The organism is Mesorhizobium sp. NPDC059025, assembly GCF_042739655.1.
Classification (GTDB): domain Bacteria; phylum Pseudomonadota; class Alphaproteobacteria; order Rhizobiales; family Rhizobiaceae; genus Mesorhizobium.
Window position 1 is genome coordinate 566,896 of record NZ_JBHYIM010000001.1, and the last position, 109,615, is coordinate 676,510.

The following is a 109,615-nucleotide window of genomic DNA, read 5'->3' on the forward strand; positions in this document are numbered from 1 at the left end:
GCAGCCTTGATTGCCGCGACGTCCTCGACGCTGATCTGCGGTGAGACGGAGTAGGCGTCGGAAATCTGGCGGATGTTCATGGGGCGGCTCCGGGGGCGGGATGGGATGTTGCGCCTGTCATGCCATCCCGCGCGTTGGGCTGCAACCTTCGCCTGTTGGGGCAGCGGCGATCTTTCCGACCGGCGCTGCCCGGCGAACTAGGCGGCCCTTTCGCTGTCCAGCATCGCCATCTGATGTTCGGCGTAGCGCTGGCCGGCCGCGGCACCCCTGGGCGCTGCGGTTTCGATGGCTGCGACATCGCTCTCGGAAAGAGCAAGGTCGAGCGCGCCAAGTGCTTCCGCAAGACGATCCCGCCGACGGGCGCCGACCAGCGGCACGATATCGTCTCCCTGTGCCAGAACCCACGCGATTGCGATCTGGGCGACACTGGCATTACGCGCTTCCGCAACCCGGCGCAGCGCGTCGACCAGCCTGAGGTTGCGATCGAGATTATCGCCCTGGAATCGCGGGCTATGGCTGCGGAAATCGGTTCCAGCCGTTGCTCTGGCTTTGTCCCAGTGGCCACTGATCAGGCCGCGCGACAGGACGCCGTAAGCGGTTATGCCGATGCCGAGTTCGCGACACGTGTCGAGAATGCCATCCTCGATGCCACGCGACAGCAGCGAATACTCGATCTGCAGGTCGGCAATCGGATGCACGGCGGCGGCACGGCGAATGGTTTCGGAACCCACCTCCGACAGGCCGATATGCTTGACATAGCCTGCCTTGACGAGGTCGGCGATGGCGCCGATCGTTTCCTCGATCGGCACATTCGGATCGAGCCGCGCCGGCCGGTAGACGTCGATCGCCTCGACCCCCAGTCGCTTGAGGCTGTAGGCCGCCGCGGTCTTGACTGCATTTGGTCGAGTGTCGAAGCCAAGCCAGCCTCCGTCGGGACTGCGCTGTGCGCCGAATTTGACGCTGAGCATCACCGGGCCGGCGCTGCGCGTGGCTAGCGCTTCGGCGATCAGCATTTCGTTGTGACCCATACCGTAAAAATCGCCGGTGTCGAGCAGTGTGACGCCGGCATCCAATGCGGCATGCAATGTCGCCAGGCTTTCTGCCCGGTCCGTCGGACCATAGAGATCCGACATGCCCATGCAGCCAAGTCCCAGGCGGGACACGATGGGTCCGTTTCTTCCAAGAGTATGTTCGCGCATGGCCATTCCTTTTGCGTTGAGCCGATGATCGAGGCTTGCCCGCAAAGATGGCGCATGCTGAACTGTACGATAAGATAGCCTTTTCAAAATGGACTGTGCGGATTTTCGTACAATGCCGATCGACCTCAACCTGCTTGCCGCTTTTGCCGCCGTCGCCCGCCGCCGTAATTTCCGGGCGGCCGCGGTAGAACGTGGGGTGTCGGCCTCGACGCTCAGCCAGCAGGTGCGCGATCTCGAGGCGGCACTCGATCTGCGGTTGCTCAATCGCACCACGCGTAGTGTCGCGCCGACCGAAGCCGGCAGGCGGCTGCTTGAACGGCTGGCGCCGGCGCTCGCCGACATCACGTCGGTGGTCGATCATCTGCAGTCGGACAGTGATAGCCCAGGCGGAACGTTGCGCATCAACGCTCCACAGCCGGCGATCGATCTTGTCCTGGCGCCGCTTCTCGGCCCATTCCTCGGTGCATTTCCCCGCATACGGATGGAGATTGTTGCTGAAACGGCCTTCATCGACATCGTGTCAGCCGGGTTCGATGCAGGCGTGCGCTGGGGTGAAAGCCTGGCACAGGACATGGTCGCCGTCCCGCTCGGTTCATCCCAACGCTATGTCGTGGTTGCGACGCCTTCCGTCATCGCGGCAGGCCCGCCGATCCTGCAGCCGCGCGACCTGCTTGGACGTCCCTGCATTCGCACGCAGTTTTCGAGCGGAATGAAGCTGCCATGGGAATTCGAGCGTGACGGCGTACTTGAAAAGATCGAGCCGGAGGCAAGGCTGTTGTCCAGCAACATCACCTCGCAACTGCGCGCCTGCCTTGATGGTGTCGGCTTCTGGGCGACATTCGAGGACTATGTTCGGGCGGACATCGAGGCTGGTCGGCTCGTCAGCGTGCTCGACGACTGGCTGCCCGCGTTTCCCGGCCCGTTTCTCTACTATGCCGGCCGCAGGCATGTGCCCGCGCCGCTGCGCGCCTTTGTCGATTTTGTCAGGCGGCAGCGGCGTGGTGTCTAGAGCAATTCCAGGAAAAGCGTGCAGCGGTTTTCCGTCCGGAATTGCGTAAGAACAAGGAATTGGAGCGTTTCCGCGTTTCCGTGAAAAACGGAAACGCTCTAGCCTTGGGAGGAGGCTATTCGGTAACGTGTGTTTCGCCGGAACCACCGACAGCGACGATGTTGAAAGGCTTGCCGGCAAGCGGGATGTCACCAGTCTTTGCAAAGCTCGTTGCATCGACGAGATGAAGTTGACCCTTCAGCGGATCGGTGACGACGATGCGATCATCTGCAACGGCGATTCGTGGGCGCGGATCGCTCCAGTGGCCGTCCATCGAGTAAGGCTCGGTGAGCTTCACGGACTGTGTGATCTTGCCCGCGACGATGTCGACTTGATGGAGTTGCCCGTCCTCGGTGAAGGCATAAGCGAAACGTGGACGTATGGGGTCTACCGCAAAATGTACGCGGCGTGTCGGCAGGTCGACCGACCGGAACAATTCCTTCGTTGATGGATCTATCAGCAGCAGCCGGTCGGAGCCGTAGTTGCCGAGGAAATACTGCAGGCCCTTGCCGCCGAGCAGCGTCGTCGCTTTTCCATTCGGCAGGTTGGCCGGGTAGGGGATGTGCTCGACAGACGGGCCCTGATCGCCATCGCGAACCAGCAGGAGACCGGTGGCGCAGGCAAAGGCCAGCAGTTTGCCCGATGTGGCCTCGCCGTGCAGATCCGGGCAGGCATGGATGTCGCCGACCTGCTTGCCGGCGCGGTCTACGACACGGATGCCGACCGGCAGTTCGTCGGGTTTTTCCTTGTTGGGTTCCGACAACAGCACATAGTCACCATAGACAGCTGCAACGCCGTGATGCGGTGCCTCGCTCTTCACTTCGCGGGTACTTGGCCCGCCGTCCAGGACGGTTTTTTCATCAACTATCCTTGCGATACCCTCTCCGTCGAAGAAGAGAGCGAACTCGCCGTCGTGCTCGACGAAATGCGACGGCTTCGTGCCGGTGATCTCGGTTCCCGTCAGTTTGGGAGCGGTGACTTCGATATCACCATGGTCGCCATGGTCCTCGAAGGTGATGCCGGTGGAGACGGCGGAAACTGCGTCGGCCTTGCCCTGAACCGCAAAGACAGTGCGGCCGCTGGCGCTGCGATACAGCGAGGCCGGTCCTTTCAGCGGCAACGCATCGATCTTATTGCCGGTGAGGGCATCGACGACGTTGATGACCGGTTCTGCATGATCCGAGACAAACAGGCGCCATGCGGTCTTTTCCTCGGCGGAGGATGAGGTCGTGGCCATACTCGCAGCAAGCGCGGCGATCGAGGCTGCAGCCAAAAGGCGTTTCATGGAAATCTCCTGTAATGTTATTTAATAACATATTTGAGCCAAAAATGAGCGGAAGGGAGTGCCTTCCGCCGGGAAGTCGAGCCGGTCGATAGATCGGCGAAAAGGCAGCTGTTTCAGAGCGGAATGCGGTGAGGGGATATCGCGCTGCGCTCCATCCATTGTTTCTTTAGACAGAATCTCGAACGGAACCTTGGCGATTGTTGCATCGCCAACGTTCCGTTCGGATCCATGCATCAACTGCCGAGGATAGCGCCCTTGATCTGCTTGATGTTGTTGCGCATCAGGTCGATGTAGGTGGAGGCGGGACCATCCGCCTTAGACAGGGCGTCCGAATAGAGCGTGCCGCCCACCTTGACGTCCGTCTCGACCGAAATCTGTTCGATCAGTCGCGGATTGGTGATGTTTTCGACAAAGATCGCCGCCGCCTTGTCCTGTTTCACCTGTTCGACCAGCTTGGCGACGTCGGCGGCCGACGGCTCGGATTCGGTCGAAAGTCCCTGTGGTGCCAGGAAGGTCAGGCCGTATTCGTGCTCGAAATAGCCGAATGCGTCGTGCGAGGTGATGACGACGCGTTTTTCCTGGGGGATGGCCGCAATCGCCTCACGCACCTCCTTGTCCAGTGCGTCGAGTTTTTCGGTATAGGCGGCAGCGTTTGCCTTGTAGGCATCGCAACCGGCGCTGTCGGCATTGCAGAAGGCATCGGCTATGTTCTTGACATAGACCTTGGCGTTCACGACCGACTGGAATGCATGCGGGTCGGTCGAGCCGTGATTGTGGCCCTCATGCCCACCTTCGGCTGCTTCGGCCTCGGCAAACTCCGGCTTGAAGTCGATTGGTGTGATGCCTTTGGTCAACTCGACGATCGCTGCCTTGCTGGCGCTTGCCTCGACAAGGCGCTGCAGGAAGCCTTCGAAATGCAGGCCGTTGACGAGGACCAGTTTGGCGGACGCCATGGAAACGGCGTCGGCAGGGCTCGGCTCGTAGACATGGGCGTCGCCGTCTGGCCCGACCAACGTCGTCACATCAATCCGATCGCCACCGACATTCTTAGCGAAATCACCGATGATCGAAAAGCTCGCCACGACTTTCAAAGGCTCGGCAAAGGCATGTCCCGCGGTCAGGGTTGTTAATGTTATAACGCTCAATATCAGGGCGCGACGGATTGATTTCAGCATAGCCAACTCCTTTGAACGGTCAGGCGGTTCTGTGGCGGTGGTGGACGAGGCGCGAGCGCAGCACGCCGCGCGGTCCCGCCAGCAGGGAAGCAATGTAGGCAGCACCCGCCGAGAGGATGATCGCCGGCCCGGACGGCAGCGCTGCATGATAGGACAGGAGCAACCCGGAGGTGCAGGCGGCGAAGCCGATTGCGACGGCAAGCACGCACATTGGTCCGACGCGTTGGCTCCAGAAGCGGGCGGCGGCGGCCGGAAGGATCATCAGGCCGACTGAGAGAAGGGTGCCAAGCGCCTGGAAACCACCGACGAGATTGAGCACGACCAAGCCAAGGAAGATGAAATGCACGGGACTGCCAAGCCTGCTCACCGAGCGCAGGAACAGCGGATCGAGACATTCGGCGACGAGCGCCCGCCAGAACAGGAAAAGCGCGGCCAGTGTCACCACGGCAATGCCGCCGATCAAAACGAGCGCCTCATTGTTGAGTGCCAGTACCGTGCCGAACAGCACATGCATCAGGTCGATGCTGGAGCCACGGATCGAAACCATCAGCACGCCGATCGCCAGCGAGATCAGGTAGAACGCCGCCATCGACGCGTCCTCGCGCTGAATGGAGAAGCGCGAAACCGCACCGGCCCCGAGCGCGACAATGACACCGGCGATCAGTCCGCCGACTGTCATGGGCAGGATCTCAAGCCCGTAGAACAGGAAACCTGCGGCGGCACCCGGCAGGATGGCGTGTGCCATGGCGTCGCCGGAAAGGCTCATGCGCCGCAGCATCAGGAAAACGCCGACCGGGCAGGCGCCGAGCGACAGCATCAGCGAGCCCGCCAAAGCCCGCTGCATGAAAGCGAAATCGGCAAAGGGAGCGATGAAGAAGGTGTAGAGCGAACTCACGATGCCACCCTCCGCTTGGCGGAGTGGGCGTGATGGTCGTGGTCATGATGTGGGTGATCATGCTCATCTGCGCCGTGGTCGTGACCATCCGGTTCGCACCAGGGCGCATCGTCTTCCCAAGCTTCGTGGAACCTGCGGGCGCGCAACATGTTTTCCGCGCTCAACGTCGCCGAGGTCGCCCCCCAGGCCACCGTGCGGCGCGCAAGCAGCAGCGTCTCCGGGAAATTCTGCCGCACCAGTTCGAGGTCGTGCGCTACCACCATCACCGTGCGGTCTTCACCGTGCCAGCGCTTGATCAAGGCGATCAGGTCGCCAACCGTCTTGGCGTCGATGGCGTTGAATGGTTCATCGAGCAGGATCAGGTCGGCATCCTGTACCAGGACACGGGCGAACAGCGCGCGCTGCAACTGGCCACCGGAAAGCGTGTCCAGTGCGCGAGGTTCAAAGCCCTCGAGGCCGACTGCCATCAATGCCTTGCTCACGGACGCGCGATCTTCGGCGGTGTGCCGGCCGAGCAATCCGCGGCGCGGCCAAAGCCCAAGGGAGACCAGATCGACGACGCGTGCGGGGAAACTGCGGTCGAGTTCCGACTGCTGCGGCAGATAGGCGATGCGGGTGCCCGGCATCTTGACGACGGCGCCGGCCATCGGCCGCAATGCCCCGACGATGCCTTTCATGAGCGTGGATTTGCCTGAGCCGTTGGCACCGACGACCGCGGTCAGCGAACCCTTCCGGACTGTTCCGTTCAGGTGATGAACGGCCGGATGGCTGCCATAGCCCAGGGTGAGGTCGCGAAAGGTGAGGGCAGCTTGGCTCATGGTGGTCCGTACTCTTACGAAAGAGGTCGTATGTTATGTTATTACATGTGTCAACATGAGCCGAGAAAAAAGCTGTGGCGTTCGTGAAAGGCAAGAAAACGCCGCCGCGCTATGACAGCGGCCACGACTGATTGCGCCTGCGACGGTATTCGGCGGGCGTGACCTTGTCGGGGGGCGAGGCGCTCTCTAAAGAAGCCTTTCCAATCAGGAAAGGACTTATCCATGAGCGTTCGTCGCATCGATGTCGGCCCCCGCATGAGCCAGGTGGTCATCCACGGCAACACCGCCTATCTGGCCGGTCAGGTCGGCGAAGGCAAGACCGTCGGCGAGCAGACCAAGGATATCCTGGCGACCGTCGATGCGCTGCTGGCCAAGGCCGGTACCGACAAGACCAAGATCCTGCAGGCGATCATCTGGCTCTCCGACATGAGCACCTTCGCCGAGATGAACAAGGAATGGGACGCCTGGGTTCCGCAGGGCAACACGCCGGCCCGCGCCACCGGCGAGGCCAAGCTGGCCGGCCCGCAATATCTGGTCGAGATCATCATCACCGCCGCCATCTGAGGCGTCGGCGTCTTACTGCTTTGGAGCGTCGGCCGGTGTCGACGCTCCACCCGGATGCATGGCAGGCGGAACATCGTCCATCAATGCCTTCACCCAGACGACAATCCGCTGGGCGATGAAATCGGTGGTTCCCGGCGACAGGACATTGCCGGCGATGACGTGGTTGTCGGGATCGCCGCTGTTGTCGATAGGCACCTCTTCATGCAGCGTGCCCCAGCGCGAAGCGATTTCACGCGTTCGTTCGGGTCGAACCACCTTGTCGTCGTTCGAGAAGATGAAAAGCGCGGGCACCTTGGCGTCTCCGACCGGCGCTCCATAAGCAAGCTGGGTCAGAGCAGCCATCGGCAGCAGTGCCGTGGTGGGATAGCGCCAGGTCCAGTATTTTTCCTGCAGCGCATTGCGCGGCACAAACGAGCGCTCCTTGCCGATGATCAGCTCTGCTAGCTGCTTGCCCCATGGCCACAACAGCATCTCGGAGCCAGAAGCCTGCACGCCATAGTTCGGTGAAAGCAGCGCCATGCCGATAACGTCCCTGGAGGCATCCGGCTGGCTTGCCGCCCAGGTTGCAAGCGAAGCGCCCGTCGACGTGGCGATGACGATTACCTTGTCGCCGATTGCCCGGCCGATGGCGAGCGCTTCCTCATAGTCGTTGATCCAGGCGTTGACGTTGCCCTCGGCCATTGCCGCGTCACTCTGACCGTGGCCTGTCAGGCGCGTATAGAACAGATTGGCATCGAGTTCCTCCGCCACCTTGTCGGCCAGCGGACGGGTTTCTTCCTTGGAGGCGGAGAAACCGTGGATGTAGACGACCGCCAGCGGCGTCCTGGCATGAATCATCGGGTTGGCCCAGATGATCTCCTTTTCCAGGCCGTCCCGGATGTCGGGCAGCTTGGCTTCCTCGCGAATGATGTAGGCCTGTGGATCGTCACCGATCTTCGCCGGATCGAAACGGATCTTGGTGTCGACCGATACGCGCGGCCCCAAGAAAGCCGCCAGGACGATCAGGATGACCAGACCCAGGAACATCACCGTGATACGGCGCCCCATGACAAACTCCAGACTAACCGGCGCAAACTATTGTGATGGCTGGCAACAGGCAACCGGGTGGGCCAGATGCCAGGACAAGTCCCTAGATGGGTTGGCGCGGCTTGCGGCCGAAGCTCAACGGCCTGTCGCCCCATCCTGTCATCCGGTTGAGGAACCAGTGGCGGAGCGGGTGCGGCAACATGCCGAGTACCTTGAGCCATAGCGTGAAACGACGCGGGAAGGTGATCTCGAAACCGCCTGTTTCGATGCCGCGCATCATCCTGTCGGCCGCGCAGGCCGAGGAGATGAGCGCTGGCAGACGAACACCATTCTTCTGCGTCATCGGCGTGTCGATGAAACCAGGGTTCATCACCTGGACCCGGATGTTCAGCTTGTCGAGATCGAATTTCAGCGACTGCGCCATGATATTGATGGCTGCCTTGGTGGCGCCGTAGGCGGCGGTGGTCGGCCAGCCGAAATAGGCGCTGATCGATCCAACCATGACGATATGGCCGCAGCCCCGCTTGCGCATGAATTTCACCGTCGGCACCAGCCCGTGCACGATACCCATCACGTTGACATCGAAAGTGCGGCGGAACTTGCGCACCGACAGATTGTCGCCGGCGACTTGCGTGTAGCTCCCCGCATTGAAGACGGCGAGCGCGATGGGGCCGAGATCGGTCTCTATGGCGACGACGGCGTTGGCCATGCCCTGTTCATCCGTGACGTCGCATGGGAAGGCAACGATCCGGCCAGGCAGGGAAGCGGTTTCTGCAATCAGCATGCCGATATGGTCTTCTTCGCGTGCGGTGACCGCTACGACGAAGCCTTTCGCTGCCAATTCCTTCGCGAGTTCCCTGCCGATGCCGGAACTGCCCCCGGTGATCCAGGCAACGCCGTCTTTCGGGCTGGCCCGATAGAGTGTCATTCAGTGTCCCGAAAGCTCTTTCAATGGGTCATCTAGCCGTGCGTAAGTCGAAAGGAAAGCATGTTCTTGGATGCCCACTATTTTAGTTTTGACTGATGTTTTTCATTGTCAGGCGAAGTTGCAGCAGCGGATGCAACTGGTCCAGGCCAATTCGAGCCTTGAAACGGCAGCCCAGCGTTTCTAGGGTTCTTCGCTGACACGAGAAGGATTCCTCATGCACCGTTCGGTGATCGACGCTATCGGCAACACGCCGCTGATCCGCCTCAACCGCGCCTCGGAAGAGACCGGCTGCGAGATTTTGGGCAAGGCAGAGTTCATGAACCCCGGCCAGTCGGTCAAGGATCGCGCCGGCCTCTTCATCATCCGTGACGCCGAACGGCGCGGCCTCTTGAAACCGGGCGGCGTCATCGTCGAGGGAACTGCCGGCAATACCGGTATCGGGCTGACACTGGTCGCCAAGGCGCTGGGCTATCGCACGGTCATCGTCATCCCCGATACGCAAAGCCAGGAGAAGAAGGATACCATCCGGCTGCTCGGCGCTGAACTGATCGAGGTTCCCGCGGTCGCTTACAAGAACCCCAACAACTACGTGAAACTGTCGGGCCGCCTTGCAGAGCAAATGGCGAAAAGCGAGCCGAACGGCGCGATCTGGGCCAACCAGTTCGACAATGTCGCCAATCGCGACGGTCATGTTCAGACCACTGCGCAAGAAATATGGGCGCAGACCGGTGGCAAGGTGCACGGGTTTGTTTCCGCAGTCGGTTCAGGCGGTACGCTGGCCGGTGTGGCGGCGGGTCTCAAGGGCAAGAGCAACGACGTCAAGATCGCGTTGGCCGATCCTCTGGGCGCATCACTTTTCTCCTTCTACACCAACGGTGAGCTGAAGGCCGAAGGCAGCTCGATCACCGAGGGTATCGGGCAGGGGCGCATCACCGCCAACCTCGAGGGATTCACTCCGGACTTCTCCTTCCAGATCCCGGACGAGGAAGCACTGCCGATCGTTTTCGACCTTATCCAGGAGGAAGGGCTCTGCGTCGGTGGTTCGACAGGCATCAACATAGCCGGCGCCATCCGCCTGGCCCGCGAGCTGGGACCGGGTCACACCATCGTGACCATCCTGTGCGACTACGGCACGCGCTACCAGTCGAAACTGTTCAATCCGGAATTCCTGCGCAGCAAGAGCCTGCCGACACCGGAGTGGATGGAGGCGGTGAGTACCATTTCTGTGCCTTTCGAACAGGTGGCGTAATGGCCTTCAAGACCGAGGCGGTTTTCCGCGACGATTCCTATCTGAAGGAATTGGAAGCGACCGTGCTGGCTATCAACGATCGTGGCGGCATCATTCTCGACCGCACCGTCTTCTATGCAACCTCCGGCGGCCAGCCGGGCGACACCGGTCGTCTCGAGCGCACGGATGGCAGCCGGATTGTGATCGCAGCCACGGTGACTGGCGAGACCAAGGACGAGATCATCCATGTCCCGGCGCCTGACCAGCCGGTTCCGGCTGTCGGTGAGAGGCTGAAGGCCGCCATCGACTGGGATCGCCGCTATCTGCTGATGCGCATGCACGCCGCCTGCCACCTGCTCAGTGTGGTGTGCCCATTTCCCATCACCGGGGCGGCCGTTGCCGAAAACGATTCCCGCGTCGATCTGGATATTCCCGACACCGGCTATGCCAAGGAAGAGGTGACGGCAAAGCTGATGGAACTGGTGAGGGCTGACCATCCCGTTTCCATCGAATGGATCACTGATGAACAGCTGGCCGCCAATCCGGGCCTTGTGAAGTCCAAGAATGTCCGCCCGCCCAGCGGTACAGGTCGTATCCGCCTCGTGCTGATTGGCGAAAACGCTTCGGTGGACAGCCAGCCTTGCGGCGGTACGCATGTTGCCCGCACAGGCGAAGTCGGCGAGATTCATATAGGCAAGATCGAAAAGAAGGGCCGCGAGAATCGGCGCTTCCGAATCCGGTTCGGGCCTTTGCCGGTCGCCTGATCGGCCCGGCATCAGATATTTGGGAGTATAGCATGGCCGAGGATAGCCCCTTTACCGTCGACGCGGACTGGCTTGAACAGCGGCTGGGTCAGCCCGGCCTGTCGATCGTCGACGCCTCCTGGTATCTGCCAGCACAGAAGCGGGATGCGCGCGGCGAATACGATGCCGCGCACGTTCCAGGAGCTGTGTTCCTCGATCAGGATGCCGTTTCCGACCGGGACTCGCCACTGCCGCACACGCTGGCGTCGCCACGTGACTTCGCCCAGTATGTCGGAACGATGGGCATTTCGGCAGATGACACGATTGTCGTCTATGACGGGCCGGGCTTTTTTTCGGCGCCGCGTGCATGGTGGATGTTCCGCGTCATGGGTGTGTTCCAGACCTACATTCTGGATGGCGGCTTCGATCGCTGGAAAGCAGACGGACGTCCGGTGACAGCCGAGCCCACCAAGATCGCGCCAGGCATCTTCCATGCCGATTTCGATGCTTCCAGGGTAGCCTCACTCGAGGATATGCGCCGTGTTGTCGCCAGCAGAGAAGGTCAGATCGCGGACGCCCGTTCGCCGGGGCGCTTTGCCGGCGCCGAGCCGGAACCGCGCGCGGGTGTACGCCCCGGTCATATGCCTGGCGCACATAATCTGCCCTACAGCGCGCTGTCTGAAAACGGTGTGCTGCTGCCGAAGTCGAAACTGCGTGAGATTGTCGAGCAGGCCGGGATCGATCTGTCAAAACCCGTCGTCACGTCATGCGGCTCGGGTGTGACGGCCGCCGTCATCACGCTGGCGCTGGAAACGCTCGGTCATACCGACAACCGGCTCTATGACGGTTCCTGGACCGAATGGGGCGGGCTGCCGGACACGCCGGTGGAAGCAGGCAAGGGTCGCTGAGCGAATGAGCGCCGACGACCAGGAGCAGATCGACGTGACGGTGACCTTCCTCGAGATGGAGGTGCCGCCAGCCTACTATCCGCCGGTGCCATACAACCGGCAGATCGCGCTTTTGAAGACGCGGATGATCCCGCTGCATTTCTACCGTTATCTGCAGGATCGTGTCGGGCGCAAATGGCAATGGGTCAATGTGCTCAAGCTTGATGACGATGAACTGGCAGCCGGCCTGCATCGCGAGGACCGCGATATCCGTGTGCTCTATCTCGACGGCGCGCCTGCGGGTTTCTTCGACGTCAAGCCGCATCTGCCTGGAGAGGCTGAACTGGCTTATTTCGGCATGATGGAGCATGCGACGGGGCAGGGCATTGGCCGCTGGTTCCTGGGCGCAGCCATCGAGGCTTGCTGGTCGCACGGGCCAAAGCGGATTACCGTGCAAACCTGTACGCTGGATCATCCGGCGGCGCTGCCGCTCTACCAGAAGCTCGGCTTCAAACCGGTGGCGCAGAAGAAGGAAGTCGTGCGGCCGATGTCTTTTGTCGAGCGGTCGGCCAGCGTCATGCGCTAGAGCGTTCCGTTGTTCACGGAAACGCTCCAGCTTTTTGTTTTTACGCGGTTCCGGACGGAAAACAGCTGACATTTTTCCTGGAATTGCTCGGGAGGCTGCTGAACGGCGCGTTCATTCGCGCTTCAGCTTGGCTCTGCCATGGTGCTGGCAACATCGATCCGGCCAATCTCAGGAGCCCAGTATGATTTCTCGCCGTACCGTCGCCGCTGCGCTGATTGCTTCGATTGCGCTGCCGAGCCTTGCATTTGCGCAGGCGCAGACACCATCTGCCGCGCAGATCGAACGGAAACTGGAAGCGGCACCGCGCATGAAGCTGCGTCCCAACGAGCGCGTCACCATTCGCGAATTCAAACGGCGCCCCGACCTGCGCCGGATGGCACGTCGATCGATATCCAGTCCATCAACTTCGCCTTCGGTTCGGCTTCGATCGACCCATCGCAATATCGCAAGGTCGAGATCATCGCCGACGGCCTGCGCCGCACCCTGCGCCGTGATCCTGATGCACGCGTATTGATCGAAGGTCACACCGATGCCGTCGGTTCGTTCGCTTCCAACCAGGCGTTGTCGGAACAGCGTGCGTCTTCGCTGAAGCGCACGCTGGTGCGTGAATTCGGCGTGCCGGGCTATGCACTGGAGACGGTTGGCTATGGCGAGGAATTCCTGCTGGTGCCGACCGAGAACGAGAACTGGCGCAATCGCCGCGTCACCCTGCGCCGCTTCGACGATTTCATCCGCTGAGGCCAATGCAGGATTCGGGTGGGAGAATACTGGCCCGAAGACATAGGTTCCGGTTCAGGAAAACCGGAGAACCTAACCATGTCCTTCCTGTTCAAGGCTTTGCCGACCGAATCCGTGCGTACGCTGCAAGCAGGCGGAGCTGATGCCTATGGCCACGCACCCGAACGCAGGATCTCCGACGGTGACGGCGTGCCATGCCGGCATTGCCTCAGGAATGTCACAGCTGGCGACGCCTACCTGATCCTGGCTTACCGGCCCTTCCCGGAGCTGCAGCCCTATGCCGAGACTGGACCGATCTTCCTGCACGCCGAGGCATGTGAGCGTGCCGAGGAAACGGCGGCGATTCCGGAGCTGTTCCTGGATACCAAGGACTACATCGTGCGTGGATACAGCGCCGACAACCGTATCGTCTATGGAACCGGCGCCGTGGTGCCGACACCGGACATCACAGAGCGTGCGAGAACGCTGCTGGAGCGCGAGGATGTCGCCTACCTGCATATGCGCTCGGCCCGCAACAATTGCTATCAGTGCCGGATCGAGCGCGGTTGAGCCGAGGTAACGGTTGCTTAACCAAAATCGGTCGAAGATCGCGCCAGCCTGTCACGTGGCTGTTGTATTGAGTGCCTATAAGACGGGTGTCGAACGATTTCACCGACCGCGGATGGACCGGCGGTGATTTTCGACGGACGAGGAAGCGGGGTTCTACCCCGCTTTTTTGTTTTTGCGCGATGACGTCGGCTTATCAGATGCCGCCGTACCAGTCGTAGCCATTGTCTTCCCAATAGCCGCCGCGGCCACCGCCGAAATTGCCGAAGGAATCAACCAGTTCGATGCGCCGGATGTATTTCGGCATCTTGTAGCCGAGCTGCCGTTCGACCCTTACGCGCAGCGGCGCGCCGTTCTCCACCGGCAACGGCTTGCCGTTGAGCCCGTAGGCCAGAATGGTCTGCGGATGGCGCGCGTCGATCAGGTCGATCGAACCATAATATTTGATGTCACCGGAGAGATTGCGGTCGATCGTATCGAGGCAGTGGAACATCACGTAACGCGCCTGCGGTTTCACCACAGCCTGGTCCAGGACCAGCGAGAGCGGAGTTCCTGTCCACTTTGCAATGCAACTCCAACCCTCGACACAGTCGTGTCGGGTGATCTGGGTGCGGCTCGGCATCGCGATCAGTTGTTCGCGCGTCAGCGACAGCGGCTTCTCGACAAGTCCGGTGACCTCAAGGCGCCAGTCGGCAAAATTGTTCGCGAGCAGGCCTTTATAGCTATCGTCGTCGGGGGCGGTAATGCCATTCGGCCGCATTGGCTGGCGGATATCCGCTTCGGTGAACTCCGGTGCAAGGCGCTCGCGCCCTGCCAGCAGGCGTTGCGCCCGATAGGTCACGCCGTTTGCCCCCTCGAGGAAATTGCGCAGGCCGTCACCCATGCCAAGTTGACCGTCGAAGGCATCGCAGCCGGACAGAACGATGCCGGACGCGCCGAGGCCGGCGGCGGTCAGGAATTTGCGGCGGCTGATCTGGAACCTGGCCATTTCTAGTCACTCCGTCCGGTCATGTTTGTCCCGCCATTGGGTGGATCGGTCCGATACCAGCCGGTGATGATCGATCTCAACTCATTGATCGGCCCAGCGGCCAGGATCATCAGCATGTGAACGAGGAAGAACAGGACGAGCAGCACCATGACCGTGAAGTGGATGGTGCGTGCGGTCTGCCGCCCGCCGAACACCTCGTTCAGGAAGGGAAGGACCGCATTCATGCTTGGCGACATGGCAAGCCCGGTCAGGATCATCAACGGCAGAAGAACGAACAGAACGCCGCCATAGGCAAGTTTCTGCAGCGTGTTGTAGCGGCCGGTATGGTGGAAACGCAGCCGGACATGGTCGGCGATGTCGCGCGGCAGATTGCGGATGTCGGCCGGACGCGGAGCAAGGTCGCGCCGAATGTGGCCGTTGAACAGCCCTGCGAGCAGCCAGACGAGCAGTGTTGCACTCAACGTCCAGGCAAAAAAGAAGTGGATGACGCGCGCGGTGCCGAGATCGTAATACGAGGGGACGGTTGCCCAGGATGGGAAGGCGCGAGCGGTTTCATTGCCGGGTGGCCCCGACCAGCCGAGAACGCCAGTGGTATCGAAACGGTAGCCAAGGATCTCCGTAAAGCCGCGCGGACCTGCGTTCGTATTCTCCGCGCCGATTTTCAGGATCGTATTGTTGTAGCCGAAGCCCGATTCCTTGCCGATGTAGAGCTGCGGTCGGGCGTTGAAGATCTGAAGGCCGCTGAGCAGCAGGAAGAACAAGGCAAAGGCCCAGAGCCAATGGGTAAGCCGCGTCCAGCGGTTCTGCCGGTAGACCAGAGGCCCCTTTTTTGACCGGCCTGCCAAGGCTTCTGCGCTTTCGTCGATGCTGGCGATCGCATCCATGCCTGGCCCCTTCTGCCGCATGATACGGCTCGCGAGTGGTTTTCGCATGGTAGTACGAGTCCCGACCTCGTCTTGTTTCACGCCATCACGATTTTGTGCGCGGATCGCTTCAGTTGCCGAGGGTAACAGCGACATTGACCGCTGCCGCCACGATGACCGTGTTGAACAGGAAGGTGATCAGCGAATGCAGGATCACCAGCTTGCGCATGCGGGTCGTGGTGACATTTGTATCGGCGGTTTGAGCCGTCATGCCGATGACGATGGCGAAGTAGAAGAAATCCCAACCCTGGGGCGGCTTCTCACCCGGAAACTGGAGACCGCCAACAGGCTGGCGCATCGCTTTGCCCTTGGCGTCGCGCACCTCGTCGTCGTCTCGCCAATAGACGTGGGCATAGTGGAACGCCGCCATGGTATGGATGGTCAGCCAGCCGAGCGGCAGCGATATCAGCGACGTCAGCAACTCCGTCGAAGAGTGCTTGTGATTGTCGTTGATGATCAGAAAGAGCGAGCCGACGACAACGGCGATGACCGCAACAGTGACGGCAAAGATAACGAAGATCGGAAGATCATCGGCCTGTGCCTTACGGCGCAGGTGCTCGGCGGTCAGGTATGGCATGCGCGCCAGCATCAACCCGACATAAACGAGGAAGAACGCGTCCGCGCCGATGGAATATGCGATGGCGAGCTGGAATTGCAGCGCTATCGCCAGTGCGATCAACCCCACGCAGGCCGCCGCTGCAAAAGGCATCAGGCGGTTTGTCGACTTGCCAATCAATCGTTCCATGAGCGGGCCTGCTGTCTTCAGCTTGGTGCCGCTGATTTGAGCGCGCGTCGCAGGATTCGGTCAAGCTCACCCAGGAACCGCGAGCGATCCTGTGGGCTGAAGCCCGCATTGTAGCCCTTGCTTTCACCGGTCTCGCGCAGATGCTGCTTCAAATCGCGCATGGCAACGGCCATGCCGATGGTTTCCGGCGTGAAGGGACGTCCGGTGGGCCCGAGCACATGGGCGTTGAGGGCAACGGCCCGGGCGGCAAGCGGGATGTCGGCTGTAATGACGACGTCGTTCGCCGCGGCGTTTTCGACAATCCAGTCGTCCGCGGCATCCGCCCCTTTGCTGACGACCACGTTGCGGATCATCGGGTCTCGGGACGGGCGCAAACCGCCATTCGAGACAAATGTGACGGCGACACCGTGCCTTTCGGCAACCTTGACCACCTCTTCCTTTACCGGACAGGCGTCGGCGTCGACATAGATTGAAACGGTCATCGACGTGGTTGATGTCATCCGGCTGCCGCTGTCAATCGGCGTTCCATATCGATATGCGGAATATCGTCCTCCAGATATTCTTCTGAAACCGCGACGAAGCCGAACGTTTCATAGAAGCGTTGCAGATGGCTCTGGGCCGACAGCGCGATAGGGTGATTGGAAAAGAGCTGCTCGCACGCCGCGACGGCTTCTCTCATCACCGCATCGCCCAGGCGTCTGCCTCGATGGTCCGGCGAAACCACGACCCGACCTATGACGGCCGGGTCCCCGGTCTCCAACGGTTTGCCGATGCGGGCGCTGGCCAGCAATGCGCCGCCAGACAACAGGCGCAGATGCAAGGTGTCGGGATCAGCGCCGTCGAGTTCGGGGTAGGGGCATTTCTGTTCGACCACGAAGACGTCGGTTCGCATCTTGAGCATCGCGTAGAGTTCTCTCGGCGAAAATTCATCGAGCGTGCGCACGTCAACGCTGTAGTCAGCTTCGGCCATTTCCGATTCCTGTGAGGTGCCCCAAAACAGGGGTGATGTTCCGGCGCGGCGCATCTTTGTCTAAGGTCAGCGTCGGTAAACGAGGATGGAGCGACCATGGCACATGTGATCGAGCGCGAGCAATGGGCCGAGAAACCGGATGTGTGGCATGGGGAGTTTGAAGGTGGAGCCTTCGGTGCCGAGGTCTCGGTGATCTTCTACAGTTCCGACCAGATCGGTGGCGGGCCGAAATTGCACAGGCATCCTTATCCGGAGGTCTTCATCGTCAGGGAAGGCCGGGCGCTTTTCACCATTGGCGACGAGACGATCGAGGCAAAGGCCGGGCAGATCCTGGTTGCTCCCGCCAATGTTCCGCACAAATTCTCCAACCTCGGGCCCGGGCGGCTCGAAAGCACCGATGTGCATGTCGCTGGCGCCTTTGCCACGGAATGGCTGGAGTAGACATTCGCTCTTCAACTTTCGAACAGCGGCTTAGCAAAAATGACTGCGGCTTGAGCAGGCGCGCGGGACTCCATAAAAGGTAAGGACTTAGCGGAGGACGCGGCATCCATGTTCAAGAAGATTCTGATCGCCAACCGCGGCGAGATCGCCTGTCGTGTCATCAAGACGGCGCGCAGGATGGGTATCGCCACCGTGGCGGTCTATTCGGATGCCGATCGTGATGCCGTCCATGTCGAGATGGCGGACGAGGCGGTGCATATCGGACCGGCGCCTGCCGCGCAGAGCTATCTGATCGCCGACAGGATCATCGAAGCGTGCAGGGCAACCGGCGCCGAAGCCGTGCACCCCGGTTACGGCTTCCTGTCCGAGCGTGCGTCTTTCTGCGAAGCTCTGGAAGCGCAGGGCATCATCTTCATCGGCCCAAAACCCAAGGCAATCAATGCTATGGGCGACAAGATCGAATCGAAGAAGTTCGCCAATGCCGCCAAGGTCTCGACGGTGCCCGGGTTCCTGGGCGTCATCGAAAACGCGGACCACGCCGAACGCATCGCCGGCGAAATCGGTTATCCGGTGATGATCAAGGCCTCCGCCGGCGGCGGCGGCAAGGGCATGCGCATTGCCTGGACCCAGGAAGAGGTCCGTGACGGCTATGACCGCGCACGCTCGGAAGCCAGGAGTTCCTTCGGTGACGACCGCGTCTTCATCGAGAAATTCGTCGTCGACCCACGCCATATCGAGATTCAGGTCCTTGCAGACGGACACGGCAATGCCGTCTATCTCGGCGAGCGCGAGTGCTCGATCCAGCGCCGCAATCAGAAGGTCGTCGAGGAGGCGCCATCGCCTTTCCTTGACGAGAAAACCAGAAAGGCCATGGGCGAGCAGGCAGTGGCGCTGGCCAAGGCGGTCGACTATCAGAGCGCCGGTACGGTCGAGTTCATCGTAGACAAGGACAAAAACTTCTATTTCCTTGAAATGAATACACGATTGCAGGTTGAGCATCCGGTGACCGAGTTGATCACCGGCATTGATCTGGTCGAGCAGATGATCCGCGTAGCGGCCGGAGAAAAACTGGCCTTCGGCCAGAGGGATATAAAGCTGAACGGGTGGGCGGTTGAAAGCCGGCTCTATGCCGAGGATCCCTACCGCAACTTCCTGCCGTCGATCGGCCGGCTGACACGCTACCAGCCTCCGGAGGAAGGCAGTTTCAGCGACATCGTCGTGCGCAACGACACCGGTGTCACCGAAGGCTCCGAAATCTCGATGTTCTACGATCCGATGATCGCCAAGCTCTGCACCTGGGCACCGACACGCATCGAGGCGATCGATGCCATGTCGGAAGCCCTGGATGAGTTCGTGGTCGATGGCATCGAGCACAATCTTCCGTTCCTTTCGGCATTGATGCAGCACCCACGCTGGCGAGAAGGGCGGTTGTCCACGGGGTTCATTGCCGAAGAATATCCAGATGGCTTCGAATCGATTGCGCCCAGCGCCGAAGACAAGGCGGTGCTGGCTGCGATCGCGACGGCGGTCGAATTGCTGCGCCGGGACCGGCTCGATCGCCTCGGCGGTCGGCTGGCACCGCACTCCGGTGCGCTCAAGCGCGACTGGGTGGTGAAACTCGGGCAGGACTACCTGTCGGCCACCGTGCTTGAAGGCATGATTTCCATTCCGATGGAACTCGACCTGTCGATTGAAGGCGGCAAGGCGCTTACCGTGACATCGGACTGGCGGCCAGGTGAACCGGTTTGGCGCGGTACGGTGGGCAAGCAGAGCGTTGCTGCACAGCTGCGGCCATTGCCGAACGGCAGCCGCATCGCCTGGAAAGGCATGTCAGTGGCGGCGCAGGCCATGTTGCCACAGACCGCGGCACTGGAGCGGTTGATGCCGGTGAAGCTGCCGCCAGATACGTCGAAGCTGCTGTTGTGCCCAATGCCTGGGCTTGTCGTTTCCATTTCCGTTGCCGAAGGGCAAGAAGTGAAGGCCGGCGAGACGCTGGCGGTGGTGGAGGCCATGAAGATGGAAAACGTGTTGCGCGCGGAGCGCGACCTGACCATTGCCAAGTTGAATGCCAAGCCAGGCGACAGCCTCGCTGTCGATGCGGTCATCATGGAATTCGCATAAAGCAATTCCGGCAAAAGTGCCCAGCGATTGGGCGCGCGCAATCGCGCAATACCAAGGAATCTGGGAGCTGCCGGGCTTCCGGGAAATCGGAAACGCTTCAGGCAGGATTGACCCAGCGGGCGCTTGGGAAGCCCGCTGGGTCGCGTCAGACAGCCAACTGGTCCGCTCGCTGGTCAGTCACGACGTAAACACAGGCCCGGCAGGCATCGCCGCCACGCTGCGCATACCAGCGGCAGCTGCCGCGAATGGCGCAACGCGGCAGACCGGCCGCAGGATCGATGGCCTGGTCGGTCATGCCAACCAGGACTTTCTCGATGACGCCGCAGGAATTGCCGGTCCATTGGCGGCATTGTCCTTCCACACAGTGACCGGCAAATCGAAACCTCGCCTCGGGTGGACCCGCCTTGCTGGCTCGGCTTATGAAATCCGCGTCGATTTCCAAGCGGGTGGGAATCGGCTGAACGACGCCGTTCGAGCCGACGACACCGATAAGCAGCGCTCCAGGTTCGGCTGGTGCGCTGGGGCAGGACTTCTGCGCAATTGCAGAAATCCGGTGGTCGGCGATTTGATGCTTGGTTCTAGCCGGCATCGGCATGGCTTCAGCGGATGCGCCCGCTGATTTCCTTTTCCAGGGCCGGGATCTGGCGCTGGTCCAGATGCAGGATCAGCCCCAGCCATTCCTTCGGGAAACGCAGCGCGAGTTCAGGCTGTGTTTGCGTCTCGGCAAGACCGGCAAGGACCGCCTGCTGGATGTTGCGGGCGATCTTTTCATCCATGCCCTTGGCAAGCTTGACGCCCGACAGGTCGACGACAAAACGGTTGCTCATGGTGATCTCTCCTCCGTGAGGTATTCTCACGGAGCGATCGTGGCGAGATCGCCTCTGGAATGCTGTGAAGCACTTCACATAGGACTGGTATGGGCGCCAGCATACCCCAGTCTTTTCTGTGGTCGAGGTGATGATCGGGAGTATGGATGTGGCGGGGCCTCGATGGGCTGACTAGATTGGCGGGAAGCAGCCTTAGATTCGTCGGCCAGATCGAGTTGAGCAGTGACAAACGACGTCAGAATACGCGATCCTCTCAAACGCGAGGCAATGGTCCCCAAGAGGGAAGAGATTCCCGCGCGTCCATTCATCCATCTGCGGGTTCATTCGGCCTATTCGTTGCTGGAAGGCGCCCTGCAGCTCGGACCGATCGTTGGGCACGCCATCAAGGATCAGGCTCCGGCCATCGCGGTCACCGACACCAACAATCTGTTCGGGGCTTTGGAATTCGCCCAGAAGGCGGTGAAGGATGGCATCCAGCCGATCATGGGCAGCCAGATCGACCTGGCATTTTCCGGCGAGAGCAACGACGGACAACGCGACCGTCGCAAACAGGGACCCGACCTGCGCCCTGTGGTGTTCATCGCGGCAAATGAAGTCGGCTACGCCAATCTGGTCCGGCTGATCAGCCGGGCTTATCTGGAAACGCCATCAGGCGAGCCGGTGCATGTCACCACCGATATGGTGGCGGAAGTCGCTGAGGGTGTCATCTGTTTGACCGGTGGGCCGCGCGGCCCGATAGGCGCAGCCTTGCGCGACGACCGCAAGGACCTGGCCGAGGCGCGCCTGCTGACCCTCAAGGCGCTGTTCGGCGATCGGCTCTATGTCGAGCTGGAACGCGTGGCTGGCTATGATCGCGGCATCGAACACGCCGCTGTGGAGCTGGCTTACCGCCACGAGTTGCCGCTGGTGGCGACGAATGAAGCGTTTTTCTCTTCGCGTGACGATTTCGAAGCGCACGATGCCTTGATCGCCATCGCCGAAGGTTCGGTGATCGCGGCCGACGAGCGCCGCCGGCTTACGCCGGACAATTATCTGAAGAGCCAGGCGGAGATGGCGCGGTTGTTCGCGGACCTGCCGGAAGCAATCGACAACACGATCGAGATTGCGCAACGCTGCTCCTATTATCCGAAGAACCGCAAACCCATCCTGCCGCGCTTCGCCGGCGCGGACGTAGCCGACGCCGAAGCCGCCGAAATGGCCGAGGCAGAGGAACTGGCAAGGCAGGCTCGTGATGGCCTCGCCAGGCGTTTCGCCGAGCGCGGTCTGTTTGGAGGCTTTACGGAGGAGCAGTATCGCGAACGGCTGGAGTTCGAGATCGGCATCATCCAGCGCATGAAGTTTCCCGGCTATTTCCTGATCGTGTCGGACTTCATCAAATGGGCGAAACAGCATGACATTCCCGTCGGACCGGGTCGCGGTTCGGGCGCCGGCTCGCTGGTCGCCTATGCACTCCTCATCACCGACGTCGATCCGTTGCAATTCTCGCTGCTGTTCGAGCGCTTCCTCAATCCCGATCGCGTTTCGATGCCCGACTTCGACATCGACTTCTGCCAGGATCGCCGCGAAGAGGTGATCCGCTACGTGCAGGGCAAATACGGCCGCGACCAGGTCGGACAGATCATCACCTTTGGTACGCTGCAGGCTCGCGCCGTCCTGCGCGACGTCGGTCGCGTGCTGCAGATGCCCTATGGCCAGGTCGACCGGCTGTGCAAGATGGTGCCGCAGAACCCGGCCAATCCTGTGAAGCTGGCGGACGCTATCGCCAACGAACCGCGCTTTGCCGAGGAGGCGGAAAAAGAGCCGATCGTCAACACGCTGCTCGAGATGGCGCAGAAGCTCGAAGGGCTTTATCGCCACGCCTCGACGCACGCCGCCGGCATCGTCATCGGCGATCGTCCGTTGTCGGAACTGGTTCCAATGTACCGCGATCCGCGCTCTGACATGCCGGTCACGCAGTTCAACATGAAGAAGGTTGAGGATGCCGGACTGGTGAAGTTCGACTTCCTTGGCCTGAAGACGCTGACGGTGCTGGAAAAGGCGGTGAAGCTGATCCGCCGCCGTGGCATCGACATCGATCTCGCCACGATCCCGATCGACGACCAGCAGACCTATGCCATGCTTTCGCGCGGCGAGGTGGTCGGCGTGTTCCAGGTTGAAAGTGCCGGCATGCGCAAGGCGCTGATCGGCATGCGTCCCGACCGCATCGAGGACATCATCGCGCTGGTGGCGCTCTATCGCCCCGGTCCGATGGAGAACATCCCGACCTACAACGCACGCAAGCACGGCGAAGAGGAGATCGCGTCGATCCATCCCAAGATCGACCATCTGGTCAAGGAGACGCAAGGCGTCATCGTCTACCAGGAACAGGTGATGCAGATCGCGCAGGAGCTTGCCGGCTACACGCTCGGCCAGGCCGATCTGTTGCGCCGCGCCATGGGCAAGAAGATCCGCGCCGAAATGGACAAGCAGCGCGATATCTTCGTTGCAGGTGCCGTCGAGCGCGGTGTCGCCAAGCAGCAGGCCGACTTCATTTTTGACCTGCTGGCAAAGTTCGCCGACTACGGCTTCAACAAATCGCACGCCGCTGCCTACGCCATCGTCTCCTACCAGACCGCGTATCTCAAGGCGCATTATCCGGTGGAATTCCTGGCAGCGTCGATGACACTCGACATGTCGAATACCGACAAGCTGGCAGATTTCCGCCAGGATGCCATGCGGCTGGGCATCGAGGTGGTGGCGCCTTCGGTGTTGAGCAGCTTCCGTGATTTCGAGGTGGGCGAGAACAGGATCTTCTACTCACTCGCGGCGCTGAAGGGCGTCGGCGATGCCGCTGTCGAGCACATCGTCGAAAAGCGCCGGGACGGGCCTTTCAAGAACCTCGCCGATTTCTGCGAACGCATCGATCCCAAGATCGTCGGCAAGCGTGTCTTCGAAAGCCTGATCATGGCCGGCGCGCTCGACTGTTTCGGACATGATCGTGCCCAGATGATCGCCGGCGTTGAACGAATGATGGGGCTGGCGGCGCTCGCGCAGCAGAACGCCACTTCAGGTCAGGCCGACATCTTCGGTGCCTCGCTGGGCGCACAGTCCCAGGCGCTCAACCTGCCGGTGACCGAACCGTGGCTGGCTGCTGATCGCCTGCATCGCGAATTCCAGGTGGTAGGCTTCTACCTGTCGGCGCACCCGCTGGATGAATACAAGGCCGCGCTCCAGAAGATGCGCGTGCAGAACTGGGCGGAGTTCTCTGCCGCCGTGAAGCGTGGCGCCTCTGCGGGCCGGCTGGCAGGAACGGTGACGGCCAAGCAGGAGCGCAAGACGCGCACCGGCAACAAGATGGGCGTCGTCAATTTCTCCGACATGACCGGCCAGTACGAGGCCGTGATGTTTTCGGAAACTCTCGCGCAATATCGGGATATGCTGGAGGCCGGTAAATCCGTCGTCATCACTGTGGCGGCCGAAGACAGGCCTGAAGGTGTGAATCTGCGCATTCAGACGGTGCAGTCGCTGGAGGACGAGGCGAGCCGCATCCAGAAGGCGCTACGCATCTTCCTGCGCGATGCCAGCCCGCTCAATACGTTGGCTAGTCAGCTTTCGGTGAAGGGTGAGGGGCAGGTCTCCTTCGTGCTGATCAAGGATGGCGGACAAGGCGAAATCGAAATCGAACTGCCCACCCGTTACCGCATCTCGCCTCAGATCGCTTCTGCCATGCGGGCCGTGCCCGGCGTCATCGAAGTCGAACTGGTCTAGGTGCCTGCAAGCCGCTTGGAAAATGCTGGACGGGCGGCGTGGCTGACGCTACCCGATAGCAATGGCAGCTGAAGCGAAGCCCGACATCACCAACGGCTCTTCCGTGGCGAGACTGCGAGACCGCTTGCGCCGGCTTTATCATGGCCGCTCGCCGGAAGCCGTCCGCTTCCAGGCGATGGTGGTCCTGATCGATCTCCTCGTCATCGCTTTTTTTATCGCCACGCCGCTGCTGCAGAACACGGCATCCTTCCTGTGGCTGGATTATACCGTGGCTGTCATCGTCGCTGCCGATCTGCTGGCGCGACTGCTTGCTTCGACAGATATGCTGCGCCTGATGCGGCAGCCGACGAGCTGGGTCGACGTCTTTGTCCTGCTCACCTTGTTGTTTCCGACAGCGCTCGCCAATCTCAGCTTCCTGCGCATCCTGCGACTTTGGTCGCTGTCGCGCAGTGGCGTTCTGTGGCGGCATTTTGGTTCGGGCCGATTCCTGGCGTGGCGTGAGACCACGCAGGCGGTCATCAACCTGCTGACCTTCCTGTTCGTGATCACAGGCTTCGTCTATACGTTCTTCTTCCGGCAAGGTTCCGGTCTTGTCGGTTATGTCGACGCGCTCTACTTCACCGTCGCAACGGTGACGACAACAGGATTCGGCGATATCGTGCTGCCCGGCGTTGCCGGCAAGCTCACGGCCATCGTCACCATGATCACCGGCATCTCGCTGTTCGTGCGCTTGGCCCAGGCCGTGTTCCGCCCCGCCAAGGTGCTGTTTCCATGCCCGCAATGCGGCTTGCAGCGCCATGAACCCGATGCCGTGCATTGCAAGGCTTGCGGTCACATCCTTAACATTCCGGATGAGGGCGACAGATAACGTCGACACAAAACTGAAACAGACCGCGTCGAAAAGCGACGCAAGGATTCGCGTGATTCGAGGGGAAGAACGAATGCCGATCCGCCTTTGCATGACCGCCGCGCTGGCAACCTTGCTTCTCGTGCAACCGACACGCGCCGCCGAACCGGGCTTCTTTGCCTCGATGGCTGGCAAGTGGAGCGGCAATGGCAGTTTCCGTGTCAACACCAAGGCGCCGGCGGTCAGTGTTTCCTGTTCCTTCGCCGCCAAGGCAAGCAGCGCCACACTTGCACTCGATGGCAATTGCCAGGGCATGGTGCTCATCTCACGCAGCATTGGCGTGCGGCTGAAAGCCGAGGGACAGCGCTATGGAGGCACTTACATCGGCTCGAGGACCGGACCTGCTGCGTTATCCGGCCGACGGCGAGGAGATGTGCTCAATCTCGGGATCCGCTGGGCCAAGCCGGTGAACGGCGACCGCGACGCCGAGATGCGTGTCGAGAAACTTGGTCAGAATGCCATGCGCATTGTCACCATCGACAAGGATGCGACGACCGGCAAGTCGGTGATCACCGCCCAGGTAGACCTGAAGCGTAACTGACTTTGGAGTGTTCCGTTTTCCCGGGACGCGGACGCTCTAATTTTTGCTTCGACGCAATTGCGAACGGAAAACCGCTACACACTTTTCCTGGAATTCCTCCCGGTCAGTCTGCCGTCGCCGCAGCCAGTTTTGCAGAACGACGCGGCAGGTTGAGCAGATTGCCCATCAGGATGAGTGCTGCGCCACCAGCTGTAAAGACGTCGATCTGCTCCTTGTAGAGCAGCCATCCGATCAGCGCCGACAACGGCACACGCAGGAAATCCATCGGGGAGATCAAGGTAGCGTCCGCGTAGGTCAGTGCGCGCGCCATGCAGAAATGCGAGGACATGCCGGTAAAGCCGATGACAAACAGCCAAGGCCAGAGTTCGAGCGGCGGGTTGCGCCATTCGATGAAAGCGGGGATCAGTCCCAGCACCGATTGCACCACCAGCATCCAGAAGATGATGCGCACAACGCTGTCGGTGCGGGTGAGCGCCTTGACCATCACCACCGAGGCGCCGAAGCACATCGCTGCACCCAGGACGATCAGGTGGCCCGTTTCAATCGAACCGGCACTTGGCCGCACGATGATGATGACACCGATCAGGCCGAGCACGATCGAGACAATGCGAAACCTGTTCAGTCTTTCGCCAAGAAAAAGCACTGCCAGCAGCGCGGTCCAGATCGGCGTGGTGAATTCGATGGAAACCAGCACGCCCAGCGGAATCAGCGTCAAGGCATAGAGCCAGGCACCCTGGCCGACATAGTGGACCATGTTGCGTGCGATATGCAGCGGCAGCCGCCGCGACGCCATGGCAGCAAAGCCGCCTCGTGCCATCACCAGCGGCAGCAGGATGAACCAGCCGATGACCGAGCGCAGTTCCAGAACCTGGAAGACACTGAGCACGCTGGTCGTCATGCGCCCTGCAACCGACATCAGCAGGAAGGACGCGATCGACAACGCCATCCAGAATGCGGCTTTTGGGATCGATGGAGCGGGTGCCATGATCTCGTGTCTGGCAGAACGATAGCCATGCCACAATCACTAGCCGCGCCTTTCTCATGAGCCAACGGACCGGAGGTCCTGGCGATTTCAGATGCGCTCCCAGGGATGCTGGACTTCGGGGCCTTCATCCTCGTCCGGACGGGCAGGGCGGCCGCGATGACCCTTGCCGAAAGTGTAGCCGGTCTCCACGGCCTTGCGGCCGAATTTGTCGCGCAAAGCGTCGATGGCGTTTTCTGCCATGGCGCGCTTGCGTGACTGCACGTCGACCAGATCCGGCGGATCGGCCTTTTCGTCGTCCGAGAGATCGCTGACGCCGATGCCAAGCAGCCGGTATCTGGTGCCGTCGGTTTCTCGGCGCAACAGGTCGAGCCCAGTCGAGAAGATGCGGTCGGCGAGCCGGGTCGGGTCGCCAAGCTGGCGATTGCGGGTGCGGATCTTGAAGTCGTGGCTCTTGAGCTTGAGCACGATCGTGCGGCCCGCAATGCCGGCTTTCTTCAGACGTGCCGATACTTTTTCGGAGAGCGCGCGCAGCACCGGCACGAGGTCATCCATCGTGGCAATGTCTGTCTCGAATGTTGTCTCGGCAGAGACACTCTTTGCGTCTTGATCAGGCTCGACACGGCGATCGTCCTGGCCGCGCGACAGACGATAGAGCCGATCGCCCATGACGCCGTAGCGGCCCATCAGGTCGCCGCGTTCCAGCTTCTGCAACTGTGAGATCATGCGGATCCCGTCGCGCGCCAGAACCTCGGCGAATGCCTTGCCGACACCCCAGATCATCGTCACCGGCTGCTCGGCCAGGAAGGATACGGCCTCTTCCCTGCCGATCACCGCAAAGCCACGAGGCTTGCGGAAATCAGAAGCGATCTTTGCCAGGAACTTGCAATAGGACAGGCCGGCCGAAACGGTAATTCCGATTTCTTTTTCGACCGCCTGCGAGAAGCGCGCCAACACCATGGCAGGTGGCAGGCCATGCAGCTTCTCGGTGCCGGCAAGGTCGAGGAAGGCTTCGTCGATGGAGATCGGCTCGACCTGCGGGGTCAGAGCGAGCATCATGGCGCGGACCTCGCGTCCAACGCGCACATATTTCTCCATGTCCGGCTTGATGACGACCGCTTCCGGGCAGGCCTCGAGTGCCTTGAACATCGGCATCGCCGAGCGTACGCCCTGGATGCGGGCGATGTAGCAGGCCGTCGACACGACGCCGCGTTTGCCGCCGCCGATGATCACCGGCTTGTCGCGCAAAGCCGGATTATCGCGTTTTTCAACGGCAGCGTAGAAAGCGTCGCAGTCAATATGCGCGATGTGCAGCCGGTGGAGTTCCGGATGACGAACGATGCGAGGGCTGCCGCAACGTTCGCACCGCGTCATTCTTCCGCGCTGGAGCGTCAGGCAGTCTCGACAGAAACCGTGCTCGGGATCGTTGACAGGTGTCGCCATCGCTGCGAACATAAAGAGAACAAGTGCAAATTAGTCTACACGGCCGGGCCATGCAAGGCGACCGGAAGGACAGGTCATGAACATCGAAATCCACGCCTTGACGCCAGATTTCTGGCCTCAGTTCGAAGATCTGTTCGGCAAGCAGGGTGCTTGTTATGGCTGCTGGTGCACGCATTTCAGGTTACCGCCGGCCGTGCGCCGGGCAAGCAACCGGCAGAGCAACAAGGATCACATAAGGGAACGCATCGAGGCCGGACCGCCGCCCGGATTGCTGGCAATGGAAGATGGCACTGCGCAAGGGTGGATGCAGATCGGGCCACGCGTCGACGTACCCGAGTGGAACAACAAGGGGCGGGGATCCGCACCGGTCGACCCATCGGACGCGGAAGACCCCGGCGTTTGGGCGATTTCATGCTTTTTCATCCGCGTGAAAGCGCGTGGGCAAGGGCTGACGCACCGGCTCGTTTCGGGTGGGATAGACTTCGCCCGCAAAAACGGTGCACGGCAGATCGAGGCCTGTCCGATCGATCTCTCGCGCGATTCGCGCTCGCTTGGCCTCTTCGTCGGCTCATCCCGGGTCTTCGAGCAGGCCGGCTTCAAGCGACTTGTCGAGCGCAAGGCGGGACGCCCATTGATGCGGCTGGTCCTTTAGCTTGTACCAATGCGAGGTTCATGATCCGCGGTTCCGCCTGTTTCGAAGCACTTCCAATTGGTGCGGACTGTCATGTCTCCTTGTGGTTGTGGCGGTAATTTCCTACGAAGAGGCTGAGTAAGGCGGGTTTTTCCGTTGCCTGAATAAGAGTGGAGACAAATACGTGCGCCGCATATTGACGACTGTTTCAGCCTTGGCGATCTGCGCCCCGGCTTTTGGCCAGGGCATCGATAGCCAGGGCGCAGCCCAGGTCCAGAAGGATATCGCCCGCTATTTCGGCAACCAGGCTTTCGAGAAGGGCGTGATCAAGGTCGAGCCGAAGGACGATGCCTATCAACTCACCATCGATTTCAAGGCATTGGTGAATGCGTTTCCCAAGCAGGATTTCGTCAAATTCGACGTGCCGTCCTATGTACTTGCCGTGAAGCCGCGCTCTGACGGCAACTGGGATGTATCAAGCGCCCTGCCGGCCAAGGCAACGTTCGAGGTGAAAACTCCGGAAGGACAGCAGAGTACCGAGATCGAGATCAAGGACGGCAAATTCTCCGGTCTTTATGATCCCGCCCTGGCAGCATTCACCAGCATGACGTCGTCGATGGCCGGCATGACCATGGCGTCAAAGGATCCGAAGTCGAGTTTGCAGGCCAGCGCCGGTGCAGCCACGATGACAGGAACCGGCGCAAAGGCCGCGGATGGTGGTGTCGATTTCGCGATGAACCAGACCGTGGCTGATTTCAGCGAAACGGTCACGATCGATGATCCCGAAAGCGGTTTGAAGGTGCCGCTCACCTTCCATTCGCCAAGCTTCGCGGTGGACGCGACTGCCAAGGGGCTGCGCAGCCGCGCGATGCTGGATCTTGCTGCCTTCGGTGTCGCCAATCAGGACGAAGCGAAGGTCAAGGCCAATCAGGCCGAGTTGAAGACCTTGCTTCTCGCTGCGTTGCCTGTCTGGCAGCGCTTCGATGGCGCCTATAATTTCAAGGATTTCAAAGTCGGTACGCCGGTCGGCGAATTCGGCATGACCGAATTGGTCGCAAAATTCGGCGCCGATGGTGTCAGCCAGAACGGCAAGTTGAGCTACGGCCTCAAGGCCAGCGGCCTCAGCGTTCCTGCAGTCGCCGCCCAGATGCTGCCGGCTTGGAGTGTCTCGTTGTTGCCGACTGACGTCGAACTCAACTTCGGCGGCGCCAATCTTGATCTGGACACCATGGCCAGGAAGGCGATCGACACGTTCGACCTGAACAAGGAGCCGTCATTGCCGGCCGATTTCGGCGACAAGATCGGCGCGGAGTTCCTGGCCAAATCACCGAAGGTGCTGATCGAGCCAAGCATCATCAAGAACAAGGACACCGAGGTTGCCTTCAAGGGTGAGGTTCGCTTCCCGTTCGACAAGCCGGATCCGACCAAGAAGCCGGATGTGGATATGACGGTTACAGTGTCGGGTTACGACAAAATCGTCGAAACGCTGCAGGAAGCGGCCAAGACGACGCCGGACGCCACCAATGCGGTTGCAGCGGCGTTGGCAATCAAGGGATTTGCCAAGACGTTGCCGGACGGTCGCATTGAATGGGTGCTGAACGGCAAATCGGATGGCAGCGTCGTGGTCAATGGCGTTACCGTCAAGGGCCCCGATCCGCTCGTCGATCCTGCCGAAGACAGCGGTGACGATGCTACTCTGGAGGAAGGCACTGACCCGGCTCCGGATGCCACGGAGCCTGCGGAAGAAGGAGCCGGCGAGGAGCAGGCACCTCAGCAGTAGATCGAGAGCCGGCCGACCACATTAAAAAGCCCCGCTGGACTCCAGCGGGGCTTTTTTCTTCGCGACGATCTTTTCCAAATGCCTAGTCTAAAGGCCTAGCGCTCGCGCAATTTTCGGTGCGGCTTCATGCCAGTCCTGTACCACGATCAGATCATCGGGCAATGGCGGCAGGAAAGCACGCAACGAGTTGTCCGCCATCAGATGAAACAGATGCGCGTCGGTGACCGAACCTCGCGCCGAAATCAGGTTGTTGGGCTGGTCATCGACAAAGGCGACCGGACGTCCTTTGTCGCCGCGCAGCTTTGCCACGGCCGGCCCTTTGGCCATCTCGGTGGTTAGCAGTGGATAGCGAAGCCCAAGCTGATCAAGATGCGCGCGCCGGGCCGAGCGATGCTTGTGCGGCATTGCCGTCAGAAGTACGATTTCGGCCTTGTCCTCCAGCGCACGCAGCGTATCGGCTGCGCCTTCAGCCAGATATTGCCACTCTGCCTGGCCGGCGAAAAAATCGTCGAGCAGCGTATGCACTTCATGCTGTTCCGCTACCCGCCCGGTGGCCTTCTCCGCGACATTGCCGGTCAGGCGGAACGAGGCGAAGGTCAGGTCATAGCCGCGAACTTCCAGAAACCGCGGAAACGGCCGGATGAATTCAAGGATCACATCGTCGACATCGAGTACCAGAAGCGGCCGGTCGTCGCTCGCAAGCTCCGCGATCTGGCGGGCGGTTTCGGGATCATCACTCATGTCGAACGCTCATAGTCGTCTTGGTTGCCGAGGGGCAGGGCGCGCAGCGCCTTGCTCACCGATGCCGGTGGTGTTCCGGTTTCTTCGCAGAAGCGCATCAAGGTCGGCTCATGCGCCAGAACAAACTGCAGCACGCCAGCCAGAAAACCGGGTTCGCTGGCGGCACGCCGGACGGAACTGGCTTCTATGCCGGTGATCGCCAGGAAACGCGGCAGGAGTTCGGCGTCGCCGGCAACAAAAGCCAGCGCATTGATGGCCAGGGCCTCAGCCTGTTCGCGCATTGACGCTGCGTCTGCCATCGCTACCTTTGATTCCAGCAATGATGATGAGTCTGTGCCTGGAAGTAGTCACAAGCACTGCCGAGGGCAAGGCTTGTGTCGCGTTGTTGTTGTTTTGTTGCAGGCAAGCCGATCGGATTTCGGACCACCGGTTTGCGTTTCGTCAATCATCTCGCGTTAAAGTTAAACCGGGTTTGGGCGCTCTTTGCATGGAGCGCGATGCGACGGTTTCCTTGCGGGAGCGCCGTCGGAGCGGGAAATTATGCCGAAGAAGGTAATGATCGTCGAAGACAACGAGCTTAACATGAAGCTCTTTCGCGACCTCATCGAGGCCAGCGGCTACGAAACCGTGCGCACCCGCAACGGACTGGAGGCGCTGGATCTGGCGCGCAAGCACCGGCCCGACCTGATCCTGATGGACATCCAATTGCCCGAGGTTTCAGGGCTCGAAGTGACCAAATGGCTGAAGGAAGACGATGAATTGCATGTCATTCCGGTCATTGCCGTCACTGCCTTTGCCATGAAAGGGGATGAGGAGCGCATCCGTCAGGGCGGCTGTGAAGCCTACATTTCCAAGCCGATCTCGGTGCCACGCTTCATCGAGACTGTGAAATCCTATCTGGGTGACGCCTGATGGTTGCCCGATGTTTATCCGGAGCCGCATGAGATGACAGCCCGTATCCTTGTCGTCGATGACGTGCCGGCCAATGTGAAGCTGCTCGAAGTTCGGCTGCTGGCCGAATATTTCGAAGTGCTGACGGCGACGAGTGGCCCGGATGCGATCGAAACCTGCGAGAACGGCAAGGTCGACGTCGTTCTGCTCGACGTAATGATGCCGGATATGGACGGGTTCGAGGTTTGCCGCCGGCTGAAAAGCGATCCAGCCACTTCGCACATTCCTGTTGTGATGGTTACCGCGCTGGACCAGATCACCGACCGGGTGCGCGGGCTCGAGGCTGGTGCGGATGATTTCCTGACCAAGCCTGTCAATGATCTGCAGCTGATGACGCGCGTGAAGAGCCTCGTTCGTCTGAAGATGTTGACCGACGAATTGCGTTTGCGCGCCTCCACCACCCGCAACATAGGCATCGAGGAATTGCTGAGCCGTAATCTGGCCGACGAGGAATCGCAGCCGAAGGTGCTCTTGATCGACGAGCGCCAAAGCTCGACGGAACGCATTCAGAAGGTGTTGCGGGGCAAGGCAATGCTGGATGCGGCCAAGGATCCGCATGCCGGTTTCTTCCAGGCCGCCGAAAGCCCATATGAATGTATCCTGATTTCGACGGATTTCACTGATTTCGATCCTTTGCGGCTCTGCTCGCAGCTTCGTTCGCTCGATCGCACGCGCTTCGTGCCGATCATGCTGCTGGCGGACCAGGGCGAGGAGGACCGTGTCATTCGTGGACTGGAACTCGGTATCAATGACTATCTTACCCGGCCGATCGATCCGCATGAGTTGACCGCGCGGTTGCGCACGCAGGTCCGCCGCAAGCGTTACAATGATCAATTGCGGGCCTCGGTGACCCAGACGATCGAGATGGCGGTGACGGATGGTCTGACCGGCCTGCATAATCGGCGCTATCTCGACAGCCATCTGCAGACACTCTTCGACCGGGCCGTCGCGCGCCGCCGGCCTTTGTCGATGATGATCACCGACCTCGATCGTTTCAAAGCGATCAACGATACCTATGGTCATGACGGCGGCGACGATGTGCTGCGCGAATTCGCGCATCGCTTGCGCAAGAACGTGCGCGGCATCGATCTCGCCTGTCGCTTCGGCGGCGAGGAGTTCGTGGTCGTGATGCCGGATACCGAAGGTGCCGTCGCTGAAAAGGTGGCCGAGCGCATACGCGCTGAAATCGCCCGCTTGCCCTTTGCGATCGGGCGTGAGGGCAAAACCGCCGAAGTTACCATCAGCGTCGGCGTTTCGGCCTTGCTCAAAGGCTCCGACACAGTGGAAGATCTGATCAAGAGGGCGGATGTCGCGCTCTATGAAGCCAAGAACAGCGGCCGCAATCGGGTGGTGGCAAAGGCTGCCTAGCCTGCTGCTTCTGCTGGTTACGCTAGTCGTTTACCTTAACCAGCGCGAATCTCCGATGCGTGGTTAAGAAAGTATTGCTTTTCATCAGCGCTTGCGCAAATGTGCAGCCGCTAACGGGGAACTGTTCGGTGCGGGGGCGAAACCGGCATGTTCCATTGATACCCCATGATGCTCAGGTCCGCCGCATCTCCTGGGTCCGTGGGGTCGGCCGGCCGGCGTTGGCATATAGTGGCCTCCTCGTACCGCTGCCATCCGCCGACCGGCCCCCTTATTCCTCATAGCCATACAGCCGACATGCCCTGGAGCCAACGCTCCGGGGCAGAGTGGGCGCTTGTCTTGCATGCCGGCGCAAACAAAAACGCCGCCCCAGGGGCGGCGCTTCGGCGTGCCAATGAGAACCAGATTACTTGATCTTGGTTTCCTTGAACTCGACGTGCTTCTTGGCGATCGGGTCGTACTTGCGGAACGACAGCTTGTCGGTCTTCGTGCGGCTGTTCTTGCTCGTCACATAGAAGAAGCCGGTATCGGCGGTCGACAGAAGCTTGATCTTGATGTTAGCGGCTTTGGCCATGGTGTTCGTCCGTTAATTGTCTTGGAGTTCGAGCCGCTGGAACACGGGGAAAACACCCGGACGCGGAAAACTTGCCGGACACATAAAGAATGCTTCCGGAAAGTCAAGTCCGCGCGGCATTGCAGCCCGTCGTGATCGCCTCGCCGATGGTCGTCAGCTCGTATGGGCAACCAGACGGTTTATGGTTTCGGGGAAGAAATCCCGAGCCGACCAGCGCTTGCCGAACATCATGTCATATTGCAGGTAGCGATAGTCGCGGATCAGTGGCTCGATCTGCTTTTGTCTGGCCCAGTCGATGGTTGCTTCGCTGTCGGTGGCCAGCAGCACGTTACGGTCGATGGCACTGTATTGCCTGCTCACTTCGCCGAGGAAGCCTGTGTAATAGGGGTGCGTGATGCCCGCGGCCTTGAGCAGGTGATAAGGCAGGAACGCAGGGCTGACCGAGCCGATATCCTTGGCAAGACCCGTACGGTTCGACCAGACGACCAGCGGTGTTTCACGGTGGAGCTTCATTTGATCGGGCGCTTCCCTGCGCGGCGCGACATTGTCCTTGAGGAAGCCCGTTTCGACGTAGACCGGGCCCAGTGGCGGCAGGTGATCGCCGAAGAAGACGATTACGGTCGCACGGTCACGTTTTTCTGCCCAGTCGATCAGGCGTTTCAGGTTGCGGTCGGCATCAGCTGCGCCTTCCGCATAGGACAGAAGTGAATCCTTTGCCCACTGGCTGATCGGCGCCTCAACCGTGTGGGAAGCATCTGCGTAGCGATTGGGTTCATAGGGGCCGTGATTCTGAAGGCTTACGGCGAAATAGAAGAATGGTTCCTCCGCAGCATCGGCGGTGGAAATGAGCTGGTCGGTCATCGCCTCGTCGGAAGCGAGCGGTCCGCGTTTTTCCAAAGGCGCGGTCTCTTCCGACTGGAAATCGTCGAAGCCGAAATCGGCGTAAACCGCGGTGCGATTCCAGAACCAGTTCGTGCCCGGATGGAATGCCCTGGCGGAATAGCCCTCGCTCTTGAGGAAGGTGGCGAGTGAAGGCACCGGAGCGCGCACATATTGCTGATAGGGAATTGACCCAGCCGGCAGGAAGGCGTTGGAAAATCCGGTCAGTGCCTCGAACTCGACATTGGCGGTCATGCCGCCGAACTCTGGCGACAGCATCGACCCGGAACGGAGCTGACGTACAGCACCCAGCGGATCTGGCTTGATCGACACGCCTGGCAGAATGGTGGGATCCCAGAAGGATTCGCTCATCACCATGATGATGTCCGGCTTGTCTTCCGGGACTGTCGTGGTCGCCTCAGGCCGCGTGATGGTCGCGATTGCCTTGTCTGAATAACCCGCGGGTGCGCCGACATGTGCCATCGGCACGTTGAGTGCGAAGGCGAGCGCGAAACCGTTGGAATTGTAGTTTTCCTTCTGGTCCCACATCATGGGGATGATCTGCAGGCGGTCCCGCGTCCATGAAAAGGTCGCGTAGTCCATGATGGAGACGAAGAAGGCGAGGAGTGGGATTGCGACGGCAAGGCGCGCGAGACGCGCCCTGTAGCGCAGGGTCGGTGCACGACGACGCCACATGCGCCACAACATCACCACCGAAGCCAGCGTTCCGGCAATGCCGGTCGCCAGCGCTACACCGGTCCATGGCCGTTCCTTTACCAGCAGAGGCATCAATTCGATGATCTGGCGCACGTAAAGAAAATCTGTCGGATAGAGTGGATCGCCGAGGTAGCGCGATTTTTGATGGCCGACGAAGGCGAGCGCCAGGGTCAAAGGTGCGAAGATCATCAGGCTTTGATGATTGCGGCCGAGCAACGCGTCGATGCCAATCAGGATAAGCGTGAACAGGATGACCGTTGTCCAGCCGGGCTTCGACGGCTGAAGAAAGAAACCGAACGTGCTGGCGAGATCACCTCGAAAGATCAGCTCGATGGCGAACACCAGCACGGCTGACGCAACCAATGTCATCATGCAATAGCGCACGGCACGCCTTTTCTCACCCGGTTCCAAGCCGGGTATGGCGGTGTCATGTCTATGCTCTGGCGCGTTCATGCCGCTCCCTGACCATCCCTTCGCCAACTTACAAGTCCCCCGACTGCAAAAGCGTCACGTAACTGTCACTCAAATGTCACAAAAAGCTAGCGCCTGTGGCGAAATTTAGAAGAGCCAGCAAACGAATCGTGTTCGATTTTCATCATGATTGATCGTCGCCTGGCCTTCCCAAGCACTGTTGGCCACAGCAGGCGAAGGCTGCATCGGGCTTGACTTGTCGCCCGGCCTTGCGCACAGGGCAGGCGAGATCAAGCAATTGGAGCTCGTTATGGCGGTCGCGTTTACCTTTCCGGGGCAGGGCAGCCAGTCGGTCGGCATGGGCAAGGATCTGGCAGACGCTTTTCCTGAAGCCCGTCGCGTGTTCGAAGAAGTAGACGAAGCGCTCGGGGAGAAGCTGTCCGCTCTGATCTGGAATGGACCAGAAGAGACGCTGACGCTGACGGCAAACGCGCAGCCAGCGCTGATGGCGGTGTCGTTGGCTGCTGTCAAAGCACTCGAAGCGCGTGGCTTTTCCTTGAAGGAAAAGGTCGCCTATGTCGCGGGCCATTCGCTGGGCGAGTATTCGGCACTTGCCGCCGCGGGTTTCGTCTCGGTGGCCGATGCGGCAAGGCTCCTGCGCATTCGCGGCAATGCCATGCAGTCGGCTGTGCCGGTCGGGGAAGGTGCGATGGCGGCGATCATCGGCCTTGAGCAGCCCGACGTCGAAGCCGCCTGTGCCGAAGCTGCCAAGGGATCCGTCTGCCAGGTTGCCAACGACAACGGTGGTGGGCAACTGGTGATATCGGGCGCCAAGGCCGCTGTCGAACTCGCAGCCAGGCTCTGCACGGAAAAGGGCGCCAAGCGAGCGCTGATGCTGCAAGTGTCGGCGCCGTTCCATTCGGCGCTGATGGCGCCGGCGGCGGAAGCGATGCGCGAAGCCCTGGCCAATGTCGCCAGGAAAGCGCCGGCTGTTCCGGTGATTTCGAATGTCTCGGTTTCGCCAACTCAGGATCCCGATGCGATCGCGGCTCGGCTGGTCGAGCAGGTGACTGGCCGTGTGCGCTGGCGCGAGACGGTGGAGTGGTTCGCTGCCAATGGCGTGACCACGCTCTATGAAGTCGGTGCCGGCAAGGTACTTTCCGGCCTGGCGCGTCGAATCAACCGTGACATCGCTGTGACTTCGGTGGGAAATCCTGCCGATGTCGATGCAGCCATTGCCGCACTGGCCTGAGCAACCTGATGACCCCATCCATGCGATGGGTGTGCTTGAAAGGGACAAGACATGTTTGATCTGACAGGCCGCAAGGCGCTCGTCACCGGAGCTTCGGGTGGCATCGGCGAATCCATCGCCAGGATACTTCACGCGCAGGGTGCGACGGTCGGCCTGCATGGCACGCGTGTGGAAAAGCTGGAAGCACTCGCCGGCGAACTTGGCGATCGCGTTAAGCTCTTCCCGGCGAACCTGTCCGACCGCGACGAGGTCAAGGCGCTGGGCCAGAAGGCGGAGGCTGATCTCGAGGGCGTCGATATCCTGGTCAACAACGCAGGCATCACCAAGGATGGTCTGTTCGTGCGTATGTCGGATGCCGACTGGGACAGTGTGATCGAAGTCAATCTGACTGCCGTCTTCCGCCTGACGCGGGAATTGACGCATCCGATGATGCGCCGCCGCTACGGCCGCATCATCAACATCACCTCCGTCGTCGGCGTCACCGGCAATCCGGGGCAGGCCAATTATTGTGCCTCCAAGGCCGGCATGATCGGTTTTTCCAAATCGCTGGCGCAAGAGATCGCCACACGCAACGTTACCGTCAATTGCGTTGCTCCAGGTTTCATCGAATCGGCCATGACCGACAAGCTGAATGACAAGCAGAAAGAAGCGATCATGGCCGCAATTCCCGCCAAGCGCATGGGAACGGGTGCCGAGGTCGCATCGGCGGTCGCCTATCTTGCTTCGGAGGAAGCATCCTACGTGACGGGCCAGACCATTCACGTCAACGGCGGCATGGCGATGATCTAACTCGCGGCCGCGAGTTGTCGCGGCTTTGGAAAAACGATGCTCGCGCCTTGGATGCTGGGCCGTTTTCGTGTAATGCGGCCCGCAACCCGGCGGTTCGGGCAATAGCCGGCCTTGTTTATTGTGTTTAAGCCCGGCCTATCTTTCAGCTTGATTAGCGGCATTGTGCCCGCTAACGAAGACAGATCATAGAACGAAGGATGCCAACATGAGTGACACCGCAGAGCGCGTCAAAAAGATCGTTATCGAGCATCTGGGCGTCGATGCCGACAAAGTGACGGAGCAGGCCTCCTTCATCGACGATCTCGGCGCGGACAGCCTCGACACGGTTGAGCTTGTCATGGCGTTCGAGGAAGAGTTCGGCGTAGAAATCCCGGACGACGCGGCAGAGACCATCCTCACGGTCGGCGACGCCGTGAAGTACATCGACAAGGCCTCGGCCTGATTTTTCCGGCATAGGTCTTCGGGAAAGGCTTGGAATGAGGCGCGTCGTCGTTACGGGCCTCGGCCTGCTGTCGCCATATGGCGTTGGGGTCGAGCACGGTTGGCGGGAACTGCTGAGCGGCCGTAGTGCCGCCAAGCGTGTCACCGAATTTGAAGTCGAAGACCTTGCCTGCAAGATCGCGCATGTTATCCCGCGCGGCAATGGCGAGAACGGCACCTTCAATCCGGAGGCCGTTCTCGAACCCAAGGAATTGCGCAAGATCGGCGAGTTCATCCTGTACGGGATCGCGGCCGCTGACGAAGCGCTGAAGGATTCGGGCTGGCAACCGAAAACCCACGAAGAGCAATGCGCGACCGGCGTGATGATCGGTTCGGGCATTGGTGGGATCGAAGGCATCGCCGAAAACGCCCTTATTCTGCAGGAAAAGGGGCCTCGCCGCATCAGCCCCTTCTTCATCCCCGGACAGATCATCAACCTCGTCTCCGGTCAGGTATCCATCCGACATGGTCTGAAGGGTCCGAACCACGCAGTGGTCACCGCCTGCTCGACCGGCGCTCATGCGATCGGCGATGCCGCACGGCTCATCCAGTTCGGCGACGCCGATGTGATGGTGGCCGGCGGTGCCGAAGCCCCTGTAACGCGCCTGTCGCTGGCCGGTTTTGCAGCCTGCCGCGCACTCTCCACCGAACGCAACGACACGCCTGAAAAAGCTTCACGTCCCTATGATCGCGACCGCGACGGTTTCGTCATGGGCGAGGGCGCTGGTGTGGTGGTTCTGGAAGAGTTGGAACACGCCAAGGCGCGTGGTGCCAAGATTTATGCAGAAGTCACCGGCTATGGCCTGACTGGCGATGCACATCACATCACTGCGCCGGCCGAGGATGGCGACGGCGCTTTCCGCTGCATGTCGGCTGCGTTGAAACGCTCGAAGCTGACGGCGGCGGATATCGACTACATCAATGCGCACGGCACTTCGACCATGGCTGACACGATCGAACTCGGCGCCGTTGAACGCCTGGTCGGAAACGCCGCCTCGAAGGTTTCGATGTCGTCCACCAAATCGTCGATCGGCCACCTGCTCGGCGCTGCTGGTGCTGCAGAAGCGATCTTTTCGATCCTCGCCATCCGCGACAACATCGCGCCGGCCACAATCAATCTGGACAATCCAGAGCGCGAGACCGCTATCGATCTCGTGCCAAACACGCCGCGCAAGCGGCAGATTGATGTTGCGCTGTCCAATTCCTTCGGCTTCGGCGGCACCAACGCATCGCTGGTCTTCCAGCGCTATAACGGCTGATTGACCGGCTTTCGCCGATCTACCGACAGCCTTTGGGACGGGCATATCCGTCATTTTTGCCATATTCCCCGCTACTGTCGGGGGATTCGTCGATGGGACATACGGTAGGGCGCCATGAACACTGCTCCGACGAACAACGAGGATGTCAGCCAGGCCGCCGCGCAGACCACGCCGATCATCCCCAAGACTGCGAGTGAGGCGCTCCGTCCGGAAGTGGGCACGCCGCCCCCCGCCAAGCGGTCACGTGCATCGCGCAGCCAGATCATCGTCTTCATGAACTTCCTCGTCTCCTGCGTCATGCTGGCGGTGATTGCCGCCGGCGGCGCGGTCTATTTCGGCAGGCAGGAGTTCTTCGGCCTGGGACCGTCGGCCAACGGCGACACTTTCCTCGTCAAGCCGAACAGCGGTGTGCAGGACATTGCCGATCAGCTGGAGCGGCGGGGCCTGATCAGTGACGCGCGCATCTTCCGCCTGGGCGTGCGTGCCTATGGCAACGACCAGGCGCTCAAGGCTGGCGAATATCAGATCAAACCGCGCGCCTCGATGCGCGAGATCATGGACCTTTTGAAGAGCGGCAAGTCGGTGATGTACTCGCTGACCATCCCCGAGGGGCTAACGGTCCAACAGGCGTTCCAGCGTGTCGCCGCCGAGGAGGCGCTGACCGGCGACATGCCGGCCACCCTGCCTCCGGAAGGCAGCCTTGCCACCGACACGTTGCGGTTCACGCGCGGTGCCACGCGTCAGCAGATGGTGGACAAGCTTCTGGCCGATCAGAAGGAACTGGTCGAGGAGATCTGGAAGCGTCGTTCGACGGATCTGCCATTGGCCAATGTCGAGGAATTCGTCACGCTTGCCTCCATTGTCGAGAAGGAAACTGGCCGCAGCGACGAGCGTTCTCGGGTGGCGGCCGTGTTCCTGAACCGTCTGGGCAAGGGTATGCGGTTGCAGTCCGATCCGACCATTATCTATGGTCTCTTCGGTGGCAAGGGCAAGCCCGGCGATCGGCCGATCTACCAGTCGGACATCGACAAGCAGACCCCTTACAACACCTACCAGATCAATGGTCTGCCGCCGACGCCGATCGCCAATCCAGGGCGTGCGTCGCTTGAAGCCGTGGCCAATCCGTCGAAGACCAAAGACCTGTACTTCGTTGCCGATGGCAATGGCGGGCATGTGTTTGCCGAAACTCTTGACGACCACAACGAGAACGTGGCGCGCTACCGCGCTTTGATGAAAAAGCAGGCCGAAGAAGCGGCCAAGGCTGGAACCGCCACGCAGCCCGCAAACAATGGTGGTGCGACCGGGACAAACACGGTCCAATAAGGGCGCTTTTGGGGGCGTGGGGATATGAATCTGCAGAGCATGACCGGCTTCGCGCGGGCGGCCGCTGATTATCAGGGCACAGCCATCGCTTGGGAGGTGAAGTCCGTCAACGGCAAAAGTGTCGAGACGAGACTACGGCTGCCGCCTGGCTATGATCGGCTTGAACAGGTCGTTCGTCAGGCGGTGCAGAAACGCTTTGCGCGCGGAAATTTCCAGGCGACGTTGACCGTGGGACGAACGAGCAGCCAGGCGGTGCAGCCGGTCGTCAATGAAGCTTTTCTGAAGGATGTCGCCGGCCTCGCGAAACGGCTGCAGGAGCAGTTTGGTGCTGCGCCGGCTACGGCTGATGGGTTGCTGGCCCTGCGTGGCGTGCTGGAAGTGCCCGAGACGATCGAGACCGAGGAGATACGGGCGGCGTTTGACGCAGCGATCGGACGGGTGCTCGAGGAGGCCCTCGACGGTCTCGTGATGGCGCGGCAGAGCGAGGGTGAAGCGCTACGCGCGCTGCTTTCCGGTCAACTTGATGCAATCGAAACGCTGACACTTCGTGCGGAAGCGGATTCATCGCGCCAACCGGCGGCGATCCGTGAGCGGATCGCCGAGCAGGTTCGGCTTTTGATGGATACCGGTGCCGGTCTGGATGAAACCAGGCTTCACATGGAGGCTGCGTTTCTTGCTACAAAAGCCGATATCCGCGAGGAGATTGACCGGCTGAAGACTCATGTGGCCTCGGGAAGGGCGCTGCTTTCCGCTGGCGGTTCCATCGGTCGCAAGCTCGACTTTCTGGCGCAGGAATTCAATCGCGAATCGAATACTTTATGTTCGAAGTCGAACGCAGCCGCAGTTACCGCAATAGGGTTGGAACTGAAGGCCGTCGTCGACCAATTTCGCGAACAGGTCCAGAATCTGGAGTAACAGATGGCCGTCAAGGACACCGGTTCCCGCATCCGCCGTCGGGGCCTGATGCTCGTGCTGTCGTCGCCCTCGGGTGCCGGCAAGTCGACGATTGCGCGAAATCTGATTGAAAGTGACCAAGGCTTCGAGCTCTCGGTCTCCGTGACCACGCGTCCACGTCGCGGCAGCGAAATCGACGGCATTCACTACCATTTCAGACCGCGTCGCGAGTTCGAGCTGCTGCGTGACAATGACGAGCTGCTCGAATGGGCGGAAGTGCACGGGAACTTTTATGCGACCCCGCGTGAAGCCGCTGAGCGGGCGATGGCCGAAGGGCGCGACATGCTCTTCGACATAGACTGGCAGGGAGCGAAACAGCTGAAGGAGAAGATGCGGGGCGACATCGTCTCCATCTTTATCCTGCCACCTTCAATGAAGGAGCTGAAGGCGCGATTGAAGCGCCGCGCGGAAGATCAGGAACAGGTCATCGAAACGCGCTTGAAAAATGCGCGTACCGAGATCGAGCACTGGACGGAATATGATTTCGTCATCGTCAATGACGATCTTGACCGCGCCTTCACGGAAGTGCGCGCCATTGTTGCCGCTGAGCGCCTGCGACGCGACCGTCGGCCCGGACTGTTCGATTTCGTATCAGGTCTTCTGGACGAGGCGGTCTGAGGGATTTCGGCTGCCGATGTAAATCGAGGCAGTTCTCGACTCAGCGAAGCCTTGTTATGCTTTTGCATGGCACTGGCCCGCGCCTCCGCCCTCCATTCGGGAAGCATTGTTCATGCGGGGCCAATTCTCATCGAACCAACTGTTCGAGCATCGCGCATAAGGAGGGATTGCGAAACCAGCTCGCAATAGGAGGTTTTTCAATGAAGCTCTCTGTCCCGGCCTATCAATTGAAGCGACAGGCCAAGCGGCTGTCGCGCGAGGAGAACATCCCTCTTCATGCCGCGCTTGACCGTACCGCAGCCAAAGAGGGATTTGTGAGCTGGAGTTTGCTGGCGTCCAAACGTCAGGAAGTGCCTGCTGCCGCCAGGCTGCTCGCTTCGTTGCAGCCTGGTGATCTGCTTCTGGTCGGCGCGCGTCCAAGGCAGGGCAAGACACTCTTCAGCCTCGAATTGGCGATCGAAGCGATGAAGATCGGACGTCGCAGCGCATTTTTCTCGCTCGAATACACCCAGAAGGATATACTCGGCCGCTTTCATGCTCTTGGCGTTGAACCAGTCCAGTTCGCCAACCGGTTCGAGTTCGATGGTTCTGATGCAATCGATGCTGGTTACATGATAACCGCACTCGAAGCGGCGCCCAGGGGCACGCTTGTGGTGGTCGACTACCTGCAATTGCTTGATCAGAAGCGCCAGAGTCCGGATCTGGTCGATCAGATCCGTGAGCTGAGATCGTTCGCTCGCGACAAGGGGCTTATCTTTGTCTTCATCTCCCAGATCGACCGCTCCTACGACCCTGCGAACAAGCCGTTCCCGAACCTTGGCGACGTTCGCCTGCCAAACCCTTTGGACCTCAGCCTGTTCGACAGGGCATGTTTCCTGAATGACGGAGATGTCCAGTTCACTGCATGAGCTGGAGTTCGCAGAAGGGCCGACTTTGAGTGTGCCAGCGCCGTCGGTGGTGAGGCTCAGCTACCCAGCAAGTTGGTCAGACGTACGAACTCCTCGACGCTAAGGGTCTCGGCACGGCGGGTCGGATCGATTTCGGCCCGCTCCAGCAGTTTCTCGCCGCCGAGGCTTTTAAGGCTTTGCCGCAGCATCTTCCGGCGCTGACCAAAGGCCGCCTCCGTAACGCGGCCGAGTTTCTTCACATCCGCGGATAGAAGGGATTCGCGCGGTGTCATATGCACAACGGACGACGTCACCTTGGGAGGCGGCGTGAATGCCTGTGGTGGCACATCGAACGCGATTTTCGCTTCTGTTCGCCAGCCCGCCAATACGCCCAGCCGGCCGTAGTCGCTGGAGTTGGGTTTTGCGACGATACGCTCGGCTACTTCGCGTTGGAACATCAGCGTCATTGATTGGTAGAAAGGCGGCCAACGGTCGACGATTAGCCAGCGAATGAGCAGCTCCGTGCCGATGTTGTAAGGCAAGTTGGCGACAATCTTGACCGGGCCGTCGGTCACCAAGGTCGAGAAATCGGTCTTGAGCGCGTCGCCCGAGATAACTTCCAGCCGTCCCGGATAGTGGGCCGATACCTCGGAAAGCGCCGCCAGGCAGCGTTCATCACGCTCAATGGCGACCACGCGGCGTGCGCCATGCAGGAGCAGCGCGCGTGTCAGCCCTCCAGGCCCTGGGCCAACCTCAATGACTGTCGACTGGGTCAGATCACCCGCGGTACGCGCAACCTTGCCTGTCAGGTTCAGGTCGAGCAGAAAATTCTGACCGAGCGCCTTCTTGGCCTGCAGGCCGTGGCGTTCGATGACGTCTCGAAGCGGCGGCAGTCCGTCGGCGCTCATGCGTCCGTGCTCCTGACATTTCCGGCCAATTCCGCAGCCAGTTTCAGCGCTGCAATCAAGCTATCCGGTCGTGCGATACCGCTTCCCGCGATGTCGAAGGCCGTGCCATGGTCTGGTGAAGTGCGAACAAACGGTAAGCCAAGAGTTACATTAACGGCTTCATCGAAAGCCAGCGTCTTTGCCGGGATCAGGGCCTGGTCGTGGTACATGCAAAGCGCAACGTCGTAGCCCGCTCGGGCGCGTCGATGGAAAAGCGTATCGGCAGGCAGCGGCCCGCGCGCATCGATGCCTGCGGAACGCAGTGCTTGGACAGCTGGAGCAACGATCTCCAGGTCTTCCTTACCCATGGAGCCGCCTTCGCCGGCATGTGGATTGAGGCCCGCAATGGCAAGCCGCGGCGCTTCGATCCCGAAACGGCCCTTCAGATCGCGCGCGGTGATGCGAGCCGTCTCCACGATCAGCTCGGTGGTGAGCACCTTCGGCACCGTCGCGAGTGGCATATGGATCGTGACGGGAACGGTGCGCAGATCTGGCCCCGCCAGCAGCATGACAGGCATTACCGTCCGACCGGAGTGGCGAGTGGCCAGATGTGCCAGATATTCCGTATGGCCGGGAAAGCCGAAACCGGCGTCGTAGAGTGGCTTCTTGGCTATGGGGCAGGTGACAACCCCGGCGGCACGACCAGCAAGGCAGTCCGCAACAGCACGGTCGATGGCCTCGATGACACCCTTTGCGTTGACCGGATCAGGATGACCGGCGGTATCGAGAAACTTCGCTTCCAGCGGCACGACCGGCAAGGCATCCTGGAAAACGGCATTTGCCTTTTCCGGTGTTGTTTCGGCGATGGTGGCAGTGGCACCGACGCGACGGCCGCGTGCGGCCAGCAGAATCGGGTCAGCAAGCAGGTAGAAATCAGGAACGCCTGATTCTTTGCGCCGTTCCCAGGCAGCCAGCGCGATCTCCGGGCCGATTCCTGACGGATCGCCCACACTCAAGGCGAGAGGAAGTCTGGTTTCGCGCACAGCCGTCAGCGCTGAACGATGACGGCCTTGGCCTTCAACTCAGAGACATATTTCTTGCTGAGCTCGTCTGCGGCATCGTCCTTCTTGCCGCCGAGGCCTTCGTTCTGGAGCATCAACTGAGCGGTCTTGTCGTCCGAGACTTCGCGCGCCGAGCAGATGCCGATGAACTCTATGCCGCGGTCCGTTTCACGCACGTTGGTCGCGCCGCCGGCCTTTGTTGCCTTGATCTGGTCCGCCCAGTCTGCCGGCAACTGCGGTGCAAGCACACGGCCGAGGTCGCGGACGGTGACGTCTATCAGGCCCTTGGCGAATTCACGCGTCGTGTTGCATCCATTGAAGCGTGCGCGCATGGCCTCGGCTTCGCGCTTGCGCTTGGCCATCAATGCGCCGCGCTCGGCGGCCGGCACGACGAAAATTATCTGCTGCAGCAGATATTCGGTGGCTGAGGGCTTGTTTCCGCCCTTCTGCAGCATCTTGCGCACGGCGTCCTGTTCGCTCAGGCCGCCGCTGCCCTGCTCGGAACGGTAGCGCATGCTGAGTGCCTGGTTCCAGGCCATCTGTGCGCGGATGAAATCCTTGAAATGCTGCTTGGTGACGCCCGACTTGTCCATGACGCCATCAAGCTGCGCCAACTGCATTTTGTTGTTGGAGGCAAAGCGCGCGTAGGCTTCATTCACCTGCTGGTCGGAAATACGGATGCCCAGGCGTCTTGCCTCGGCGAGGCGAAGCGTCTGCTCGACCATTTCGTCGGCAGCGTCACCCTTGCGCTTCTGCAGGCGCAGGAAAGCAGCGCGGTGCTGGATGTCGCCGGTCGTGATGGCGACATTGTTGACGACATATTTGATTTCGCTGGCAAAGGCCGGTTGGGACATCGCCGTCAGCGAAACACCCGCGGCTGCAACCAGAAGTGCAAGGCTCGCGGAAAAGAGCTGTTTCCTCATCGTCTCTGTTCCAAATCCATTTCGGTTCCGGCTCATCACTGAGCCGAATACAATTTTCCCATGCCCGTCCTATGCGGCGAAACCATGTCCTGCAAGGGGGATGGCTTACTGGAAACTGCTGGACGTCGAGCCGAAATCGCCAATGGTGCGGAACGAGATGTTGAAGCCGATGTTGCGGGTCACTTCCCTGGTGGTCCGGTCGCGGCTCTCCGACACCGTCATCATATACGTGAAGCACTCGTCGTCGTAGGCGAAGCCGACACCATCGCCGGTCAGTACCCTGGTCTGGATGTCGTACGTGCCCGAACCAAAGACGCGCCAGTTCTGGTTGAGGCGTGTCGAACCTCCCAGTGTGACCTCATGGCGGTCTTCTTCGAATCCGTAACCCGGCTGAGCCTGGATGAAGGCATACTGCGCCGAAACAGAAATGGGGGACGAGCCGCTGTAGGCCGCCTTGGCTTCGGCGCGACGAACCTCGAAGGTCTGCTCATCGAAACGGCCGCTGACCGAGGCCGAAAGTCCGTAGGGACTGGTGAAGCCGGCCAGGCCGACATAATCGGACTTGTCGGTCTGGAGACCGGAATAGGCGCCAACATTGACCAGATCGGGCTGCGCGAAAGAGTTGGTGCCGCCAAGCTGGTACGACTGGCCGAACAGGGCGTTTGTCGTCCAGCCGTTGGCATAGCTGCCGGAATAGCGCACGCCGACATTGGCGCGCGTGCCGCCTTCGATGCGGTCATAGCCGGAGAACTTGTCGCGTTCGAACAGCGTGGTCGCATCGAACACCATGCTCTGCGCGTCTTCGTTGGGAACCCGCAAGCCGCCGACATAGGATTCGTTCGGGCGCACGAACAATTGCGCCGTTGGCTCGATGATGTGCGAGCCGCCGGTCAAGCTGGTGAACAGCAGAGGCCAACGGAACTCAAGGCCCGCGGTTGCCATAGCCCTGGCAAAGGATGAGCGCATGTCCGCGGAAACACCCTGCGCGGCGGCCATCTGATTGACGGCATCGAGCGAGCCGGAAGACGCGTTCAGGTAGCTGGCGTCGGCCTGGAAAGCCAGCAGCGGCGTGATGACCATGCCGCCATCGGTGACGAAGCTGCGCTTCCACTCGGCTTCCGCTGTCAAACGGCCAGAATTGCCTTCGATGCCACGAACGCGCTGTACTGCGCTCAAGGTATCATAGTTCACCGTGAAAGCCTCATCGAGGCGGTCGCGCTTGATGACGCGGGAATTGAGATTGATTGAGAGCTGACCGCCGGCCAATGGCGCATCCGGGATATAGGCGTAGTCGAGCGACGGCAGCACCCATGGCTGAAATTCGTCGCGCGCTCCGGTTTGATATCGGGCGCCGGCCTCTCGCTGCAGCGTCTTTTCCTGCACTTCGAAGTGCATTGCGCGCAGGTCGAAATAGTTCCTGTCATTCAGACCGGTCAGATAAACTTCGGAGCGATGGACCGAAGCGTCGTAGCCGTTGATGTGATAGGTGTTGGAGAAATTCTTGTCCGTCTGCAGCAGGACGTCCCAGCCAAAGTTCCAGCGCGAATTGATCGCGAACTGGCCCTTGGTACCCATCATGCCGCGGAATTTGTTCGGATCGCCGGTTGGGCCGGAGTCGACGGTGCTGGGATCGAATTTCCAGGGTTTCCGCTGGTCGATGCCGGCAATGCGCAGGCTGTACTGGCCATTGTCGAAACGCTGGCGCCACTCCGCTTCGCCGAGGAAGCCCTGGTTGGTATAGTAGGTTCCACGCGCGGTGATGTCGTAGGTCGGCGACAGCGCGAAGTAATAAGGAACGGTTATGCCGGTGCCGAGCTTGCTGTTGAAGGTGATGCCGGGCATCAGAAAGCCGCTCTTGCGCTTCACCGTAGGGTCAGCGATCTCGAAAGCCGGCAGGAAGGCAATCGGGAAGCCGAAGAACTCGAAATTGGAGTTCTCGAAGCGCACCGTCTTCTTCTGGCCGTTCCAGATGATCTTCTTGGCCTTGACGCGCCAGATCGGCGCTTTGTCGGGCTTGTCTTCGCAAGGCTCGCAGGCGGTGTAGACACCGTTGTGGAACGTGGTCAGCACGCCGCCGATGCGTTCGGCGCTTTCGGCGCCGAAATAGGTCTTGTCGACCGTCTCGACACGCAGCGCGTTGACGAAACCGTCGGCGAAATCGTCAGTGATGTCGATGTGCTCGGAGTTGACCTTGGTGCCGTCGCTTTGAACAAGCTGTGCATTGCCGGTCGCAACAAGACGTTTGGTCTTGCGGTCGTATTCCACACGCTGAGCAACCAGTTTGTTGCCGCCGTAGTCGATCTGCACGCCACCAACGGCGGTCACCGTCTGGTTGTCGTTGTCATAAACCAGCGTATCGGATTCGAGCAGCATCTGCGAACCGGCTGGTACGCTGGGTGCTGCCACGGACTGCGCCGCTGCCGGGACAGCCGTCGCCAGGCTGCCGGCAAATAGGCAAGCGAGTGCGCTCACTCCACACAGAAGTGCCGCCCGGATCGGCCTGCGACCTTGCAAAACCGGTCTCATCACTAACCGTCTTCCCTGTACAGCAGGAACGTCACCCCGAAGAACATCGCCACGACCACCGGAAACCATGCAGCTACCACGGTCGGGACGAATCCCGCCACTCCAAACGCTTTGACCAAAACAGACACAACATAAAGCAGAAACCCAGCGACTACGCCACCCAGAATCATCGTTGCAGATTGTCCCATGCGTGCAAATCGCATCGAGACGGTTGCTGCGATCAGTGTCATCGCAACCAGAAGGAAGGGCATCGCCACAAGCGAATCGAACTGCATGGCGAATGCATTTGCCTTAAGCCCGAAGGAACGAGCAACTTCAATCTTTTGCGGCAACTCGTAAAAGGGAATTGTTTCCGGCCGTGCCAGCCGTTCCTGCACGAATTCCGGCTTCAGGTCGGTCGCCAGCCGGTCCGTGGTTTTCTTTTCGACATTGCCATCCTTGAGGATGCTGACGTCCTGCAATTCCCAGTAGCCGTCGCGCAGGAACACCCGCTTGGCGTCCTTGCGTTCGATAATGTTGCCTTGCTGGTCGAGCAGGAAGAAAACGGCGTCCGCCATCTCCAGTCCCTGGTTCAGGATGGCACGCGCGCCGATGATGGTATCGCCGGCCGCAGTCTTCTGTCGGATCCACGGAGCAGCATCGGCCGAGACGTCGTTCGACGCTCCCGAGCGCAGTTCGCTTTCAATTCTCTCGGATTGTGAAAAGCCGTAGGCAGCCAGCGGATTGAGAACCGCGACGGCAACCGTGCCGAACAACAGCGCGCCGATGCAGCAGGGCAACAGGAACTGCCAGGCCGAGATGCCTGCCGAGCGTGCGATCACCAGTTCGTATTTGCGGTTGAGCGAAACCAGTGTCGCCATGGCCGAGAACAGACCAACAAAGGGAACGGTCTGCAGCATGATCATCGGTACGCGCAGCGCCGAGATCGCAAAACCCGCCTGGTAGGTGAAACCGGGCACGCCAGCGATCCGACCCGTCAATTCCGTGAAGTCGATCAGGAAGACAAGGGCAAACAGTCCCAGGAAGATCCAGATGGTGATCCCCAGGTAGCGGAAGAAGAAATAGCGGCCGAGTGTCCAACCCATCAGGAATTCCCCTGACGCGTTGCGGAGCGATTGGCCCACCAAAGTCGCAGCCGGATGCCTATTTCGCCAAAACGGCTGAACATGTTCGTGAGCCAGTCGGCCCAACTCGACGGCAACTCCATGCGGCGATTGGAAAAGATGACCCATGCGGCCACGATCGACGCACCAAAAGGCACGGCTACCACCAGGTAATTATAGAGCGGATTGGTGTTGGCCTTGCCTGCGGCGAAGAAACCCAGCCAGCGCACGAACAGCGCGATGCAGATAGCCGTGATCAGTGGGTGGATCCGCGCTTCCCGGTGTGAGCGCGCGTCACCAGCGACGGCCAAGGCGATCATCGCGAAGGCAAGCGAATAGGCCCATTCCGAGAACCGCAAGGCAAGCTCGGCACGATATTGATCTGGCGCCTGTTGATAATACCGGTCGTTGGGATCGGGGTTGAGCAGATATTGTGTCGTCTGATCCTTCGGATAGAGCGTTGCCTGTGCAGCCGTCGCAAACGCTGACAGATCGAAGGCGTAGGACGTGAAACGAATGACGGAAACATCGCCGGCAGGTGATTTGCGGTGCACCACGCCGTCATTCATCAGGAGGACTTTTTCATTGCCCTTGTCGATGACTGCGCCTGTCTTGGCGTAGTAGACGAGGTCGGTGCCCTGCTGCCGGGAATCGGCCACGAAGATGCTGCCCAGGCCGCCATCGGCAAAACGTTCGCCAATCTGGACGAACAGGCCGTCTTCAATCTTCCGGAAGGTCCCTTCCTGGATGATCAACGACAGGAAGTCGGCGCGCGCGCTGGCAATCAGCTCACGGTTTTTCTGGCGCGCATAAGGCTCAACCCCGTTGTCGACGACGAAAGAGAACACGCTCGCGATCAATGCAAGGATCAGGATCGGCTTGACGACGGTCATGCGCGAGGCGCCGGCGGCGTTGATCACCACCAGCTCCGAATCGGAGTTCATGACGCTGAGTGTCTGCGCGACCGCCACAATGAGGGCGAAGGGGACAACGATCGGGATGATGGTTGGCAGGATAAGCGCGGCAACCTGGAAGAAACTAACCGCCGACTGTCCATTGTCCGTCACCAGGTTGATGCGGGTGAGAACCTGCGTCGTCCAGACAATCGCCAACGTCCACGCCAACGCCGCAAGAAAGAGCGAGAGCGCGCGCCGGAAGATATAGAGCTCGGCGACCTTCATTCAGGGCAGTTCTTCTCGATTGATCTCGACGGGTGTCGCAGCTCTAGAAGTTATCTTTCCGGTGACACCCACACAACCGGCCTGGTTCCGTTTCAAGTCGTCATGTCCGGTGCCGTCGACTCTGGTCGGCAATGGATAAGAAAAGGCGAATAGGTATGGTTAACAGCACTTTGAGCCAGACATTTGTGCGACGCACAGGCGATCGTCAAGGGTCGGCAGCTGCCAATATTGCATTCACGCATCCGGCGACTGAAGGTGGCAGCATGGCGCGCTGAGCCTATTTCCTTGTGCTCGCTGGAAGTTTGCCGGTCTTGCCAAACGTTTCAAAAGCGCGAAATGTCGCGCTTCAATCCAAGCATTCAAATCAAGCAGGATCTCATGGCTGCCCGACCTACGATTGCCTTTGCCAAATTCGCCCCTGTCAAGAAAGGCACGGTCTTTGTGCTCGCTGCGGAAGAGGCGGGGCTTTCCGAAGGGGCCAAGGCGCATGATCCATCCGATTCGCTGGCAAGGGCTCTTCCGGTCGCGGATTTTTCCGGGAAATTCGGCTCTTCCGCCGAGATACTCGCGCCGGAAGGCACCGCTCTTGACCGGCTGGTGGTGGTCGGCGCGGGCAAGCTGTCCGCACTGGACGAATATGCGTGGCTGAAGCTTGGCGGGCATGTGGCTGCTTCACTGCGCAAGGCCAAGGACGCTGTGGTCGTCGTCGACCTGCCGGGTACGCAAGCGGACGGTTCAGAGGCTGCTGGCGTTGCTGCCGGCATTTTGTTGCGCGCTTATTCCTTCGACAAATACAAGACAAGAAAAAGTGACGAAGGAAAAGACGACGCCAAGACACCGATCAAGATCACCATCCAGACGGCAAATCCAACTGCTGCCAAGAGGGCGTTCGCAGAACTGGAGGCCGTTGTCGACGGCGTGATCGTCGCGCGCGACCTCGTCAATGAGCCGGCGAACGCGCTGGGGCCGGTCGAATTTGCCGAGCGAGCCAAGCAACTGGAAGCGCTGGGCGTCAAGGTCGAGATTCTCGCCGAGAAGGAAATGAAGAAGCTCGGCATGGGCTCCCTGCTCGGTGTCGCGCAAGGTTCACCGCGCGGTGCCCGACTGGCGGTGCTGCAATGGAATGGCGGCAAGGCCAAGGACAAGCCGCTTGCCTTTGTCGGCAAGGGGGTGACCTTCGACACCGGCGGCAATTCGATGAAGCCTGCATCGGGTATGGAGGACATGAAGGGCGACATGGGCGGTGCAGCGGCGGTTACGGGGCTGATGCACGCGCTTGCTGCCCGCAAGGCGAAAGCCAATGTCGTCGGCATTCTCGGTTTGGTGGAAAACAGCGTCGACGGCCATGCCCAGCGGCCGGGTGACATTGTCACCTCGATGTCCGGCCAGACCATCGAGGTGCTCAACACCGATGCCGAGGGGCGCCTGGTGCTCGCCGACGCGCTCTGGTATTGCAACAATCGCTTCGAACCCCGGCTGATGATCAATCTTGCCACGTTGACGGGAGCAATCATGGTCGCGCTGGGGCAACACCATGCCGGGTTGTTCTCCAACAACGACGAACTCGCCGGACAGCTTGTGCAGGCAGGAACCGCCACTCAGGAGAAGCTGTGGCGCATGCCGCTCGGCAGTGAATACGACAAGCTCATTGATTCAAAAAACGCCGACATGAAGAATATTGGCGGACGTTATGGCGGTGCCATCATCGCAGCTCAATTCCTGCAGCGTTTCGTCAAGGAAACGCCTTGGGCCCATCTCGACATTGCGGGGACGGCCATGGGGGCTCCGGCCAGCGAGATCAACCAGTCCTGGGGCTCCGGTTTTGGCGTCCGGCTGCTCGACCGGCTGGTGCGCGACCACTACGAAGGCTGATCGATGGCCGAAGTGCTGTTCTATCACATGACGGAGTCGACGCTCGAAGAGGCATTACCGGGCCTGCTCGAGCGCAGTGTCGATCGTGGCTGGCGCGTCGTCGTGCAGACGGGCACGGAAGAGCGCAGGGATGCACTTGACCAGCATTTGTGGATCTATCGCGATGACGGCTTCCTGGCGCATGCGACGGACCGAGAGCCTTATCCGGCGGAACAGCCAGTCTTGCTCACGACCGGGGAGATGAACCCCAATTCGGCGCAGATCCGTTTCCTCGTGGACGGCGCCAGCCCTCCGGACCTTGCCGGCTACGATCGCGCCGTTTTCCTCTTCGACGGACATGACGCAGGTCAGGTCGAGGCAGCGCGCAGCCATTGGAAGGACATGAAGGGCGCTGGCCACACCGTAACTTATTGGCAGCAGACGGCGGACCGGCGCTGGGAGCGCAAGGCATGACATTGCATGAGCGCGTTCAGCGCTCTAAGGGCTGAGCGATGCGTAGATTTTTCCTGCTGTTCATTCTGGCTGGCGTCGCCCTTGGTCTTCTCTATCCCTGGGCCGTTCGAAATTTCTCCGGCGAGGAACTCGGTACCTGGCACGCTTATCAGGATGGCCGCTTCAAACCGGTGACAGTGTCGCTGAAAGCCGGAACCGGACCGGTCCGGGTCTTTGTCGATCTCACCACCAATGCCGATCGCATCATCGCTTTTGATCGCACCGTACTGACGCTGACTGCCGCGGCGGGCAACCGAACGGTGCTTGCCGAACGGTTGAGTTTCAGCGGCAATCCGACGCCCCGCGAACAAAGCCCACAGCTGACCGACAAGATATTTCGCGACGAGGCGGGGCTGATCCAAGTTGAGGAGGCGAACACCTACGTCTTTTCGCTCGGCCTTGGAGATGCCGAAAACCTGCAGATCAAGGCGGTCGATCTGGTCCTGCGCAGCGGGGCTGCCGTGCCTGACGCGCGGGTTCGGCAAGTGGGCTTCGGATCGCTTGCATTCGGAGTGATCGGTCTGGTGCTGGCAATCCGTTTCAGCAGACGTCCCGACAAACCGGAAACTCCGCCCAAGCCGCGTTGGGGTCGGGGCGCCGTCTAAGGCCATGAATTATCGCCACGCCTATCATGCCGGCAATTTCGCAGACGTGGTCAAGCACGTCGTGCTGGTGCGCCTGATTGAATATCTGAAACGGAAGGACAAGCCGTTTCGTGTCATCGATACCCATGCCGGTATCGGTCTTTATGATCTTTCTTCCAGCGAGGCCCAGAAGACTGGCGAGTGGCGGGACGGTATCGGCCGGTTGGCCGCGATCGACCCAGGCATACAGGCGACTATCTTGCTGGGGCCCTATCTCGAAGCAATCAATTCCTGCAACCCTGATGGTGGAATTGACTTCTATCCCGGTTCCCCATGGCTTGCGCGGCGTCTGCTGCGCAAGCAGGATCGGCTCACCGCGATCGAACTGCATCCTCAGGATGCTGTCCGGCTGAAGGGACAGTTTGAAGGCGATTTTCAGACGCGTGTCATCGAGCTGGATGGCTGGCTGGCGCTCGGCGCGCATCTGCCGCCCAAGGAAAAGCGCGGGCTGGTGCTGGTTGATCCTCCTTTCGAGCAGGAAGGCGAGTTCGATCGCCTCGCCGCAGGTGTTGAAAAGGCCTACAACCGCTGGCCGGGCGGTATCTATGCACTCTGGTATCCGATCAAGGATCGACGCGGCGTTGCCGACTTCCGAAATCGGTTGACGGCGTCTGGTATCGGCAAGGTGCTCGACATCGTCTTCGAAGTGCGACCGGATTCGCGCAGCGAACGCCTGGATGGCACCGGCATGGTGGTGATCAATCCACCATTCACCCTGGAACAGGAACTCCGTCTGATCCTGCCCGCGCTGCAGGCTGCGATGGCAGAACCAGCCGCAACAGGCTGGCGGCTCGACTGGCTGGCGCGCGAGGACAGCTAGGCATCGGATTTGATCGAGGCCGGATACTTCCTGGCTTGACCGTATGACGGCAAATCCGCACAGTGCCGCCGACCAGAAATGAGGCGCTGCCATGACTCACTCGTTCAAATCCTTTCTTGCCGGGTTGATTTGCCTGGGTTCGGTTATGACCGTTGCTCCAGTGGCGCAAGCCGCCGATCTGTCGAGCTATTCAAGTGATCCGGGCGTGTGCGGTGAGGCTTGGGTGCTGAACAAGATCAGCAGCCGTTTTGCCTACCAGGTACGCAATGTGCCGAATCTCCCCGATGTGCAGATCACCGACTTTCGCCGCATCAATGAGCGCCGCTATCAGCCGGCCGAAGAGAATTGGCCGATCGGTCGTCGCTATTGCGACGCAAAAGTCATCCTCTCGGACGGACATGAGCGCACCATCTGGTATCTGATTGAGGAAGGGCAGGGTTACGCCGGCGTTGGCGACAATGTCGAGTTCTGCGTATCAGGCTTCGACCGCTGGTATGTCTACAACGGCGCCTGCCGCGTTCTGCGCTGAACGCTCCGGCGCCCCTGGCAAGGGCGCTCTTCTGATCGTCATCCGGTCTGATCCACGTGTTGCTGGACGAGGGCAGTCATCGTCCGTCTGGCGCAACTGCGCCAGAGCGCGCTTTCAATGAGGATTTCATGCCCAGTCTGCTCTATGCGACCACCTCGCCCTACAGCTCCAAGGTCCGGATGGCAGCCGCCTATGCTGGCATTGCGTTGGACTTGAAGCCGGTGAAGACGGAGGAAGACCCGGCGGATCTGATCGCTGCCAATCCGCTTGGCAAGATCCCTGTGCTTGTGCTGGAGACAGGCCAGTCGGTCTTCGATAGCCGGGCCATAACCCAATACCTCAACCGACAGACCAAGAACGTGCTCTTCCCGCGCAACCCCGAAAAGCGCCTGGAAGCGGAAGCTCTGGAAGCCTTGGCGGACGGTATTTGCGATTCGGCTTTGTCGATGGTCTATGAACGCAGGGTACGACCCGAGGAGAAGGTGTATCAGCCCTGGCTGGACAGACAGTGGGAAAAGGTCACCCGCGCACTCGACGGTCTGAACGCCAATCCTCCCAAATTGCCGAGCAAGATTACCGTAGGTCAAATCGCGCTGCGCGCTGCGCTCGGTTATCTGTCGCTTCGTTTCGCAGGCAAATGGGAAAAGGGGCGAGGGCGGCTGGTGCGCTGGGCGGCACGCTTCGACGAGAAGTTTCCGCAACTCAAGGGCTGCATACCGGCCTGACAGAGGCGTCGATACTGTACGCCCGTCAATTCTAAAACAAAAAAGCCGGGCTCGCTTGAGCCCGGCTTTTTGCTGCTGATCGGGACGCGATCAGAACTTCATACCGACACCGAACTGGATGCGGTTGTCGCTGTCCTTGACCTTGCCGATACCGTTGTCGAAGGTCTTGGAACCGTAGTCGGTGTAGCGATACTCGACGCGACCGAAGACATTGTCGGTCAGCTTGATGTCGGTGCCGACACCTGCGGTCCAGCCGAACATGGTCTTGCGGTCGCCGAGGCCTGTGGCTTCGTTGGTGACCTTCAGGCCTTCGCCCGCACCACCGGCCGTGCCGTAGAGCAGGATGTCGGGGCTGACAGCGTAACCGAGACGGGCACGGATCGAGCCTTCGAAGCCCGACTTCGACTTGAAGCCGTTCGACGAGCCCTTGGTGCCGTTATAGCCGAGGTCACCCTCGACGCCGTACACGAAGTTGTCCTGCTGCCAGTTGTAACCGGCAAAACCGCCGCCGATGAAGCCGTCGGTCTTGGCGCGGGTGTTCTGGTCCTCAAGCTTGGTGCGGCCCGAGAAGCCGTAGCCGAGGTTCACACCGGCATAGGCGCCGGCCCAGGATGCAACCGGCAGCTCAGCAATCGGGGCCGGAGCCGGCGGCTCTTCCGAAACGACGTCCGCAGCGAAAGCGGGAACGGTGCCGATGACGGCGAGGAGCCCGATCGCAGCAACTGAAGTCCGCGCGAATTTGTGGTTGATAGACATAGTTCTTACTCCATAAAGCCAAAGACGCTGGCTTGTTCCTTGCGAACCAGACCCGCCGGGGGAGGAAACGGATCACGCGTTCAACGGTTCCGGAATTTGGGCGGCAAATACGGCGGAAGCGAACCTGAACTTGGGTCTTTAGCTGGCGCGAATGAGGCTGAACGATGACGTTGCACTAGTGCAACAAAGTTGTCAGGAGCCTTTCGGGAGGGCGGCTGCACCCGGCTTGGTACAAGGGGTTGAGGTCCCTATATTGGCCGTCTGGTCAGATGGCTGATTGCGAGTCGAGGTCGTCATTTCGGCGCATCGACACAATGTGGCCATAGGAGCGAACGGCATTTTACGATTGAGCGGTCTCATTTGCTGGCTGCCCTTGTTGCGGATGAAAGCCAGATGACGAACAGAATGAAAGCTACGGCCCTGGTTACGGGCGGAGCGAAAAGGTTGGGCCGGGCGATCGTTGAGGATCTGGCAGCCAACGGCTTTGCCGTGGCCGTCCACTGCAATCGTTCACGAGAAGAGGCCGAAGCCCTTGTGGGGACTATTATCGCCGCGGGAGGGCGCGCCGCTGTCGTTGCCGCGGATCTGACCGATATGGACAAGACGGCCGGGCTGATCGATGCTGCCTCGAATGCGCTCGGTCCGATCAACCTCCTGGTCAACAACGCTTCATTGTTCGAGGAAGATTCCCTCGAGGATTTCGATTGGTCCGGGTGGGATCGTCATTTCGCTGTGCACGTGAAGGCTCCGGCGCTTTTGACGCAGCGTTTCGCCCGTGCCTTGCCCGAGGGAGAGGATGGTCTGGTCGTCAACATGATCGATCAGCGGGTCTGGCGACCGACGCCACGCTATTTTTCATACGCCCTGTCGAAATCTGCGTTGTGGGCAGCCACGCAGACGATGGCGCAGGCGCTGGCGCCACGTATCCGCGTTAATGCGATCGGGCCGGGGCCGACGCTGAAAGGAGCACGCCAGGAGGATCACGATTTCCAGGCGCAGCTCGACGGCGTGTTGTTGAAACGTGGTGCCGAACTTGGCGAATTTGGCGCGACGATACGATATCTATGGAATGCGCGGTCGGTCACCGGCCAGATGATCGCGCTGGATGGCGGCCAGCATCTTGCATGGCAGACGCCGGATGTAACAGGCGTGGTGGAATGAGTTCCGGAAAAGCGAAAAACGGACGCACGGGTGAAGATCTACCCGACGTTGATCTGGATGACGACGACAGCATCGAACTGGATGTGGAGACTGCAGGTCCCGAGGTTGCTTTTACGGCGATAGACTGGACGCAACATGCTGGCGATACCGACGGCAAGATTGGCGCAGAGGTCATCCAGACGCTGGTCAAGCGTCTGCCCAACGCTCCTGGCGTCTACCGCATGATGAACGTAAACGGCGACGTGCTCTATGTCGGCAAGGCTCGCAGCCTCAAGAAGCGCGTCACCCAGTATGCTCAGGGGCGGTTTCATACCAATCGCATCGGCCGCATGGTGCGCGAAACGGCGACGATGGAATTCGTCGTCACCCGCACAGAGATTGAAGCGCTGTTGCTGGAAGCGAATCTCATCAAGCGCTTGCGGCCGCGCTTTAACGTGCTGCTGCGCGACGACAAGTCATTTCCCTACATCCTGCTCACCGGAGATCACCTGTCGCCCGGTATCTACAAGCACCGCGGCGCACGCTCGCGGAAGGGCGACTACTTCGGCCCATTTGCGTCGGCGCAAGCGGTAGGGCGTACCATCAACTCGTTGCAGCGGGCTTTCCTGCTGAGGAGCTGCACCGATTCCTTTTACGAAAACCGGACACGGCCATGCCTGCTCTATCAGATCAAGCGTTGTGCCGGGCCGTGCACGGGGGAAATCTCGCACGGCGACTATGCCGTGCTGGTAGACGAGGCCAAGGATTTCCTGTCCGGTCGTAGCCAGAAGGTAAAGACCGAGATCTCCGCCGCTATGCAGGTTGCTGCCGAAAATCTCGATTTCGAGCACGCCGCAATCTATCGCGACCGTTTGGCGGCACTCGCGCATGTGCAGAGCCATCAAGGGATCAATCCGCAGTCGGTGGAAGAAGCGGACGTCTTCGCGATCCATCAGGAAGGCGGGCAGGTCTGCATCCAGGTCTTTTTCTTCCGCACCGGCCAGAACTGGGGCAACCGCGCCTATTTCCCCAAGGCCGATCCGGCCATGGAAGCTGCCGAGGTCTTGGGTTCGTTTCTGGCGCAGTTTTATGACGACAAGCCGACACCGCGCACGGTGCTGCTCTCGCATGTGGTCGACGAACAGGAATTGCTTGCCGAGGCATTGTCGACCCGTGCCGGCCGCAAGGTGTCGATCTCGGTGCCTCAGCGTGGCGAGAAAAAAGATCTGACCGACCATGCGCTGCAGAATGCGCGCGAAGCGCTTGGCCGACGACTGGCTGAAACCTCGACGCAGGCGAGATTGCTCGCTGGTCTCGCAGAGACTTTCGGTCTGCCGAAGCCTCCGGTACGCATCGAAGTCTACGACAATTCGCATATCATGGGGACAAACGCCGTCGGTGCCATGGTCGTTGCCGGGCCGGAGGGCTTCGTCAAGAATCAGTACCGCAAGTTCAACATTCGCTCGACCGAGATCACTCCCGGCGACGATTTCGGCATGATGCGCGAGGTGATGGAGCGCCGCTTTTCCCGTCTTATCAAGGAACATGGCGATGAGAACTCGAGCGAGGAGAATGGCGAGCCGGACGATCTTCTCTCCCATGGCTTCCCGGCTTGGCCCGACGTCATCCTGATCGACGGTGGCCAGGGGCAGATGTCGGCCGTACGCAAGATCCTGGCGGATCTGGGCGTCCAGGATCGTGTGGTGGCCATCGGCATCGCCAAGGGCCAGGATCGCGAGGCCGGCCGCGAGCGCTTCTTCGTCGAAGGCAAGCCGTCCTTCACGCTGCCGGTCCGGGATCCGGTGCTGTATTTTATCCAGCGTCTGCGCGACGAGGCGCACCGTTTCGCGATCGGCTCGCACCGTGCCCGCCGCAAGAAGGAGATGGTGAAGAGTCCGCTGGACGAAATCGCCGGCATCGGTCCGGGTCGTAAACGCGCCTTGCTCCTGCATTTCGGTACCGCCAAGGCAGTCAGCCGGGCCGCTGTCGACGACCTCATGTCGGTCAACGGTATTTCAGAGCAGGTCGCGCGACTTGTTTACAACCATTTTCATGAGAATTGACCGTTTGTACGGTGTTTTGCGCTGGCTAGTCGATTTTCAATGGTTGACCCCTGATATCGGCTTCTGATTTGAGTACGAAGGCAAAAAGAAACGACCCCAGAAGTTCCCAGGCACGCATGGCGAAACACGCATTCAATCTGCCGAACATGCTCACCTACGCCCGTATCGTTGCGGTGCCGATGGTCGTCGTGTGTTTCTTTCTCGAAGGCCATTTGAAATCGAGCGATTTTGCGCGCTGGCTCGCTCTGGCGATCTTCCTGGCGGCGTCGATTACCGATTATTTCGACGGCTATCTGGCGCGTGCCTGGCAGCAGACTTCCAATATAGGCAGGATGCTGGATCCGATCGCCGATAAGCTTCTGGTTTCGACCTGCCTGCTGCTGCTTGCCGCTGATGAGGATGGCATCGCCGGCTGGTCGCTTTGGGCGGCCATCATCATTCTGTGCCGCGAAATCCTGGTTTCCGGCCTGCGCGAATATCTTGCCGCACTCAAGGTTTCCGTTCCGGTCACGCAACTGGCGAAGTGGAAGACGACGATCCAGATGGTAGCGATTGCCTTTCTCCTTGCCGGTCCGGCTGGCGACAAGATTTTTCCGTTCACCACGGAAACCGGGCTGGTGCTGCTCTGGATTGCGGCGGTTGTCACGCTCTATACCGGTTATGATTACTTCCGTGCCGGCTTGAAGCATATCGTCGACGAATAGCGAGAAGGCGATGAAGCTCATCTATTTTGCCTGGGTGCGCGAACGGATCGGCAAAACCGAGGAAGACGTCGAACTTCCGGCAGAGGTGACCACGGTGGCCGAGTTGCTGGCCTGGTTGAAATCTCGGGGCGAAGAATATGAAACCGCCCTCCAGCATCCACGTTCGATCCGTGTCGCCATCAATCAGGAGCATGTGGACCACGGTGAGAAAATAGCTGGCGCGCGTGAGATTGCGCTGTTTCCGCCGATGACTGGAGGCTGATGCCGTGTCCGGCGTCGTGGCGAAGGTCAGCATCCAGGCTCATGATTTCGACATTGCTGCCGAGGTCGCAGCTCTTGCCGCTGGGCGCGCCGATATCGGCGCCGTAGTCACGTTTTCCGGGCTTTGCCGTGATGAAGGCGGTGCGCTCACGACACTCGAACTTGAGCACTATCCCGGTATGGCCGAAGCGGAGATCAGTCGCATTGCGGCCGAAGCCATCGGACGCTGGCCGCTGCAGGGGGTCACGGTTATCCATCGCCATGGCCGCATTCAGCCTGGCGGGAACATCGTGCTGGTCGTTACCGCATCCGCACATCGGCAAGCTGCCTTCGAGGCCGCCGATTTCCTGATGGACTACCTCAAATCGCGTGCACCCTTCTGGAAGAAGGAGCACCGAACCGACGGTGCGGAAGGCAATTGGGTCGAGGTCAAGGACAGGGACGACAAGGCTGCCGCCCGCTGGCGCTGACTGTCGGAAAGCCGGTGTTCCGTGCTCGAAAATACCCCAGATCGGTCATGGATTGTCCGCAATCGCGGCGGATTTTCCATTGGCGCTGGCGTTTGTCGAGTGCCGATGGAGCAGTGTCATGTTGGACAGGATCGCCGAATTCCTGATCTTCGGCTTCGCGCCCCTGATGGCGGGCATGCTTGTCTCAACCGACATGTCCGCGGCGGCCGAGCGCCGGCTGACCGGCGAAGTGATCTATCGCGAGCACATGATCCTGCCCCGGAATGCTGTGCTTACCGTGCAGCTGCTCGATACCTCGCAGCCCGACGCTCCCGCCAGGGTGATCTGCGAACAGCGGATTACACCTGCCGGTCAGGTACCCATGCGTTTCACCCTGAAATTCGATAGTCGGGACATCCGCCCCAAGACGACTTATGCGGTGGATGCCAATATCACGGTCGACGGCCAGACCCAGTTCCTGACCAATGCTCGACACTATATCGATCCGCTTGCCAGTGAGCCGATGACGATGGTGCTGAAGCAAGTTCAGGACAAGCAAAGCGATACTGATACCCCAGGGTAGATCGAGACGACCTGATGTCTGAATACAAAAAAGCCGGGCTCAAGCCCGGCTTTCGAAAACGCGAGTACCTTGTAAGGTACGATCAGCCGACGATTTCGGTGCCCGAGAACCAGTAGGCGATCTCTTCAGCGGCCGTTTCCGGGGCATCCGAGCCGTGTACCGAATTTTCACCGATCGACAGTGCATGCACCTTGCGGATGGTGCCTTCAGCCGCGTTGGCCGGATTGGTGGCGCCCATGACTTCACGGTTCCTGGCGATTGCGTTCTCGCCTTCGAGCACCTGTACGATCGTCGGGCCCGACGACATGAATTCAGTCAGTTCGCCAAAGAAGGGGCGATCCTTGTGGACGGCATAGAAACCCTGGGCTTCGCGCAGGCTCATCCAGACGCGCCGGGAAGCGACAACGCGCAGGCCGGCATCCTCGAGCATCTTGGTGATAGCGCCCGTCAGGTTGCGCTTGGTGGCATCCGGCTTGATCATCGAGAAGGTGCGTTCGATCGCCATGGGTCGTCCTTTGGTGATGGGGATTGAGGTGTGGCGGGCTCTATACAAGCCGCCCGGCGCATTGCCAAGGGGAGGCGTTGATCCTGCCGCCGGGCAAAATGGCCATGGCTTTGCCCTTCCCGACATTCTAGATCAGGTTCGGGGTGGATAGTGCGGGAGCCGAGGGTTGATGAAACGCCATTTCATGATGTTCGCGGCCTACAATCGCTGGGCCAACAGCCGCCTCTACGATGCCGCCGACGCCCTTACCGACGAAGAATTCACGCGCGACACGGGCGCATTCTTTGGCTCACTGATGGGCACGCTCAACCATTTGCTGGTCACCGACCGCATCTGGATGAAGCGCTTCACCGGCCTGGGCGATGCACCGGCCAGCCTTGACGCAATCCTGCAACGGGCGCTGCCGGCGCTGCGGATAGCGCGCGAGGCCGAAGACAGGCGTATTGTCGAATGGGTCGAAGATTTGAACGACAAGGATATCGCCGGACGGTTTTCCTATGTGACCACCGACATGCGCACGATTTCGCAGCGTTTGGCGCCCGCGCTCGATCATCTGTTCAACCATCAGACCCATCACAGAGGCCAGGCGCATATGATCCTGACAGTTCTCGGACATGCGTCGGTTCAGCTGGACCTGATGTACTTCCAGCGGGCAGAAGAGGGGCGTACTTTCGCATAATTTCAATGTAGCCGTTGATTTGTTATATAATAAAATTAGACAGCAATTGACCAGCGGTGGAAAACGCACCGAAAGCCATAAATATTAAAATGTGAGAATGTACTGACGGTTTTGGTATTCTCCAGATGTTTTGACTTCGCTGCGGGCTGCTTGGCCGTGCTGTCGAAGAAGCACAAAACCATTAGGAGGATGTAATGGCTGGTTTCGTTAGGAGTCTCGCCGGAACATTGGCGAGTGGTGCCGTCGTTGTTTGTTTGGCTTTGCCAGCAGGTGCCGATGGTCTTGGCGCATCCGTCGGTGGATCGGGAGGCGTTCACGCCGGCCTAGGGGCTTCGATTGGTGGTCCTGGGGGCGTCAATGCCGGATTGGGGGCTTCGATCGGCGGTTCCAATGGCGTTAACGCTGGCCTAGGCGCGAGCGTTGGTGGTACTGGCGGGGTCAACGCAGGGCTTGGTGCATCAGTGGGTGGCAGCAATGGTGTCACCGCGGGGGCCGGTGCAAATGTCGGCGGATCAAACGGCGTTACGGCGGGAGGAGGGGCCACGATAGGAGGCTCCGGCGGTGTTGCGGCTGGCGCTACGGCATCGATCGGTGGCAGTGGCGGTGTGAACGCTGGCCTCGGTGCTTCCGTTGGCGGTTCGAACGGAGTCACTGCCGGTCTCGGGGCTTCGGTCGGTGGCAGAAGCGGTACCGGTGTGGGCGTTGGAGTCGGGATAGGCGGAGGTACCACGAGCAACCCGTCTGGACCTTCCAGTCCACGCAATCCGATGAGCCCGGTCGCTCCAAGTGGTACGATCTTTGGCAATGCGACCAACACTGGAAAACTCAATCCCAACAGCCCGGGCGTGCCAAAGGCCATTGCCCAGCTTTCGGACAGCAAGCTGATGAAGCTGAAGCGCCGCTGCGCCGAAGTGGTGAGCAGCGGTGCCTATGACAGCGATCTGCAGGCACTGTGCGCCCTGCTTGCCAAGGTCAATCGCTGATCATTCCGCTCGTTGAAAAGGAAACAGCCCGCTTTGGCGGGCTGTTTCCATGAACGAGGGTGTTCGAGGACGCTGGTGCTTGGGCAGCGAACCTGGTTTTCCATCTGGCCCACAGGTCCCTGCAGTGTTTTCCATTGCATGCGGCCAGCTTCAATGCGAAGCCGTGGGCGTCGGTCGTCTGTCTGAGCCGACGAATGTGCTTTGAATGTCCATGAACAGCTACTCCGAACAGACCGGGCGTATGATCGCCCTCCTGTTGATTGCCGGCTCCGGCGTCGTCGCTGTCGCCAAAGGCATGAGCCTGTCGTTTCTTGCGATCCGACTGCAGCAGGACTTTGGACTAGGTCCGGCGGGGATCGGTGCTCTGATCGGCGTGGGACCTCTGCTTGGTGCGATGGTCAGCCCGCTTGCCGGGGCGATTTCCGACCGGCTTGGACGCAGAACCGTGCTGGCCATCGCCATATCCTTCGCCGGCCTAGGCATGATCGGCCTTGGACTTGCCCAGTCCGTCACAGCCTTCGCATTTGCCCACATCGTGGCTTCGATCGCCGGCGCCGTCTATGAGCCGGCTGCACGCGCAATGATGAGCGATGCGGCGCCTGAAAGACTGCGCCTGAAGGTGTTCTCGTGGCGCTACCTCGCCATCAATGCCGGCTGGGCGATCGGTCCCATGATCGGCCTGGCTTTCGGCGCGACTTCCGACATTCTGTTCGTCGTGGCTGGCGTGGTTCATTTGATGTTCGGGGCAATCATCTTCCTTTTGGTGCCCGAGATTGCCACGAGCGCAGCGAATGCCGCCCGGCAGCATATGGGCGGCTGGCGGCGCCTTGTCGGTGCTTTCCGCGATCCGAGGCTGATGTTCTTTGCAGGCGGTGGCACGCTGTTGGTTGCTGTCTACGGGCAGTGGTCGGTGCCGCTGTCGCAGTACATCATCAAGGACTTCGCCAAAGGCGTGGAAATATTCGCCTTGCTGGTCAGCACCAATGCGGCTGCCGTGCTGGTCGCCAGCACCCCCGCGCGCTGGGTGATCGAGCGGATCGGCGCGCTGCATGCCCTGGTGCTGGGCTGTGTGCTGTTTCTCCTGGGCAACCTGGGATTTGCGGCATCTTCCGGTGTCGAGATGCTGGTTGCTTCGATGATCGTCTTCACGATCGGCGAGGTTCTGGTCGTTCCAGCCGAATACATGCTGGTCGACGGCATTTCGACTGCCGCCAACAGGGGCACCTATTTCGGGGCGCATTCGCTGTCGACCATCGGCAACTTCTTTGGCCCCGTGCTGGCTGGAATAGCTCTCGGAGCCTACGGCGGAACCGGAATGTTCCTGTTGTTTGCAGTATTTTCGGCCGGCAGCGCACTGCTTTTCGCCATTGGTCATTCCTTGCCACCGCCGCGCCGGCTTGGCGCCGACGCTCCCGCGGAAGCCGTCGACACCGCGTTGAGCGACTTGTTGCGGGCCGGCCGGCCGGCGCCTGTCAGAACAGCATAGCGGCGTCGCGCCGCCTCTGAGTGCCTTTCGGATCGAAACAGTCGGCCGCATCCCCTTGCCATTGTTGCCCATACGGGTCAAAACCGCGCCGCCATGCTTATCATCAATGACCTTTCGCTCCGCATCGCCGGACGCCTGCTCCTCGACCATGCTTCGCTGACGCTGCCCACCGGCACGAAGGCAGGCCTTGTCGGCCGCAACGGCACGGGCAAGACCACGCTGTTCAAGGCGATCACCGGCGATCTCGCTTCCGAGACCGGCTCGATCAGCATTCCGAAGAACACGCGCATCGGCCAGGTGGCTCAGGAAGCTCCCGGCACGGAGGATTCGCTGCTGGAGATCGTGCTGGCCGCGGACAAGGAGCGTGCCGCGCTGATGGAAGAGGAAAAGACGGCGACCGATCCCAACCGCATTGCCGAGATCCATATCCGGCTGGCCGACATCGATGCGCATACCGCCGAATCCCGTGCCGCGACCATCCTCGCCGGCCTGGGCTTTGACGAGGCGGCGCAGGCGCGGCCCGCATCATCCTTTTCCGGCGGCTGGCGTATGCGGGTCGCACTGGCAGCGGTGCTGTTTTCCGAGCCTGACCTGCTGCTGCTCGACGAGCCGACCAACTATCTCGACCTCGAGGGCACGCTCTGGCTGGAAAACTACGTTTCGAAGTATCCGCATACCGTGCTTCTGATCTCGCATGATCGTGACCTGCTCAATAGGGCGGTCAATTCGATCGTGCATCTCGACCAGCAGAAGCTGAGTTTCTGGCGCGGCGGCTACGATCAGTTCGAGCGGCAGCTTTCCGAACAGCAGGAGCTGCAGGAAAAGAGCCGGATCAAGCAGGAAGCGCAACGCAAGCACCTGCAGTCGTTCGTGGATCGATTTCGCGCCAAGGCTTCGAAGGCAAGACAGGCGCAGTCGCGCATCAAGGCGCTCGAGCGGATGAAGCCGATTGCGGCCCTGGTCAACGATTCCGTCAAGCCATTCTCCTTTCCGGAGCCGGTCAAGACGGTGGCTTCGCCAATCGTGGCGCTGTCCGGCGTTGAAGTCGGCTACACGCCGGGCAAGCCGATATTGAAGAAGATGACATTGCGCATCGATGCCGATGATCGCATCGCACTCCTTGGCGCCAACGGCAATGGCAAGTCGACCTTTGCCAAGCTGCTTGCCGGGCGGCTCAAGGCGGAAACCGGCACGATGACGATCGCGCCTGGCTTGAAGGTGGCGATCTTTGCCCAGCATCAGCTCGATGACCTGCGCCCGGACGAAAACGCCTACGAACATGTGCGCCGTCTCATGCCGGACGCGCCGGAAGCGAAGGTCAGGGCACGTGTCGCACAGTTCGGCCTGGCAACCGAGAAGATGAATACCGCCGCCAAGGATCTGTCGGGTGGTGAAAAAGCACGTCTGCTGATGGGACTGGCCGCCTTCGACGGTCCCAACCTGTTCATCCTCGATGAACCGACCAACCATCTCGATATCGATTCCAGAGAATCGCTGATCCATGCGCTCAACGATTTTCCGGGTGCCGTGATCCTGGTTTCGCACGACCGCCACCTGCTCGAGGCGACGGCCGATCGGCTCTGGCTGGTCAAGGATGGCGCTGTCAACCCGTATGACGGCGATCTCGACGACTACAAGACGCTGGTGACCGGTGTGTCTGCCGATCGTCGCGAAAAGCGCGAGGCAGACAAGGCTTCCAAGGCTGACCGTCGTCGCGAGGCAGCCGCAAGGCGCGCGGCGCTCGAGCCGCTCGCCAAGGAAATCCGCGCGACCGAGGGGCTGATGGATCGTCTGCGCAAGCGCATCGACCTGATCGAGGATGAGCTAGCCAATCCGGCACTCTACGAAAAGGACCCGATCAAGGCGACGCGTTTTGCCAAGGAGCGCTCGGAGCTGGCAGCCCAGCTCGACGCCCATGAAGAGCGATGGCTGACGATGTCGGCCGAGTATGAGGAAGGTATCGCCGAGTAGCTTGTCGTCCTGTCGCTGCGGGATTGCGGACCCTCGGGCTGCACGGCGGTAGAGAAATAGATTCCCTCCTGGTTTCCGCGGGAGGATGGCGTTGCCTCCCGTCATTGGGCAACTGGCCCTACACTCCGGGCTGGCGAACAGGTAAAAGAGCCTTATGAACACCCACGCCAAGATCCGCATCGGCCATTCGGCCTGCCCACATGATTGCCCGTCCACCTGTGCGCTCGACGTCGAGTTGCTGGGGCCTGACCGGATCGGGCGCATCCATGGCGCCAAGGACAACAGCTATACGGCGGGCGTTGTCTGCGCGAAGGTCGCGCGCTACGCCGATCGCGTGCATCACCCCGACCGGCTGCTGAAGCCGTTGGTGCGCGCCGGTAGCAAGGGCGACGGCCAGTGGAAGGAAGCGGGCTGGGAAGCGGCCCTCGACCTCGTCGCCGAAAAATTCATCGCAGCGGAAGAGAAATATGGTTCCGAGACGGTCTGGCCGTACTTCTATGCCGGAACGATGGGACTGGTGCAGCGCGACGGCATCGAGCGGTTGCGGCACGCCAAGAAGTATTCCGGCTTCTTCGGATCGATCTGCACCAATCTGGCATGGACCGGCTATGTCATGGGCACGGGCGCGCTGCGCGGCTCCGATCCACGGGAAATGGGCCGTTCCGACTGCATCGTCATCTGGGGCACCAATGCAGTGGTTACCCAGGTCAATGTGATGACCCACGCCATCAAGGCGCGCAAGGAACGCGGTGCCAGGATTGTCGTCATCGACATCTATGAAAACGCGACGATGAAGCAGGCCGATATTGGCCTGGTGGTGAAGCCCGGAACGGACGGCGCGCTGGCCTGCGCGATCATGCATGTGCTGTTTCGCGAGAACATGGCCGATCGCGCGTATCTTGAAAAATACACCGACGATCCGAAGGGGCTGGAAGCACATCTCGCTGACAAGACACCGGAATGGGCTGCGGCGATCACAGGGTTGACCGTGGCTGAGATCGAGGCTTTCGCCCGGCTGGTCGGCACTACCAATCGCACGTTCTTCCGTCTCGGCTATGGCTTTGCGCGTCAGCGCAATGGTGCCGCCAACATGCACGCGGCACTTTCCATCGCCGCCGTGACCGGTTGCTGGCAATATGAAGGCGGAGGCGCCTTCCACTCCAATTCAGGCATTTCCGGTTTCAAGTTCAACAAGGATCTGCTCGAAGGCGACCGTTATCGCGACCCCAAGGTGCGCTATCTCGACCATTCACGCATCGGCCCGGTGCTGACAAACGCGCAGGATGCGCTTTACGGTGGCCCGCCGGTGACGGCACTGCTTATCCAGAACACCAATCCGATGAACGTCGCGCCCGAGCAGCGGCTGGTGAAGGAAGGCTTCCTGCGCGAGGACCTGTTCACCTGTGTGCACGAACAGTTCATGACCGATACGGCGAAGGTCGCGGACGTCGTTTTGCCGGCTACGATGTTCCTGGAGCATGACGACATCTACAAGGGTGGTGGCAACCAGCACATCACACTCGGTCCGAAGCTGATCGATCCGCCGAACGGCCCGCGAACCAACCACTACGTCATCGAGGAACTGGCCAAGCGTCTTGGTGTTTCGCATATGCCGGGTTTCGGGCTGACCGAAAAGGAACACATCAACGCGTTGCTCAAGAACCGCGACCTCGATTTCGATACGCTGCGCGAGCAGCGCTGGGCCGACATGCAACCGGATTTCGAGACCGCGCACTTTATCAAGGGCTTCGGCCATCCGGATGGCAAGTTCCGTTTCAGGCCGCAATGGAACGGCGGCTATGCACCCAACAAGCCGCCCAAGAGCATGGGCATTTTCGGACCGGTCGAGCAACTTCCGGAGTTCCCCGACCATGTCGACCTGATCGAGGTGGCGGATGCCGAGCATCCGTTTAGGCTGGCAACATCGCCGGCACGCAACTTCCTGAATTCTTCTTTCGCCGAGACACCAGTGTCGCAGGCCAAGGAAGTACGACCCGAGCTGCTGATCCACCCCGAGGATGCTGCCGCGCTCGGCCTGGTCGAGGGGGCGCGGGTGGAAGTGGGCAATTCGCGCGGCGAGGTCGTGCTGCACGCCAAGCTGTTCGCTGGCATCAAGCGTGGCGTGGTGATCGCGGAAGGCATCTGGCCGAATTCGGCGCACGAGCGCGGCGAGGGCATCAATGTGTTGACCGGTTCCGATGCGCCTGCGCCGTATGGCGGCGCAGCTGTGCACGACAACAAGGTCTGGGTGCGGGCAGCCTGAAGTCATGACGGGCGTGCCGCTGCTCAGCCTGCGCATTGGCGAGGTCGCGCCGCTCGGGTTGCATGGCGCGCCGAGCGGTATCGTCAAACTGGCGGTGACGGCCCCGCTTGCGTTGTCTGAAACAGGGCTTGCCGGAGACAAGCAAGGCGACACCGTGCGCCATGGCGGACCGGAAAAAGCCGTGCACCACTATCCTTTTGACCACTATGGCGCCTGGCGAAGCGATTTTGGGCGCCATGCCCTGCTTGCTGATGCAGGCGCGTTCGGTGAAAATATCTCCACCATTGGCCTTACCGAGGAGACGGTGGCTATTGGTGACGTCTTTTCGCTCGGCGCGGCCATTGTCGAGGTCAGCCAGGGGCGCCAGCCGTGCTGGAAACTGAATGAACGCTTCGGCAGGTCTGACATGGCCCGGCTGGTGCAATCGACGGGGCGGACGGGTTGGTACTACCGTGTGCTGACGCCGGGCATCGTGACGCCGGAAGATCGCCTCACGCTGCTTGATCGCCGGTCGCCGGACTGGCCGCTAAAGCGCATCTGGCGAGCCTTCTATGTTGATCCGCTCAACCGTACGGAACTTGCCGGGATTGCGGCCCTCGATCGCCTGGCGGAAGGGTGGCGAAGCCATGCTGCGCGCCGGTTGGAGAGCAATCGGGTGGAAGACTGGACGAGACGCCTCGACAGCCCTCGGGCGTAGTGAACGCTTCTTCGGAAGCGAGCGCCATCGACGGATGGCGCGCGTTTCTTGTTCAAAGCTGGTATCAGGCAGCCAGCGCCGAACTCGTGTCCCGCAGGACATCGGCCAGCGGGACAAGCCCTTTCATCGCGCCGCTGCCGATAGCAGGCCGGCCGTCCTCAATTGCCAAGGCAAAGCGGAATGCCGGGTCGGCTTCGATGCGCTGACGCAGCGCCAGGATGCGCGGATAGTCGTTCGGATCGGCCGCCTCGTGGAAGTCCACCCAGCGTGCGACGCCGGCAAACACGGCATCCGCCAGGGTCGGCTTGTCGCCGAGCAGATAGGAGCTGTCACCGATCATCGCCTCGAGCTGTTCATGTCGCCTGGCGACGAATTCACGGCCGAACTTGCGCCATGTCTCCCGTTCCTGCTCCGAAGCCTCATCGGCTTCCAGCGCCACCCACAGCGGGGTGAACGCGCCGGTGAAGCCTGTGTTCAGGAAGGCGATATACTGGTGCATCCGGTCTGCCTCCGGTGTGCCGGGCTCGAAACTGATACGACGTTCATTGTCGCGTGCTTCCAGCCAGAGTGCGATCGCCATCGTTTCAGTGAGTACGCGGCCTTCGCCTGTGATCAGCACGGGGGTTTCCACACGGCCGTTGAGGCGCTTGTAGGCATCGGTTCGCATCTCGCCCAGCATGTCGACGCGGGTGAGCCGATAAGGCTGGCCGAGCCATTCGAAGGCAGTAACGAGCCCCGCCGAGGAGCCGAGCGGAAAGCCGGAGGTGAAGATTGGTTCAGGTGTCATGTCGTTTCTCCATTGTTGATGCAATGGATATAGAATCATGGACTGATCGGCTGTAGACTGGCATTTTCGGACTTAATGTCCACATATGTAGACTTTAATCATGAACCTCAATGATCTCAATTTCTTTGTCCAGGCAGTCGACAGCGGCGGCTTCGCAGCGGCCGCCCGACGACTCGGGTGTCCGAAGTCGACTGTAAGCAAGCGGGTGGCAGCCCTGGAAGCGGCGCTCGGCGCGCAGCTGCTTCACCGCAGTTCACGCAGCTTTACGCTGACCGATGTGGGGCGCGACGTTTACGATCACGCCAGTGCGGCAGTGATCGAGGCAGAAGCGGTCGAAACGGTCGTGCGCAGGCGTCTGGCGGAGCCAAGCGGCATCGTGCGGATCACCACCTCAGTGCCGAACGCGCAATTCCGGCTGGCGCATCGCCTGCCGGTTCTGGCGCGGCAATATCCGAAACTGACGATCCAGTTGCACGTTACCGACCGTTTTGTTGATCTGGTGCAGGATGGTTTCGATATCGCCATCCGTAGCCATTTCGCACCTTTGCCGGATTCCGATCTTGTCCAGCGGCGCATGGGCGAAGACCCGATTACCCTTGTGGCGGCGCCGTCCTATCTCGCCGAGCACGGCGATCCGGCGAAGCCTGAATCACTAGGCAGCCACGAGGGTTTGATGAGCTCGATGGCAACGAAGGTCTGGCGTTTGAGAGATGCGCGTGGCCACACGGTGGAGGTTGCGCCACGGCCCCGGCTTTATGCGGATGAATCGGTGCCGTTGCTGAGGGCAGTTGAAGCGGGGCTCGGCATTGTCTGCCTGCCGGAACTGATCTCGACGGAGGCTGTCAGGGAAGGGCGACTGACGCGCGTATTGCCGGAATGGACGGCTGGCCGCGTCATGACGACGATCCTGACGCCACACAGGCGTGGGCAGCTTCCCGCCGTGCGCGCCGTGATCGATTTCCTGTTGCAGAAGAACGCCATCAGCACGGTTCCAGCCGCATAGGGACAGATTGGGAGGTCTTTCCACCATCGTGGTCACGATGCAGTGTCTTCCAACCTGTGCCCATATCGGTCTAGCCTGATCCGGAAACCAGCGCGGAGGCTTCGATGAGTGGCGATCACCAGCACGGCGACCTTGAGACAACACCGGCCTCGCGATTGTGGATCGCGCTTGGGCTGACGGGGACATTCCTGGTCGCCGAAGTCGTCGGCGGTATCGTGACGGGCAGTCTGGCGCTGATTTCGGATGCCATGCATATGGCAACCGACGCCATGGCATTGGTCATCGCACTGATCGCCATCCGCCTCGGTCGCCGCGAGGCCGACCTGTTGCGTACCTATGGTTACGCCCGTTTCGAGATCCTGGCCGCCGCCTTCAATGCGATGCTGTTGCTCGCGGTGGCGTTCTACATCCTCTACGAAGCCTACAAGCGGTTGTTCGAGACGCAGGAAATCGCATCGGTTGGCATGCTTGTGATCGCCATTCTCGGACTTCTGGTCAACCTGATCTCCATGCGGCTGCTGACCAGTCATGCCGACAAGAGCCTCAATGTCAAAGGCGCTTATCTGGAGGTCTGGGCCGACATGCTGGGATCGGTCGGGGTCATCGCGGGCGCGGTGATCATCTACCTCACCGGCTGGCAATGGGTGGATTCGTTGATTGCGGTCGGCATCGGCTTCATGGTGTTTCCGCGCACCTGGGTGCTGCTGAAGGAATGCATCAACATCCTGCTCGAGGGCGTGCCCCCCGGCATGAAGCTGGCCGAGGTCGAGACCGACATAAAGGGCATTCCGGGAGTCGCCTCGGTCCATGACCTGCATCTGTGGGCAATCACGCAAAGCAAGCTTTCACTGACCGCGCATGCCGTGCTGGACAGCGCCGCGGATGCCGAAAGCACGCGCCGGGCGGTCGAAGCAATGCTGCGCGAGAAGTACGACCTGCATCACTCGACGCTGCAGATGGAGCGGGAGGCCTGCACACAGGTGGAGACGATCCACTAGGTCTCTTGCTGGCCCGTGTGCGGCATTTTAGCCCTGGCTCTTGCTCCTCTAGCCACTAGAGGAATTATCTTCGGTCCAAGTTGGATCGAGGAGACGATTATGGGTTGGCACGGTTCCAGAAATGGCAGGAAAGGCCATGGCTCAAGCGGTCATGGCGGCTATCCAGGGGGACGGCACGGCGGACTTTCGTCGATTCTTGGTGCTCTTGGGCAAGGCGAAAAGAACGACCGCCACGACCACGGTCAACGCGAAGACGAAGGCCGGGAAGACTATCGCGAAGACAGACGATATCGCGACGGACGGCGCTACGACGAGGAACAGGTCGAGCAGCCTGCCTGGGGTCGGTCGGCGCACAAAAGAGGCAGCATCGGCGCGGATCTGTTCCCCAGCATGCCCGGCAGGTTTTCAAGCAATGCTCCGTCCGACAAGGTTGTTCAGTCGAAATTCGTCTTTGTCGGCGCGATCGGAGCCGTTCTGCTCTGGTCACTGCTGGCCTGGGTAGCCTATGGGCTCGTCGACGGGCTGGGTGGCTGGCTTTCCGCCAACACCGGCGCGCTTCTGCAAGGCGGCAAGGACGCGATCGGCACAATCGGTATCGGCAAGGATGTCGTTGATCAGGTGAATGTGCAGGGTGCTGGCGGGTTGTTGCAGCAACTCATAGCGGCTGCCGTCGCCGTGGCCCGCCCGCTTATCGTATTCGTTTGGTTCCTGGGCAGTTTGGCAATTCTTGCGATGCCGTTTGTCCTGCGACGGCTCGGCGGTTTTGTACGTTCGAGAAGGCACTGAGCCCGCTCAGCCGAGATCCTTCGGCCGCAGGAAGTGGGTGAGCATAGCTCTGCCTGCGCCGAGATCGGTCCAGCCGCCATCGAAATCGAACACGGCCAGCGCGCCGGTCGGAAACTTTTTCTTCAACGACTTTGCCAATTTCGCCGGCGAGGCCTTGTCGGCCAACCGGGCAGCGAGATCGCCAAGGCCGGGATTGTGGCCGATCACAAGCAGTGTTTCGGCATCGCCGCCGCTGCGCCGGATTTCGTCCAGGGCGGTCTCCGCTGGTGCCTCGTAGAGCACCTGGGAGAAGCTGGGTTCCGGTCGCGATGACCATTCGCCTGCCGCCAGGCGCCAGGTCTCGCGGGTGCGTTCGGCGGTCGACACCAGTGCCCGGTCGGGCAACCAGTTGCGCTGGGTGATGGTGCGGCCGATCAGAAGCGCCGCCTCGATGCCGCGCGGTGCCAGCGGACGATCGATATCGGCCAGATCCGGATTGTCCCAGCTCGACTTGGCGTGGCGCAGCAGAAGAAGCCGCTTCATGACGTGATCCTCGCGAGGCGCGTTTCCAGAACCGGTCGGACCGGCACCCTAACCTAAGGCGTGATGCGCGCCAATTGCTCAAGGTCGATGCTGGTGCGTAATGGATTGGGCGCTGCCACCACCGCACCAGCGGCCGCTTCATTGTCGGCGAAGCCGGATAACACGGTATGTCCGTTCTCCATCCGGGCCTTGCCTTCCGCGACCAGCCTCAGCGCCATCGGATAGATTTGATGTTCGGCCTTGAGCACCCGTACAGCGAGGCTGCTCTCGCTGTCGTCGAGCATCACTGGAACCGCTGCCTGGGCGATGACAGGACCATCATCCATGGCGGCGGTCACAAAATGCACGGTGCAGCCATGAATGCGCATACCGGCGTCCAATGCGCGCCGATGAGTATCCAGTCCCTTGAAGGACGGCAGCAGGGCCGGGTGGATGTTGATCATCTTCCCTTGCCATTTCTCAACAAACGGCGTGGTGAGCAGGCGCATGTAGCCGGCCAGAGCCACCAGTTCGGCACCGAAGCCGGTCAGGGCGGCGTCGATCGCCGCGTCATGCGCGTCCTTGCCGGAATGGTCGGATCTGGCGACGACCTTGGTCGGAATGCCGCGCGCAATGGCAATGCCGAGGCCTGCAGCATCCGGCCTGTCGGAAATGACGCCGACGATCTCGGCTGGGAAATCCGGATCGCTGGCAGCCGCAATCAGGGCGGTCATATTGGAGCCGCGGCCGGAAATCAGGATTGCCGTGCGCTTGCGTTGCATCGTCATAGGCTGATCGACCCCCGGTAGATCACGCCGGTGTCGCGGCGCGGCACGATACGGCCGATCGGCGTGACCGTCTCGCCGGCCTCCTGCAGCACGGCAGCAACCTGCGCCGCCTGGCCGGAGGCCACGACGACGATCATGCCGATGCCGCAGTTGAAGGTGCGCATCATCTCGGCCGGCGCAACTCCACCGGTCTTGGCGAGCCAGGAAAACACTGCTGGCACATCGATGGCATCGAGGTCGAGCTCGGCCGAAAAATCCTTGGGCAGGACGCGGGGGATGTTGTCGGGGAAACCGCCGCCGGTGATATGGGCGAGCGCCTTGATGCCGTGCGTGTTGCGGATCGCCTTGAGTATCGACTTCACATAGATGCGGGTAGGCTCGAGCAGTGCTTCGGCCAGTGTCAGGCCTGACGCGAATGGAGCCTTGGCGTCCCAGGCGAGACCGCTTGCGGCAACGATGCGGCGGATCAGCGAATAGCCGTTGGAGTGCGGGCCGGAAGACGCGAGGCCAAGCAGCACGTCGCCTTCAACGACATCGTCGGTCGGCAGAAGCTGGCCACGTTCAGCGGCACCGACGGCAAAGCCCGCAAGGTCATAGTCCTTTTCCTGGTACATGCCAGGCATTTCGGCGGTCTCGCCGCCGATCAGCGCGCAACCGGCCTGACGGCAGCCTTCCGCGATGCCGCTGACAATCGCAACGCCCTGGTCGGGATCAAGCTTGCCGGTAGCGAGATAATCGAGAAAAAACAGGGGTTCTGCACCCTGTACAACGAGATCGTTGACGCACATGGCGACGAGATCGATGCCGATTGTGTCGTGTTTGCCGGCGTCGATGGCAATCTTGAGCTTGGTGCCGACGCCATCGTTGGCCGCTACCAGAACGGGATCGGTGAAGCCGGCCGCCTTGAGGTCGAACAGGCCGCCGAAACCGCCGATCTCGCCATCGGCGCCCGGCCGGCGGGTGGCTCGCACCAGCGGCTTGATCTTCTCCACCATGAGGTTGCCGGCGTCGATATCGACGCCCGCGTCGGCGTAGGTGAGCCCGTTGGTTCGTTCGTTCATGGCTGTTCCCTGCTTGGGCCGGCGCAACGGCCAGCACCACCTTAGCGCGTCACGCGGCTCTTCGCACGAACAGTCCAGCCTCGCAACCGCAACAGGAAACGTCGACGGCTTTCGATCGCGATTTTCGGACACACGTCAGACAAATCCGTGGATATCCAGACGCTGTTTCACGATGTCTTGCGGTTCTTGTCGCCTTCACCCATGTATCGCCAGGAACAAGGACGGGCCGCCTTTTGGTCATAACCATTCCCAACCTGATCTCCATCATGCGCCTGCTGCTGGTGCCCGGCGTGGTGTTGGCCATGCTGCAGGCGCGCTGGGAGTGGGCCTTTGCCGGCTTCGTTGTCGCCGGCATTTCCGACGGAGTCGATGGCTTCATCGCGCGCCAGTTCAACCAGCATTCAAGGCTGGGTGCCTATCTCGATCCGATCGCCGACAAGCTCCTGCTGGTTTCCGTCTTCATCGTGCTGGGCATCAGCGGGGAACTGCCGCTGTGGCTGGTCGTCGCCATGGTTTCGCGCGACGGACTGATCATTTGCGCGGTGGTGCTGTCGTCGGTGATGGGACACCCGGTGGAGGTGAAGCCGCTGCTCGTCTCCAAGGCGAACACGGCGGTGCAGATCATTCTCGCGGCTCAGGTTCTCGCCGAATTGACCTTCGCCATGCATCTCGACCCGCTGCGTACCATCCTGATAATGCTGTCCGGGCTCTTGACCGTGGCTTCGGCCGCGGCCTATCTCGTGGCCTGGCTGAGGCATATGAGCAGTAATGGCGAAGGCAGCACTTCCTGATCACGACGCAGCCGAGGCATCTGCCGCGGCCGCTTTCCGACGCCAGCTGCGGTTCTGGCTAATCGGCGCCGTCATCCTGATCGGCTTCCTCTATCTGTTCAGCGACATTCTGCTGCCCTTCGTGGCGGGCATGGTGCTGGCATACTTCCTCGATCCCGTTGCCGATCGGCTGGAACGGTTCGGCCTGTCACGTGTCATGGCGACGGTGGTGATCCTGATCGCCTTCATCGTCATCCTGGTGCTTGCCTTCGTCATCCTGGTGCCGGTCCTGGCCTCACAGATGGCCGGGTTTGCGGAGAAACTGCCGGACTATCTCACCCGCCTGCAGGCCCTCGTCACCAATTTCGACCCGAAATGGCTGGAGCAGCGTTTTGGTGTCAACGCCGCCAGCCTCAAGGACGGGCTGAATTCGGTGCTGAGTTCCGGCCTCGGTCTGGTGACCACTGTTTTCCAGTCGTTGTGGAATTCCGGCATGGCGCTGGTTTCGGTGGCATCGCTGTTCGTGGTGACGCCGGTGGTCGCCTTCTACATGCTGCTCGACTGGGATCGTATGGTGGCAACCGTGGATAGCTGGGTGCCGCGCGATCACGTGGAAACGGTTCGCCAGATATCTGCCGATATCAACAGCGCCACCGCCGGATTCGTACGCGGGCAAGGTACGCTTTGCCTCGTCCTTGGCGCGATGTACGCCGTCGGCCTGACACTGACGGGGCTGAATTTCGGTATCCTCATCGGCCTGTTTGCCGGTTTGATCTCTTTCATTCCCTATGTCGGTTCACTGACCGGGCTGGTGTTGGCCATCGGTGTCGCCATCGTGCAGTTCTGGCCGGACTGGACAATGATCGTTGCGGTTGCCGCCGTGTTTTTCATCGGCCAGTTCATCGAGGGCAACATCCTTTCGCCCAAGCTGGTGGGCAAAAGCGTTGGCCTGCACCCGGTCTGGCTGATGTTCGCGCTGTTTGCGTTTGGCGCGTTGTTCGGTTTCGTCGGCCTGCTCATCGCAGTGCCGGCTGCGGCGGCCATCGCTGTTCTGGTGCGCTTCGCGATCGCGCGATACCTGGAATCGCCGCTCTACAAGGGACACGGCGTCGAGCCGCCGCCCTTGCAGGGCAAGCGAACCAGGACGCGACGCGGATAGTCGATGGAAAGGCCGCGCCAGCTTCCGCTCGATCTCGGGCACGGCACCGCCTATTCGCGCGACGACCTTGTCGTGTCGGCGTCGAACGCGCAGGCAGCGACGCTCGTCGACCGCTGGCCGGACTGGCCTGCACCGGTCGTGGTGCTGGCGGGGCCTGCGGGATCGGGCAAGACGCATCTGGCCGAAATCTGGCGCGACGCAGCCAATGCAGTTGCCATCGAGGCAGGCAAGGTTGCACAAGGTGCGGCGGCCTTTGACGGGCGGCCCGTTCTGATTGACGACATCGATGCCGCTGCTTTCGACCAGCACGGACTGTTCCATCTCATCAACAATGTGCGGGGCGCTGGCTGCCACCTTCTGCTGACCGCGCGGCGCTTTCCAGCGGCCTGGGGCACGACGCTGCCCGATCTGGCATCCCGCCTGAAGGCGGCGGCTACCGTCGAGATCCACGAACCCGACGACGTGCTTCTGGCTGGCGTCATCACAAAGCTTTTCGCCGACCGTCAGGTCGAAGTCGAGCCGCATGTCGTACAATATCTCGTGCGGCGCATCGAGCGCTCGCTTGCAACCGCGATGCGCGTGGTGGAGCGGCTCGATCGCATGGCACTCGAGCAAAAGGCACGCATCACCCGCACGATGGCGGCCGATGCCGTCAGCGCCATGGATGAAGGGCAGGGCGAGTTCGAACTGTAGGGCGCTACCAGCCGCCTCAGGCGCCCGGCTCAACCCGATTGCCACTGAGAGGATCAAAGATATGCTGTGCGCTTGCGCCCACAGCAAGCCGCACCTGCTGTCCCGGCGCCAGGCTGGGCCGGCCGATGGCATAGATGCGCAGTTGTTCGCCTGCGAGGCGGACGTAATACTGCGTCGACATGCCGAGAGGCTCGACCACCTCGACCTCCGCCTTGAGAGGGCCGTCATCGACAATCCTGATGTCCTCCGGGCGCATGCCGACAGTGAGCACGTCACCATCCTGCAGCGGCAGACCGTCAGGCAGCCGCAACCTCTGGCCGTCGCTGAAAACCGCCTCGGCGATGGCCTGGCGGGCAACGGTGGCCGGCAAAAAATTCATGGCAGGCGAGCCGATGAAGCCGGCGACGAACATGTTGGCCGGACGATCGTAAAGTTCCAGCGGCGCGCCGACCTGCTGCACATTGCCGTTGTGCATGACGACGATGCGGTCGGCCATGGTCATGGCTTCGGTCTGATCGTGGGTGACGTAGATCGAGGTTGTCTTGAGCTGCTGGTGCAGCGCCTTGATTTCTGTACGCATATGGGTGCGGAGTTTGGCATCGAGGTTGGACAAGGGTTCGTCGAACAGAAAGACCTGGGGATCCCGCACGATGGCACGGCCCATGGCGACACGCTGGCGCTGGCCACCAGAGAGCTGGCGCGGCAGACGCTGCAGCAGGGGATCGAGCCCCAGCCGCTTCGCCGCACCTTCGACCCGGGTCTCGATGGCTGCCTTCCCGGTCTTCCGCAACATCAAGCTGAAGCCCATGTTGGAGGAGACATCCATATGCGGATAAAGCGCGTAGGACTGGAACACCATGGCGATGTCGCGGTCCTTCGGCGCAACGTCGTTGACAATGCGTTCGCCGATGCGGATGTCGCCGCCGGACACCTCTTCCAGGCCGGCGATCATGCGCAGCAGGGTGGATTTGCCGCAACCGGACGGTCCCACCAGCACCACGAACTCGCCGTCGGCGATTTGCAGATCGACCTCATTGAGGACGCGGACGACGCCATAGTCCTTCTTGACCTTTTCCAGCGTGACGGAAGCCATGAATCACCCCTTGACCGCACCGGCGGTGAGCCCGGTGACGAGATAGCGTTGCAGGAAGGCGAAGAAGATGCAGACCGGGATCAGTGCCAGCACCGATGCGGCCATCATCTGCCCCCAGTCGACGGCAAATTTGCCAATGTAGGTGAGCAGCCCGACAGCGAAGGTTTTCTTGTCGTCGCTCGAGATCAGCATCAGCGCAAACAGCAGTTCGCTCCAGGCGGCGGTGAAGACGAAGCCCAGTGTCGCGCCCATGCCAGGCAAGGTCAGAGGCACGATGATACGTCGCATCGCTTGCGCCCTGGTACAGCCGTCGATCATGGCGGCTTCCTCCAGGTCCTTCGGAATGCCGTCAAAGAAGGATTGCATCAGGAAAGTGGCGAAGGCGGTGTTGAAGGCCGTGTAGATGATGATCAGGCCGGTCAGGCTGTTGATCAGCCCGATCTCCCCCATCATGCGATAGATCGGCGGAATGACCATGACCAGCGGGAAGGTCTGGGTGAGCAGCAGCATGATGGCGAGTGCAGCCTTGCCGCGGAACGTGAATCGCGACATGGCGTAGCCGGCCAGGGTCGCAATCACGGTGACGAGCGCGGCTGTCGAGAGCGAAACGATGACGCTGTTCAGGAAATAGCGTGGGAAATCAGTGGCGGAGAGCACCGTCGCGAAGTTCTCGAAGGTCGTGCGCGACGGCCAAAGCGTGATGCCTTCCGAATAGAGCAGGGATGTCGGCGTCACCGATATCTTCAACGTCCAGAAGATCGGGAACAGCGCAAACAGCACATAGGCGACAATCGCCGCATAGAGGCCGATGCCACCGAGCAGGCGCGAGGATTGGGTTTGTCCGGCAATCATCAGACATGCCTCACAAGTGTACGACGAATGCCGATGAGCACGAGCGCATAGAGGATGAGCAGGACAAGCAGCAGCACGGCGATGGCCGAGGCATAACCCTTGTCCAGTGATTTAAAGGCACTGACATAGATGTAGACGGGCATGGTCGCGGTCGAGCCGGCCGGGCCGCCTTCTGTCATGACGAAGATCAAGTCGGCGAAGGTGGCGATCCAGATGGTGCGCAACATCACCGTGATGGCGATGGTCGGCGCCAGGAAAGGCAAAGTCACCTTGACGAAACGCTGCCAGGGCGTGGCGCCGTCGATGGCTGCCGCTTCATGCAGTTCCGAAGGAATGGACTTGAGCGCTGCCAGCAGCGTGATGGCGAAAAACGGTACGCCGAACCAGACATTGGCGATGATCGGTCCCCACATGGCGGTTGCCGGATCAGAGAGGATGTTGGTCGGCTCTGCTTTCAGACCCAAGGCGTAGAGCCAATGCGGCAACGGGCCGATGATGGGGTTGAACAGCCAGGCCCAGGTGAGACCAGAGAGGAATGACGGCACTGCCCAGGGCAGGAACACCAGCGCCTGTACCATACGACGGCCGGCAAAAGGTTTGTCGAGCAGCAGGGCCAGCCCGAGACCGAGGAAAAACTGGAAGAACAGGCTGGCTATCGTCCACCAGGCGGTGTTGACGAGTGCCTCGCCAAGCAGGGGATCGGACAGCATCGCCTGATATTGGCCAAGTCCGACGAATTCCGACTTGAAGGCGGAAAACTTCCGAAACGAATAACCGATGCCGATGATCAGCGGCACAAGCAGCACCGTGACCAGAAGCACGATGGCCGGGCTGAGATAGAGCCAGGGCTCCAGGGAGGCAAAGGACAGGCCTTTACGGCGCGTTGGCGCGCTGTCGATAGCGATGGTCATCACAATCACTCGCGAGAGTAATTCCGGCAAAACCGGGCAACGGTCTTGCGTTTGGAATTGCGTAAAAACAAAGAGTTAGAGTGTTTCCGTGTGTTCGAAAGAAGCGGAAACACTCTGTTGGCAAAACGCAATGCGCAGGGGCCTTCCACCAACTGGAGAGAGGGCGGTGAGGGGCGGCGCAGGCGGGGGAGAGTGATCGCCGCCCCTCGTTCGGCCTTCGGCCGTTTGGCGAACCTCCCGATGGCAGGGAGGCCGGATTGCTATTTCTTGTTTTTGGCCATCCAGTCCTGCTGTTCCTTGGTCATGTAGGCCGCCCATTCGTCGGCGACTTCCTTGGCCGGACGCTTGCCCAGGAGCACCTCCTGGAAACCCTTGATGGCGATCTGGTCGACGAAATTACCGAGATTTTCGAGATGTGTCGGCGGGGTGACGAACTCATACCTGTCACCGCCATTCAATTCGTCGAACCAGCCCTTGAACTGCTCAGTCTTGAAGTAAGCGTCCTCTTCGGCTCCGTTATGGATCGGCAGGACGCCGACCATCTTCGCCCATTCGATGTTGCCCTTGGGCGACAGCAGCGTCTCCATCAGTTTCCAGGAGTCATCCTTTACCTTGGAGTTGGCGAAGATCGCCCAGCCGGAATAACCGAGCGTCGGGAACGACTTGCCGCTTGGCCCGGCAGGAACCGGTGCAACAGCGAAATCGTCCTTGTTCATCTTCTCGGCGATGCCGATCAACGCATCCGGATCCTGGTCGAGCATTGCACAGGTGCCGGAATAGAAACCGGTGACGGTCTCGTTGAAACCCCAGCTGACACTGTCCTTGGGGGCGTAGCCGTTCTTGTAGAGATCGGCCAGCATCTGCAGGCCCTTGACCGAGCCTGCCTCATTCATGGTCGAGCTGCCATCCGCATTGAAATAGCCGCCCTTGCCGTTGGCAATGTTCATGAACATGTTCATGCCGAAGGTGGCGCCGGGGCCGCCACGCAGGCAATAGCCATATTTGCCGGGCAGGGCGGAGATCTTCTTGGATGCTTCGACGAATTCGTCCAGCGTTGCAGGCGCATGGTCGAGACCGGCTTCCTTGAACAGCTTCTTGTTCCAGAACATCGCCTTCAGATAGTAGCCGTAGGGGATCATCAGCTGCTTGCCGCCCACGGTCGATCCGAACTGGCGTGCACGCTCGCCAAGCGTCTTGTTGTCCGGCCACTTCTCCATGTAGGGGCCAAGGTCCTCCAGCATGCCGTTGGCGCCGTAGAGGCCCATCCAGCGTTCCGGCATCTCGACGACGTCTGGTGTGTCGCCGGCCTGCACCATGGTCAGGAATTTTTCGTAAGCCTGGCCCCATGGCAGCGAGATGAGTTCGACCTTGACGCCAGGATTCGCGGTTTCGAATTCCGCGATCTGCTTCTTGAGGAATTCCGTTCGCGGCGGGCTGGTGATGACCTCGACCATCTTGATCGTGGTGTCTGCCATCGCGGCACTTGCCGAAATCGCCAGGCCGGCCACTGCGGCAAGCAGTGTCTTCAATCTTCCCATGTCTTCCACTCCCATTTGTTTGACAGGTTATTTTCTTGCTTTTTCAAGGGCCTGTGCGATGTCGGTCCACAAGTCCTCGACATTCTCCAACCCGACATTGAGCCGGATGGTTCGCGGGCTGACGCCGAAGCGCGCCATGGAATTCAAGCCTGGGGTCTGTTCCAGGGATGCCTTGGCCGGCACGACCAGGCTTTCGTGGCCGCCCCAGGACACGCCGATGCGGAAATAGTTCAGCGCATCGGTGAAAGCGGGGATGTCGATCTCCTCGGTCACCTCGAAGGAGAACAGGCCGGCATAGCCCGCAAGCGTCGCCTTGCCGGGATGGTTGGAATAGGCGGGATGATTGACCCGCTCGACCATGCCGTGCGCCTTGAGCCGTTCGGCGATCGTGAGCCCGCTTTTCATATGATGAGGCAGGCGCAGAGGCAGCGTGCGCAGGCCGCGCAGCAGAAGCCATGCCTCGAAAGGCGAAAGCTTGCCGCCGAGATAGGAATAGGTCTGCTCGTTGATGCGGCGGATGTTTTCGGCGGAGCCTGAGACGACGCCGGCAACCGTATCGCTGTGGCCACCGAGATATTTGGACGCCGAGTGCAGCACCAGATCGACGCCATGGGCAATCGGCTTCTGGAAGATCGGGGTCGCCCAGGAATTGTCGATCGTCGTGACGATACCGTGCTCCTTCGCCAGCCGGGTCAGATGCGGCAAGTCCTGCAATTCGAACATCATCGAGGTCGGACTTTCGAGATAAAGCAGTTTTGCGCCGGGCAGGGCGGCGGCAACGGCGTCCGGATCGGAACCGTCGACATAGTCGACCGTGATGGCGAGACGCGGAAACAGCCGTTCGAACAGGCGGTAGGCGTCGCCATAGCAGTTGCGGACCGCCACGATGCGGTCGCCGGCGCCGACGAAGGCCAGGACCGTGGCGCTGATCGCCGCCATGCCGGAGGAGAAACCGCGTGCTGCCTCGGCGCCTTCAAGCGCCGCCACCCGTTTCTCGAATTCCATGACGGTCGGATTATCGCCACGCGAATAGATCGGCTGGCGGCGCTTGCCGGCAAAAGTGTCAGCCATTTCGGCATAGCTGGCGAACGTGAACAGCGATGTCTGGTAGATCGGCGGTACAACGGCGCCGCCGACGAACGGGTCGTCGTGGGCAAGCAGCGTGGCTGCTTCTGCAACGGGATCGATGTCGAGGTTCGGGCGAGGGTCGTTCATGTCTGTCGTGCCTGGTTGCGTGCGGCCTCGCCGCGCCGCAGATCGGCTTCGACGGTGGCGATCAGTTTCAGCGCTTCGGCGCGAGCGCCTTCGGCGTCGCGGGCAGCGATGCGCTCGTAAATGGTGCGATGGTAAGGAAAGGAAGCGTGGCCGAAGTCACGCACACCAAGCGGATGTTCCCAAAAGCGGTGGAACATTTCATGCATGGCAGCGATCAGTTGCTCGAACAACGGATTGCCGGATGCCCTGTAGATCGCCTGGTGGAATTCCCAGTCTTCCTCGGATGACATGCCGGAGCGGCTGTGAAAGGCCTCTTCCATGATTTCGAGCTTGCGGTGGATGAGGTCGAGTTCCTGCGGCCCGGTGCGGACGGCACACAGTGCAGCGGCCTCGGCTTCCAGCGCGCGGCGGACCTCCAGCGTCTGCATGAGGCTGGCGAAATCGTTGCCGCCGGCAAGCGTCAGCGGCATGTGCAGCATGTGCGGGGAAACCGCCGCCTTCAGGAAAGTGCCGCTGCCCTGCAGGCGCTCGACAAGCCCAAGCCCTTCCCAGCGCGTCAAAGCCTCGCGCACCGTGTTGCGGCTGACCCTCAGCCGCTCGGCCAGGATGCGCTCCGTCGGCAGCTTGTCTCCTGGCTGCAGAGTTTCCTGCTGAACGAAGTCCGCCAATGCCTCCAGCACTGCGTCGTCGCGCGCGGTGGTCTGGATAGGGGGGAGGCGAACCTGGCTCATTCAGCATCCAATTGGATCAATGGTCCAACCAATTACATGGAGGCAAGATCGAGTCAACCGCGATCTCCGTGTGAAGAGGTTCACACAACACCGATGGCGTTGTGCTAAAATGCGTGGAACGGAGGAGGGCAGCCGTGACCAATCCACTTATCGCCATTCCAGATGCCCGAGGCGTCATTCGGGTGGTTTGCGGCGGCAAGGAGTTCGAAATTCAGATTGCCGTGCCGGTTGGCGCCGGAGCCGGCACCGCACCGATCGACCTCGTGCCGGCCACCCCTGATCCTGATCTCGGCAGCATCTTCGACAAGCCTGGAACGTATCTGAGGGTCGACGGCACCGACAAAGACAAGATGACTGTCGCGCGCCTGGTGCAGGAGATGCTCGAGAGCGTCGATGATGAGCCGCTGCGGGCGGTCGTGCTGAAGACCGACAAGCTCAATTTTCAGGAAGTGAACCAGTTGCGCGACCAGATCGCAGGATTGAGGCCGGAGCTGCCGATTGCTGTCGACTTTGGCGGGCTTTTGAAGCCGTGAGCGAGACAGGGTCTTCCGTTGCGCCGGCGATGGCGGCGAGTACCCAATCACTGCGGGATACGGCCAAATGGATGGTCGGTGGCGTTGCGGCGACGGCTGTCGGGGTGTTTGCAGGCAGTTCGTTGACTTCGCTGGGGACACTGGATCCCACAACGGACCTGGGCAGGCTGCTGCTGGCTATCGCAGCGCTCGTTGTAGGCTTCATCGGCCTTGCTGCAATATTCGAAAAAGCGATCCGGGTTCTGACGGTCGAAACCATGACGTTTCGGCAGGTCGCCGCTCCCGCCGTAGCGGGCTCCGAGAGGGCGGCATTGCAGGCCACGCTGATCGAGACATATAGCGCCCTGTTGCCGCAAGGGACCACGACGCTAGACGGTTACATCCAGCGCGTCGAACAAGCGAAAACGGCCAATCCAAAGCAGGCAAGCGACAATGACGTGCTCGCCAAGGTGAAAGAGAATGTCGACATTCTCACTGCGGCCGGTGGCTTCATCTGGGTCTACAACCGCTTTTCGGCGCTTGTCTCGGTGCTCAAATGGGCTGTCCCGACAATGATCGCCGGCTTCGGACTGTTTGCCTGGGCGGCCAACCCTCCAGACGCCAAGCCGTCTCCGCCGGCGTTTTCGCTGACAATTCAGGGCTTGGCGAAGTAACAAGGATGTCGCGCCGGGATCGGCGTGCCCATTCGGAACCAGGCCAGCCGGCACATCAACGTTCTGAAGCTGCGGGGGAAGATTGGTCGGAGTGGCAGGATTCGAACCTGCGACCCCCTGATCCCAAATCAGGTGCGCTACCAGGCTGCGCTACACTCCGAGGCCGCGTGTTGCCTAGTGGGTCGCACGCCGCAAAGCAAGCCCTAAAACCATTGGCCTTGCGGTTATTTCCATTGCGCAGTAAGCACCGGGGAGGAAACGGCGCGCTGCCGAGCAACGAGGTCTCCATGTCCGCACGCATATTCAGCCCAGCCAAGACCGCGATGCAGTCGGGCAAAGCCAGAACTGGCAACTGGGTGCTTGAATTCGATCCGGAAAAGCCGCGCAAGATCGATCCGCTGATGGGTTACACCACTTCCGGAGACATGAAGAGCCAGATCCGGCTTTCCTTCGAGACGCGCGAGGAAGCGGTCGCCTATGCCGAGAAGCAGGGCCTGGCGTTTCGAGTCGAAGAACCGAAGGAAACCAAGCGCCGGCAGATTTCCTATTCGGACAATTTCCGCTATGACCGCCGCACGCCTTGGACGCATTGACTGCTGATTGTTGGCGACGAATGCCGTCGACTGCCGCTTTTTGATTCTGCTGCCCCGATCCGGGTCAGCCTGCGGTCCCGTAGCTCAGCTGGATAGAGCACCGGCCTTCTAAGCCGATGGTCACAGGTTCGAATCCTGTCGGGATCGCCATTAATTTCAAATGGTTACATGCTGTTCTGAGGTGCCGGAAGAACTCTCTAACCCCTAGGGCCACTTCTTCCCTTTCAACCCTTTCGGTTTCATCCCGTCTGCGGTTTCCATGAACTGAGCAACGGTATCGACCCATGCTGCCGTCTTCGGAGGGATTTCCGCTTCCTCGGTCAGCCACGCCTCGACCAGCGAAACGTCGCAGCCCAGGGCTTGCGCCAGGGTTTCAGGCGACCAGCGGACAATCGACAGGCATTCTTCCAGCCGTTCAGGTGTCATCGGAAGGTGCGATCCTGTTTCATTTCTGGCTTCCTTAACTTGAAACCGCCTGCAGTTCCTTTGGCAGGGGTTGGCTTGAGCATCGCATATGCATGTCTCGGGCGATCTGCCTGCGCTGCTTCTCCTGATGTTCCTTGATGGCAAGTGCGATCCCGATCCCGTACGGGCCAAGCAACAGGCCAGGAGCCAGTTTGCGGGTCTCTTTCTCCTTGGCTTCAAAGGCCAGTGCAGTCGATCGAACCTGTTGGCACTGCTTCGATCGCCATTTGGGATCTTTGGTCGAGAGCGTGGCTGCGTAGTTTGTCGGGGATGCCGCGCAGCCGGAAACGAGTGCCATCAGCAGGACTGCCGTTCCCCTCGATATTCGATCCATTGCCAAATGGTCTCCACTTGTTCAGCCGTTGACCTGTGGCCAGGCAATCCATTGCGTTTTCTCAGGCGCGATGGCCGTGAGCATCGTGCCGTCACACCGAATGCCGACGGTGGCGACTATCAATACCCTAAGCGGGTTTCGGAATGGCCCACAAGCGCCAATGGCCGTCGGCCGCGGGTCGAACTACGAAAAGGCAGTCCGGATGGTCCAGACTGCCACCGGGCGCGTCCGCCGACCGAACCGTCCTGAGGGCCTTATGGTGTCGACAACAGTGCCGAGCTGATGGATGCCCGTTCAGATAGAGTGATGATCGGCCGTTTGCAGCTGGCTTGTTTGGTGGCCACCCGGCCGAGCCTATCTGCGTTGGAGACCTGCTTCCAGGAAAGGCGCGATCCGAAGCCGATCAAGAGCCGGCTTCGCGCGGGAACAGAGCGTTTTCCCTCATACGCTTTTATGCGGCGTCGGAAGAACGCTTCTTCTTGTCCAGCCTTTTCTTCTCCAACTCCCGTTTCCTGACGATTTCGCTCAGGATCTGGTGCGCAGCTTCCGCTTCGCGCTTGCTGAGTCCGGCAAGAAGCTGATTGGCAAAAACCACGGGCTGGTCGGTCTCGTTGTCCCACACCGACCAGAGATCGGTTGGCTCCAGCACTAACTCAAAACGTTCCTTCACAATCGCCTCCGTTTCCCCACGCCACGGCATGGCGAGAGTGGTGCGCGATTCTGTTCAATGAAACGTGAGTAAAATCAGTAGGATAAGATTAGAATTTTATCGAATGATCGGGTTTGCGGTCGATTTGACCCGGCAATGTCGATCAATGGCTAAAGATCAGTGAAACAAATCCGCCTGCATGGCGCTCCAGCCGACCGGCAAGGTCGAGTTCCAGCAGAATCATCGCGACCTGAGCCGGGTGCAGGCCAGTGTGGCGGATGATTTCGTCAATGTTTACAGGTGCTTGTCCAAGCGTTTCGACAACCTGTTGGCGCTCCCTGTCGCCGGGCGGTGCCGTCGTCGAAAATTCAGGCGGTTCCTCCACAGGAATGTTCGGTACGAACCGCGTGCCGATTAGTGGTACCAGAGCGTTAAGTATGTCCGCTGTTTCGGTGACGAGAGTGGCGCCATCCTTAATGAGACCATTCGTGCCTCTGGCACGGGGATCGAGCGGTGAGCCGGGCACTGCAAAAACCAGCCGCCCCATTTCAGTGGCCAGCCGCGCGCTGATCAATGATCCCGATCGCTCGGCAGCCTCCACGACAACGAGCCCGAGTGAGGCACCGGCCACCAACCGGTTGCGGCGGGGAAAATCCTGGGCGCGGGGCTGCCAACCGAACGGCATTTCGGAAATCACGGCGCCGTGCTCGACGATCTCTTCGATCAGCCCGGCATTTTCGGGCGGATAGGGCTGATCCAGTCCGCCCGCCAGTACAGCGACTGTGCCGGTAAGAAGACTGCTCTGATGAGCGGCGGTGTCGATGCCGCGTGCAAGGCCGGAGACAATTCCATAGCCTTCTCGGCCAAGTTCGTTCGCAAGCAGGCGTGCCATCTTGATGCCCGCGAGCGAGGCATTGCGCGCACCGACGATGGCAACCGCCGGTGCCGCGAACACCGCGCCAATGCCTTTCATGGCAAGCACGGGCGGTGGGTGATCCATCTGCTTGAGCAGCGATGGATAATCCGGCTCTCCAATGCAGACAAAACGCGCACCCACGCGCCTGGCGGCTTGCATTTCAGCCTCGATCTCGGCGATCGCCGGGATCCTGACCGTACGGCTGGCGCCGCCGGAAAGCGTCAGTTCAGGCAGGACCTCAAGCGCTGCTTCGGCCGAACCGAAGCGGTTGACGAGTGAACGAAAAGAAGCCGGTCCGACATTCGGCGTGCGGATCAGGCGCAGCCAGTTCAGCCGTTGCCGGTCACTGAGGCGCAACCCGGCAACTGGCTTGCTCACCCTTTTGCCCCGATCCTGCCTTCCGTTCCGGCCCTTAGGCGCTCGATGTTGGCACGGTGCTTGTAGAAGATCAGCGCGCTCATCAGTGCGAATGCCAGCGCATATTGCGCGTGGCCGAAGAAGAACAACGCCACCGGTACCACGATGCAGGCGACGAGTGCCGCCAGCGAGGAGTAACGGAACAGCACAGCCATCGCGAGCCACACCGCGGCGAAGATCAGTGCCACTTGCCAGGCAAGTCCGATCAGCACGCCGAGGTAAGTGGCGACGCCCTTGCCGCCTTTGAAACCGAGCCAGACCGGGAAGATATGTCCAATGAAAGCGCCGGCGCCGGCGAGTGCGCCGGCTTCCGTGCCGTAGCGGGCGAAGATCAGTGCCGGAATTGTGCCCTTCAGCGCATCGAGGACGAGTGTTGCCGCGGCGAGCCCCTTGTTACCGGTGCGCAGCACGTTGGTGGCGCCGATGTTACCGGAACCGATGCTGCGCACGTCGCCGAGGCCGGCGGCGCGGGTCAGAAGCAGGCCGAAAGGGATCGAGCCGCAAAGATAGCCGATGATCGGCGCAAGAATGAAAATCAGCTGCATTGCTCCCCCGTTGCCCCGCGCCCCCTACGGACACTAGAGCGTTTCCATTTTCACGGAAACGTCCAGACTTTGTTGTCACGCAATTCCGGACGCAAAACCACAGTACAGTTCTGGTGGAAGTGCTCTAGGCGGAAAAGACTGTGCTGCCCGCAACCAGTGTCTGCAAGACCTTGCCTTGCAGACGTGCACCTTCGAAGCAGGTGTTTTTCGAGCGCGAACGGATGCCGGCCTCGCTTACGATCCAGGGCTCGTCGAGGTCGACGAGAGCGAGGTCCGCGGCTGCGCCGGGCTTCAGCGTGCCGCCTGGCAAGCCGAACAATCGGGCAGGGGCCGTCGAAAGCACCTCGACCAGCTTCAAGAGCGACAGATCCTCATTGTGATAGAGGCGCAGGGCGACGGAAAGCAGCGTTTCGAGCCCGATGGCGCCAGCTGCCGCGTCCGCGAACGGCAGCCGCTTGGTGTCGACGTCCTGCGGGTCATGCGAGGAAACGGCGATATCGATCGTGCCGTCCTTCAACGCCTCGATCATGGCCAGCCGGTCCTCTTCGAGGCGCAGGGGGGGCGCCAGGCGGAAGAAGGTGCGGTATTGCCCGACGTCGTTTTCGTTGAGCGCCAGATTGTGTATGGCGACACCGGCCGTCACCTTGGCGCCGTCCGCCTTGGCGCGGGCAATCGCGGCGGCCGATATCGCCGTTGAGATCTTGGCGGCGTGATAGTTGCCTCTGGTCAGCCTGGCCAGCGCCAGATCGCGCTCCAGCGGGATCAGTTCAGCTTCGCGCGGAATTCCGGACAGGCCGAGCCAGCTGGCGTAAAGTCCTTCGTTCATGACACCGGCGGAAGCGAGGTCTGCATCCTGCGTCTCATGCGCAATCACCGCGCCGAAGTCGCGGGCGTAGGTGAGCGCCCGCCGCATCACCAGCGCGTTGGCAATGGTGTGACGGCCATCTGTGAAGGCAACGGCGCCAGCCTCGCGCAGCAGGCCGAATTCGGTCATCTCGCGGCCGTGCAGGCCCTTGGTCACCGCTGCCGCAGGGAAAACGTTGACACTTGCCGTTTCACGGGCGGTGCGGAGCACGAATTCCACCAGTGCCACCGTGTCGATCGTCGGATCGGTATCGGGCATCATGATCAGCGAGGTGATGCCGCCGGCCGCCGCAGCCTGGCTTGCCGAGTGGATGGTTTCACGGTGTTCGCCGCCGGGTTCACCGATGAAAACGCGCGAGTCGACCAGGCCAGGAAGGATCGCCTTGCCGGCGCAGTCGATGAGTTTGGCTCCCTCCGGGACGCCTTGGTTCAGGGCCTCCGCACCGGCGGCAGCGATCGTCTTGCCATCAACGATGACAGTGCCGATCTCATCGATGCCGCGCGAGGGGTCGACGATACGGGCACGCTGAAAAACCGTTGTGGTCATGCGCCGCGTCCTTCCTGGTTGCGACGCGGGTCGAGCAATGCTTCCATGACCGCCATGCGCACGGCGACGCCCATCTCGACCTGTTCCTGGATGACGCTCTGCGGCCCGTCGGCAACCTCGGAGGCAATCTCTACGCCGCGGTTCATGGGGCCTGGGTGCATGACCAGCGCGTCGTCCTTGGCAGCCTTCAGTTTTTCGGCATCAAGGCCGAAATAGCGGAAGTATTCGCGCACAGAAGGCACGAAAGCGCCCTCCATGCGTTCGCGCTGCAGACGCAGCATCATGACGACATCGGCATCCTTCAGGCCTTCGGCCATGGAGCGGGCCACGATGACACCCATGCGCTCGATGCCGGAAGGCAGCAGCGTCGAAGGCGCGACCACCCGTACCTGAGCGCCCAATGCATTGAGCAGGATGATGTTGGAGCGCGCGACACGCGAATGCAGGATGTCGCCACAGATCGCCACGATCAGCTTTGACAGTGGCCCCTTGGCGCGTCGGATGGTGAGTGCGTCGAGCAGCGCCTGGGTGGGGTGCTCATGCGTGCCGTCGCCGGCATTGACCACCGAACACCCGACCTTCTGTGCCAGCAGCGCTGCCGCACCCGCCGACTGGTGCCGGATGATGAGGATGTCGGGACGCATCGCGTTCAGCGTGATCGCGGTGTCGATCAGCGTCTCGCCCTTTTTCACCGAGGACGACGCGACCGACATGTTCATGACATCGGCGCCGAGCCGTTTTCCGGCGAGCTCAAAAGACGACTGCGTGCGCGTCGACGCTTCATAGAACAGGTTGATCTGCGTACGCCCGCGCAGCGTCGAGGTCTTCTTCTCGGACTGGCGCGAAATCGCCACCGCGCGATCGGCGCGGTCCAGAAGGATCTCTATGTCGGCGGGGGAAAGGTCGCTTATGCCCAGAAGATGGCGGTGCGGAAACAGCGGAAGGGACGAAGCGTCGGTCATCTCAAGGCGCTGCTATAGGGCGGGCGCGGGCCACCCGCAAGCGCCTCGATCGGAAAGCGCGTCTTTCCACCGGTATTTTCGTCGCCTCTGCGCAACAGCTTCGTTATAAACCCGGCAGCGGTTCCGGATTCGAACAGCAAACGGGACCGATGTGAAAGGGAAAGCGTGGCCGACGACGTGATGAACCAGCCGCCACCACTTGCCGGTGGCAATGCCTGGCGAGGTGATCCGCTGCTGATCCAGCTGGCGGAGCGATTCTCGGAGCCGGTGCGCAAGGATCTCGACCAGCTCGGTCGTTTCGTGCTGACCCAGGAAGCACAGGATCTGGCGCGGCTCGTCAACATAGAAACGCCTAAGCTGAGGACCCATGATCGGCAGGGGCGTCGTATCGACCTGGTGGAATTCCATCCGGCTTATCACGCACTGATGCGCCGTTCGGTTGCAAACGGTCTGCACTCTTCCGTGTGGGAGAACGGTGAAACCGAGATCGGCCGCCGCCACCAGGTGCGCGCGGCGCGGTTCTACCTGACGGCGGAGCTGGAGACCGGCCACCTGTGCCCGATCACCATGACCAATGCTTCGCTGGCAGCCTTGATGGCCAATCCGAAGATCTTCCGGGAGTGGGCACCGCGTGTGACCACACGCAAATATGACCAGGCGCAGAAGCCCCCGGTCGAGAAGACCGGCCTGACACTTGGCATGGGAATGACCGAAAAGCAGGGCGGCACCGATGCGCGTGCCAATCTCACCAAGGCGGAGCGCGCGGGTTCCAGCGGCTTCTATCGCCTGTCCGGACACAAATGGTTCATGTCGGCGCCGATGTCGGACGCCTTCCTGGTGCTGGCACAGGCATCGGAAGGGCTGTCCTGCTTCCTTGTGCCGCGTATTCTCGGCGACGGTTCGGGCAATGGCTTCCGCTTCCAGCGGCTGAAGGACAAGCTCGGCAATCGCTCCAACGCTTCCTCGGAGGTCGAATTCGAGAACGCCATTGGCGAGATGGTCGGCGAACCGGGGCAAGGCATCAAGACCATCATGGACATGGTCACGCTGACGCGGCTGGATTGTGCCGTCGCTTCCGCCGCAATCATGCGAGCGGGTTTGGCAGAAGCCGTCCATCATGCACGCCATCGCAAGGTGTTCGGCGCGAATCTGATCGATCAGTCGCTGATGCAGCGCGTTCTGGCCGACATGGCACTCGACGTGGCAGCAGCTACCGCGCTGTCGTTTCGCCTGGCACGTTCCTTTGACGAAGCAGCGGCGGACCGAGGTGAAGCGGCCTTCGCAAGAGCCATGACGCCCGTTGTGAAATATTGGGTCTGCAAGATTGCACCCTCATTGCTCTACGAGGCGATGGAGTGCCTCGGCGGCAACGGATATGTCGAGGAAGCACCGCTGGCGCGCTATTATCGGGAAGCGCCGGTCAATGCCATCTGGGAAGGTTCCGGCAATGTCATGGCGCTGGACGTGTTGCGCGTGCTTGGACGTGCACCGGCCCTGTTCGAAGAAGTGCTGGCGGGGATCGACCGCGATCTCGGCGCCAACGGACACGGCACGATCAGTGTTCTCAAGGCAGCCATGCAGGTGGCCTCGACGGATGAAGGGTCCGCCCGGTTGCTGACGGAGCAACTTGCTCTGGCTGCAGCAGCGGCGGAACTGAAGCGGCTGGGGGCAGGGCGGATCGCCGATGCCTTCATTGAAACACGGCTGGCCGGGCAATGGCGTAACACCTACGGCATGCTCGATTCACGTCACGATGCCCGCATGATACTTGATACGCTTTATCCGGTGACGAGCTAATTCCTCCCCAGCTGCGCGTGCAAACGAGATCGCATCCTCTCATCGGATGGGGAATGGCAATCCCTTGTCCACAGTAAGGTGTTCACCTTCCGATTGTTAACCTTAACAAATGGTTTCCGTTGCGATCGCGGGCGGCAAGTCCCACTGTCTCTATTCGATTGCAGGAAGATCATGCGCCACACACCGCAACTGCTCGCAGGCCAGGAGAGTACCGCCGACAACGCGGTCGTGGCTGGGGCATGCGCGGATTTCAAGCAGCAGCCGATGACCGGAGAGGCGAGCTGATGCGCGCCTTGTTGCTGTTGTGGATCGCGCCGCTCGCCTTGTTCTGGGGCTGGTACTTCCTGTCGCTCAACGACATGAATTTCGGCTACGTCATGCTCAGCCGCCAACTGCATGACCTGATTTTCCAGCTTTATGGCGAGATGCTCGGCATCGATCCTGCACTCATCCCGGGCATGATCGCCAAAGCCTGCATCTTTGATTCCTTCCTCGTGGCGGGCATCGTCGCTTTCCGTCGCCGTCGCCAGATTTCGGCATGGTGGCGCCGGCAGCGCTCCGACCAGCCGCCGCTCAGCCGGATCGAGCGAGTGTCCTCAGACGGTCCAAGGCTCCCTGCAGAATAAAGGCGGCAGCCGCGGAATCGATGCGCGTTTCGCGCTTGCGGCGCGAGACGTCCATCTCGATCAACACGCGTTCCGCCGCCACTGTCGACAGGCGTTCGTCCCAGAAAATGAAGGGCAGCGGGCTGAGCGGCGCCATGTTGCGCACGAAGGCGCGCGACTTCTGCGCTCGCGGCCCTTCGGATCCATCCATGTTGACCGGCAGGCCGATAACGATCGCAACGACGTTGTCCCTGGTGAGAAGACCAAGCAGGGCAGCGGCGTCGATAGAGAATTTCTTGCGCATGATCACGGGGCGAGGATGTGCGAAGGAGAGGCCCCGGTCGGAAACCGCAACACCGATGGTCTTGTCGCCAAGATCGATACCGGCGAGTGCGCCACCTGCGGTCAGCAATTGAGACGCGTCCTCGATTGCGATGATTGCCACGTGCTTTCCTTTGACTTGATCCGTCGCCGTTCTATCTTCCTGCTCTCACAAAATCGAGGAGAGCCTGATGAAACTCACCTGGTACGGGCACGCGGCATTTCGTGTCGAGGCCGCCGGCGCTACGATCCTGATCGATCCTTTCCTGGTGGGCAATCCTTCATGGGGTGGGGGCTGGGAGGGAGTCGCTGACGGCGTCACCCATGTGCTGCTGACCCACGGTCATGACGATCATGTCGGCAGTTCCGTCGACATCCTGAAGAAGAGCGGCGCGATGCTGGTCGCCAATTTCGAGATCTGCATGCATCTTGTCGGCAAGGGCGTGTCTGGCGACAGGATCAATCCAGGCAACATCGGCGGCACCGTCGATTGCGGCGGTTTCACCACGACTTTTGTGCAGGCACTGCATTCCTCCTCGCTTTCGGGCGAGGGGGGCGCCAACACCTATCTTGGCAATCCTGGCGGGCTGGTGCTGCATTTCCCGGAAGACAAGACGCTCTATCACATGGGCGATACCGACATTTTTTCCGATATGGCGCTGATCAACGAATTGCATGAGCCGAAGATCGGCCTTGTGCCGATCGGTGACCGTTTCACCATGGGCGGTGCGGTCGCAGCCCTTGCCTGCCAACGCTTCTTCCAATTCGATACCGTCGTGCCGTGTCATTTCGGGAGCTTCCCGATGATCGACCAGTCCGCCGACAAGTTTGTTGCCGGTATGGAAGGCTCCGGTACCAAGGTGGCGCTGCCCAGGGTTGGCGACGCGATTTCCCTGTAGGTACGATCAGCGTAGTTCCGCGCCGTTCAAGGTTGCGCACGGCGCGGCACGCGGCTATAGCCGCCTGAACCTTTCCGACACGATCGCCGAGGCACCAATGTCCGTCGACATCCAGACCGTAAAGCGCGTCGCGCGCCTGGCCCGCATCGCCGTGAGCGAGGAGGACGCCGCGCGCATGACCGGCGAACTCAACACCATTCTAGGCTTTGTTGAGCAATTGAATGAAGTCGATGTCTCCGGCGTCGAGCCGATGACTTCGGTGACGCCGATGGCGATGCGGAAGCGCGCCGATGTCGTCACGGACGGCAACAAGGCCGCCGACATCGTTGCTAACGCACCGGCAACGGAGGAGAACTTCTTCCTGGTGCCGAAGGTGGTGGAATAAAGCCCTGGCTGTTGCGGTAACGATCAAAGATCCCGCTTCCGGCTGTCCGCGATTTTACGAAAAGAAACTTGCCTGATGAGCGACCTGACCAGACTGACCATTGCTGAAGCACGCGCGAAGCTGCAGGCCAGGGAGATTTCCGCAACGGAGATCACCAACGCCTATCTCGCGGCGATCGATCAGGCCAATCCGCTCCTCAACGCCTATGTGGCGGTCACGCACGACAAAGCACGTGACATGGCCAAGGCGTCCGATGCCAGGCTGGCCAAGGGCGAGGGCAAGGCGCTGGAGGGTATTCCACTCGGCATCAAGGATCTGTTCGCCACGGAAGGCGTGCACACACAAGCCTGCAGTCACGTGCTGGATGGCTTCAAGCCGCGTTATGAGTCCACCGTGACAAGCAATCTGTGGAACGATGGCGCCGTCATGCTCGGCAAGCTCAACATGGATGAGTTTGCCATGGGCTCTTCCAACGAGACTTCCTATTACGGTCCCGTCATCAACCCGTGGCGTCGTTCGCGCGTGCAGACAACTGTCAAGCCGACTTTCCACGACGGCAGCGCCGGCTTCGTCAAGCCGGGCGGTGTCGAAGAAAATCGCACCTACGACAATATGCAACTGGTTCCGGGTGGTTCTTCCGGTGGCTCGGCCGCGGCTGTTTCCGCGTTCCTGTGCGCCGGTGCGACCGCCACAGACACAGGCGGTTCAATCCGCCAGCCGGCAGCCTTCACCGGTACGGTCGGCATAAAGCCGACCTATGGCCGCGTGTCGCGCTGGGGCGTCGTCGCCTTTGCGTCGTCGCTCGATCAGGCAGGCCCTATCGCGCGCGACGTGCGCGATGCCGCCATCCTGTTGAAATCCATGGCCTCGGTCGACGCCAAGGACACGACCTCCGTCGATCGTCCGGTGCCGGACTATGAGGCTGTGCTCGGTCGTCCGATCAAGGGCATGAAAGTCGGCATTCCGAGGGAGTATCGGGTCGACGGCATGCCAGAAGAGATCGAGGCTCTTTGGCAGCAGGGCATCGCATGGCTCAAGGACGCCGGCGCGGAGATCGTCGATATCTCGCTGCCGCACACCAAATATGCGTTGCCGGCCTACTACATCGTGGCGCCTGCGGAAGCCTCGTCGAACCTCGCCCGCTATGATGGCGTGCGCTACGGCCTGCGCGTGCCGGGCAAGGATATCGTCGACATGTATGAGAAGACCAGAGCGGCCGGTTTCGGTCGAGAGGTCAAGCGTCGCATCATGATCGGTACCTATGTGCTTTCGGCAGGTTATTACGACGCGTATTATCTGCAGGCGCAGAAGGTGCGCACTCTCATCAAGAAGGATTTCGAGGACGTGTTCGCCGCGGGCGTGGATGTCATCCTGACTCCAGCAACACCGTCGGCCGCCTTCGGCGTTGCCGATCAGGACATGGCCGCCGATCCGGTCAAGATGTATCTCAACGACGTCTTTACGGTCACGGTGAACATGGCAGGCCTGCCGGGTATTTCCGTACCTGCCGGGCTCGATTCACACGGATTGCCGCTCGGACTGCAGCTCATAGGCCGGCCATTCGATGAGGAGACGCTGTTTCAGACGGCGCATGTCATCGAACAGGCAGCTGGCCGCTTCGAAGCCAATCGGTGGTGGTGAGCGGGCAACATCCCCTCCCGGCTTGATTCAAGACGGCAGCAGTTCGCGTTCCGCAGTTTTGCCTGAATCCCGATAGACCACTGTCGTGGGCCAGGGAAGAATCTCCGGCCTGTCGGGGGAGGACTAAGGGGTTCGGCCTTCGAACACGACTGGGGCCGTCTGATGTTCTTCTTTCTTTCCAAAGTTTTCTGGTTTTTCGCCCAACCGATTAACCTGGCGATCTTTCTTCTGCTCGTCGGCCTCATTGCCGGATTCCTTGGCGGCCGCAGATTATTCAAGACCGCCACCTTCCTGGCGGCATTCATCCTCGTTCTGGCCGTGTGGACGTCGTTCGGCGCGATGATCATGACGCCGCTGGAGGAGCGCTATCAGCGTCCGGCCGCCCCTCAACGCGTCGATGGAATCGTCGTCCTCGGCGGCGGCATGGAAGGTGCGATCAATCTTGCCCGTGGTGGCTACGAATTGAGCACAGCAGGGGATCGTTTTGTCGAGACTGCGATTTTGGCCAGACGCTATCCGGACGCCAAGGTAGTGGTTTCCGGCGGTGCCGGTGAACTTATCCTTGAAGGTGAGGGCGATGCCGTCACCGCGCAACGACTGTTGACGGCACTTGGAGTCGCGCCGGAGCGGCTGGTGCTGGAGAGCGAATCCCGTAACACCTACGAAAATGCCGTCTTCACACGCAAGCTGGTGATGCCGAAACCGGGCGAGACCTGGCTTCTGGTGACTTCAGCCTTCCATATGCCGCGTTCCAAGGCGCTGTTCGACAAGGTCGGTTTTGAAACCACGCCATGGCCTGTCGATTATCGCACGTCAGGCCGCGAAGGCGTCGGCCTTTTCACGGACAACCCCGTCGATTCGCTGCAGACGACGACCATGGCGATCAAGGAGTGGATCGGCCTCTTCGTTTATTGGGCAACCGGCAAGATAGACAGGCTGTATCCAGGTCCTGCCTAGAGCCCAGCTATTCCATGGCGGCGAGAACTGCGGCTCGGGCGTTGGAGAAGAACTGGCGGCGCACCAGAACGGCCAGGAGGATCAGCGTGGTGGTCGCGAAAACGCCCGCATTCGCAAACCAGCCGAGGTAGGCAAGAGAAAAGAAAATGCCGCGCAGGCCAGCGTTGAAGTGCTTGCCGGCAAGAATGTTCATCCTGGCCGCGCGCATCACCGCGGCCTCGCTCTCGTGTGGCGCAACGACCCCTTCCTGGACCGTCGGTACCGCGCCGATGAGGATCGAACAATAGTTGAACAGCCTGTACGACCAGCCGAACTTGAAAAACGCATAGGCGAGCAACGCAATCAGGCCGACGATCTTGGCCTCGAATACGCCCTGCGGTGGCGTGCCGACATAGGGAAGCGTCGAAACCACCGCCAGCACATGGTTCGAAGCGCCGAGTAAGGCGAAGCAGCCGCCAATGGCGAAGATCGAGCTGGACGCGAAAAAAGCAGTGCCTTGCTGCAGTCCGATCATGATCGAGGTGTCGATCATACGCAGTTCCCGCTTGGCCATGGTGCGCATCCAGGCTTCACGCTGTGCGTTCATGGCTGTGGTCAGTGAAATGCGGCGGAAGACCTTTCCGTCGGCCGCGAGCGCGAAGAACACCCAGACGCCGAGGAAAAAACCCAGCGCTAAAAAGTCGTTCAGCGAAAATAGAAAAGAATCGCTCATGGAAACTATCTAATACATAGAACCCTACGGAATGCCTTATACCGCGACGCTTGCGCGCTGATGTCGCTTGCAGCGAAACGGACGTCGGGACGGCGTCTAGCGCCCGCGCGACGAATGGCGGAATGATCGATTGGATTGTGCGCTGCCCATCCGGGAGCGACTGAGGAGATTGGAAGCGTGTTTCTTTCGGTTTTCGACCTGTTCAAGATCGGCATCGGGCCGTCGAGTTCGCATACGATGGGCCCGATGACGGCAGCGGCGCGCTTCCTCGAGGAACTCGAAGGAAATGACTGGCCGCGCCCTGCCGGCGTCAAGGTGGAGCGGGTGGGGGCCAGCCTGCACGGGTCGCTTGCGTACACCGGCATCGGACATGGCACGGACCGAGCCGTGATCCTGGGACTGGCTGGCCAGGTCCCGCAGACGGTCGACCCGGACAAGGCGGAAGCCATCGTCGCGGCGGTGACAGCGGAAAAACGCATTTCGCCGCCCGGACGCTCCTCCTATCGTTTCGATCCGGCCAAAGATCTGGTGCTGGACAAGAAGACACCCCTGACCGGCCATGCGAACGGCATGGCCTTTTATGCCTATGACGGGGCCGATCGCCTGCTCCTGAAACGCATCTATTATTCGATCGGCGGCGGCTTCGTGGTCTCGGATGAAGAATTACAGCGCATGAAGGCGAAAGGCACGGTCACGACGGAAGGCAAAAAGGTGCCGTATCCGTTCAAGAATGCCGTCGAGATGCTGAATATGGCCGGAAAAAGCGGTCTTTCGATCGCCGAGATGAAGCGGGTCAATGAAGAAACACACATGTCCCGCGAAGAGCTCGATACCGGGCTCGACGCAGTGTGGAACGCAATGCTCGGCTGCATCGAGCGTGGCCTGACTCAGGAAGGCATCATGCCAGGCGGGCTGAAAGTACGCCGGCGTGCCCGTCAGTTGCATGACAAGCTGCAGGAGCAGTGGCAACAAAACCGGCCAAATCCGCTGCTCGCCAATGACTGGCTGTCGATCTACGCGATGGCGGTGAATGAGGAAAATGCTGCCGGCGGCAGGGTGGTCACGGCGCCGACCAACGGCGCCGCAGGCACGCTTCCCGCGGTGTTGCGCTACTGGCTGCATTTTCATCCCGAGGCCGACCAGCCGTCGATCCGGGATTTCCTGCTCACGGCTGCCGCCATCGGCGGCATCATAAAGTCGAATGCGTCCATTTCCGGCGCCGAAGTGGGTTGCCAGGGCGAGGTGGGCTCGGCTTCCGCCATGGCTGCCGCAGGGCTCTGCGCCGTGATGGGAGGAACACCCGAGCAAGTGGAGAATGCCGCCGAGATTGCGCTGGAGCATCACCTCGGCATGACTTGCGACCCTATCGCCGGGCTCGTCCAGGTGCCCTGCATCGAGCGTAACGCGCTGGGGGCCGTGAAGGCGGTGACCGCAGCTTCGCTGGCCATCAAGGGAGACGGCAAGCATTTCGTGCCATTGGATGCGGCCATCGAGACGATGCGCCAGACCGGGCTCGATATGAACGAAAAATACAAGGAGACCAGCCTCGGTGGCCTTGCCGTCAACGTGGTGGAATGCTGAACCGGTCGCTTCTGGCATTGTGGAGAAGTCGCCGAGGCCGTTGACCCGGGCTGCCGGAGGACTACCTTCCGGCCATGGCTCTTAATCTCATCAAACTGTGCGTCGGCTGCGACAGCGTCGAAGACCTTGAGGAATGGATCGCCGACCGGCTCGATGACAAGCGCCGGGCCGGAGAGCCGGTGGAGCAGTATCACACCACACGCATGGTGCCGACTCGGGTCGCCGAAATTGTCGAAGGCGGTTCGCTTTATTGGGTGATCAAGGGCAGCGTGCAATGCCGGCAGCTGATCACCGAGATCAGGCCGTTTACCGACAAGGAGGGTATCGGACGCTGCCATCTGGTGCTTGACCCTGTCGTGGTGCGCACTGAATGGCAGCCGCGACGCGCTTTCCAGGGGTGGCGTTACCTGAAGCTTTCCGATGCCCCCGCCGATCTCGGCCAAGGCAGAATAGGCTGGGCGGAGATGCCGCCCAAGCTAAGACAGGAACTGGCTGAACTCGGCCTGCTCTGAACCTGTCGCAGAGCGCCTCTCGCCGATGCCTGTTGGTGTCTGGGGAGGATCGCGGTAGACTTTGTCGAACCGGGATGGTCGGCCATGGGCGTTGTGATCGCCGTCGCTGCAATCGTGCTCGCCGTTGCTGGCGTGGCAGCCATTTTCCTGCGGGCAGATCCCAAGTCCGTCGCCGCTACGGTACGCATGGCTTTGCCCGTCGGCTTCGGAGCTGCGGGGATAGCGATCCTGGCCGCCGGACGCGCCGGTTTCGGCCTGCTGGCGCTGGCCGTTGCCGGCTCGCTCTACATGATGTTTCGCAGGGAACGTCCGGTGGGCACGCTCGTCACGCGCCATTCCCTGGTTCGTACCGCAGCGTTGGAAATGGAGCTTGACCACGATACCGGTCGACTGGAAGGACTGGTGCTGGCAGGCCGCAGCGAGGGTAAAATGCTCGGTGCCATGAACCTGACGGACCTTGGACAGCTCTATCGGGAGTTGGCGGTCGATCCGGACAGCCGGCAGTTGCTAGAGACGTATCTTGACCGCCGTTTTCCCACCTGGCGCCTCGACACGCAGACGTATCGTGGCGAGAGGCTGGGTGTTGCGCCAGGTGCGGGCGCCATGACTAAGGAGGAGGCCTACAAGGTCCTTGGTCTTGAAACGGGCGCCGCCGCGACGGATGTCCGCAAGGCGCACCGCCGCCTGATGCAGCGCCTGCACCCCGATGTCGGAAACGCGTCGTTCCTGGCGGCGCGGATCAACGAAGCCAAGGACGTCCTGCTCTCCAATCACCACTGATCTCCTTCGATAAGATACGTTTCCGGGAGAAATCCGCTTACTGCTGTACGGCGAAGCAGGAGATGCTCTTCCGCTTCAGCGCATTGCAGGCTTTCCATGCCGCTTCCTTGGTCTCGAAACCGAAACGGGCGCGATAGTAGGTGGTGCCGTCCTTGTCGAAGGCGACGGTGTAACCGGAAGCCTTCGCCAACACGCGGCCAGCCTGCTTGGCGACCTTGTCGAGCTGTGCCTTGGCATCGGCCTCGCGCGGTGCCGAGGCGATCTGCACGGCCCAGTTGCCCGAAGCCGTGGAGCCCGCATTTGTGGAAGCCGTCATCAGGCGATCGATCGGTGTTTCTTCGACAGGGGCGTAGGCCTGCACGACCGGAAGTTGCGCCGGGATGGCCACTTCGGCGGCCGAGGCCGTAACAACCGGAGCTGCAGCTGCAATCACCTTCTTGCTCTTGCGGGAGGGCTTCTCAGGTGCCGGCTCGACCACTGCGTCTTCTGCCGTAATCTCGTCCGCGACGGCCTCGTCGGCCGAAGCGACGACGGTCTCCGGCTTCTCATCAGGGGTTGGTGCGTTCTTCTTGGGCAGGAAGACATTGGCGATTGCCGCCACTGCCGTGTCACCGGAAGCGCGCGCCACGAGTGGACCGGAGCCGCGGGTCGAGGTCTGTGGCATATAGGTCTGGATCAGCGAAGCCATCTGCTTGTCGCGGGAGCCACCCGAGGAGCCGCCCATCACCACCGCGACCAGCTTGCGGTTGCCGTCGGCGACCGATGAAACCAGATTGAAGCCTGAGGCGCGGGTGTAACCGGTCTTGATGCCGTCGACACCCTTGATGCGGCCGAGCAGGCGATTGTGACCGTTGATCTGGCGCTTGCCGTAAGCGAACGAGCGCGTGGAAAAATAACCGTAATATTGCGGGTAGTGTTCACGCAGTGCCATGCCGAGGACGGCCATGTCGTGCGCGGTCGTGAACTGACCCGGATCCGGCAAGCCGTTGGCATTGCGGAACACCGTGCCCTTCATGCCCAGCGCTCGTGCCTTGGAGGTCATCATCCGTGCAAAATTTGCCTCGGAACCACCGATCATTTCCGCGAGTGCGGTCGAGGAATCGTTGGCGGACTTGGTCACCATCGACAGGATCGCGGTCTCGACCGTGACGGCACCGCCCTTGCGCACACCCAGCTTCGTGGGGGGCTCCGCGGCGGCCTTGGCCGAGAACACCACAGGAGTGTTCTTGCTGATCCGTCCCGCGGCGAGCGCCTCGAAGGTCAGGTAAAGCGTCATCATCTTGGTCAGCGACGCAGGATAGCGACGCGCATTGGCGTCCTTGGAGTAGAGCGTCTTGCCGGTCTTGGCGTCGACAACGATCGCGGAGGACGGCGCGGCAAACGCCGACGCGACATCCGTCACCGCGAATGTCAGCGCGAGCGATGCGACCATGGAGGTTTTGAGAAGGGAGGATACGGACTTGGACACGATGCCTGTTAACGCCTGACGCACTGCTGCTTCCTTTGAATTTTGCTTGCACCCCGGGGAGTCGGCAAAGGTCCGACCCCGCATTTGGCCAACCTACTTTAACGCTCGTTACCAATCCGTTTATGGTAACCACCCCGTTCACCATTTCGGCTGCGTTTGAGGCGAGCTTTATTCGAATCTTAGGGGCTGGTGGCGCATCCGCGCGGGAATTGACTTTTTGTGCATCGCAGCATACATCTTATGCATCGCACAAATTAGCCGATCCGCACGAAAGGAATGCCCGATGAGCCAGACCTACGAGGATTTCAGCAAATACGGCAAGGAATTCGCTGACACCGGCCTGAAGAGCTTTGCTTCGCTCTCCAAGGGCGTGCAGGCAATCGCCACCGAGGCGACCGAATACACCAAGAAGAGCTTCGAGAACGGCGCTGCGCATGTCGAAAAGCTTCTCTCGGCAAAGTCGATCGAGAGCGCCGTCGAACTCCAGACCGATTATGCCAAGCAGGCCTATGAGGCCTTCGTGGCCGAGGCTACCAAGATCAGCGAATTGTATGCCGACCTTGCCAAGGACGCCTACAAGCCGTTCGAATCGCTTACCGCCAAGGCGAAGTAAGCATCATTTTCTGCCAGTTTGCGGGTTTCTGGCCCGCTCAGCGAGCCCGGTTGCGCCTGCGCAGCCGGGTTTTTTCGTCTCCGTCGGCGCGACATCTTCACGTTTGCTAAAAACGGTACTGAATGAGGACCTAGCCATATTGTCAGCTAACCAGAAGGGCTTAAAATCCTGCATCGATACCCTACATGTCGGGTTCTGATGGGGATTCGATCCAGAAGGCAGGAATACGTGACCACCGGTAAGACTGCCACGAGTGTGGCGCGAATGCAGAACGGCAGCGACGGTAATGGTACCGGTCGCGGAACGGCCGTCATCACGCGCACGAAAACCAAGACCAAGAAACCCAGCCTCTATCGGGTTCTGATCCTCAACGACGACTACACCCCGATGGAATTCGTGGTTCATGTGCTGGAGCGTTTTTTCCAGAAGGACCGCGAGGCCGCCACGCGCATCATGCTGCATGTCCACAATCACGGCGTGGGCGAGTGCGGGGTCTACACCTACGAAGTGGCCGAGACCAAAGTGTCTCAGGTCATGGATTTCGCCCGACAGAACCAACATCCGCTGCAATGCGTGATGGAGAAGAAGTGAGGTAACATGCCGGCTTTCTCCCAGGGCCTGGAAAAGGCGCTTCATCAGGCGCTGACCTTCGCCAACGAACGTCACCATGAATATGCGACGCTCGAACACCTCCTGCTGGCCCTGATCGATGACAATGAGGCGGCTGCGGTGATGCGCGCCTGCAATGTCGATCTGGACGAATTGAAGCAGACCGTCCTGACCTACATCGACACCGAACTCGACAACCTCGTCACCGGCTATGACGAGGATTCCAAGCCGACGGCGGGTTTCCAGCGCGTCATCCAGCGCGCCGTTATCCATGTGCAGTCGTCCGGTCGCGAGGAAGTCTCCGGCGCCAACGTGCTCGTCGCCATCTTTGCAGAGCGCGAGAGCCATGCAGCGTATTTCCTGCAGGAACAGCAGATGACCCGTTATGACGCGGTCAACTACATCTCGCATGGGATAGCCAAGCGTCCCGGTTCGTCCGAGAATCGGTCGCCGCGCGGCGCCGAGGACGAGCAGAGCGGCACCAACAACGGTGCCGAGCAGCAGGAAGAGGGCAGCAAGAAGAAGCAGCAGGACGCGCTGACAGCGTACTGCGTGAATCTCAACAACAAGGCAAAGGCGGGCCGCATCGATCCGCTGATTGGTCGTGCCCCTGAAATCAACCGCACGATCCAGGTGTTGTGCCGCCGCTCGAAGAACAATCCGCTTTACGTCGGCGATCCTGGCGTCGGTAAAACCGCGATCGCCGAAGGTCTGGCCAAGCGTATCGTCGAAGGGGACGTGCCGGAAGTTTTGTCCGATGCCACCATCTTTGCGCTCGACATGGGCACACTGCTGGCCGGAACGCGCTATCGCGGCGATTTCGAGGAGCGTCTGAAGCAGGTCGTGAAGGAGTTGGAGGATTATCCCGGCGCCATCCTGTTCATCGACGAGATCCACACCGTCATCGGCGCCGGCGCCACCTCGGGCGGTGCCATGGATGCATCGAACCTGCTCAAGCCGGCTCTGTCGTCCGGGGCGATTCGTTGCATCGGCTCAACGACTTACAAGGAGTTTCGTCAGTTCTTCGAAAAGGACCGTGCGCTTGTTCGCCGATTCCAGAAGATCGATGTCAACGAGCCGACCGTCGAGGATGCCATCGAGATCATGAAGGGCCTCAAGCCCTATTTCGAGGAGTTCCACAAGGTCAAGTACACCAGCGACGCGATCAAGGCTTCGGTCGAGCTTTCGGCTCGCTACATCAACGACCGCAAGCTGCCGGACAAGGCGATCGACGTGATCGACGAAACCGGTGCTTCGCAGATGCTGTTGCCTGAAGGCAAGCGCAAGAAGACGATCGGCATCAAGGAGATCGAAGCGACGATCGCCACGATGGCGCGCATTCCGCCGAAGACGGTTTCCGCGGATGACGAGAAGGTTCTCGCCGGTCTCGATGTCGAGTTGAAGCGGGTCGTCTATGGCCAGGACACGGCTATCTCGGCGCTCACCTCGGCGATCAAGCTGGCGCGTGCCGGCCTGCGCGAACCGGAGAAACCGATAGGCTCCTACCTGTTCTCGGGCCCGACCGGCGTCGGCAAGACCGAGGTGGCCAAGCAACTCGCCGCTTCGCTCGGTGTCGAGCTGCTGCGCTTCGACATGTCGGAATATATGGAACGCCACACGGTCTCGCGATTGATCGGCGCGCCTCCCGGCTATGTCGGCTTTGACCAGGGCGGTCTGCTGACCGACGGAGTCGACCAGCACCCACATTGCGTGCTGCTTCTTGACGAGGTGGAGAAGGCGCATCCGGATCTGTTCAACATCCTGTTGCAGGTGATGGATCACGGCAAGCTGACCGACCACAACGGCAAGCAGATCGATTTCCGCAATGTGATCCTGATCATGACCACGAATGCGGGTGCGGCGGATGCGCAGCGCGCGGCGATCGGCTTCGGCTCGACCAAGCGCGAAGGCGACGATGTCGAGGCGATCAACCGGTTGTTCACGCCAGAGTTCCGGAACCGTCTCGACGCCATCATCCCGTTCGGCTCGCTGCCGGTGCCGGTGGTGCACCAGGTCGTGCAGAAGTTCGTCATGCAGCTGGAAGCGCAGCTTTCGGAGCGCGGTGTCACCTTCGACCTGTCACCAGAGGCGATCGCATGGCTCGCCGACAAGGGTTACGACGAGCGCATGGGCGCACGTCCGCTGGGCCGCGTCATCCAGGAGCACATCAAGAAGCCGCTCGCCGACGAAGTGCTTTTCGGCAAGCTGAAACATGGTGGCACAGTGCGTGTCAGCGTCGAAAAGAAGGAGACCGGCGAAGCCGGGCTCAAGCTCGAAACACTGGCCGATGAGACGCCCGTGAAGCCGAAGAAGGAGCCGGAAGAGGACGCACCGAAGCCACGCAAGGCGACGGCCAAGAAGGCTGTCGCCAAGAAGGCTGTCGCTTCCAAGCCGGAGCCCAAGGGCAAGGACGGCGGCAAGCGCAGCCTCGTGCCGCAACTGCCGCGCAAGAACTGACCGGCGCAGGCCGACAAGTGACAAGAAAAGCCCCGGCGACGGGGCTTTTTTATTTGCGAGGGAGGCGAAAGCGATGAAGTTCGGTCAGATCGTCATTTTGAATGGCGCACCGCGGTCGGGGAAGTCGAGTATAGCGCGGGCGATTCAGGAAACCTTTGACGGCACGTGGATGAACCTTGGCGTCGATGCCTATGAGCTGGTAACGCCACCGCGCTATCGTCCCGGTATCGGTCTCAGGCCAGGTGGCGAGCGCCCGGACCTGGAGGCAATCGTTCCGACACTCTACGCGGCGCTATATGAAACAATCGCGGCGCACAGTCGGCTTGGTCTGAATGTGGTGACGGATGTCGGGCATCACACTTCCTATTCCAAACCGTTGAATATCCTTGCCGATTGTGCGTTTCGCCTCAAAGGCCTGCCGGTTCTGTTCGTCGGTGTGAGATGCCCACTGCACGAAATCATGAAACGTCGTCGTCATTCGGAGCCGGGGCGGGAGGGGCGCTATCTGGTCGGTTCCAGCGATGACCCGGTCCCACTCCCTGTGCGCCGATGGCAGTCGGCCGTACATGAGCCTGGAATCTACGATCTGGAAGTCGACACTTCGTTGCTTACGCCTCTGGAATGTGCGCAAGCGATCCGCGGGTGCCTTGACCAGGGGCTACAGCTGGCAAGCGCGTTCGAGACGATTGCGGGAATGCG

Annotated in this window: 113 protein-coding genes, 2 tRNA genes and 1 pseudogene (2 of these 116 running past the window's edge); 66 read left to right on the forward strand and 50 right to left on the reverse strand. The window is 60.7% G+C overall.

Going from position 1 to position 109,615, the window contains the following annotated elements; all coding sequences use genetic code 11:
• Both ACFWYE_RS02685 and ACFWYE_RS02690 read right to left on the reverse strand, forming a co-directional pair.
• Positions 1 to 80: the 5' portion of a TIGR01244 family sulfur transferase gene (locus ACFWYE_RS02685; protein WP_379109418.1), read on the reverse strand. It extends 259 nt beyond the left edge of the window; 80 of the gene's 339 nt are visible here — the first part of the coding sequence; the start codon lies at positions 78 to 80; its stop codon lies beyond the left edge, outside the window.
• A gap of 117 nt (positions 81 to 197) precedes the next feature.
• Positions 198 to 1,199, reverse strand: coding sequence for an aldo/keto reductase (locus ACFWYE_RS02690; protein WP_379109420.1), 1,002 nt, complete (start codon positions 1,197 to 1,199; stop codon positions 198 to 200).
• A gap of 112 nt (positions 1,200 to 1,311) precedes the next feature.
• Here ACFWYE_RS02690 and ACFWYE_RS02695 point away from each other — a divergent pair, with 112 nt between their 5' ends.
• The gene (locus ACFWYE_RS02695) at positions 1,312 to 2,208 is read left to right on the forward strand and encodes a LysR family transcriptional regulator (protein ID WP_379109422.1); all 897 of its coding nucleotides are present in this window, start codon (positions 1,312 to 1,314) and stop codon (positions 2,206 to 2,208) included.
• Positions 2,209 to 2,323: 115 nt separating this feature from the next.
• Here ACFWYE_RS02695 and aztD read toward each other — a convergent pair whose 3' ends face one another.
• The 4 genes from aztD to aztA form a co-directional block, all read right to left on the reverse strand.
• Positions 2,324 to 3,532 carry a zinc metallochaperone AztD gene (gene aztD, locus ACFWYE_RS02700; protein ID WP_379109424.1) on the reverse strand — a complete coding sequence of 403 codons (1,209 nt, stop codon included), beginning with the start codon at positions 3,530 to 3,532 and terminating at the stop codon, positions 2,324 to 2,326.
• 233 nt (positions 3,533 to 3,765) lie between these two features.
• Positions 3,766 to 4,707, reverse strand: a complete 942-nt coding sequence (gene aztC, locus ACFWYE_RS02705; RefSeq protein ID WP_379109426.1) for a zinc ABC transporter substrate-binding protein AztC — start codon at positions 4,705 to 4,707, stop codon at positions 3,766 to 3,768.
• Between the two features lie 19 nt (positions 4,708 to 4,726).
• Positions 4,727 to 5,602 (reverse strand): zinc ABC transporter permease AztB, encoded by an 876-nt coding sequence (gene aztB / locus ACFWYE_RS02710; RefSeq protein WP_379109428.1) that lies wholly within the window; start codon positions 5,600 to 5,602, stop codon positions 4,727 to 4,729.
• On the reverse strand, positions 5,599 to 6,420 hold the full coding sequence (aztA, locus tag ACFWYE_RS02715) for a zinc ABC transporter ATP-binding protein AztA (protein ID WP_379070559.1): 822 nt from the start codon (positions 6,418 to 6,420) through the stop codon (positions 5,599 to 5,601). The genes aztB and aztA overlap by 4 nt, the downstream gene beginning before the upstream one ends.
• Positions 6,421 to 6,642: 222 nt before the next feature.
• Between aztA and ACFWYE_RS02720 the strand changes: the two genes are divergently transcribed.
• On the forward strand, positions 6,643 to 6,984 hold the full coding sequence (locus tag ACFWYE_RS02720; RefSeq protein ID WP_101936860.1) for a RidA family protein: 342 nt from the start codon (positions 6,643 to 6,645) through the stop codon (positions 6,982 to 6,984).
• A gap of 12 nt (positions 6,985 to 6,996) precedes the next feature.
• Here the strand turns inward: ACFWYE_RS02720 and ACFWYE_RS02725 are convergent, their stop codons facing one another.
• Both ACFWYE_RS02725 and ACFWYE_RS02730 read right to left on the reverse strand, forming a co-directional pair.
• On the reverse strand, positions 6,997 to 8,031 hold the full coding sequence (locus ACFWYE_RS02725; RefSeq protein WP_379109430.1) for an alpha/beta hydrolase: 1,035 nt from the start codon (positions 8,029 to 8,031) through the stop codon (positions 6,997 to 6,999).
• Positions 8,032 to 8,113: 82 nt separating this feature from the next.
• The gene (locus ACFWYE_RS02730; RefSeq protein WP_379070567.1) at positions 8,114 to 8,938 is read right to left on the reverse strand and encodes an SDR family NAD(P)-dependent oxidoreductase; all 825 of its coding nucleotides are present in this window, start codon (positions 8,936 to 8,938) and stop codon (positions 8,114 to 8,116) included.
• A 214-nt stretch (positions 8,939 to 9,152) separates the two neighbouring features.
• Between ACFWYE_RS02730 and ACFWYE_RS02735 the strand changes: the two genes are divergently transcribed.
• From ACFWYE_RS02735 to ACFWYE_RS02760, 6 genes and pseudogenes are all read left to right on the forward strand, one after another.
• Entirely contained in the window at positions 9,153 to 10,187 is a 1,035-nt protein-coding gene (locus ACFWYE_RS02735) for a cysteine synthase A (RefSeq protein WP_379109431.1), read from the forward strand.
• A complete protein-coding gene (locus ACFWYE_RS02740) occupies positions 10,187 to 10,930 on the forward strand; it encodes an alanyl-tRNA editing protein (protein WP_379109432.1) in 744 nt (247 codons plus the stop codon). Before ACFWYE_RS02735 ends, ACFWYE_RS02740 begins: the two co-directional genes overlap by 1 nt.
• Positions 10,931 to 10,962: 32 nt before the next feature.
• The gene (gene sseA / locus ACFWYE_RS02745; protein ID WP_379109434.1) at positions 10,963 to 11,817 is read left to right on the forward strand and encodes a 3-mercaptopyruvate sulfurtransferase; all 855 of its coding nucleotides are present in this window, start codon (positions 10,963 to 10,965) and stop codon (positions 11,815 to 11,817) included.
• Positions 11,818 to 11,821: 4 nt separating this feature from the next.
• Positions 11,822 to 12,382 (forward strand): GNAT family N-acetyltransferase, encoded by a 561-nt coding sequence (locus ACFWYE_RS02750; protein ID WP_379109435.1) that lies wholly within the window; start codon positions 11,822 to 11,824, stop codon positions 12,380 to 12,382.
• A 181-nt stretch (positions 12,383 to 12,563) separates the two neighbouring features.
• A pseudogene (locus ACFWYE_RS02755) lies at positions 12,564 to 13,120 on the forward strand (OmpA family protein).
• Positions 13,121 to 13,198: 78 nt separating this feature from the next.
• On the forward strand, positions 13,199 to 13,669 hold the full coding sequence (locus tag ACFWYE_RS02760) for a DUF1203 domain-containing protein (protein WP_379109437.1): 471 nt from the start codon (positions 13,199 to 13,201) through the stop codon (positions 13,667 to 13,669).
• A gap of 193 nt (positions 13,670 to 13,862) precedes the next feature.
• On the opposite strand, the gene ACFWYE_RS02765 is transcribed toward ACFWYE_RS02760, so the two are convergent.
• From ACFWYE_RS02765 to ACFWYE_RS02785, 5 genes are all read right to left on the reverse strand, one after another.
• Entirely contained in the window at positions 13,863 to 14,654 is a 792-nt protein-coding gene (locus ACFWYE_RS02765) for a molybdopterin-binding protein (protein ID WP_379070583.1), read from the reverse strand.
• A 2-nt stretch (positions 14,655 to 14,656) separates the two neighbouring features.
• Positions 14,657 to 15,538 (reverse strand): cytochrome b/b6 domain-containing protein, encoded by an 882-nt coding sequence (locus tag ACFWYE_RS02770; RefSeq protein ID WP_379109756.1) that lies wholly within the window; start codon positions 15,536 to 15,538, stop codon positions 14,657 to 14,659.
• A 109-nt stretch (positions 15,539 to 15,647) separates the two neighbouring features.
• Positions 15,648 to 16,322 carry a DUF1345 domain-containing protein gene (locus ACFWYE_RS02775; RefSeq protein ID WP_379109438.1) on the reverse strand — a complete coding sequence of 225 codons (675 nt, stop codon included), beginning with the start codon at positions 16,320 to 16,322 and terminating at the stop codon, positions 15,648 to 15,650.
• 17 nt (positions 16,323 to 16,339) lie between these two features.
• Positions 16,340 to 16,822, reverse strand: a complete 483-nt coding sequence (locus ACFWYE_RS02780) for a YaiI/YqxD family protein (protein WP_379070588.1) — start codon at positions 16,820 to 16,822, stop codon at positions 16,340 to 16,342.
• Positions 16,819 to 17,292, reverse strand: a complete 474-nt coding sequence (locus ACFWYE_RS02785; protein WP_379073034.1) for a GNAT family N-acetyltransferase — start codon at positions 17,290 to 17,292, stop codon at positions 16,819 to 16,821. Before ACFWYE_RS02785 ends, ACFWYE_RS02780 begins: the two co-directional genes overlap by 4 nt.
• Positions 17,293 to 17,388: 96 nt before the next feature.
• On the opposite strand from ACFWYE_RS02785, the gene ACFWYE_RS02790 reads away from it, so the two are divergent.
• Together ACFWYE_RS02790 and ACFWYE_RS02795 are read left to right on the forward strand one after the other, a co-directional pair.
• On the forward strand, positions 17,389 to 17,733 hold the full coding sequence (locus ACFWYE_RS02790) for a cupin domain-containing protein (protein ID WP_379070591.1): 345 nt from the start codon (positions 17,389 to 17,391) through the stop codon (positions 17,731 to 17,733).
• 108 nt (positions 17,734 to 17,841) lie between these two features.
• Entirely contained in the window at positions 17,842 to 19,854 is a 2,013-nt protein-coding gene (locus ACFWYE_RS02795; protein WP_379109440.1) for an acetyl-CoA carboxylase biotin carboxylase subunit, read from the forward strand.
• A gap of 145 nt (positions 19,855 to 19,999) precedes the next feature.
• Here the strand turns inward: ACFWYE_RS02795 and ACFWYE_RS02800 are convergent, their stop codons facing one another.
• Entirely contained in the window at positions 20,000 to 20,449 is a 450-nt protein-coding gene (locus ACFWYE_RS02800) for a hypothetical protein (RefSeq protein ID WP_379109442.1), read from the reverse strand.
• A 4-nt stretch (positions 20,450 to 20,453) separates the two neighbouring features.
• Positions 20,454 to 20,681, reverse strand: coding sequence for a hypothetical protein (locus tag ACFWYE_RS02805; protein WP_379070596.1), 228 nt, complete (start codon positions 20,679 to 20,681; stop codon positions 20,454 to 20,456).
• A 267-nt stretch (positions 20,682 to 20,948) separates the two neighbouring features.
• Between ACFWYE_RS02805 and dnaE the strand changes: the two genes are divergently transcribed.
• The 3 genes from dnaE to ACFWYE_RS02820 all read left to right on the forward strand — a co-directional run bounded on the left by dnaE (position 20,949) and on the right by ACFWYE_RS02820 (position 25,876).
• Positions 20,949 to 24,428: a DNA polymerase III subunit alpha gene (gene dnaE, locus ACFWYE_RS02810; protein ID WP_379109444.1), complete on the forward strand. Its 3,480-nt coding sequence runs from the start codon at positions 20,949 to 20,951 to the stop codon at positions 24,426 to 24,428.
• A gap of 61 nt (positions 24,429 to 24,489) precedes the next feature.
• A complete protein-coding gene (locus ACFWYE_RS02815) occupies positions 24,490 to 25,296 on the forward strand; it encodes a potassium channel family protein (protein ID WP_379070601.1) in 807 nt (268 codons plus the stop codon).
• Positions 25,297 to 25,369: 73 nt separating this feature from the next.
• On the forward strand, positions 25,370 to 25,876 hold the full coding sequence (locus ACFWYE_RS02820) for a hypothetical protein (RefSeq protein WP_379070604.1): 507 nt from the start codon (positions 25,370 to 25,372) through the stop codon (positions 25,874 to 25,876).
• A 103-nt stretch (positions 25,877 to 25,979) separates the two neighbouring features.
• Here ACFWYE_RS02820 and ACFWYE_RS02825 read toward each other — a convergent pair whose 3' ends face one another.
• Positions 25,980 to 26,861: a DMT family transporter gene (locus tag ACFWYE_RS02825; RefSeq protein ID WP_379109446.1), complete on the reverse strand. Its 882-nt coding sequence runs from the start codon at positions 26,859 to 26,861 to the stop codon at positions 25,980 to 25,982.
• Between the two features lie 87 nt (positions 26,862 to 26,948).
• Positions 26,949 to 28,313, reverse strand: a complete 1,365-nt coding sequence (locus ACFWYE_RS02830; protein ID WP_379109448.1) for a DNA polymerase IV — start codon at positions 28,311 to 28,313, stop codon at positions 26,949 to 26,951.
• Between the two features lie 64 nt (positions 28,314 to 28,377).
• Here ACFWYE_RS02830 and ACFWYE_RS02835 point away from each other — a divergent pair, with 64 nt between their 5' ends.
• On the forward strand, positions 28,378 to 28,953 hold the full coding sequence (locus ACFWYE_RS02835; protein WP_379109450.1) for a GNAT family N-acetyltransferase: 576 nt from the start codon (positions 28,378 to 28,380) through the stop codon (positions 28,951 to 28,953).
• Positions 28,954 to 29,116: 163 nt separating this feature from the next.
• Positions 29,117 to 30,712 (forward strand): hypothetical protein, encoded by a 1,596-nt coding sequence (locus ACFWYE_RS02840; protein WP_379109452.1) that lies wholly within the window; start codon positions 29,117 to 29,119, stop codon positions 30,710 to 30,712.
• An 87-nt stretch (positions 30,713 to 30,799) separates the two neighbouring features.
• On the opposite strand, the gene ACFWYE_RS02845 is transcribed toward ACFWYE_RS02840, so the two are convergent.
• Positions 30,800 to 31,453 carry a hypothetical protein gene (locus ACFWYE_RS02845; RefSeq protein WP_379109453.1) on the reverse strand — a complete coding sequence of 218 codons (654 nt, stop codon included), beginning with the start codon at positions 31,451 to 31,453 and terminating at the stop codon, positions 30,800 to 30,802.
• Complete coding sequence (locus tag ACFWYE_RS02850) at positions 31,450 to 31,752, reverse strand: DUF3572 domain-containing protein (protein WP_379070622.1); 303 nt, start codon at positions 31,750 to 31,752, stop codon at positions 31,450 to 31,452. Before ACFWYE_RS02850 ends, ACFWYE_RS02845 begins: the two co-directional genes overlap by 4 nt.
• Positions 31,753 to 31,993: 241 nt before the next feature.
• Between ACFWYE_RS02850 and ACFWYE_RS02855 the strand changes: the two genes are divergently transcribed.
• Together ACFWYE_RS02855 and ACFWYE_RS02860 are read left to right on the forward strand one after the other, a co-directional pair.
• On the forward strand, positions 31,994 to 32,365 hold the full coding sequence (locus tag ACFWYE_RS02855; RefSeq protein ID WP_024926172.1) for a response regulator: 372 nt from the start codon (positions 31,994 to 31,996) through the stop codon (positions 32,363 to 32,365).
• A 33-nt stretch (positions 32,366 to 32,398) separates the two neighbouring features.
• The gene (locus ACFWYE_RS02860) at positions 32,399 to 33,772 is read left to right on the forward strand and encodes a PleD family two-component system response regulator (protein WP_379070625.1); all 1,374 of its coding nucleotides are present in this window, start codon (positions 32,399 to 32,401) and stop codon (positions 33,770 to 33,772) included.
• A 403-nt stretch (positions 33,773 to 34,175) separates the two neighbouring features.
• On the opposite strand, the gene rpmG is transcribed toward ACFWYE_RS02860, so the two are convergent.
• Both rpmG and ACFWYE_RS02870 read right to left on the reverse strand, forming a co-directional pair.
• A complete protein-coding gene (rpmG, locus tag ACFWYE_RS02865) occupies positions 34,176 to 34,343 on the reverse strand; it encodes a 50S ribosomal protein L33 (protein WP_040995604.1) in 168 nt (55 codons plus the stop codon).
• Between the two features lie 153 nt (positions 34,344 to 34,496).
• Positions 34,497 to 36,311, reverse strand: a complete 1,815-nt coding sequence (locus ACFWYE_RS02870) for an LTA synthase family protein (protein WP_379109455.1) — start codon at positions 36,309 to 36,311, stop codon at positions 34,497 to 34,499.
• Positions 36,312 to 36,660: 349 nt separating this feature from the next.
• Between ACFWYE_RS02870 and fabD the strand changes: the two genes are divergently transcribed.
• From fabD to ACFWYE_RS02910, 8 genes are all read left to right on the forward strand, one after another.
• Positions 36,661 to 37,602 (forward strand): ACP S-malonyltransferase, encoded by a 942-nt coding sequence (fabD, locus tag ACFWYE_RS02875; protein WP_379109457.1) that lies wholly within the window; start codon positions 36,661 to 36,663, stop codon positions 37,600 to 37,602.
• 51 nt (positions 37,603 to 37,653) lie between these two features.
• Positions 37,654 to 38,391 carry a 3-oxoacyl-[acyl-carrier-protein] reductase gene (gene fabG / locus ACFWYE_RS02880; protein ID WP_379070633.1) on the forward strand — a complete coding sequence of 246 codons (738 nt, stop codon included), beginning with the start codon at positions 37,654 to 37,656 and terminating at the stop codon, positions 38,389 to 38,391.
• A 205-nt stretch (positions 38,392 to 38,596) separates the two neighbouring features.
• Complete coding sequence (locus tag ACFWYE_RS02885; RefSeq protein WP_006203723.1) at positions 38,597 to 38,833, forward strand: acyl carrier protein; 237 nt, start codon at positions 38,597 to 38,599, stop codon at positions 38,831 to 38,833.
• Positions 38,834 to 38,867: 34 nt separating this feature from the next.
• Positions 38,868 to 40,130: a beta-ketoacyl-ACP synthase II gene (gene fabF, locus ACFWYE_RS02890; RefSeq protein ID WP_379109459.1), complete on the forward strand. Its 1,263-nt coding sequence runs from the start codon at positions 38,868 to 38,870 to the stop codon at positions 40,128 to 40,130.
• Between the two features lie 114 nt (positions 40,131 to 40,244).
• A complete protein-coding gene (gene mltG / locus ACFWYE_RS02895) occupies positions 40,245 to 41,453 on the forward strand; it encodes an endolytic transglycosylase MltG (protein WP_379109461.1) in 1,209 nt (402 codons plus the stop codon).
• Between the two features lie 24 nt (positions 41,454 to 41,477).
• On the forward strand, positions 41,478 to 42,368 hold the full coding sequence (locus ACFWYE_RS02900) for a YicC/YloC family endoribonuclease (RefSeq protein WP_379109463.1): 891 nt from the start codon (positions 41,478 to 41,480) through the stop codon (positions 42,366 to 42,368).
• 3 nt (positions 42,369 to 42,371) lie between these two features.
• Positions 42,372 to 43,025 carry a guanylate kinase gene (gene gmk / locus ACFWYE_RS02905; protein ID WP_379070642.1) on the forward strand — a complete coding sequence of 218 codons (654 nt, stop codon included), beginning with the start codon at positions 42,372 to 42,374 and terminating at the stop codon, positions 43,023 to 43,025.
• 200 nt (positions 43,026 to 43,225) lie between these two features.
• On the forward strand, positions 43,226 to 43,933 hold the full coding sequence (locus ACFWYE_RS02910) for a DNA helicase (protein ID WP_379109465.1): 708 nt from the start codon (positions 43,226 to 43,228) through the stop codon (positions 43,931 to 43,933).
• A gap of 56 nt (positions 43,934 to 43,989) precedes the next feature.
• On the opposite strand, the gene rsmA is transcribed toward ACFWYE_RS02910, so the two are convergent.
• The 6 genes from rsmA to lptF all read right to left on the reverse strand — a co-directional run bounded on the left by rsmA (position 43,990) and on the right by lptF (position 51,593).
• Positions 43,990 to 44,820 carry a 16S rRNA (adenine(1518)-N(6)/adenine(1519)-N(6))-dimethyltransferase RsmA gene (gene rsmA, locus ACFWYE_RS02915; protein WP_379109467.1) on the reverse strand — a complete coding sequence of 277 codons (831 nt, stop codon included), beginning with the start codon at positions 44,818 to 44,820 and terminating at the stop codon, positions 43,990 to 43,992.
• Positions 44,817 to 45,842, reverse strand: coding sequence for a 4-hydroxythreonine-4-phosphate dehydrogenase PdxA (pdxA, locus tag ACFWYE_RS02920; RefSeq protein ID WP_379109469.1), 1,026 nt, complete (start codon positions 45,840 to 45,842; stop codon positions 44,817 to 44,819). Before pdxA ends, rsmA begins: the two co-directional genes overlap by 4 nt.
• Before the next feature lie 5 nt (positions 45,843 to 45,847).
• Positions 45,848 to 46,783 (reverse strand): SurA N-terminal domain-containing protein, encoded by a 936-nt coding sequence (locus ACFWYE_RS02925; protein ID WP_379070649.1) that lies wholly within the window; start codon positions 46,781 to 46,783, stop codon positions 45,848 to 45,850.
• A gap of 105 nt (positions 46,784 to 46,888) precedes the next feature.
• The gene (locus tag ACFWYE_RS02930; RefSeq protein WP_379109471.1) at positions 46,889 to 49,309 is read right to left on the reverse strand and encodes an LPS-assembly protein LptD; all 2,421 of its coding nucleotides are present in this window, start codon (positions 49,307 to 49,309) and stop codon (positions 46,889 to 46,891) included.
• A 2-nt stretch (positions 49,310 to 49,311) separates the two neighbouring features.
• A complete protein-coding gene (lptG, locus tag ACFWYE_RS02935) occupies positions 49,312 to 50,397 on the reverse strand; it encodes an LPS export ABC transporter permease LptG (RefSeq protein WP_379073039.1) in 1,086 nt (361 codons plus the stop codon).
• Positions 50,394 to 51,593, reverse strand: coding sequence for an LPS export ABC transporter permease LptF (lptF, locus tag ACFWYE_RS02940; protein ID WP_379070654.1), 1,200 nt, complete (start codon positions 51,591 to 51,593; stop codon positions 50,394 to 50,396). The genes lptG and lptF overlap by 4 nt, the downstream gene beginning before the upstream one ends.
• A gap of 378 nt (positions 51,594 to 51,971) precedes the next feature.
• Between lptF and ACFWYE_RS02945 the strand changes: the two genes are divergently transcribed.
• The 6 genes from ACFWYE_RS02945 (at position 51,972) to ACFWYE_RS02970 (ending at position 56,675) form a co-directional block, all read left to right on the forward strand.
• Positions 51,972 to 53,465, forward strand: a complete 1,494-nt coding sequence (locus ACFWYE_RS02945) for a leucyl aminopeptidase (protein ID WP_379109473.1) — start codon at positions 51,972 to 51,974, stop codon at positions 53,463 to 53,465.
• Positions 53,466 to 53,468: 3 nt separating this feature from the next.
• On the forward strand, positions 53,469 to 53,918 hold the full coding sequence (locus tag ACFWYE_RS02950; RefSeq protein WP_326892275.1) for a DNA polymerase III subunit chi: 450 nt from the start codon (positions 53,469 to 53,471) through the stop codon (positions 53,916 to 53,918).
• Between the two features lie 38 nt (positions 53,919 to 53,956).
• Positions 53,957 to 54,562 (forward strand): hypothetical protein, encoded by a 606-nt coding sequence (locus tag ACFWYE_RS02955; protein WP_379109475.1) that lies wholly within the window; start codon positions 53,957 to 53,959, stop codon positions 54,560 to 54,562.
• 4 nt (positions 54,563 to 54,566) lie between these two features.
• Positions 54,567 to 55,421 carry a 23S rRNA (adenine(2030)-N(6))-methyltransferase RlmJ gene (locus ACFWYE_RS02960; protein WP_379070663.1) on the forward strand — a complete coding sequence of 285 codons (855 nt, stop codon included), beginning with the start codon at positions 54,567 to 54,569 and terminating at the stop codon, positions 55,419 to 55,421.
• 91 nt (positions 55,422 to 55,512) lie between these two features.
• Positions 55,513 to 55,950, forward strand: coding sequence for a hypothetical protein (locus tag ACFWYE_RS02965; RefSeq protein WP_379070666.1), 438 nt, complete (start codon positions 55,513 to 55,515; stop codon positions 55,948 to 55,950).
• A gap of 128 nt (positions 55,951 to 56,078) precedes the next feature.
• The gene (locus ACFWYE_RS02970) at positions 56,079 to 56,675 is read left to right on the forward strand and encodes a glutathione S-transferase family protein (RefSeq protein WP_379070669.1); all 597 of its coding nucleotides are present in this window, start codon (positions 56,079 to 56,081) and stop codon (positions 56,673 to 56,675) included.
• A gap of 90 nt (positions 56,676 to 56,765) precedes the next feature.
• Here ACFWYE_RS02970 and ACFWYE_RS02975 read toward each other — a convergent pair whose 3' ends face one another.
• Positions 56,766 to 57,431 carry an outer membrane protein gene (locus ACFWYE_RS02975; protein WP_379109477.1) on the reverse strand — a complete coding sequence of 222 codons (666 nt, stop codon included), beginning with the start codon at positions 57,429 to 57,431 and terminating at the stop codon, positions 56,766 to 56,768.
• 393 nt (positions 57,432 to 57,824) lie between these two features.
• Here ACFWYE_RS02975 and ACFWYE_RS02980 point away from each other — a divergent pair, with 393 nt between their 5' ends.
• The 6 genes from ACFWYE_RS02980 (at position 57,825) to ACFWYE_RS03005 (ending at position 62,631) form a co-directional block, all read left to right on the forward strand.
• Positions 57,825 to 58,592, forward strand: coding sequence for an SDR family oxidoreductase (locus tag ACFWYE_RS02980; RefSeq protein ID WP_379109479.1), 768 nt, complete (start codon positions 57,825 to 57,827; stop codon positions 58,590 to 58,592).
• On the forward strand, positions 58,589 to 60,634 hold the full coding sequence (gene uvrC / locus ACFWYE_RS02985; RefSeq protein ID WP_379109481.1) for an excinuclease ABC subunit UvrC: 2,046 nt from the start codon (positions 58,589 to 58,591) through the stop codon (positions 60,632 to 60,634). The genes ACFWYE_RS02980 and uvrC overlap by 4 nt, the downstream gene beginning before the upstream one ends.
• A gap of 116 nt (positions 60,635 to 60,750) precedes the next feature.
• Positions 60,751 to 61,338: a CDP-diacylglycerol--glycerol-3-phosphate 3-phosphatidyltransferase gene (gene pgsA, locus ACFWYE_RS02990; RefSeq protein WP_129414860.1), complete on the forward strand. Its 588-nt coding sequence runs from the start codon at positions 60,751 to 60,753 to the stop codon at positions 61,336 to 61,338.
• A gap of 10 nt (positions 61,339 to 61,348) precedes the next feature.
• Positions 61,349 to 61,600 (forward strand): molybdopterin converting factor subunit 1, encoded by a 252-nt coding sequence (moaD, locus tag ACFWYE_RS02995; protein ID WP_379109483.1) that lies wholly within the window; start codon positions 61,349 to 61,351, stop codon positions 61,598 to 61,600.
• A 4-nt stretch (positions 61,601 to 61,604) separates the two neighbouring features.
• Positions 61,605 to 62,069: a molybdenum cofactor biosynthesis protein MoaE gene (locus ACFWYE_RS03000; RefSeq protein WP_379109485.1), complete on the forward strand. Its 465-nt coding sequence runs from the start codon at positions 61,605 to 61,607 to the stop codon at positions 62,067 to 62,069.
• A gap of 118 nt (positions 62,070 to 62,187) precedes the next feature.
• Complete coding sequence (locus tag ACFWYE_RS03005; protein WP_379070684.1) at positions 62,188 to 62,631, forward strand: YbaY family lipoprotein; 444 nt, start codon at positions 62,188 to 62,190, stop codon at positions 62,629 to 62,631.
• An 82-nt stretch (positions 62,632 to 62,713) separates the two neighbouring features.
• Here ACFWYE_RS03005 and ndk read toward each other — a convergent pair whose 3' ends face one another.
• Positions 62,714 to 63,136, reverse strand: a complete 423-nt coding sequence (gene ndk, locus ACFWYE_RS03010; RefSeq protein WP_054310955.1) for a nucleoside-diphosphate kinase — start codon at positions 63,134 to 63,136, stop codon at positions 62,714 to 62,716.
• Positions 63,137 to 63,305: 169 nt separating this feature from the next.
• Between ndk and ACFWYE_RS03015 the strand changes: the two genes are divergently transcribed.
• From ACFWYE_RS03015 to ACFWYE_RS03040, 6 genes are all read left to right on the forward strand, one after another.
• Entirely contained in the window at positions 63,306 to 63,815 is a 510-nt protein-coding gene (locus ACFWYE_RS03015; protein ID WP_379109487.1) for a DinB family protein, read from the forward strand.
• A 767-nt stretch (positions 63,816 to 64,582) separates the two neighbouring features.
• Positions 64,583 to 64,798: a hypothetical protein gene (locus ACFWYE_RS03020; RefSeq protein ID WP_379070692.1), complete on the forward strand. Its 216-nt coding sequence runs from the start codon at positions 64,583 to 64,585 to the stop codon at positions 64,796 to 64,798.
• A 211-nt stretch (positions 64,799 to 65,009) separates the two neighbouring features.
• Positions 65,010 to 66,284 carry an MFS transporter gene (locus ACFWYE_RS03025; RefSeq protein ID WP_379109489.1) on the forward strand — a complete coding sequence of 425 codons (1,275 nt, stop codon included), beginning with the start codon at positions 65,010 to 65,012 and terminating at the stop codon, positions 66,282 to 66,284.
• Between the two features lie 93 nt (positions 66,285 to 66,377).
• Entirely contained in the window at positions 66,378 to 68,255 is a 1,878-nt protein-coding gene (locus ACFWYE_RS03030; RefSeq protein ID WP_379109491.1) for an ABC-F family ATP-binding cassette domain-containing protein, read from the forward strand.
• A 154-nt stretch (positions 68,256 to 68,409) separates the two neighbouring features.
• The gene (locus ACFWYE_RS03035) at positions 68,410 to 70,518 is read left to right on the forward strand and encodes a molybdopterin-dependent oxidoreductase (protein WP_379109493.1); all 2,109 of its coding nucleotides are present in this window, start codon (positions 68,410 to 68,412) and stop codon (positions 70,516 to 70,518) included.
• Positions 70,519 to 70,522: 4 nt separating this feature from the next.
• Positions 70,523 to 71,215: an MOSC domain-containing protein gene (locus ACFWYE_RS03040; protein WP_379109494.1), complete on the forward strand. Its 693-nt coding sequence runs from the start codon at positions 70,523 to 70,525 to the stop codon at positions 71,213 to 71,215.
• A 64-nt stretch (positions 71,216 to 71,279) separates the two neighbouring features.
• Here ACFWYE_RS03040 and ACFWYE_RS03045 read toward each other — a convergent pair whose 3' ends face one another.
• Positions 71,280 to 72,002, reverse strand: coding sequence for a glutathione S-transferase family protein (locus tag ACFWYE_RS03045; protein WP_379109496.1), 723 nt, complete (start codon positions 72,000 to 72,002; stop codon positions 71,280 to 71,282).
• Between the two features lie 100 nt (positions 72,003 to 72,102).
• On the opposite strand from ACFWYE_RS03045, the gene ACFWYE_RS03050 reads away from it, so the two are divergent.
• From ACFWYE_RS03050 to ACFWYE_RS03060, 3 genes are all read left to right on the forward strand, one after another.
• On the forward strand, positions 72,103 to 73,005 hold the full coding sequence (locus ACFWYE_RS03050) for a LysR substrate-binding domain-containing protein (protein ID WP_379109498.1): 903 nt from the start codon (positions 72,103 to 72,105) through the stop codon (positions 73,003 to 73,005).
• A 104-nt stretch (positions 73,006 to 73,109) separates the two neighbouring features.
• The gene (locus ACFWYE_RS03055) at positions 73,110 to 74,003 is read left to right on the forward strand and encodes a cation diffusion facilitator family transporter (protein ID WP_379070713.1); all 894 of its coding nucleotides are present in this window, start codon (positions 73,110 to 73,112) and stop codon (positions 74,001 to 74,003) included.
• A 15-nt stretch (positions 74,004 to 74,018) separates the two neighbouring features.
• The gene (locus ACFWYE_RS03060; protein ID WP_379109499.1) at positions 74,019 to 74,789 is read left to right on the forward strand and encodes a hypothetical protein; all 771 of its coding nucleotides are present in this window, start codon (positions 74,019 to 74,021) and stop codon (positions 74,787 to 74,789) included.
• A gap of 6 nt (positions 74,790 to 74,795) precedes the next feature.
• Here ACFWYE_RS03060 and ACFWYE_RS03065 read toward each other — a convergent pair whose 3' ends face one another.
• Genes ACFWYE_RS03065 through purM form a run of 3 tightly spaced genes read right to left on the reverse strand, consistent with a single transcriptional unit; the run spans position 74,796 to position 77,139 of the window.
• On the reverse strand, positions 74,796 to 75,311 hold the full coding sequence (locus ACFWYE_RS03065; protein ID WP_379109501.1) for a SixA phosphatase family protein: 516 nt from the start codon (positions 75,309 to 75,311) through the stop codon (positions 74,796 to 74,798).
• A 53-nt stretch (positions 75,312 to 75,364) separates the two neighbouring features.
• Positions 75,365 to 76,078: a phosphoribosylglycinamide formyltransferase gene (purN, locus tag ACFWYE_RS03070; RefSeq protein ID WP_379070721.1), complete on the reverse strand. Its 714-nt coding sequence runs from the start codon at positions 76,076 to 76,078 to the stop codon at positions 75,365 to 75,367.
• A complete protein-coding gene (purM, locus tag ACFWYE_RS03075) occupies positions 76,075 to 77,139 on the reverse strand; it encodes a phosphoribosylformylglycinamidine cyclo-ligase (protein ID WP_379109502.1) in 1,065 nt (354 codons plus the stop codon). The genes purN and purM overlap by 4 nt, the downstream gene beginning before the upstream one ends.
• Before the next feature lie 239 nt (positions 77,140 to 77,378).
• On the opposite strand from purM, the gene ACFWYE_RS03080 reads away from it, so the two are divergent.
• The 3 genes from ACFWYE_RS03080 to hdaA are packed head-to-tail and all read left to right on the forward strand — an operon-like array spanning position 77,379 to position 79,761.
• Positions 77,379 to 77,930 (forward strand): CDP-alcohol phosphatidyltransferase family protein, encoded by a 552-nt coding sequence (locus ACFWYE_RS03080; protein ID WP_129416378.1) that lies wholly within the window; start codon positions 77,379 to 77,381, stop codon positions 77,928 to 77,930.
• Positions 77,908 to 79,068, forward strand: a complete 1,161-nt coding sequence (locus ACFWYE_RS03085) for an AI-2E family transporter (protein WP_379070726.1) — start codon at positions 77,908 to 77,910, stop codon at positions 79,066 to 79,068. The genes ACFWYE_RS03080 and ACFWYE_RS03085 overlap by 23 nt, the downstream gene beginning before the upstream one ends.
• A gap of 3 nt (positions 79,069 to 79,071) precedes the next feature.
• Positions 79,072 to 79,761 carry a DnaA regulatory inactivator HdaA gene (gene hdaA, locus ACFWYE_RS03090; protein ID WP_379109504.1) on the forward strand — a complete coding sequence of 230 codons (690 nt, stop codon included), beginning with the start codon at positions 79,072 to 79,074 and terminating at the stop codon, positions 79,759 to 79,761.
• Between the two features lie 16 nt (positions 79,762 to 79,777).
• Here the strand turns inward: hdaA and ACFWYE_RS03095 are convergent, their stop codons facing one another.
• From ACFWYE_RS03095 to ACFWYE_RS03120, 6 genes are all read right to left on the reverse strand, one after another.
• Entirely contained in the window at positions 79,778 to 80,854 is a 1,077-nt protein-coding gene (locus ACFWYE_RS03095) for an ABC transporter ATP-binding protein (protein ID WP_379109505.1), read from the reverse strand.
• 3 nt (positions 80,855 to 80,857) lie between these two features.
• Complete coding sequence (locus tag ACFWYE_RS03100; RefSeq protein ID WP_379070733.1) at positions 80,858 to 81,706, reverse strand: carbohydrate ABC transporter permease; 849 nt, start codon at positions 81,704 to 81,706, stop codon at positions 80,858 to 80,860.
• On the reverse strand, positions 81,706 to 82,617 hold the full coding sequence (locus ACFWYE_RS03105; RefSeq protein ID WP_379070736.1) for a carbohydrate ABC transporter permease: 912 nt from the start codon (positions 82,615 to 82,617) through the stop codon (positions 81,706 to 81,708). Before ACFWYE_RS03105 ends, ACFWYE_RS03100 begins: the two co-directional genes overlap by 1 nt.
• Positions 82,618 to 82,877: 260 nt before the next feature.
• Positions 82,878 to 84,155, reverse strand: a complete 1,278-nt coding sequence (locus ACFWYE_RS03110; RefSeq protein WP_379070739.1) for an ABC transporter substrate-binding protein — start codon at positions 84,153 to 84,155, stop codon at positions 82,878 to 82,880.
• A gap of 27 nt (positions 84,156 to 84,182) precedes the next feature.
• Positions 84,183 to 85,370 carry a PLP-dependent transferase gene (locus tag ACFWYE_RS03115; protein ID WP_379070741.1) on the reverse strand — a complete coding sequence of 396 codons (1,188 nt, stop codon included), beginning with the start codon at positions 85,368 to 85,370 and terminating at the stop codon, positions 84,183 to 84,185.
• On the reverse strand, positions 85,367 to 86,101 hold the full coding sequence (locus ACFWYE_RS03120; protein ID WP_379070744.1) for a FadR/GntR family transcriptional regulator: 735 nt from the start codon (positions 86,099 to 86,101) through the stop codon (positions 85,367 to 85,369). The genes ACFWYE_RS03115 and ACFWYE_RS03120 overlap by 4 nt, the downstream gene beginning before the upstream one ends.
• A 134-nt stretch (positions 86,102 to 86,235) precedes the next feature.
• Between ACFWYE_RS03120 and ACFWYE_RS03125 the strand changes: the two genes are divergently transcribed.
• Positions 86,236 to 86,634, forward strand: a complete 399-nt coding sequence (locus tag ACFWYE_RS03125; RefSeq protein ID WP_379109507.1) for a hypothetical protein — start codon at positions 86,236 to 86,238, stop codon at positions 86,632 to 86,634.
• A gap of 29 nt (positions 86,635 to 86,663) precedes the next feature.
• The gene (locus ACFWYE_RS03130; RefSeq protein ID WP_379109508.1) at positions 86,664 to 87,287 is read left to right on the forward strand and encodes a hypothetical protein; all 624 of its coding nucleotides are present in this window, start codon (positions 86,664 to 86,666) and stop codon (positions 87,285 to 87,287) included.
• A gap of 83 nt (positions 87,288 to 87,370) precedes the next feature.
• Here the strand turns inward: ACFWYE_RS03130 and ACFWYE_RS03135 are convergent.
• Positions 87,371 to 87,447, reverse strand: a tRNA-Pro gene (locus ACFWYE_RS03135).
• Positions 87,448 to 87,574: 127 nt separating this feature from the next.
• Between ACFWYE_RS03135 and ACFWYE_RS03140 the strand changes: the two genes are divergently transcribed.
• The gene (locus tag ACFWYE_RS03140) at positions 87,575 to 87,880 is read left to right on the forward strand and encodes an ETC complex I subunit (RefSeq protein ID WP_054310927.1); all 306 of its coding nucleotides are present in this window, start codon (positions 87,575 to 87,577) and stop codon (positions 87,878 to 87,880) included.
• A 73-nt stretch (positions 87,881 to 87,953) separates the two neighbouring features.
• Positions 87,954 to 88,030, forward strand: a tRNA-Arg gene (locus tag ACFWYE_RS03145).
• Between the two features lie 54 nt (positions 88,031 to 88,084).
• Here ACFWYE_RS03145 and ACFWYE_RS03150 read toward each other — a convergent pair.
• The 7 genes from ACFWYE_RS03150 to ACFWYE_RS03180 all read right to left on the reverse strand — a co-directional run bounded on the left by ACFWYE_RS03150 (position 88,085) and on the right by ACFWYE_RS03180 (position 93,579).
• Positions 88,085 to 88,306, reverse strand: coding sequence for a hypothetical protein (locus tag ACFWYE_RS03150; protein ID WP_054310926.1), 222 nt, complete (start codon positions 88,304 to 88,306; stop codon positions 88,085 to 88,087).
• A 34-nt stretch (positions 88,307 to 88,340) separates the two neighbouring features.
• Positions 88,341 to 88,643 carry a hypothetical protein gene (locus ACFWYE_RS03155; RefSeq protein ID WP_379109510.1) on the reverse strand — a complete coding sequence of 101 codons (303 nt, stop codon included), beginning with the start codon at positions 88,641 to 88,643 and terminating at the stop codon, positions 88,341 to 88,343.
• 487 nt (positions 88,644 to 89,130) lie between these two features.
• A complete protein-coding gene (locus tag ACFWYE_RS03160; protein WP_379070756.1) occupies positions 89,131 to 89,349 on the reverse strand; it encodes a hypothetical protein in 219 nt (72 codons plus the stop codon).
• A gap of 142 nt (positions 89,350 to 89,491) precedes the next feature.
• A complete protein-coding gene (dprA, locus tag ACFWYE_RS03165; protein ID WP_379109511.1) occupies positions 89,492 to 90,622 on the reverse strand; it encodes a DNA-processing protein DprA in 1,131 nt (376 codons plus the stop codon).
• On the reverse strand, positions 90,619 to 91,206 hold the full coding sequence (plsY, locus tag ACFWYE_RS03170; protein WP_379070762.1) for a glycerol-3-phosphate 1-O-acyltransferase PlsY: 588 nt from the start codon (positions 91,204 to 91,206) through the stop codon (positions 90,619 to 90,621). The genes dprA and plsY overlap by 4 nt, the downstream gene beginning before the upstream one ends.
• A 124-nt stretch (positions 91,207 to 91,330) precedes the next feature.
• On the reverse strand, positions 91,331 to 92,617 hold the full coding sequence (locus ACFWYE_RS03175) for a dihydroorotase (RefSeq protein ID WP_379070765.1): 1,287 nt from the start codon (positions 92,615 to 92,617) through the stop codon (positions 91,331 to 91,333).
• Positions 92,614 to 93,579: an aspartate carbamoyltransferase catalytic subunit gene (locus ACFWYE_RS03180; protein WP_054310920.1), complete on the reverse strand. Its 966-nt coding sequence runs from the start codon at positions 93,577 to 93,579 to the stop codon at positions 92,614 to 92,616. Before ACFWYE_RS03180 ends, ACFWYE_RS03175 begins: the two co-directional genes overlap by 4 nt.
• Positions 93,580 to 93,744: 165 nt before the next feature.
• Between ACFWYE_RS03180 and ACFWYE_RS03185 the strand changes: the two genes are divergently transcribed.
• Both ACFWYE_RS03185 and ACFWYE_RS03190 read left to right on the forward strand, forming a co-directional pair.
• On the forward strand, positions 93,745 to 95,376 hold the full coding sequence (locus ACFWYE_RS03185) for a DNA alkylation response protein (RefSeq protein WP_379109513.1): 1,632 nt from the start codon (positions 93,745 to 93,747) through the stop codon (positions 95,374 to 95,376).
• 284 nt (positions 95,377 to 95,660) lie between these two features.
• Complete coding sequence (locus ACFWYE_RS03190; RefSeq protein WP_379070769.1) at positions 95,661 to 96,002, forward strand: DUF6105 family protein; 342 nt, start codon at positions 95,661 to 95,663, stop codon at positions 96,000 to 96,002.
• Here ACFWYE_RS03190 and ruvX read toward each other — a convergent pair.
• Positions 95,950 to 96,426, reverse strand: a complete 477-nt coding sequence (ruvX, locus tag ACFWYE_RS03195) for a Holliday junction resolvase RuvX (RefSeq protein WP_379070772.1) — start codon at positions 96,424 to 96,426, stop codon at positions 95,950 to 95,952. The genes ACFWYE_RS03190 and ruvX overlap by 53 nt on opposite strands.
• Positions 96,427 to 96,493: 67 nt before the next feature.
• Between ruvX and ACFWYE_RS03200 the strand changes: the two genes are divergently transcribed.
• From ACFWYE_RS03200 to ACFWYE_RS03215, 4 genes are all read left to right on the forward strand, one after another.
• Positions 96,494 to 97,201 (forward strand): metal-dependent hydrolase, encoded by a 708-nt coding sequence (locus ACFWYE_RS03200; RefSeq protein WP_379109514.1) that lies wholly within the window; start codon positions 96,494 to 96,496, stop codon positions 97,199 to 97,201.
• Between the two features lie 97 nt (positions 97,202 to 97,298).
• The gene (gene gatC, locus ACFWYE_RS03205) at positions 97,299 to 97,586 is read left to right on the forward strand and encodes an Asp-tRNA(Asn)/Glu-tRNA(Gln) amidotransferase subunit GatC (RefSeq protein WP_129415023.1); all 288 of its coding nucleotides are present in this window, start codon (positions 97,299 to 97,301) and stop codon (positions 97,584 to 97,586) included.
• Between the two features lie 75 nt (positions 97,587 to 97,661).
• A complete protein-coding gene (locus ACFWYE_RS03210) occupies positions 97,662 to 99,227 on the forward strand; it encodes an amidase (protein ID WP_379070778.1) in 1,566 nt (521 codons plus the stop codon).
• A 162-nt stretch (positions 99,228 to 99,389) separates the two neighbouring features.
• Entirely contained in the window at positions 99,390 to 100,184 is a 795-nt protein-coding gene (locus ACFWYE_RS03215) for a YdcF family protein (protein ID WP_379109516.1), read from the forward strand.
• A gap of 7 nt (positions 100,185 to 100,191) precedes the next feature.
• Here the strand turns inward: ACFWYE_RS03215 and ACFWYE_RS03220 are convergent, their stop codons facing one another.
• Positions 100,192 to 100,896, reverse strand: coding sequence for a DUF599 domain-containing protein (locus tag ACFWYE_RS03220; protein WP_379109517.1), 705 nt, complete (start codon positions 100,894 to 100,896; stop codon positions 100,192 to 100,194).
• A 177-nt stretch (positions 100,897 to 101,073) separates the two neighbouring features.
• On the opposite strand from ACFWYE_RS03220, the gene ACFWYE_RS03225 reads away from it, so the two are divergent.
• The 3 genes from ACFWYE_RS03225 (at position 101,074) to ACFWYE_RS03235 (ending at position 103,769) form a co-directional block, all read left to right on the forward strand.
• Positions 101,074 to 102,477, forward strand: coding sequence for an L-serine ammonia-lyase (locus ACFWYE_RS03225; RefSeq protein ID WP_379109519.1), 1,404 nt, complete (start codon positions 101,074 to 101,076; stop codon positions 102,475 to 102,477).
• A 74-nt stretch (positions 102,478 to 102,551) separates the two neighbouring features.
• Positions 102,552 to 102,989 carry a DUF1489 family protein gene (locus tag ACFWYE_RS03230; RefSeq protein WP_379070789.1) on the forward strand — a complete coding sequence of 146 codons (438 nt, stop codon included), beginning with the start codon at positions 102,552 to 102,554 and terminating at the stop codon, positions 102,987 to 102,989.
• Between the two features lie 84 nt (positions 102,990 to 103,073).
• Positions 103,074 to 103,769 carry a DnaJ domain-containing protein gene (locus tag ACFWYE_RS03235; RefSeq protein WP_379070792.1) on the forward strand — a complete coding sequence of 232 codons (696 nt, stop codon included), beginning with the start codon at positions 103,074 to 103,076 and terminating at the stop codon, positions 103,767 to 103,769.
• Positions 103,770 to 103,806: 37 nt separating this feature from the next.
• Here the strand turns inward: ACFWYE_RS03235 and ACFWYE_RS03240 are convergent, their stop codons facing one another.
• Positions 103,807 to 105,201 (reverse strand): SPOR domain-containing protein, encoded by a 1,395-nt coding sequence (locus ACFWYE_RS03240; RefSeq protein WP_379109521.1) that lies wholly within the window; start codon positions 105,199 to 105,201, stop codon positions 103,807 to 103,809.
• Between the two features lie 319 nt (positions 105,202 to 105,520).
• Here ACFWYE_RS03240 and ACFWYE_RS03245 point away from each other — a divergent pair, with 319 nt between their 5' ends.
• From ACFWYE_RS03245 to ACFWYE_RS03260, 4 genes are all read left to right on the forward strand, one after another.
• Entirely contained in the window at positions 105,521 to 105,850 is a 330-nt protein-coding gene (locus ACFWYE_RS03245) for a phasin family protein (protein ID WP_129415035.1), read from the forward strand.
• Positions 105,851 to 106,114: 264 nt separating this feature from the next.
• Positions 106,115 to 106,441, forward strand: coding sequence for an ATP-dependent Clp protease adapter ClpS (gene clpS, locus ACFWYE_RS03250; RefSeq protein WP_165358363.1), 327 nt, complete (start codon positions 106,115 to 106,117; stop codon positions 106,439 to 106,441).
• A 6-nt stretch (positions 106,442 to 106,447) separates the two neighbouring features.
• Positions 106,448 to 108,916 (forward strand): ATP-dependent Clp protease ATP-binding subunit ClpA, encoded by a 2,469-nt coding sequence (gene clpA, locus ACFWYE_RS03255; RefSeq protein WP_379109523.1) that lies wholly within the window; start codon positions 106,448 to 106,450, stop codon positions 108,914 to 108,916.
• 73 nt (positions 108,917 to 108,989) lie between these two features.
• Positions 108,990 to 109,615, forward strand: partial view of a chloramphenicol phosphotransferase CPT family protein gene (locus ACFWYE_RS03260; protein ID WP_379109525.1) — the 5' portion only. 4 nt of this gene lie beyond the right edge of the window; only the first 626 of its 630 coding nucleotides appear in the window; it begins with the start codon at positions 108,990 to 108,992; its stop codon lies beyond the right edge, outside the window.

What these genes read in the sequence shown, in the direction of transcription:
- ACFWYE_RS02720 (WP_101936860.1), top strand. Translation starts at nt 6,643, where the DNA reads ATGAGCGTTCGTCGCATCGATGTCGGCCCCCGCATGAGCCAGGTGGTC.
- ACFWYE_RS03005 (WP_379070684.1), top strand. Translation starts at nt 62,188, where the DNA reads ATGTTGGACAGGATCGCCGAATTCCTGATCTTCGGCTTCGCGCCCCTG.
- ACFWYE_RS02835 (WP_379109450.1), top strand. Translation starts at nt 28,378, where the DNA reads ATGAACATCGAAATCCACGCCTTGACGCCAGATTTCTGGCCTCAGTTC.
- ACFWYE_RS02960 (WP_379070663.1), top strand. Translation starts at nt 54,567, where the DNA reads ATGAATTATCGCCACGCCTATCATGCCGGCAATTTCGCAGACGTGGTC.
- ACFWYE_RS02820 (WP_379070604.1), top strand. Translation starts at nt 25,370, where the DNA reads ATGCCGATCCGCCTTTGCATGACCGCCGCGCTGGCAACCTTGCTTCTC.
- ACFWYE_RS02790 (WP_379070591.1), top strand. Translation starts at nt 17,389, where the DNA reads ATGGCACATGTGATCGAGCGCGAGCAATGGGCCGAGAAACCGGATGTG.
- ACFWYE_RS02800 (WP_379109442.1), bottom strand. Translation starts at nt 20,449, where the DNA reads ATGCCGATGCCGGCTAGAACCAAGCATCAAATCGCCGACCACCGGATT.
- ACFWYE_RS03100 (WP_379070733.1), bottom strand. Translation starts at nt 81,706, where the DNA reads ATGATTGCCGGACAAACCCAATCCTCGCGCCTGCTCGGTGGCATCGGC.
- mltG (WP_379109461.1), top strand. Translation starts at nt 40,245, where the DNA reads ATGAACACTGCTCCGACGAACAACGAGGATGTCAGCCAGGCCGCCGCG.
- fabF (WP_379109459.1), top strand. Translation starts at nt 38,868, where the DNA reads ATGAGGCGCGTCGTCGTTACGGGCCTCGGCCTGCTGTCGCCATATGGC.
- dnaE (WP_379109444.1), top strand. Translation starts at nt 20,949, where the DNA reads ATGGTCCCCAAGAGGGAAGAGATTCCCGCGCGTCCATTCATCCATCTG.
- fabG (WP_379070633.1), top strand. Translation starts at nt 37,654, where the DNA reads ATGTTTGATCTGACAGGCCGCAAGGCGCTCGTCACCGGAGCTTCGGGT.
- ACFWYE_RS03240 (WP_379109521.1), bottom strand. Translation starts at nt 105,201, where the DNA reads ATGGTCGCATCGCTCGCGCTGACATTCGCGGTGACGGATGTCGCGTCG.
- ACFWYE_RS03115 (WP_379070741.1), bottom strand. Translation starts at nt 85,370, where the DNA reads ATGAACGACCCTCGCCCGAACCTCGACATCGATCCCGTTGCAGAAGCA.
- ACFWYE_RS03055 (WP_379070713.1), top strand. Translation starts at nt 73,110, where the DNA reads ATGAGTGGCGATCACCAGCACGGCGACCTTGAGACAACACCGGCCTCG.
- ACFWYE_RS02955 (WP_379109475.1), top strand. Translation starts at nt 53,957, where the DNA reads ATGCGTAGATTTTTCCTGCTGTTCATTCTGGCTGGCGTCGCCCTTGGT.
- uvrC (WP_379109481.1), top strand. Translation starts at nt 58,589, where the DNA reads ATGAGTTCCGGAAAAGCGAAAAACGGACGCACGGGTGAAGATCTACCC.
- ACFWYE_RS02970 (WP_379070669.1), top strand. Translation starts at nt 56,079, where the DNA reads ATGCCCAGTCTGCTCTATGCGACCACCTCGCCCTACAGCTCCAAGGTC.
- sseA (WP_379109434.1), top strand. Translation starts at nt 10,963, where the DNA reads ATGGCCGAGGATAGCCCCTTTACCGTCGACGCGGACTGGCTTGAACAG.
- gatC (WP_129415023.1), top strand. Translation starts at nt 97,299, where the DNA reads ATGTCCGTCGACATCCAGACCGTAAAGCGCGTCGCGCGCCTGGCCCGC.
- ACFWYE_RS02870 (WP_379109455.1), bottom strand. Translation starts at nt 36,311, where the DNA reads ATGATGACATTGGTTGCGTCAGCCGTGCTGGTGTTCGCCATCGAGCTG.
- ACFWYE_RS03120 (WP_379070744.1), bottom strand. Translation starts at nt 86,101, where the DNA reads ATGAGCCAGGTTCGCCTCCCCCCTATCCAGACCACCGCGCGCGACGAC.
- ndk (WP_054310955.1), bottom strand. Translation starts at nt 63,136, where the DNA reads ATGGCGATCGAACGCACCTTCTCGATGATCAAGCCGGATGCCACCAAG.
- ACFWYE_RS03130 (WP_379109508.1), top strand. Translation starts at nt 86,664, where the DNA reads ATGGCGGCGAGTACCCAATCACTGCGGGATACGGCCAAATGGATGGTC.
- ACFWYE_RS03085 (WP_379070726.1), top strand. Translation starts at nt 77,908, where the DNA reads ATGGCGAAGGCAGCACTTCCTGATCACGACGCAGCCGAGGCATCTGCC.
- pgsA (WP_129414860.1), top strand. Translation starts at nt 60,751, where the DNA reads ATGGCGAAACACGCATTCAATCTGCCGAACATGCTCACCTACGCCCGT.
- aztC (WP_379109426.1), bottom strand. Translation starts at nt 4,707, where the DNA reads ATGCTGAAATCAATCCGTCGCGCCCTGATATTGAGCGTTATAACATTA.
- hdaA (WP_379109504.1), top strand. Translation starts at nt 79,072, where the DNA reads ATGGAAAGGCCGCGCCAGCTTCCGCTCGATCTCGGGCACGGCACCGCC.
- ACFWYE_RS03220 (WP_379109517.1), bottom strand. Translation starts at nt 100,896, where the DNA reads ATGAGCGATTCTTTTCTATTTTCGCTGAACGACTTTTTAGCGCTGGGT.
- ACFWYE_RS02695 (WP_379109422.1), top strand. Translation starts at nt 1,312, where the DNA reads ATGCCGATCGACCTCAACCTGCTTGCCGCTTTTGCCGCCGTCGCCCGC.
- ACFWYE_RS03175 (WP_379070765.1), bottom strand. Translation starts at nt 92,617, where the DNA reads ATGACCACAACGGTTTTTCAGCGTGCCCGTATCGTCGACCCCTCGCGC.
- ACFWYE_RS02750 (WP_379109435.1), top strand. Translation starts at nt 11,822, where the DNA reads ATGAGCGCCGACGACCAGGAGCAGATCGACGTGACGGTGACCTTCCTC.
- ACFWYE_RS02730 (WP_379070567.1), bottom strand. Translation starts at nt 8,938, where the DNA reads ATGACACTCTATCGGGCCAGCCCGAAAGACGGCGTTGCCTGGATCACC.
- clpA (WP_379109523.1), top strand. Translation starts at nt 106,448, where the DNA reads ATGCCGGCTTTCTCCCAGGGCCTGGAAAAGGCGCTTCATCAGGCGCTG.
- ACFWYE_RS03035 (WP_379109493.1), top strand. Translation starts at nt 68,410, where the DNA reads ATGAACACCCACGCCAAGATCCGCATCGGCCATTCGGCCTGCCCACAT.
- ACFWYE_RS02965 (WP_379070666.1), top strand. Translation starts at nt 55,513, where the DNA reads ATGACTCACTCGTTCAAATCCTTTCTTGCCGGGTTGATTTGCCTGGGT.
- ACFWYE_RS02980 (WP_379109479.1), top strand. Translation starts at nt 57,825, where the DNA reads ATGACGAACAGAATGAAAGCTACGGCCCTGGTTACGGGCGGAGCGAAA.
- ACFWYE_RS03245 (WP_129415035.1), top strand. Translation starts at nt 105,521, where the DNA reads ATGAGCCAGACCTACGAGGATTTCAGCAAATACGGCAAGGAATTCGCT.
- rsmA (WP_379109467.1), bottom strand. Translation starts at nt 44,820, where the DNA reads ATGAGCGCCGACGGACTGCCGCCGCTTCGAGACGTCATCGAACGCCAC.
- ACFWYE_RS03030 (WP_379109491.1), top strand. Translation starts at nt 66,378, where the DNA reads ATGCTTATCATCAATGACCTTTCGCTCCGCATCGCCGGACGCCTGCTC.
- lptF (WP_379070654.1), bottom strand. Translation starts at nt 51,593, where the DNA reads ATGAAGGTCGCCGAGCTCTATATCTTCCGGCGCGCGCTCTCGCTCTTT.
- ACFWYE_RS03215 (WP_379109516.1), top strand. Translation starts at nt 99,390, where the DNA reads ATGTTCTTCTTTCTTTCCAAAGTTTTCTGGTTTTTCGCCCAACCGATT.
- gmk (WP_379070642.1), top strand. Translation starts at nt 42,372, where the DNA reads ATGGCCGTCAAGGACACCGGTTCCCGCATCCGCCGTCGGGGCCTGATG.
- ACFWYE_RS03025 (WP_379109489.1), top strand. Translation starts at nt 65,010, where the DNA reads ATGAACAGCTACTCCGAACAGACCGGGCGTATGATCGCCCTCCTGTTG.
- clpS (WP_165358363.1), top strand. Translation starts at nt 106,115, where the DNA reads ATGCAGAACGGCAGCGACGGTAATGGTACCGGTCGCGGAACGGCCGTC.
- ACFWYE_RS03065 (WP_379109501.1), bottom strand. Translation starts at nt 75,311, where the DNA reads ATGAAGCGGCTTCTTCTGCTGCGCCACGCCAAGTCGAGCTGGGACAAT.
- ACFWYE_RS03190 (WP_379070769.1), top strand. Translation starts at nt 95,661, where the DNA reads ATGCGCGCCTTGTTGCTGTTGTGGATCGCGCCGCTCGCCTTGTTCTGG.
- ACFWYE_RS03095 (WP_379109505.1), bottom strand. Translation starts at nt 80,854, where the DNA reads ATGGCTTCCGTCACGCTGGAAAAGGTCAAGAAGGACTATGGCGTCGTC.
- ACFWYE_RS03155 (WP_379109510.1), bottom strand. Translation starts at nt 88,643, where the DNA reads ATGGCACTCGTTTCCGGCTGCGCGGCATCCCCGACAAACTACGCAGCC.
- ACFWYE_RS02770 (WP_379109756.1), bottom strand. Translation starts at nt 15,538, where the DNA reads ATGGATGCGATCGCCAGCATCGACGAAAGCGCAGAAGCCTTGGCAGGC.
- ACFWYE_RS02740 (WP_379109432.1), top strand. Translation starts at nt 10,187, where the DNA reads ATGGCCTTCAAGACCGAGGCGGTTTTCCGCGACGATTCCTATCTGAAG.
- ACFWYE_RS02845 (WP_379109453.1), bottom strand. Translation starts at nt 31,453, where the DNA reads ATGAGTGATGATCCCGAAACCGCCCGCCAGATCGCGGAGCTTGCGAGC.
- ACFWYE_RS02885 (WP_006203723.1), top strand. Translation starts at nt 38,597, where the DNA reads ATGAGTGACACCGCAGAGCGCGTCAAAAAGATCGTTATCGAGCATCTG.
- purN (WP_379070721.1), bottom strand. Translation starts at nt 76,078, where the DNA reads ATGACGATGCAACGCAAGCGCACGGCAATCCTGATTTCCGGCCGCGGC.
- purM (WP_379109502.1), bottom strand. Translation starts at nt 77,139, where the DNA reads ATGAACGAACGAACCAACGGGCTCACCTACGCCGACGCGGGCGTCGAT.
- ACFWYE_RS02725 (WP_379109430.1), bottom strand. Translation starts at nt 8,031, where the DNA reads ATGGGGCGCCGTATCACGGTGATGTTCCTGGGTCTGGTCATCCTGATC.
- ACFWYE_RS02795 (WP_379109440.1), top strand. Translation starts at nt 17,842, where the DNA reads ATGTTCAAGAAGATTCTGATCGCCAACCGCGGCGAGATCGCCTGTCGT.
- ACFWYE_RS02860 (WP_379070625.1), top strand. Translation starts at nt 32,399, where the DNA reads ATGACAGCCCGTATCCTTGTCGTCGATGACGTGCCGGCCAATGTGAAG.
- ACFWYE_RS03140 (WP_054310927.1), top strand. Translation starts at nt 87,575, where the DNA reads ATGTCCGCACGCATATTCAGCCCAGCCAAGACCGCGATGCAGTCGGGC.
- ACFWYE_RS02830 (WP_379109448.1), bottom strand. Translation starts at nt 28,313, where the DNA reads ATGTTCGCAGCGATGGCGACACCTGTCAACGATCCCGAGCACGGTTTC.
- ACFWYE_RS02760 (WP_379109437.1), top strand. Translation starts at nt 13,199, where the DNA reads ATGTCCTTCCTGTTCAAGGCTTTGCCGACCGAATCCGTGCGTACGCTG.
- ACFWYE_RS02805 (WP_379070596.1), bottom strand. Translation starts at nt 20,681, where the DNA reads ATGAGCAACCGTTTTGTCGTCGACCTGTCGGGCGTCAAGCTTGCCAAG.
- ACFWYE_RS03045 (WP_379109496.1), bottom strand. Translation starts at nt 72,002, where the DNA reads ATGACACCTGAACCAATCTTCACCTCCGGCTTTCCGCTCGGCTCCTCG.
- ACFWYE_RS02735 (WP_379109431.1), top strand. Translation starts at nt 9,153, where the DNA reads ATGCACCGTTCGGTGATCGACGCTATCGGCAACACGCCGCTGATCCGC.
- ACFWYE_RS03200 (WP_379109514.1), top strand. Translation starts at nt 96,494, where the DNA reads ATGAAACTCACCTGGTACGGGCACGCGGCATTTCGTGTCGAGGCCGCC.
- ACFWYE_RS02765 (WP_379070583.1), bottom strand. Translation starts at nt 14,654, where the DNA reads ATGGCCAGGTTCCAGATCAGCCGCCGCAAATTCCTGACCGCCGCCGGC.
- ACFWYE_RS02815 (WP_379070601.1), top strand. Translation starts at nt 24,490, where the DNA reads ATGGCAGCTGAAGCGAAGCCCGACATCACCAACGGCTCTTCCGTGGCG.
- ACFWYE_RS03105 (WP_379070736.1), bottom strand. Translation starts at nt 82,617, where the DNA reads ATGACCATCGCTATCGACAGCGCGCCAACGCGCCGTAAAGGCCTGTCC.
- ACFWYE_RS02910 (WP_379109465.1), top strand. Translation starts at nt 43,226, where the DNA reads ATGAAGCTCTCTGTCCCGGCCTATCAATTGAAGCGACAGGCCAAGCGG.
- fabD (WP_379109457.1), top strand. Translation starts at nt 36,661, where the DNA reads ATGGCGGTCGCGTTTACCTTTCCGGGGCAGGGCAGCCAGTCGGTCGGC.
- ACFWYE_RS03235 (WP_379070792.1), top strand. Translation starts at nt 103,074, where the DNA reads ATGGGCGTTGTGATCGCCGTCGCTGCAATCGTGCTCGCCGTTGCTGGC.
- ACFWYE_RS02850 (WP_379070622.1), bottom strand. Translation starts at nt 31,752, where the DNA reads ATGGCAGACGCAGCGTCAATGCGCGAACAGGCTGAGGCCCTGGCCATC.
- plsY (WP_379070762.1), bottom strand. Translation starts at nt 91,206, where the DNA reads ATGCAGCTGATTTTCATTCTTGCGCCGATCATCGGCTATCTTTGCGGC.
- aztD (WP_379109424.1), bottom strand. Translation starts at nt 3,532, where the DNA reads ATGAAACGCCTTTTGGCTGCAGCCTCGATCGCCGCGCTTGCTGCGAGT.
- ACFWYE_RS02900 (WP_379109463.1), top strand. Translation starts at nt 41,478, where the DNA reads ATGAATCTGCAGAGCATGACCGGCTTCGCGCGGGCGGCCGCTGATTAT.
- moaD (WP_379109483.1), top strand. Translation starts at nt 61,349, where the DNA reads ATGAAGCTCATCTATTTTGCCTGGGTGCGCGAACGGATCGGCAAAACC.
- ACFWYE_RS03210 (WP_379070778.1), top strand. Translation starts at nt 97,662, where the DNA reads ATGAGCGACCTGACCAGACTGACCATTGCTGAAGCACGCGCGAAGCTG.
- ACFWYE_RS02775 (WP_379109438.1), bottom strand. Translation starts at nt 16,322, where the DNA reads ATGGAACGATTGATTGGCAAGTCGACAAACCGCCTGATGCCTTTTGCA.
- rpmG (WP_040995604.1), bottom strand. Translation starts at nt 34,343, where the DNA reads ATGGCCAAAGCCGCTAACATCAAGATCAAGCTTCTGTCGACCGCCGAT.
- ACFWYE_RS03040 (WP_379109494.1), top strand. Translation starts at nt 70,523, where the DNA reads ATGACGGGCGTGCCGCTGCTCAGCCTGCGCATTGGCGAGGTCGCGCCG.
- ACFWYE_RS02780 (WP_379070588.1), bottom strand. Translation starts at nt 16,822, where the DNA reads ATGACATCAACCACGTCGATGACCGTTTCAATCTATGTCGACGCCGAC.
- ACFWYE_RS02950 (WP_326892275.1), top strand. Translation starts at nt 53,469, where the DNA reads ATGGCCGAAGTGCTGTTCTATCACATGACGGAGTCGACGCTCGAAGAG.
- ACFWYE_RS03050 (WP_379109498.1), top strand. Translation starts at nt 72,103, where the DNA reads ATGAACCTCAATGATCTCAATTTCTTTGTCCAGGCAGTCGACAGCGGC.
- ACFWYE_RS03230 (WP_379070789.1), top strand. Translation starts at nt 102,552, where the DNA reads ATGGCTCTTAATCTCATCAAACTGTGCGTCGGCTGCGACAGCGTCGAA.
- ACFWYE_RS02690 (WP_379109420.1), bottom strand. Translation starts at nt 1,199, where the DNA reads ATGCGCGAACATACTCTTGGAAGAAACGGACCCATCGTGTCCCGCCTG.
- ACFWYE_RS03020 (WP_379070692.1), top strand. Translation starts at nt 64,583, where the DNA reads ATGAGCCCGGTCGCTCCAAGTGGTACGATCTTTGGCAATGCGACCAAC.
- aztA (WP_379070559.1), bottom strand. Translation starts at nt 6,420, where the DNA reads ATGAGCCAAGCTGCCCTCACCTTTCGCGACCTCACCCTGGGCTATGGC.
- ACFWYE_RS03180 (WP_054310920.1), bottom strand. Translation starts at nt 93,579, where the DNA reads ATGACCGACGCTTCGTCCCTTCCGCTGTTTCCGCACCGCCATCTTCTG.
- ACFWYE_RS02785 (WP_379073034.1), bottom strand. Translation starts at nt 17,292, where the DNA reads ATGGCCGAAGCTGACTACAGCGTTGACGTGCGCACGCTCGATGAATTT.
- ACFWYE_RS02825 (WP_379109446.1), bottom strand. Translation starts at nt 26,861, where the DNA reads ATGGCACCCGCTCCATCGATCCCAAAAGCCGCATTCTGGATGGCGTTG.
- ACFWYE_RS02925 (WP_379070649.1), bottom strand. Translation starts at nt 46,783, where the DNA reads ATGAGGAAACAGCTCTTTTCCGCGAGCCTTGCACTTCTGGTTGCAGCC.
- ACFWYE_RS02855 (WP_024926172.1), top strand. Translation starts at nt 31,994, where the DNA reads ATGCCGAAGAAGGTAATGATCGTCGAAGACAACGAGCTTAACATGAAG.
- ACFWYE_RS03015 (WP_379109487.1), top strand. Translation starts at nt 63,306, where the DNA reads ATGAAACGCCATTTCATGATGTTCGCGGCCTACAATCGCTGGGCCAAC.
- ACFWYE_RS03110 (WP_379070739.1), bottom strand. Translation starts at nt 84,155, where the DNA reads ATGGGAAGATTGAAGACACTGCTTGCCGCAGTGGCCGGCCTGGCGATT.
- ACFWYE_RS02945 (WP_379109473.1), top strand. Translation starts at nt 51,972, where the DNA reads ATGGCTGCCCGACCTACGATTGCCTTTGCCAAATTCGCCCCTGTCAAG.
- ACFWYE_RS02930 (WP_379109471.1), bottom strand. Translation starts at nt 49,309, where the DNA reads ATGAGACCGGTTTTGCAAGGTCGCAGGCCGATCCGGGCGGCACTTCTG.
- ACFWYE_RS03150 (WP_054310926.1), bottom strand. Translation starts at nt 88,306, where the DNA reads ATGACACCTGAACGGCTGGAAGAATGCCTGTCGATTGTCCGCTGGTCG.
- ACFWYE_RS02975 (WP_379109477.1), bottom strand. Translation starts at nt 57,431, where the DNA reads ATGTCTATCAACCACAAATTCGCGCGGACTTCAGTTGCTGCGATCGGG.